The sequence below is a fragment of the Haloferax sp. Atlit-6N genome (genome assembly GCF_003383195.1).
Taxonomy (GTDB): domain Archaea; phylum Halobacteriota; class Halobacteria; order Halobacteriales; family Haloferacaceae; genus Haloferax; species Haloferax gibbonsii.
The window spans coordinates 1046538-1154875 of the sequence record NZ_QEQJ01000001.1 but is presented as its reverse complement, the minus strand read 5'-3'; the positions used below and the strand labels follow the sequence as shown (position 1 = coordinate 1154875).

Genomic DNA, 108338 nt, shown 5'->3' with positions numbered 1-108338 from the left:
ACGTCGCCCGCGAGTCGGGCATCTTCGTCCCGCCGCTGTTGGTCGAGCGGACCCGCGAGCAGACCGTCGCCTACTACGCCGGCCGCCGGACCGAACTCGACCCCGACGTGCGGACCTTCCAACGACTACTGTTTTCGGACGACGAGTGGGTCCGTCGCATCGCCGACGTGTACGACCTCGACAGCGTCCTGTTCGACTACTGGGAGCGAATCCTCGCACAGGAACGCCGCCGGCTCTCGACGTTCGGTGACTGACTCGCCGCCCGCCGACATATGGTGGCTGTCCACACATCGCATATGACACTTGAAAAATGTTTTAACCCAGGACGTGTAAGCGTCTACTGCAGGTAGATACCTGCACTTGGGTTGCGTATACAGGGGAGGTTTTCCCCAGTGTCCGTGGAGCGCGGGCGGGTGCCCGGTCGCCCGTGCTTCCTTCTCAGTTGCCGAGCGGCGCGTCCGTCGCACAAAAAGTATCGGTCTCTGTTCAGGTCACGCCTCAGGTAGTTCGACAGCGCCGAGTTGCGTGAGCATGCCGAGCATGTCCGGTTGGACCCACCGCTCGACTATCATGTCGTCTTCGATACGGCTGAACACCATGTTGCCGACCTCGACCGTCTTCCCGGTGGGTTCGATGCCCATGAACGCGCCGTCGTGCGTCCCGCGGAGCGTGACGCGCATGGCGACCATGTCGCCCTCCGTAATCGCGTCTTCGACCGTGGCCGAGAAATCCGAAAAGGACTCTCGGAGTCCCGAAATCTGCGCTTTGAGTTCGTCGCGCCCGTGAACCTCCCCGAGCGGGCTGTGGTCGAGGATGTCCTCGGCGCAAATCTCGTCGATGAGGCCGATGTTCCCCTCGCTCGCGACTTCCTCCGGGAAGCGTCGGGCGATTCGCTCGTTCCCCGTCGGCGTCGGTGTCGGTGTGCTTGCTGATGCCATTCTGAATTTCCCCTCTCTCGTACCCGTCCGCGAGCGGCCGCGTTCTCGCTCGCCGCCGCGGTGGATACAGTTGTCTCTACGCTGTGTGGGATGTTAACAATTGTTTGTTTAGAATCGTGTAGTTCGGGTGGATAGTTATGTGGAATTCATGCACGACTGATGGGCGTGGCGAATCTGAGAACTAATCCAGACGAATATACTCGGAGACTATATTCTGAAATTTCCCGGAAGATATTGGCAATTCAATAAATGTATGCTACTATGTGTTGTTTGACAAATATCGATTCAGAAGTCGCTCGTAGCCAGTGATATCTCGTCAAAGAGTATTGTGTAAAATTAGTTTTTCTTCTCGCTCCAAATCGCCGCCTCGGCGCGGTAATCTTTGTAGCGAACCTGAGTACATTTCGGGCCGACGCGCGTACGGCGAACCCTCAGTGATGACTCTCTCACAGCAGGCGGGACGACGGCCGCGTCCGCGGTCGGCGTCCGAGCCGTTCGAACGCAATACGTATATGGGTGTGCTCGCTCGACTCCCGACAATGAACGACACGTTGGTACGGTGTTGTATGGATGAGTGAGGTGCACAACGACGTCCAAGCGTACACGCTCCGGCTCGAACTCGTCGACGAACCCGGTGAACTCCTGCGCTCGCTGCAGCCCATCGCCGAGCACGGGGGGAACCTCCTCTCGATTTTCCACGAGCGCGGCAACGTCACCCCGCGCGGCTACATCCCGGTGGAAGTCGATATTGAGGCGACTCCCGACCGCTTCGACAACATCGTCGAGGGCCTGAGCGACGCCGGCATCAACGTCATTCAGGCCGGAACCGAGCGCTACAGCGAGCGCCTGACCATCATCCTCTCGGGACACCTCATCGAGACGGACCTCTCCGACACGCTGACGCAGATCGAGGCGACGCGGAACGCGACGGTCACCGACATCTCGCTGTCCGCGCCCGCCGGCTCCATCGACGTCTCCAGCGCCCGCTTCCAGTTGGCCGCGGCGTCGGGGGCGACTGAAGAAGTCCTCGCCGCGATGCGAGAAATCGCCGACGAGAAGGACCTGCAACTCGTCGAGCCGCTGACCGTGGGAGGTCGCGCGTGAGGCTCTGTGTCCTCGGCGCCGGTGCGGTCGGGAGTGCCGTCGTCGAACTGGCCGCGGAGCACGGCCACGCCGTGACCGCGTTCGGGGACTCCGAGAGCGCCGCCGTCGACGCCGACGGCCTCGACGCCGACGCGGTGCTCTCGAAGAAACGAGACGACGGCGTGGTCGGCGAGGCGCCCCCCGAGGCGGTGTTCGACGCCGACTACGACGTGTTGGTGGAGGCGACGCCGACGACGCTCGGCGACGCCGAGCCCGGCTTTTCGCACGTCGAGCGCGCGCTGGCCGACGACCGCGATGTCGTCTTGGCGAACAAGGGTCCGGTCGCGGAACGCTACGCCGACCTGCGCGCGCTCGAAGCCGAAAGCGAGGGGACCGTCCGATTCGGCGCGACCGTCGGCGGCGCGCTTCCCATCCTCTCGACTATCGAGGACGTGGGTCCGTCGCGGGTGTCGGCGGTTTACGGCGTCCTGAACGGGACGGCGAACTTCGTCCTCTCGCGGATGGCCGCCGAGGGCCTCGACTACGAGCACGTGCTCGCGGAGGCCCAGGACCTCGGCGTCGCCGAGGCGGACCCGACGTTCGACGTCGACGGCACGGACACGGCCCTCAAGGGTGTCATCGTCGCCAACGTCCTCTCCGACGGCGAGACGGAGTTCACGCTCGACGACGCCGAAGTCGAGGGGATTCAGGAGCTCTCGGGGAGCATGCTCGACCTGGCACAGGAAGACGGCCAGACGATTCGACTCATCGTCGAGGTCGCGGACGGCGGGGTCCGCGTCGGCCCGCGACTGGTACCTGAAAACGGGGCTGTCGCCCCGTCAGGGACCGAAAACGCCGTTCAAATCGAAGCCGACTACTGCGGTCGACTGGGTATCACCGGCCGAGGGGCCGGCGGTCCCGAGACGGCGAGCGCGGTGCTGACGGACGTCGAGCGACTCGCCGACTGACGTCGAGCGACGAGTTCGCGGCGAAAAGAGATGAAACGAGTCTGTTGACGGCGGACGGCCGTCGGGTTTTCCGGCGTCAGTCCGAGAGCGTCAGTTCCTTCGGCACCGACACTTCGCTCCGGAGCGTGTCGATGACCTGTCCGTCGACGCGCTCGTTTTTCGTGAGTTCGATGAGCGAAGCGAGCTTTTCGAGCGGAATCTGCCCCGGCGCGTAGTCGTTGTCGTCCGCGAGCAGGGGCGCGTATCCGAGCTTCGACCCGTAGAGGTGGCCGATGACCCGCGTGTGGCTCCCGATTTCGCCCATGGAGATGCCGGCCACGTCGATGCCGCGGTTGGTCGCGTCGTTGACGGCCTCGAGGAGGGTGAGAGTGTCACCTTGGTTCCGCGGGAAGACCGCCACCTTCGCGATGTCGCCGAACTCCGCGCACTGTTCGATGATGGCGTCGAGGACCTCGCGGTCGGGCGTCTCGTCGAAGTCGTGGTGCGAGATGATGAGCTGGACGTCGTTCTCGCGGAACTCGTGGGCCAACCACTCCTTGGCGCGAACGGTCTCGAGTTCGATGTCGACGAACTCCACGGCGTCGAATCGAGATGCGGAAAAGAGGTCGTCCAGCCGCCCGGCGTCGCTGGCCTTTCCTCCGAACCAGCGAGCGCGGTTGGTCGCGATTATCGGGAGTTCGCCGTCGTACGCGGCGAGTTGTTCGAGCGGGTCGTCCGCCTTGTCCATTCGGAATTCGATGAGGTCTGCCACCCCTCGTGCGTCGACCTCTCGTGTGAGGTCGTTTGTTGTTGCCGCCAGCGCAGACTCGTCGAGTTTCATGTGAACGCCTATCACTCCGCTGCGTATAAATGTTAGCTGTCGGTGCAAGAGTTCTCACCTCCTCGTAGGCGGTGAGAGACGCCGTCTTCGGCGGATTCTCCGGAATGTTCATCCAGAATAATCGGCGTGAGCCGACGCTCTGTCGGCGCGGTTTTGAATGCTTCCGAGACATCGTCGGTGTACGTCGCTCATCGTCGGCCATTCGCTGTTAACCCGAGTTGGGACCGGTGGAGGTGGTCGTCGGTGCTGGGTACATCGAGAGCGTGCGTGCGCTCGGGACTGCCCGCTCAGTTGCGCGGAGCCAGACGATAGCTGAACGACGCGCGGTCGAGAGAGCGAGTTATACCAAATCTATCGGAAAATATTGAATACTGTAATTATGATACAAATCTCTCTTCTTCCGGCCCGTCGTCTTCGAAGCGCTCGTCCTGCGGTCCCGGATGTCGCGGACTGTCTCCCGGGCAGGCCGGTCGCTTCGGTGGGTATCCGTGTCCACGTGTTCGACACCGGCAGTACGGCCTCAGCGCGCGGAAGCGACCCAATCGAGCAGGTTCGACAGTTTTCTGAGGTCGATGTCGTTCGGGCCGCGCTCGTCGCTGACGACGGGCGCGTAGGCGATGGACGCACCGTAAAAGACGCCGATAACGCGAGTGTGCCGGCCGATATCCCCCAACGCGTATCCGGTGACTCGCACTCCCCTCTCGGAGGCGGCGTTGAGCGACTGCAACAGCGAGAGCGAGTCCGTCTTCTCCTCGGCGAACACGACGAGCTTCGCCACGTCCCCGTACGTATTACACTCTGATATGATTCTATTTAGCTCTGATTTCTGAGGTGTCTCGCGGCGGTCGTAGTGAGAGACGATCAGTTCGACGTCGTGTCCGCGCAGTTCGTCCCGAAGCCACTCGCACTCGCGAATCGTCCGCAGTTCCACGTCGACCATCTCGACGGCGTCGAACGCGGCGGCGGCCGCGAGCGTCTCCAGTCGCTCGGACTCACCGGCGGTGCCGCCGGCCCACTCCGGCCGGTTGGAGACGACGAGCGGGAGCGCTCCCTCGTACTCGCCGAGCGCGTCGAGCGGGCGGTCCGCCCCGTCCATCCGGAACTCGACGAAGTCCGCGATGCCCTCCGCGGCCGTCGCTTCGGTCAGCGTGTCGGTCACTCCGGCTAACGCGTATGCGTCCGCACCCATGAGATTTGATACCAAGCACTCGTATAAAAGTAGTTCCCTCGAGAGCGCTCCGCGGCGATTCCTGTCGTCCCCGTGAAACTCCAGTCGCAGTCGCTGACACCGTCGTTTCTACAATGTTGTAACGACGCGAGAGCCGCGAAATCTCGGGAGACGACGCCGTTTCCCCGCGATGGATTACAATCCTAAATCTGTAATTATCATGGTCTTACAGACCGAATTTGTTTCAACGATGTCGAAATCCGGACGGTCAGCGCGTCGCTCGTTCGACCGGGCTGAACTTACCGACGCCACCAAGATTTAAATCGGGGAGTTCCGTATCCCTCAGTAACGATGGTTACGCAGCAAGTCCTAGTCACGGGTCCGTTCGGTGAGGCGGGCGAAGCGATTCTCAACCACCTCGCGGAACGAGACGAGTACGAGTTCACGTATCTCGACCGGACCGAACATCCGGAGTACGAGACGTTTGTCGCCGACATCGCGGACTACGAGGCGATTCGCCCGGCGTTCGACGGGCAGGACGCCGTCATCCACCTCGCCGCGCAGTCCGACGCGGGCGCGTCCTTCGAGGACATCATCGAGCCGAACATCACGGGCACGTACAACGTCCTCAAGGCGATGGAGGACGCCGGCGTCGAGAAGCTCATCTACGCCTCCTCCCAGCGCGTGATGGGCCTGTACGAAGAGGACCTCGCGCCCGACCTCTACGAGGAAGACTACCCCAGCAAGTACGACCCCTTCCGGCTCACCCACGAGACGCTCCCGAAGCCGGACGGCTACTACGGGGCCTCGAAGGTGTTCGGCGAGCACATCTGCCGGACGCACGCCCGCCGCGACGGCGCGCCGAGCCAGGTCTACTCGATTCGCATCTCGAGCGTCCGGACCGAGCGGTACGACCATCCCTACGGCGACGCGGAGCGCGGCGTCGACCGCGGCGACGAGCACAAAGTCGAGGAGGGCGAGGTGTGGGACCAGTCCCAGACCGGTTCGTGGGAGCGCGGCAGCCCCGAGTACGAGGAGATGGTCAAGCGGCTCAAAGCGACGTGGACCTCCCAGCGGGACTTCGCGCACCTGCTCGAATGCTGCCTCGAAGACGAGTCGGTCACCTACGACACGTTCTACGCGGTGAGCGGCAACAAGGCCCGCTGGTTCGATATCGACCACGCGAAGGCGGTCCTCGACTACGAACCGGCCGACGACGGCTCCGAGTGGGACAGCCCGCCCGAGTGAGCCGACGAGAGACCGACGCCGAGAGCGACGGCCACGACCGACGGCGGTGAGGCCGCCGGCTCAGTACTGCTTTATTTTCAGCTCGATGATGTTCTTCTTGTTCAGAAGCGACGGGGCGAGTTCCTCCTCGATGCGCTCGGGCTCCATGCGGCTCATCGGACCGCTGATGCTTATCGCGCCGACGGCGTCGTCCGGCTCGGAGACGATAGCGGTCCCGACGGCGCAGACCCCGGGGTAGTGCTCGCCGCGGTTGATGGAGTACCCGCGGTCGCGAATCACTTCGAGCTCCTCGTGGAGCGTCTCGCGCTCGGTGATAGTGTCGTCGGTCAAGGCGGGGAGACCGCGGCGGTCGACGATTCGGTCGACCTCGTCCCGCGAGCGCTCCGCGAGCATCGCCTTCCCCGTCGCCGTCGAGTGGAGGTAGAGGTGGTCGCCGAGCGGCGCGTCGTCGTCGATGGACTCCGGGCTCTGAGCCTTGTAGAGCTGAACGGCGAACCCGTTTTGCTCGACCGTCACGTTGGTGTGCTCGCCGGTCTGTTCTTTCAGCTCGTCGAGTTCCGGCTTGGCGACCCGGTACAGCGCCATCCCGTCGCGCATCGCCCCGCCCATCTCGAGAAAGCGGAGGCTACAGCGGTACTCGCTTCCGACCTTGACGACGTAGTCGGTGTCCACGAGTGTCGCCAGGTGGATGTGCGCCGTGCTGACCGGCATCTCCATGTCCTCGGCGGTCTCCGACAGCGTCGCGCCGTCGACCTCGCGGAGGTACCGGATGATGTCGAACGCCTGTTCGACGCTCTGTATCCGCCGCGAGCCCGACCCGGTGGAGTTCGTCATGATTCGACAATTGACCACCGCGTCCCTAATAGCACCGATTCGTTTCAACGATGTTGGATTTCGAGGGGCGAACGCTTCGGCCACCGGCGTCACGGGTCGAGGCGTCGCTCGCTACGGGTCGGGTGCTCGCAAAAAAACGCGGGTCGCCGGGTGGCATGCCAGTCGAGATGCGGACTTCGCGGGTCAGTCGCGGTCGCTGTCCGCCGCGGCTTCGGTGACGTTACTGAATCGAGTCTTCGGGACCGACGATGGTCAGGTTCTCGAACAGTTCGTCGTAGCCGTTGAGTTCGTAGAGGTACTCGCCGTCCAGTACTTCCTCGCGGACGGAGTCCTCGGCGCTGAGCTTCTCGTGGGCGCGTTCGAGGACTTCTTCGGCCCCCTCGCGGGGGATGACCGCCAGTCCGTCGTCGTCGCCGATGACGATGTCGCCGGGGTCGACGCTCACGCCGCCGACGGAGACGGTGACGTTGATGGACCCGGGGTCCTGCTTGAGCGGTCCCTGCGGGTTGACGCCGCGGCCGTACACCGGGAACTCCATCTCGGCGATTTCCCGGCTGTCGCGGTACGCGCCGTCGATGACCAGCCCGGCGAGGCCGTTCGCCTGACAGGAGGTGCACATCAGTTCGCCGACGTGGCCGGTGTCGGTGTAGCCGTCGCAGTCGATGATGAGCACGTCGCCGGGCTCGGTCATCGTGATTGCCTTGTGGATGATCAGGTTGTCACCGGGCGCGGCCTTCACCGTGACCGCGGTCCCGGCCATCTCGACGCCGTCGTAGGCGGGCCGGAGGCCGGCGTCCATGGTCAGTCCGATGTTACCGGTCACGTCGGAGACGATGGTGCTCGGAATCTCTTCGAACGCCTCGACGAGTTCGCGGTCCGGTCGCTCTACGTCGGGCTCTATCGTGTGCATACCCGACCTGATGCGGACGATTCACGTTAAACTATCGGTCGGTCGAACGCGTGCGGTTCGCGGCGCGCGTCGCGGGTCCGGTCCGGTCGGTACGGCCGTCGCTCGCGGTGACGCGAGTCCGAAAGGGAGAAGGGCGCAGGTACGTGTCGCGTGGGGAGTCAGTCGGTCGCGGGGCTCGGAATTCGACTGCGGCGTTACTGCTTTTCGATGCCGAGTTCGTCGACGAGGTTGCCGTAGAACTCGTACTGCTGGTCGAGGAAGTCAGCGAGCTCGTCGGGGCCGCGTTCGACGCGAATGAAGTCGTTGTTCTCCATGAACTCCACGAACGAGTCGTCCTCGTAGACGGCGCTGTACACGTCGGCGAGCTCCTGCTTCAGCTCGTCGTCGATGCCGGCGGGCGCGAAGTGCGCGAGCCACGAGCCGATGGAGATGTCGAGGCCCTGGTTGGCGAGCGTCGGCGTATTCGGGAGCGCGTCGACCTGCTGGTCGAACGCCACGCCGAGGGCGGTCAGTCCGCCGTCTTGGACCTGCGGGGCGACTTCCGCCGCGCCGACCGCGGTACAGTCCACCTCGCCGTTCACGACGGCCGTCATGGCCGGCGCGGCACCCTCGTAGGAGATGTGTTCGACGTTGACGCCGGCCTCGCTGGCGATACCCGCCGCGGCCATGTGCCACGACGAGCCGAAGCCGGAGTTCGCCATCTGCAGGGTGTTGTCCTTCCCGTAGTTGATCCACTCGTCGAGCGTGGAGAACTCGGCGTCCTCGCTGACGACGAGCGCCGCGGGGAACTCGGTGTACTGCATGATGGGCGTGATGTCTTCGGGGCTGAGGTCGGCGATACCGAGGTGCTCGAACAGCGCGATTTCGGGGGCCGTACAGCCGATAGTGTGCCCGTCGGGCTCGGCGTTGGCCGCCGCGTTCATCCCGACCGAGCCGGAGCCGCCGGTCTGGTTGCTGACGTTCCACGAGACCTCGGTGTGGTTCTCGGCCGCGTCGGCGACCGCGCGGCTGGTCCGGTCGGCCCCGCCTCCGGCCGACCACGGGGAGATGACTTCGACCGGCCGAGAGGGCCACTCCTGCTGTCCGGAGAGACTGCCGAGACAACCGGCAGACAGCGCCACGCCGCCGACGCCGGCTGCCTTGATGAAGTTCCGTCTGTTCAGCGCGCTGCGTCCACTCCGATTGCTAATGGTATCGTCTCCCATTGTACCCGAATGTTTGAACAATCCATACAATAAGCATTGCGGTCCCTCTGAATATGACGCGAGGCCAGCGGAGTCGGCGCAGTGCTTCGCTTCTGTGCGCCCGCGAGGTCCGCGAGTGCCGAGGCGAGCGGGCGCGTGGCGGGACGCTCGCGCACGTCTGGCCGGCTTCCGCCCGCAAGCTTCTCCCCCAAGAGCGTAGATTTATACCCCGGCGGTATTCAAGGAGATGTATGCGCGGGTTAGCCAAAACGAGCCGAGAGCCCGGAGCTATGGAACTCGTCGACGTCGAGACACCCGAACCGGCGTCGGACGAGGTCCTCATCGAAATCGACTACGCCGGGCTCTGCGGGAGCGACGCGGGAATCTACAAGTTCAAGTCCGCCTTCGAGCGGATGACCATGCCGACCATCATCGGTCACGAGTACACCGGTCGCGTGGTCGAGCGCGGCGACGACGCAACCCGGTTTTCCGTCGGTGAGCGCGTGGTCGAACGGCCGATTCGGGGCTGCGGCGAGTGTTTCCAGTGCCAAATCGGCGAGGAGAGCATCTGTCAGGACGCGGAACTGACCGGTATCGACCACGACGGCGCGTACGCCGGCTACATCGCCGTTCCCGAGTCGGCGCTCCAGTCCGTACCCTCGAACGTCGACCCGAAGCACGCGGCGCTCGTCGAGCCGACGGCGATTTGCACGCGCGCGGTCCTCCGGAACTCCCGCGTCGAGGCGGGCGACCGAGTGCTCGTCGCCGGCCCCGGTCCCATCGGGTTGCTCTGCGCGCAGGTGGCCGCCTCGCAGGGCGCGGAGGTCGTCGTCGCGGGCGTCGGTCGAGACACGAACTACCGACTGCCGCTCGCGGAGGAGCTCGGCTACCCCGCGGTCAACATCGAGGAAGACGACCTGACCGCCACCCAGCGCGACCTGACCGGCGGCGTCGGCTTCGACGTGGTGTTCGACACGACGGGCCACCCGTCGGGACTGCCGATGGCGGTCGAACAGGTCCGCAAGGGCGGCCAAATCGTCCTCGTCGGCCAGACCGGCGAGACCACGATGGAGTTCACGCCGCTCGTCCGCGCCGAGGTCGACCTCCAGTGTACCTACGGCGCGACCTACGAGGACTTCGAGCGGGCGTTCCGGCTCATCGGCTCGGGCGACGTGGACCACGCCACGTTCCTCGACGACCGGTTCCGACTCACCGAATCCGAAGACGCCTTCGAGGCGTTCCTCGCCGGCGAGACCTGCAAGCCGGTGTTCGACGTTTCGGTCCTTCGAGACTGACGCGACCAGTTCCGTCTCGTTCGCAGCCGACTCTCCTCAGCGATTCATCTCTCGACCGCGGTTTTTCTCAGACGCAGGTCGCTCACCACCCCGCTCGTCTGTCACGTCACTCGTTCGTGTCTCGGTCGGACGCCGTTTACGGCGCGGCCGCTCGGGGTCGACGGTCGGAAAAGCATGCCGCGGAGTCGGCTATCGAGGATGTGACGCCGTCAACGCCGCTCGGTTCGGCGGGTCGGGGTCACTCCGGACGGGGGTCCCACTCGCGCTCGACGAGGAAGTCGTCGAGTTTGTCCTTCGGGTCCTCGAAGACGTGCGACCCGTGGAAGACGAGCAGCGTCTCGAAGTCGTACTGGAGCAGGTCGTAGAGGTTGATTTCGGCGGCCTCGTGGTCGTCGTTGAACAGCGCCGGCGGCGGGAGGAGGTAGCCCGCCGGGAGGCCCGCGCGGTCGGCCCCGTCGAGGGCGTCCCCGGAGATGAGGATGCCGCGGTCTTCGAGCAGGAGCGCCGAGGTCGCCTTCGTGTGCCCCGGCACCTCGATGACGCGGATGTTTCCGTCGAGCACGTCGCCGTCGGTGAACGTCACGTCCGGCTCGTAGTCGATGGCCTCGTGGAGCTTCGACTCGTTGGCCGACGCGAGGAGTTCGGGGTCGAACGCCTCCATCACCGACGGGAGGCCGCCGTGGTGGCCGTGGTCGCCGTGGGTGATGATGACGCGGTCGACGCCGCCGTACTCCCGTTCCAGAAGCTCGACGAGTTCGTCGCCGTCCTCGTCGAAGCCGGTGTCCACGAGCGTCGTCTTCCCCGTCGGCGTGTCCTTCAACACGAGCACCCGGACGTGTTCGAACTGAATCTGGTCGATACCCTCGGTGACGTTGCTAACACTCATTCCGGTGGAACGGTAGTTCGCAGCGCTGGTTAATTCTATCGATGGCCGCGAAACGCGGCGTTGTCGCCCGTAGACATGTCGAACGCGTGAATGTACCGGCCGGCCGTTGCAACCGCTCTCGTTGTGCAGTCGTCCACTCTCGACGGCCAACCCGAGGCGCGACTGGACAATCGACTCGGCCGCCTGCGGCTTTCGTGTCGAAATCGTGACTTTCAGCCCCGAACGGGCTCGTAAAGACCAATATGTTTATTACGAACGATTGCTTGGTATCATACCACGAGGCAGAAAAAATAATGGTGATTCAGAAAGTCGGGGCCGTCCTTGATAGAATCGGCTTGGAGAGTGTTCGTTCAAGTCCGCTGTCAGTCCTCTTTATCCTGTTTTCGGTCGTCGTCATCTTCTTTGCGAGCCAGTTCCCGTCGGGTGACGGTGTCGGGCCGTCGTTCTTCCCGATTGCGGTGTCGGTCGGCATCATCTTCTTCGCCGCTATCGACGTGCTGACGGGCTCCGACACGGAACTCGAAATGTCGGAGTTCGACTTCGGACCCGCCGCCGTCGTCGCGGCCTTCCTCGTCGGGTACGTCCTGTTGATGCCGCTTTTAGGGTTCCTCGTGTCGACCATGCTGTTCATGCCGGTCGTCCTCTACTACTCGGACATCCGCTCGAAGCTCCTCGTCGTGGCGCTGTCGATCGGGTTCCCGGTCGCGCTATTCTACATCTTCGGCCGGATTTTCCTCGTGCGCCTGCCTGAGGGCATCATCCCGGTGTCGCGGCTGCTGCCGCAGCTCCCGCTGGTGGTGACCTTCTGATGGTGGTTGAGTACATCTCGCAGGCGCTCGTCAACCTCGCCGACCCGTTCGTCCTCCTGCTGATGATCGGGGGTATCTTCCTCGGCATCCTCATGGGGTCGATTCCGGGGATGACCGCGACGATGACCATCGCGGTCCTGCTGTCGTTCACCTTCACGATGGAGCCGAGTCAGGGGATGATTCTCCTGTTGGGCATCTACGGCGGCGCGGTCTACGCGGGGTCGATTCCGGCGATTCTCATCCGCACGCCGGGCACCCCGTCGGCGGCGGCGACCATCTTCGACGGTTACCCGCTCTCCCAGAAGGGCGAGGCGGGCCGCGCGATTCGCGTGAGCACCATCGCGTCGTTCGTCGGCGGCGTCATCAGCGTCTTCGCGCTGATGTTCTTCTCGCCGGTCATCGCCGACGCCGCCCTCCGGTTCCGGTCGCCGGAGTTCTTCGCGCTCGCCTTCTTCGGGTTGACAATCATCGCCAGCGTGAGCGGCGACTCGCTCACGAAGGGGATGGTCTCGGGCCTGCTCGGGATGCTCGTCGCGACGGTCGGTATCGACCCCGTGACCGGCTTCCACCGCTTCACGTTCGACATCCCCGAACTGCTCACGGGCGTCGAGTTCATCGCCGTCATGATCGGCCTCTTCGGCATCGCCGAGGGACTCCGCAAGTACTCGCAGGGCATCAACAGCGGGAACGACCGCGTCGACCAGGAGATATCCGGCGTGTTCCCCTCGCTTTCTGACCTGCGGTCCATCGCACCGGTCAGCGTCGGTTCGGGCGTTCTCGGGTCGTTCATCGGCGCGATTCCCGGCGCTGGCGGCGACATCGCCGCGTTCATCACGTACAACGAGGCCACCCGCTGGCTCAAAGACAGCATCCCGTCGTTCGGCGAGGGGAACGTCCGCGGCGTCGCGGCCGCCGAGTCCGGGAACAACGCGAGCACCGGCGGCGCGCTGATTCCGACGCTGACGCTCGGGATTCCGGGCGACTCCGTCTCCGCCATCCTCATCGGCGCGCTGTTGGTCCACGACGTGAACCCCGGGCCGGGCCTGTACCAAGAAGAGCCGGTGTTGCTGTACACCATCTTCGTCGGGTTCCTCCTCATCTACGTGTTCATCCTCATCTTCGGCCTGCTCGGCGCGAACTACTGGGCGCGCCTCATCAACATCCCGAAGTCCCACATCTGGCCCGTCATCCTCGTGCTGTGTGTCATCGGAGCCATCGCCCTCCGTGGCAACGTCTTCGACGCGTGGATTATGCTCGGCGCGGGCGTGTTGGGGTACGCGATGCGGCTCCGGGGGTACCCGCTGGCACCCATGGTGCTCGGGCTCATCCTCGCCCCCATCGCGGAGGAGAACCTCCGCCGGTCGCTCGTCCTCTCGGGCGGCTCGCCGAGCATCTTCCTCACGAGCCCCATCGCCCTCGTCATCATCCTGCTCGGCCTGGGCGCGATTGCGCTGCCCGCCGTCCGCTCGATTCGCGCGTAGCACCGCGTTCAGACCTCGTCCGCTTTTCTTTTCTCGCGGCACGCGCGTTCCGTCGAGCGCCGTCTCGCGTCGCCGACTGTCCACGAACCGCGCTGCGCTCCCGTCGCCTCGCTGAGCCCCTGCCGCGGCTGGCAGGGTTTCGGCCCGCTCGCTTCCGCATCTCTCTGTCGTACCTTCGTCGAGAGCGGAGCGTACCGCTCGACTCGCCCTCAGTTTTGAGGATGTTGAAATACAGGGGTATTTTTCTCCCGTCTGGCATCGGAATTACAGCAGTACAACTGTAACGAAACTCGCCGATTCCGACCCGTATTACGACATCGTTGAACTCAGATACTGCTCGCCGGGCGAACCCGTGGGCGGAGGACGACCGTCGGGACCGCGAGCCGCGTCGACGCGGTTGCTCCGAACGAGATTCGGCGAAACGATATTATATCTCTCCGTGGTACACGCTGGTATGGTCGTTGTTGCAGCAGTCGATCGGTCAGGTCGCTCATCACACGTTGTCGCGGAAGCCGCATCGCTGGCGGCGGCGTTCGACGAACCGGTCCACGTCGTCCACGCGTTGACTCGCTCGGAGTTCGTCGACCTCGGGCTGACGAGCGCGCAGGCCGAGAAGCCGAAGGACATGGCGGAGATTCGGTCCGCCGCCGCCGAGATGGCCGAAGACGCCGTGTCGGGACTGTCCGTCCCGTACGAGACGGTGGGACTCGTCGGCGACCCGGCCGACGAGGTCACCGAGTACGCCGACGAACAGGACGCGAGCTACATCGTGGTGAGCCCGCGACGCCGCTCGCGCACGGGGAAGATGCTGTTCGGAAGCGTCGCTCAGTCGATTCTCCTGAACGCGTCGTGTCCGGTCGTCTCGACGCTCGTCGCGCAGGAATAGCCGTTTTCCGGGACGTTCGCTCCGCGGGCCGTCGACGCTCGGGGCCGTTTCCCGTCCACCCGTTACACGCCCCTGAGAACGCGCGTCCCCCTTTTTACCGCAACTCTCCGTAGCCTCGACCGTACATGACGGTAACAGCAGTCGCAGATGGAGTGTACACGGTACAGTTCGACCACGTCCGCGTGTTCGTCCTCGAAGACCGACCGTCCGGAACGACCACGCTGGTCGACGCGGCGTTTCCGGACGACGGCGACGAGTTGGTGTCCGTGCTGGACTCGGCGTTCGGCGGCGTCGACCGACTCGTCATCACCCACGGCGACGAGGGACACTTCGGCGGGACGCCCGCCGTGGTAGACGCGTTCGACCCCGAACTCCTCGTCCCCGGCGGCGCGAAGGGCTTTTACGACGCGCTCGACGTCGAGGCCGACCGGCACTTCCGCCACGACGACGTGCTCGACGGCGGGATTCGAATCGTACAGGTCCCGGGGCACACGGTCGCGAACAGCGGGCTGCTCTTGGAAGACGAGGGCGTCTTCATCGCCGGTGACGTCTTGGAGGGGTCGGACCGTCGCGGGCTCCCGCCGGGGTTCCTCGTCCCGCCCGCGGCGCAGTTCAACGACCTGAGCCACGAGGAAGCCGAGCGAAACCTCGTCAAACTGTTCGACTACGACATCGAACGGGTCCTCGTGAGTCACGGCACGCACGTCGACGAGGACCCGCTCGGAAAGCTCGACGCCTGGCTCATCGACCGCGAGTGGACGCTGTCGTACTGAGTCGGTTGAATCGACCAGTGGCGTCGTTCGGCGCACGTTCGAACACACAGTGCCGACCGCGTTTACACCCCGAAACTTACAGAATGATATGATGTACTGACATCTGTCATTTTGCGTATCTACGATAGCGGTTCTGTTTGGTCACACTGCCAAAAAACCCACCAAAATCCATTTAAAGGCTCAATTCGTCAATTTAGCTAATTCGACTCTTTTCTGAATCGGAGCGACGAGTACGGAGTAGATATACATCTCATTTGGACGTTTTCTTTGTTTATAGGTGCTCTAATTAGTCATCTCACGTTCCTACACAGGAATTTGATGGCGACGCTGGAGAGTTACTTAACATATTACCTTTTCTCAAAAATACTAGAATAATGTATTATTGGGTTGCCTCCGACCGTGGCTGCGGACCTGCTTTCCCCCGACGGCGTGCTCTGTATGGCGAACATCGTCGGCCAAGACGAGGGGCCGGAAGCGCCGCTCACCGAAGCGCCGATTCTGGACGCCTATAAGACGCTCCTCGCCGCCCGACTGGACCGAGTCCACGAGGCGCGCTACACCGTGCCCAAATCCGAAGATGACGCCGAACGCACCTACGAAGTCCTCGGCTACGTGCCGAGCGCCTAACCGCTTTTTCGACCGCTTTCAGTTCGGGCGCACGGCAACCTCTGTTTCAACTGGAGTACACCCTTGGATATGCCCGCAACAACACCCACCCAAACAGCCATCGCGCCGTCCAAACAAACACAGCCATCGCTCGGGCCAACCAATGGCGGCAATCGACGCCAGTTGTTCAACTCGAGCGACGCGAGAGAGGCGTGCTGGCGAGCGTTCACGGGGGAACAGGCGTCGTCACGAACTGAGAACACGGGATGCGAAATGCCGACGGACGCGGGGGATGCGACGCCAGTCAGCCCCAGAACGACGAATCGAAATCGGTCGATACACCCCGTGTACGATGGGGTGTACCGGGGAATCGAGGGTGTGAGAAGTCGCGTCTCGCGGCGTGACGACGGGCGTGTGCGCCAGCGAACGGGTGACGCTCCAACTCGAAATACGTCGCGAGCGGCGTCGAGCGGTGGGAATCCGACGGAACCGAGGGGTCGAGTGTGGGCGAATCGAGGGGTCTCACGGCTGGTTCGCTACACCCCCAGACCGGTCACAGCGGAGTACACCCTTGCGGAAACAAGTCACCCATGTACACCCCTGAAAACCGATGGTGTAGCGCGTGTATCCCGATTCAGCCACGCCGCTAGGGGTGTAGACATCCGACCTTAATCATCAGCCACGCGCACGGGAAACAGCTATGACGGACCGATTGAGACCACTAGCAATGATACCATCACTCCCGACACGGGAACAGCTCCCAGATGCACTTCTCGAACAGGCGACCTGGGTGGGGTGGCGCAGACAGACGCGCAGAGGAGCTGAAACAAAGGTTCCACGGGACGTGACAGGGGGGTATGCCTCGGCGACCGACTCGGCGACGTGGACGACGTTCGACAACGCGCTCGCGTACGCAGCTGATGGCCCGGCCGACGGCGTGGGCTATGTGTTCACCAACAACGGGCCGTTCGTCGGCATCGACCTCGACAACTGTCGCGACCCCGAGACAGGCGTGACCGACGAGTGGGCACAGGAACTCATCGACCGCCTGGATTCGTATACGGAAGTCAGTCCCTCGGGGACGGGCTACCACGTCATCATCCGTGGGGCGCTTCCCCCGGGTGGCAACCGAACCGGGGACCTCGAGTTGTACGATGATGCGCGGTTTTTCACCGTCACCGGCGACCACGTCGATGGGACGCCGACGACGGTGGCCGAACGGGGCAACGAACTTGCGGCGATTCACGCTGCGTGCTTCGACACGCCGGCAGCTGTGGAGCCAGCGACGACGGCACCAGCATCAGCAACGGGGACAGTCTCCACTGGGTCGGCTGGCCCGGGCAACGACCTGTCGGACGACGCGCTCATCGACCGCGCCACGAACGCGGCGAACGGCACGAAGTTCAGCCGCCTGTGGCGCGGGGACACCACTGGCTACGACAGCCACTCCGAAGCGGACATGGCGCTGTGTTCACTCCTCGCGTTTTGGACGGCCGGTGACGCCCAGCAGATCGACCGACTGATTCGGGAGTCAGGGTTGGCCCGGCCGAAATGGGACGCCGTTCATTTCTCGGATGGGTCGACCTACGGCGAGACAACCATCGACCGGTCGATTGCCGGGACGAGCGAGTACTATCAGCCGTCGCGTCGGCCCGATGTGAGTCAGTCGGCGGCGGATACAGACAGCGGCCGGGCGGCGACCGACGCAGGTGACACCGCGTCACCATCGACTAACCGGGGAACCTCGGCGGCCGACCAGCCACCGACAGTACCATCCCCACTCGGCGGGCGTGAGGTGAGCGGTCGGATGCAGGAACTCACGACGCACCTCGAATCGGCCCTCAACGAGATCGAACAGTTGCAGGCCGAACTCGAAGCCGAGCGGGCGGCGCGCGAGGCGGCCGAAGCACGGGTGCGCAAGTTAGAAGCAGACGCGGCCGAGGATGGCGGGGGGTGGTCGTTGTTCGGGTGGTTGCGGTCGTGATGGGCGTTACTCGTCCTGTGTGCTAAGGACCGAGACAACAGCCTCCAGACATCCGCGCCCGACACATCCAGTCTCGCCAACAGAAGCAGGTTCGGTCATGCTTCTTGCCGACCCACTTCCATTGATATCGCCGATAAGCGCCACATAGTCGGACACAGCATCGGTGACCATCTCCAGTACTTGGCCGCCGAAATACTGGACACCAACCAAGATCTGTGGGACAGCTGCCTCCGTGGTGGAATCGAGATACCGTTGTTGGCGTCGAAGTTGGCTGTTAATGCCGTCGAGGTTGCTGCTGTTCACGCCACGTTTTACTTCAACCACGCCGTAGAGTAGAGATTCGGGAACGATTGCGAGTGGCTTTCCATCGCTGTAGGTCCATGCAACATCTCCCCGATAGCAGACAAGGATGATGTCGGGTGACCGAACCGCCTGTTCGAATCGGTCGCGACCCATGATACCGATCAGGATCTCGATGTAGTGGTCGACGACGTCTTCGACAGCAGTTGTGCGGTCGATGCCCGCATCGAGTTGGTCGCGAATATCGAAAAACGACAGCGCCGGCAGCGTCTCCGTGCAATCGAAGTACGAGACGTTCTCGAGCGAGCCGTGGCGGGCGTAGTGCGCGCGGAGATAGTCCGCGGCCATGCCGTCGCCTTTGGGGTCGATGAGGATATCCGCGCCCGCGGTCGCGTCGTGATTGTCGAGCATGGCGGTGACGAGACTGGTCGACTTCCCGGAGCCGGTTCGGCCGAACTAGCCGACGTGCAGCGGCTGGAGCGACGACGGAAGTGAGATGGGTGCGGCGTCGGCTTCGCCGTCGGCGCTCTGGGCGTAGCCAAGCGTCAGCCCGGGGTCGCGATAGCGTTCGAGGCGGTCACGCGCCGGTCGGGTGAGGCCGTGTTCGTCTGTCGGCGTCGGCGCGAGTGCGCGTTGGGCATCGGCTGGGAGTGCCGACGCATCGAGGAGACAAAGTGCGGGGCGTTCGCGGCTATCCATGACGAGCGCGGGACTCGCGTGGTCGGTCCACGGAAGTTTCGTCCGCAGACTCGTGTGTTCGGGGTCGACTGCGACGCAATTGCGGAGGGCTTCGAACAGCGCCTGTGCGTCGTCGCCCGTTTGCTCGCGGCCTTCGATGCGGTAGTGATCGCCGCTGAGCGGCGCGAACGCCGTCTGCAACGTAGTGAGCTCGGGGAGTGATTCATCGGGGTCGGTCGTCGTCGCCACCGCGCGGGCGGTGACGGTGAACGACCGTCGGGCGTCCTTGTCGTCGAGGGCGTCGAGTCGTGAGTTGACCGTCGGGTCGGCGGTGTTGGCGTCGGTGTTCGTCGAGGTAATCCAGTCGTCGACGAGTCGCTGTGACAGCGTATCGCGGCCGTTCGTCAGGCGGCGGCGACGGTCGCGGGCGTGGTGTCGCCAGTCAGCATGCGGGGTGACGAGCACTTGGACGGCCATCGGAACGGTCGCGTTCGCGAGCGTCGAGACGACCGTCGCAAGCGGTGGTCGTGTGTCCGTCTCGTGGAACGCGTCGTACGGCGTGAGGGTCGTCTGCCAGTCGTCGCGGCGGTCGGGACAGCCGACGAACTCGACCGCCCGATAGCGAGGTGGGCGGTAGCGTTCGAGCGCTTCGGCTTCAGGGGCGGCGTCTGGCTCGGCAGGCGAGAGTCGATCTAACGGGTCGGTCGTCGTCGTAATCTCGAACGAGTCGGGGACGAGTTCGCGACACCACGAGTCGATGGCTCCGCCGAGATCACCATCGATGCTGAGCGTGTAGTCGATGGTACTCGCCGGCGAGCCGTCGGTGACGAGGAGCCATTCGAGCGTTGGTTGGTCGGTGGGCGCAGAAAGCAGGTCGAACAGCCGCGTGAACTGCGCGGCGACGGTCGTGGGGTCGAACGAATCCGTTGTTGGTCGCAACCGAACGAACGACCGCGTAGCTGTGGATTGAATAGTGCCCAACGGTCACGGTGATTCGAAATAATTCCTTCTCTATGTGTGGTTGTGATAACAGGAGTGTGGGGTGGTTCTGATCTGTGCAACACCATGCGATGGCACAGCACTCCGACGGAGGGGTTCGGAGCGATGGACGGTGACGGTAGCGGCGTCACGAAATCCGATATCGTCGATTCGTGGGCCGGCGACTAGTCTCTCCACAGCGTTTCCAGACGCTGTTCAACCGCTGTCAGGACGGTCGAGTAGACTGCAAGCGGGTGGAGCGACGACAACTCGAGATCCGTGACGTCGGTTGCAGTTGGTGGAGTGTGGAAGTGCACGCGGCTGTTGTGTGTGTTCGGGTGACGGTCCCATCGGCATTCCCAGTCCGACTCGTTGGCATGGGTTTCGACGTAGTGGATGGAGAAATCTCCAGTCGTGAACCAGCGCACGTCAAGGCGGGCGCTCGTCACCGACTCGGGATACCGAGTGGTGTCGAGGTGTGCTGAGAGGACTCGTGGCTCGTACGAATCCGGGTCAAACATCGTCTCGGCGACAAGTTCATCGGTGGCGAGCTGGCGCTCGATGAGACGGAGCGTTTGTCGATCTGGTGGCCCCGTCGATGGGGACGGTGTCTCGTCTTGGTCCCCCATCTACGCTGGAATCAGATGCCCATCGTTCTGCGACAGTTGTCGGGCGAGTTCATACAGCCGAATATCTCGAATCACGCCCTGCCAGTCACTAATTGCGGCCATCCGTTCGTGGACGGCTGCATGTTCGTCGTGGTCGAACACAGACACAGACGCTGGGTCTGTCGTCTCAAACTCCCGCTCGTACTCGGCACGCCGCGCTTCGAGCGCTGCCACGCGGTCGATAATCTCGTCGACCGTGAGCTCGGTTGCGATTCGGCTGGCGTCTTGCCATTCGAGATAGCCCTCGTTTCGTTTGTACCGCATCGGGCGGCTCTCGTCGTCTCGTCGGACGATTCCCATATCGACCAGCCGGTCGAGGTGTTTTTTCGCAGCGTTCGGCGAGCAGTCTGCAAGGGATGCAAGCTCCGTGTAGTTAGTCAGCGACGTCGTTCCGAGAACGACATCGTAGATCCGACTAAAGGTATCTGCACCCGTTTGCCACCGATTACGGGCGGTGTCGGTTGTTGGGGCTGGATCGAACTCGTCCATAGGTATCTTTCTGTCGTGACACTCAATATATGTTCGTATCTCGCAGATATTTGTGCGCATCTCGAGCGAGTGCCAACAGCGGGCAGCATGCTGGTGGTGTGTTTGTTGCTCGAACGCCCCCGCGGTGACGACTCGAGGGCCTCCGTGCGCGCCTCACCGCTCGCGTTGCTCGCGGCTGCGGTGCTTCGGTCGGCCGTCTTCGTCCTCGCCGCGGCCCCGTTCAGTCCCACCCGGTGACTGGTCGGTCATCGTCGCGTCCGTGTTCGACTCGTGGTGCGAGCCAGTATTTTATTGCGCGCCTGCAGGGGTGCAGGCGCGTGTGTTGGCCTGCGTTGATTCACAATGTGTGTACACTGCGAGACGGAGTCGATTGTCGATAGCGCGACCGAACAACAGCTGGAATTCGAACTGTACGCGTGGCTTCGCCTGTATGCTGACGAGGGTGTTGACCCTGCGGCTCTCGTCCAGTTGTTGTTGCAGACGGCAGTCGTCGTCGACGAACTCGATGGCGTGCCACGGACCCCACCGGGCCGTGATACGACGGCGTACAAACAGCTGTTAGCGCGGACGGACGAGGTGAGCGAGCGGTTAGGTGTCAAAGAGACGAACGACTGCGACCATCTCTGACGACCTTCTCTAATTATATTTATTATGTTGTCATAACTACAACTATGCCTCTAACCGTTGACCGGATTCACAGTAATCTCTGTGGACTGTACTGGAAAGATTTTGAGCGACTTATCGCTGATATCTGGGAGTCTCAAGGGTATGATACTGAAGTCACGGACGAATCTGAGGAATGGGGAGAAGATGTTAGAGCAACCCGAACGCTTCCATACGAGGTTGAGATACTCTTCCAAGCGAAACGTCTCAAAAAAGGGAGTAAGGTTGGTAAAGGAAAAATAGAGCAGTATGGGTTACCAGCATATGCTCCAGCTGATGTGATGGTCGTTGTCACAACGGGAACGTTCACCGCAGGTGCTGTCGAAACTGCTCAACGAAGACGAACGCCGAAATTAGTCGATGGAATATCGCTTGCGAGGTATATTCTCGAAATTGGTGCTGAAGAACTTGTAGAGCAGTACGTCGACAGCCAGCAACCATCTCGTCACACGAACGAAGAAGATACCTCTGACGTATCTATTGAGGCCCTTGGTGACATTCGAGGCATCGGTCAAGTGACTCTTGAGAAACTGTACTCGGCCGATATCCTGACTATTGAAGATTTTGTAGACGCAGATATTGAGTGGCTTTCTGATGAAACAACTCTATCTGCCCGAAGTCTCACAAAGTGGCTAACAGAAGCGGCCTACCATCAAGGAAAGCATGCTCTTGTTGTGGAGTTGCTTCAAAACCCTGACGAGGACGTAATAGCGATTCGTGGGATTGGAGATACGTACGCCACCCAGCTAGCTGAGGTAGGGATTAAGACTCTTGGTGAGCTGGCTGTTTGTGACCCGGAAGCAGTCGCGGCTAAGGGCAGTTTCACAGAATCTCAAGTAGAACGGTGGGGACAACGAGCACGATACTACTCAGGATAGCTTCGAATTACTATAGAAACGTTTTCAAACAGCTCTCCTCACGAAACTCCGGAATCGAGAGGAAGAACTTGTTTTCCGACCAGAGTTCGTCGAAGGCGATTCGGTCGGTTCCCTGCGTTTCGGCGACCCGTTTGAACGCCGCTTGGAGTGAGCTTGCGGAGAGTCGTGTCCGTGGAGTACTCTCGGGATTCAGGTTCAACAGCGCGCTCGGTTTCGTCTTTTCCGGTCGCACCCCGTCGTCATGAATACAACCGGTTTCGACGAGGGCGGCGACCACGTGCTGGTCGAGCGGGACGTACAGGTCGCCGCACCACGCCTGCTTGAAGCCGAACGCGTGGACGACCTTGCGAAGGTACTCATTGGCGATTTTCGGGCCGACGCCCTCGATATCGGTGAGATAGTCGTACGCGTCTGCATGCGAGTCCAGCGACTGAAACGTCTCGGCATCGAACGCAGACCGGGACGTCTCCACCTGTTCGATGCTTTGGGGCCCGGCTCGTTGGCGAATGGTGATGCTGAAGATGGTCCCGAGGTGGTCGGCAATTGTCTCGGGTGTAATTCCGTAGATGGTCTCGTACTTCTGGCGCGTGTAGTGGGCGTGTCGGCCGACGCCACCGTTGTCGTCGGTCGGAAGCGCTTCGAGGACGGCCCCCAAGCGTTCCTCATCAATCTCGAGTCCCATGTGAACACTTCGCACCGGGGCTATGTGACGATATCGCTGGCTGTCACGTCGGGTCTCTCCAAGCAGTTCATCGACGGCGTGACCGAATAGTGGGCGTCTCCCAAGCGTCGCTCTCGTCGCTCTCGTCGCTCTCGTCGCTCTCGAAGTGAACAGCGACGCGCGTCCGTACGCTTGGGGGCGACTGCTCGGGTTGTGCGCGCTCCGGCGGGCAGACCGTTCCTGCCGGGCCCGGGCGTTTCGCGCTTCCGTTGCGTCTGCGACGGACGGGGCACGGTCACGGGGCCGGGTCGGGCCGGGTGCAGCCACCCGATACCGGTCAGCCCCGAGGGCGGGTCTGCGAGCACTCGACCCGCATCCGGGCCGTGACCGAGACCGGGCTGGCTGCATCTTCACCAGCCGTTGCGTCGGCGCTCCCTCGATGCGGTCGCGCCGACGGCCGGCTGGCTCAGACGTGGCCGCTTGCGCGGTCCGGGCGGGCTGCTCGCCGTTCGGGCACTTGCCCTCACCCCTCGTTCGCCCGGGCTGCGGTGGCTACTGGGGGTTCGCCGTGCTCACCCCCAGTATGCCACGGTCCGGGGCTCACTCAGGGCTGGCTGTGCGGCCTGCCGGGCGTGCGCTCAAACTCGGCCGCGACGAGCTGTGGGTCCGCGGGCGTCCAGCCCGCACCGGGCTGCCGCACGAGGCGTTTCCGTTGCGTCTGCGACGGACGGGACAGGCTCGTGCGGGTCCGGGCGCGGTGCTGTTCCGGCGGGTCCTCGCTCTCTGCGGCCTCGCTGTGGCCGTATGCGACGCCGTTCAGGACTGTCAACCCCCCGCTTGCCGTCTCGTCGTCCCGGTTCAGCCGTTGCGTCTGCGACGGACGGCCTGCACGGGGCCGACGACCCGCGGGTCGGTGGATTGACTGCCCTGACCGCGCGCTCACCTCGAGGTTCACCCCCGCGCTCGTCTGTGGGGGACACCTGTTGGCGACGCGCCGCGCCGGACAAGCCGGCGAAGGCGCGGCGGCGTCGCCGTGAGACGATTGGTGTCGGTCAGTCTGTGAGAAGACTGCGGCTGGAGAGTCGTAGTGCCGGAAGAAGACGCCGAGTGAGCGCCTTCAGGATTCAGCAATGAGTAGTAAGAAGCAGTTCCGTAATGAAGTTTCGCACACCAACCACCCTCGAGCGGTCGACGACGACGTGGTCGATGAGACGCCAGCGCTCCATCCTACGGTTGAACTCGAAATCCAGGCCAAAGTTGACCTGAACAATCCGGACGCGGTTGGTCGGGGGCTGACCCTCGCCGAAGAAGAGCGAATGGCTGCACGTGAGTGGGAGATCGAACAGACGCGTGACCGGTGGGACCGGAGACAGACGTCGAGTCGGGAGATGCGGACGGCGACGGCGGTCGCACAGTCGAGTATCGAGGCAACGAGAGAGTTCAAGAAACGCGCGGGGTGTGTCAATCGGTGGGCTGACCCGGAAGAACCGGATCCACGTGAGCAACTGACGGCTGAGCAGTTGGGCGTCGTGAACAGAGAGGCAGGACGAATACAGTCGAAACTCGAAAGGTGGTCGCGGTCGGTGATCAGCCGGCGGTTAGCCGAGGCGGTCGCAGACGGACAGTCGATGATGAGCGCGGTCGTGGGTGTCTTCGAAGAGTTCCAACAGGCTCCGGGGACGGTGATTCCGATTGCGGCGGTCAGCGAGGTCAGTCGTCGTGAGGTGTCGATAGAAGGTCGTGTGAAGACACTTTGGGAGCCTATGAGTAGCGCGATTCAACAAGTGGGACTCATAGAGGATGAGACTGGAACGACAAAATTCACTATTTGGGCTAAGTCGAGAAAATCGGTTGTGAGAGAAGGCGAGCGGGTGACGCTGCGGAACGTCGCAAAGAGCTGGTACGGTGGGCGCGTGTCGGTGGCTGTGACGGGGTGGTCGGAGCTATCGTTCCCAGAGCGCGAGGCGTGGTGGGCTGAGTAGCCGTCGATTGCGTATTTTTTTGCTACCTTAAATTGGGATTTTATCGGACCCAGATGGGTGCGGGCATGTCATCCCGTCATCCAGAAATGAGAGTTGAAGGAGACTATACGTGCGAAATCTGTGGTGAATCGTTTGAAACCAACGTTGAGATTGCAGGTCATACTCGAGGCCATCAAATATCAATATCTAAAGAGGAATCTCTTGATGCGATACGAAAGCTGGCTGAAAAGAAAGGTAGAACACCCACATCTACTGAAATGGATGAGGAAGGCGAATGCTCTACAACCCCTATTCGAAAACACTTCAGGTGTTGGACTTCAGCAGTAGAAGCAGCAGGGCTCAAGCCAAACGTTAGGAAATCCGTCACGAAGAACTCTATTAGAGGAGAAATTCTCAGATTAGCTGGAGAGACGAACGGAACACCCACTACAAGAGAGATGAGACGTGATGGAAACGTCTCTGTTCGAACTGTTCGAAACCATTTCGGATCGTGGAACGAAGCATTGCGTTCCACAGGGTTGGATCCTAATCTCCAGCTTGATGCTTCTCGGGGTGATGTGGTTAAGGCAATTCGGCAGTTAGCAGAGAACCTTGGGCGGACTCCATCGTCAATGGAGATGGATGCTAGTGGTGAGTTTTCTACGGCAGTCGCTCAGCGTCTATTTGGGAGTTGGAATCGTGCCCTACGTGCTGCAGGGTTCGAGCCACGAATGCGTCGCAATATCTCTGAACCAATACTTCTTGGTGAGATTGACCGGGTGGTTGAGAAACTGGGTTATGTACCTTCATCGAATGAATTCGAAAAGCATAGCCGGTTCTCGCTTGGTCCTTACTGGCGCAATTTCGGGAACTGGGAGGATTCTGTTGAAGCAGCTGGTCACGAGCCCCGTCGAAGTATAGAGACTACTAAGCCTAGTAATTTATACTACGGTCCAAACTGGCCAAGACAACGAAGTCGTGCACTAGAACGGGACAATCACTGCTGTCAAACACCGGGCTGTGATTTCACGACCCAGTCACACCTGGAACGCTTCGGTTGTGACTTGTCTGTACATCATATCGTTCCAATCCGAGCATACGTTGATGAAGAAGGAGTCCTTGATTACAAGCAAGCAAATACACTTGATAATCTAGTTACTGTATGCCAGAGTCATCATCGTCTGTGGGAGCAAATTTCTCCACTTCGACTGGACCTCAGACCAAAATAGTAATCTCGCATTCTCAATAGCTCGACCGGATGTTCTGGCACGAATCAAAAACTCAGCACTACTATCTTATGATAGAGTGTCCGGGAAGTCATTCGTAATCTCCACTCCCGTGAATAGCAAAAATGGAACGAGCGCAAATTACGGTGCGTTAGACGATTCGTTCCGAGCTGTCAGTCTCACGCGCGAGGCGTGGTGGGCTGAGTAGGCGTCGCGGGCGGGGTTTTCTTTTTGACGTATCCACCAGCCCGGCCCCACCTCCCCACCCACCGCTCCGTGCTCGCACCTGCGGTGCTGCGCGCGCAGCCACGACCTCACGGCGGATTTTCGGCTGTGTTTAGTGCGCCGAATGAGGCCGTTTCGTACGCTCGACGCCAGAGTTGATGTACCGCTCGTGCAACGAGCATTGGCTCTGTCGTCACGATACAGGACTGCTCTACATCGTCCGAATTTGCGTCGGGTGGCGTATGAAAGTGCTTCGCTGGTGCGTCCGGTTTGGGATGGTAATCGTAGCGAAACTGTACACCACACTCATCGAGATAGTGGAAACTGTAGTACTGACGCTGGAACCAGCGAATATCGAACCGACACCACGTCGCCTCGGCGATCCCGTCTCGGAAGTGAATCTGTAGCTTCGTTGGGTCGAGGCGACTATCGAATCCCGCATCTTCGACGAGGCCGTCGGCACGTGTGAAGACCGTACGAATCTCTTCAAGCGCGACATCATCGATTGGGCCAACCGCGCCCTCAATGTCGGTCTCACCTGCCATTTACGCTGTGGTGTGAGAGCCGTCGTCCTGTAGTGCACCTCGGCTGCGAATCGTGTTTCCACGATCAGAGAGCCGAGCCGCTGCAGACCGGCTATCATCTGGGTCGAAGTCGTAGAGCGTCAGCGCAGCCTGGGCGATCTCAAGGTTCTGCTCAATTTGCTGCCATCGAGTGAGGTCTGCCCATCCGTCAGCACCGGACTCCAGTTCCAAGGTCAGTTCGTCGATAGTCGTCGCGTCGTACTGTTCTTGGATCGCTTGCCGTTCATCTTTTAGGTCTCGAATCGCCTGTCGAATCTCATCTTTCGTGTGCTCGCGGTGAATGTCGGCGATCCGCCGCATCGCCAGCATCTGCGGTGCGCGCATGTAGCGAGTGGCATCGTCAGCTGCAATCACTTTGACACGGCCAGTCTCAGCGAGCGCTGAGAGGTGCTTCCGTGCAGTTGGTTCACTCACGTGGGCGCGTTCAGCAACTTCGCTGGCAGTTTGCGGGTTGGTTGTAACGTCGATTACCTGTCGAATCCGCTCGAACGTCGTGGTGTCTGCTTTCCAGTCAGCAATGACTGCCTCGTTGACGTCACCTTGCCACGGTGTTGTGGAGGAGTCTGCCCCGGTCATTGGTCGTCGTACGAGCGTGGTGAGTAAAATAGCTTTGCTGGAGATTTCTAATTTTGGCTATCCTGCCAAACTGCGCTGGGCAGGTCATCCAGCAATAGTAAAATCACGATTAGTAAAATCACGATTAAGATAATCAGAACGACTATGATCTACCAAGCCAAACACAGTCTATGTCTCGGCCTGCCTTCGTCAACCGCGACGACGAACTCTCGTTTCTTCGATCCCGGTTCGACCGTGATACGGCGGAGTTGCTCGTCATCTATGGCCGGCGGCGGCTCGGAAAGAGTGCGCTCGTCCGTGAAGCAATTCGTGACCGAGACGATGCGGTGTACTGGCAGGCGACCGAGGAGACTCCGGACGTACAGCTCGCAAGCTTCGTCGAGACCGCTCGCGAGACGTACCCGGTCGTTGACGATATCAAGCGTGACTGGGAGTCGATTCTCAAGACGCTTGGGCGGCAGGACGCAGTCGTTGTCATCGACGAGTTTCCGTACTTGATCGAATCCGACGATGCAGTCCCCTCAAAGATACAGCGGGTCTGGGACCTCCATCTCGAACAGACGGCGGCGTCGTTGGTACTCGTCGGGTCGTCGATCAGCGTGATGGAAGAGAAAGTGCTCGGAGGCGGGAGCCCGCTGTACGGACGCCGGACCGGAACCATTGACTTGCCACCACTTGCGTTGGCCGACGCACGACAGCTGTACCCCACAGACGACCCAGAGACAACGATTGAGACGTGGAGCGTCTTCGGTGGGACGCCGTACTATCTTCAGGCGCTCACCTCAACGGCATCGCTCGCGGACAACATCCAGACACACGTCCTCTCCGAACACGGTGTGCTCCACAACGAGCCAGAGTTCCTCCTCCGGACGGAGTTTGGGATTCGAGAGCCACAGACCTACTACACAGTCCTCCGCGCGATTGCGACAGGAAAGCGCGAGGCGAGTGAGATTGCTAACTTCGCCGGTATCGATTCGAACGCACTCGGATCGTATCTCGCGAAGCTCCGTCGACTGCGACTGGTCACACGGGATATCCCGGTCACGGCGAATCCCAATGCGACGCGAAAGAGCCGGTATCGACTGAACGAACCGCTGTTTCGGTTCTGGTTCCGTTATGTGTACGGCCAAGAAGGGAAACTCGCCCAGCTCGGTGACAATGCTTTCGAGGAGTTGGTCGCACCTTCGTTCTCGGAGTACATGGGCTCGATGTTCGAACTCGTCTGTCAGAATGCGCTCCCGTCGTTAGTTCCCAAGACCTACCACGGGATTGGCTATTGGTGGCACAAGCATCACGAACTGGACGTTGTCGGCCTTGCGAGTGACGGCACACTCGTCGCTGGGGAATGCAAGTACACGCAGCGAGAAATGAACGAAGGCGACCTTGCCGACCTAGAGCGGAGCACTACGCAGGTCGACTGGACGCCACCGGAGGGTGGTGATCCGACGTACCACTACTGTTGCTTCGCTCGTTCAGGATTCTCCGACGGCCTGCGAGCGGTTGCTGACGAGCGCTCGGATGTCTCTCTGTTCACGCCCAACGATATCGTAGAGCGCGTGTGACCTGCGACTGACGTAGTGGAGCCCCTCCGTCTCCTCTGTGAGATCTGTGTCGGTGGTGAGATTTTGGCTGTTTTGTCGCCCCCTGACGGGTGCGGGGCGTACTCAGTGTCCCGTGGGATTCAGATGGCAACGACAGAACCAACCCACAGAGACGCATCGTTTACTGACCGAACAACGCGTGCCGACGAGATGCACAGCGCCATCGACGACTGGATTGCCGACCTCCTCGACGAGACGACCACCGCACGCACAAGCGAGGCGTTCCAACGATGGCTCGACGTGCAAAGCCGGTTCCACGACTACTCGGCGCGGAACGTCCTCCTGATCTCGTTGCAATGTCCAGATGCGATGCACGTCGCGGGCTACCGGACGTGGCAGACCGAGTTCGACAGGCAGGTCTCGGAAGGTGAGTCGGCGATTTGGATTTGGGCACCGATCATGGCCAAAGTGTGTCCAGCCTGTGGCGACCCGAAGTCCAGCCACGACGACGACTGTGACGATGGTGTGCCGTCCACGGAGTGGCCGACGCAACTGCGTTCGTTCAAGCCGGTCCCCGTGTTCGACGTATCACAGACGACGGGCGAGCCGCTTCCGTCGCTACCTACGGAGACGTACGGTGATGCGAGCGATTTCGTGTCCGTGCTCTGTGCCGCGGCGGACTCGCTCGGCGTGGACGTGTCGCTCGTCTCCCCGAGTGAGTGGTCCCACGGCGGTGCGCGCGGCGTGTGTACGTTCACTCGTGGACAGCGCCCGAACATCGAGGTCAGACAGCGGCCGAACGAGGCGGACATGGCGACGACGCTCGTCCACGAGTTCGCCCATGGACAGCTGCACGCAGACCGGACGAGCCTGCCAGAGCGGTCGCTGCGCGAAGTCGAAGCCGAAGCGGTCGCGTATCTCGTCGGTCGGCAGTTCGGGCTGGACGTCGGTAATTCGGCGTTCTATCTCGCTGCGTGGGCGGGCGAGGAGGTAGAGTCGGTGCTTGAACGGCTCAACCGGATTCGGTCGGTGACGGCGTCGATACTCGGGGCGGTTGACGATACAGTCGGGGGCAGCCAACGAGTACGATAGTGTGGAGACGCGGGTACGCTCCCGAAGAACCACACAGGTTCCAGTTTCACTCTGTACCAGACGCCTATACGCACGCCCACCAACCACAGCGACATGATTCGGGACGCGGAGGTGTTGGACGAGGGCTTTGTGCCTAACGACCTCCAGCATCGAGATGCGGAACTCACGCACCTCGAGTCCGTCCTGCGACCGTTTGCGGACGGCGCACCTGGCCAGTCGGTCATCATCACCGGGCCGACCGGTGCTGGAAAGACAGTCACGGCCAAATACGTCATCGAACAGCTCACAGACGCCGCGCCAGCGGTGCAGTCGATTCACCTGAACTGCTGGCGGAGTCACACGCAGTTCCGTGCATTCTATCGGATTCTCGACGAACTCGGATTGGCGACGGATATCCACCGCGGGTCGACGCCGCACGACGAACTCATCTCGCGACTCGAAGCGTACGATGGCAATCCAGTCGTCGTCGTCCTCGACGAGGCAGATCAACTCGATTCGACGGACATCTTCTATGACCTCCACTCGCTGCCGAAATTCGCCCAACTCATCGTCGCGAACGACCGCGACCAACTCTTCGGCCGGCTGAATTCGCGACTCCAGAGTCGCCTACAGAGTGGCGAACACGTCACGATGTCCCGGTATCCGCCCGACGAACTCGTGTCGATTCTATCGGTCCGCGTTCGATGGGGTCTCGAAACCGGTGCGGTTTCACAGGACATCCTCGAGCGGATTGCGGATGCCGCCGCCGGTGACGCCCGCGTCGCGCTTGGGATGTTGCGTCGGGCGGCCAACTACGCCGTCCGTGAACAGCGAGACGAAATCACGTTCGACGTGCTCGAAGCGGCGATTCCGGACGCACGCGAGCAGATTCGCCAGCGGAACGTGGACGCCCTCAACGACCACCAACGGGCCGTCTTGGATACCGTTCGTGCCTATGGCCCGTTGAGCCCGCAGGAGATTTACGACCATTACGAACAGCAGATGGACGACCCAAACCAGCTTCGCACGGTGAAATCGTATCTCTCAAAACTGACCGAATACCGACTCATCGACGCTGAGGGGTCGACCAGAGATCGGGTGTATCGGCCGGTGAAATCCGAGTGAGCCTGCTGACCGGCTTTGACGGCTTGGGAGTGGTGTGGAAACTACTCGGTGTGAAGTTATGGACTACATCTGACGTAATCTCCTAAAACGAAGCTATGAATAGAAAACACCAATCTCTTCGGACAGCTCAACGGCTCACTTCTCAAGCATCATCGCCCATAGAAGCAGCGCTGTATAGGAAAGAATTGTTCCGTACTCTGCTTTCGCTTCATCTTCCCCGTGAAGCCACGAATTTCGGAACCCATTGATTACTCCATACTCTTCATTCTCGTCGGTGTCATAGAACTCTCGAACACCGACCCTCATTTTGTACAACTCCTCTCGGAGCGCATCTGAGCCGGCAACGTTCTCGATGTGGTGCAACAGATATCCGACCTGATTTATTTCGTCGCCAAATTCTTTGTCACCACAATACGTCACAACTGTTTTTCCCTCTTTCACCGCCCCATCTTCAGACACGTACTCGTGGCAATACCGTTTCGCGACGCCCTCGAGCACCGGATAAACAAGGTAGCTTGCGACGGCGTCGCTCTTCTGTACGATCTTACGCACATGCTCATCAGTAGTGGCGTTTGATCTGACTAAGACCAGCGAAACTGCCGTCTCAAAGTGCTCAACAACATCCCCCGAAATCGGGGTTTCTGTAAAATCGAAGTCTCTCACTCGCTCTGCAGTATATTTCCAGAACGTGGTGTGATCTGCTGTAATCTGGACTTTTTGGATGTTTATCAACTGAGCAGGGAGCTGAAACAGAACCTCATCATCAAGGTCAGTAAGTGCTTCCTTGTTATGCATCCGATGTAGCTCCCAACTACCTGCTCTTTGTTCAGGTTCACGTGAGTCTCGCTCAGGGACAATCAAGCACTCAAACTCAAGTTCAGATAGATTAAGCTTGACGCTAATACCACTCTCGTTTACTACTGCATCCTTTAGTGGAAGACCGGTTGACCCCTCGACAGAGATCAGGCCATTCTTTGGGTACTGATCAACGTATCGCTGGTATCGCTGAGATATCTCGTCTATCGTTAGCGCTTCAGAACTCATACCTTAGCTCTCTGACAGACTGGCACAATTACTTTTCCCCACGATGACCTCTGCTGCGTCTCTTTGAGGCGTACGAGTGGAGTACTGCTTACCGAATCCAGCGGAGATAGTGCTGAACCGAATACTTGCATACGAATCGAGGCTTCGTGTGTTCTTCTGAGAGATATGCTATTCGCCGACAATACCACCAATTTTCATTGTCCAGCGATTTATCCTATCCCAAAATTTGATCGTTACAAACGGGAGTGCCAAGGAACAAACCAAGCCGATAATGAGATAAACCAGTTCAAACCGTTGCAAGACAGATCCGATAATTGCACCGAGAAACGCACTCACAACTGCATATTGAGTATTGAGCGTCGCTTCTCGTCGTTGTTCTTTTTGTGACTTTTCTGGGGCGCTAAACGGTTCTCGTCCTGGGCTTCGACCCATACTCTGTTACTGTCAACACTCCAATTGAGTGTTCTCCCATCATAACCTCCGCTGTGCCGTGACGAGTCGCAGAGCAAGTACTATCTTCTACAACACGTTCTTCCGCTCATCAAGCAGGAGGACGAACGAGTTGAAGTACTCCATCAGAACCTCGGCCGGGTTGGTGTTTGGGTGGATGAAGACGTGGCTAAACAAGTTGGGCTCCAGTTGGAACCTAGGATGATAACCTGCGTCGTTCCGTCTCGATGACGCATAATTTTGAGATGAGGGATGTCGTCCAGTACACGAGCGGAGGAACATCGACAACTAGAGAATTCGTATTCAGAAACCCTAATACTGACTCTTGAGCGGACATATTCGCATTCCAGCGAGAGTGATCATTCTCATAAAATCGCGTTTCGACAGGCCAGCCGGCTCGCACCAGTACAGCAATCCGACAGACGTACTAGTAGTCATTTACTTTTTTTGAGAAAAGTAGTGTCTGAGGCGACCAAGCAGGTCTTCAAGTGGACTCGAATATATTGTCGCGTATCCTGCAATTAGTGCACCTACTAGTATTAGGTGTAGAGCATACGTCTCTATCCCATCTGCAGTCTCCGTGGCTAACACCTGAGACGCACCTACGACGACGAGCAACAAGGTGAGTACGTTGTATTGGGTGTTCGTCTTTTTTATGACGCCAGTTTGTCTTCGCTCACTCACGAGTTGCTTCCTCATCATCTCTTGGTCATGTGCTATACGGTATCCTTCGGGTGTGAGCACATACCCTGTCCTGTGCCAGTCGTCACTCTCCTCAATTAGCCCGATCCGTTCAAGCTGCACCCGGGCATTTCGGACAGCAATTGAGCCCAAACCGGTCTTGCGCGCCATCTCATGTTCCCATTTCTCCGAAGAAACCCAACCCACGCTAGCCGGTGGATCAGAATACATAATTTGGAGAAGGCGCGCTCTTGGTTCAGATTCTTCTGTTGAAATATTGTTGTCTGGCTTCAGCGCCCTGATTTTGGCCATTTATTGCTCCTCAGACATCTTCAATTGGTTTGGTTACACGTGCCACAAGTGATGAAACTTGTGTAGGTCCAGGATACGGTCAGTTGGAATCAGTAAATAGCATGCCATGTATTCAGATATTTCTCAATAGATGCTTGCGAGCAGAAGTTAGTGCCTACTACTAAGCACGCAACCACGGGGAATGATTATCATATTCTGACGCAAATCGGTGAGTCTGATACGGAACCTGCGGGTGCTGGACGACGATGTCTCCTGGGTCACAAGTTGGAACTCTATCGGCGTGACGACATTTCGAATCGTCTGGACTACTAGCAGCGCTGGGACTAGTCACGCTTCCGTGAGGGACTACCCAGACGAGTCGTACAGCCTTTCCTGACGGTGTCCATTACTTTTCACGAGCCAGATTATTAGCCGTGTATTCGACTTCTGACGGGCGTGGTTTTTGAACACGCGATGCTGAAGTTCATCGTCACTCCGACTCGTCTCAACCTCGATTATTCGAGTAGAACCGTTCTTTTTAGCAACGATGTCCGGCCGTCGGCCTTGCGTTGTTCCACCGGAACCAACCGTGTCAGGGCGAGAGTAGCCGGAGATACCATCTGCTTCCACAGACCAGTCATTTGACTGCAACTCTTGTGCCATACGCCGGACAGCATTATCATGTGCACCTTGGTTGTTGGACCTTCTCTTTGCCATACCCCCACATCAATTGTGACAAAAATAAATCTTGTCTACAATGTGAATGGTCCCGTCTGAATCACAGTCATACCGCACTAGTAACCGCAGAATGCAGCCAAGTTCCTATGAGTACCGCACCAACACACAGACCAAATCCAAGCCCGGCGAGCGCGTAGTTTGCGATTGGGTTCGCTGCTTTGACCAGCGACCATGTGTACCGTTTCGAGCTCACCGGCGCGAACGGACGGACGCCCATCGGAGTAAGCGCGTCGGCGGCGATGTGGGAGAGAATCGTGAAGACGCCCAACAAGCCGAAGAAGAACAGGAAGCCGATTCCTGCGAGTACCCCACCGTACGCAAACCCGACTGCTAACCCTACAATACTCGTGACGACGCCGGTCGCTAGTGCTGCCCACACAGTATGTGTAATCCCACGATGTTTGATGAACCGCGTCCGGAGGTCAAGATCGGGTGCTGACGCTAATCCAGACACGACGAACGCTCCAAAGAGAATTACCGCTGGCTCTCCGAACAGCCCGGCAAAGAGTGCAAATGGCGTCGCGAACAGGAACGCTGCCCCCTGATGACCTGTCTTGTACATATTATGTATATCTGAACAATCGGTGATTAGTGTTCCTCTGAAATCACTTCTCCACAATGAGGGCACATCGTTTCGGATTCGCTGGAGCGTGCCTGGTCGACAAACCCAGACGAAAGGATACTCGCGGGGAGTGCAAAGAGGCCAACTCCTAAGAAGGCGACAACTGCAGCAAAGACGCGTCCCCCGAATGTGACCGGATAGACGTCGCCGTATCCAACCGTCGTGAGCGTCACGACGCCCCACCAGAACGTTTCAGGAATACTCGAAAACGCTTCAGGCTGGGCCTCGTGCTCAAAGAAGTACATCATACTCGACGAGAGGACGAGAAGGATGAGTGTCGCGGAGACCGCGACGATGAGATCCTCGCGCTTTTCTTTGAGTACGTACTTGAACGCCTGAATCGTCTGCGAGTACCGCGCAAGCTTGAGTAGGCGGAAGAACCGGAAGAGACGGAGTGCCCGGAGGAACCGGAGGTCGACGAAGAAGAACCCGACGTAGAACGGGAGAATTGCTAGCAGGTCGATGATGAGCATCGGTCGAAGTGCGTATCGAAGCCGACCCATAATCGGGTTCGCATACTCCTGTCTCACCGTCACCGCCCAGATACGGCCGAGATATTCAACTGAAAATACGGTGACAGAGATAACCTCGAACGCCCGGAAATAGAAACTGTACTGTGCGTATAGCGCGTCGACTGTGCTCAAGATCACCGCCATCACGTTGGCGGCGATGAGTGCCATGATTCCCCAGTCGACAACCTGTTCTTCCCGGGTTGCCCCGCCAACTTCGAGCAGTCGGTGTACCCGTTGTTTTACTCCCATGGACTCAAATATTCAAGATTCGACATGTATCTGTGGGACCGCGTAAAGAGTCTGATGCTACAGTTCCACGTGAATGTGGAACGTGATGGTCGGGATACCGTAGAGCAGTATGGCGATTAGAGTCACTATCTCCTGCATTCTTTCACCTCCGTAGAACAAGCATTGAGATCGGACGGTATATTCACCCGTTACGCTCCCAGTCTCAGAAGGAGCCTTCGCCACGCTTGAGTTGTGTTAGAAGCAGTTTGCACGGCTCCTGATCAGCACGATATCCTAACCAACTACCGCCCACGGACTGCAACCAAGTCATCCCGTGCTGATTCGTGCAGGCCACGAATTGCACGAAACAGAGAGTACCGCAGTCGTGCGATTTTGACCACGACCATCGGGGTTTCGTGAACTCGTGTACCGACCCGAGTTCGCTTATCGGACTGATGAGCGAACAGCTGTGTATGCGACCACACCAGTTTCAACAGCGTCGCCGCGAGTCGGCGACTGAGACGGCGCAGGCAACCCGTGAGTCGTCCCCACCTGAACTGCCGACATTCGACCAAGACGTCCACCGACTCGTCGTCGAAAACGAGTCGCGGCCCGTGCAGATTCTACAGGCGCTCGTCTTGGACCACACCCTCACCACCGGTGGTGACGTGTTGTGGCTTGACGCCGCCAATCACGCGAATGCGGCATCGCTGACGCGACTTGCTCCGAGTCGCCGCCTGCTTGACCGCATCCACGTCGCCCGGGCGTTCACGCCGTACCAGCACGCCGAGTTGGCGACGACGCTCCGGTCGACGGTTGCGGAGGAAGACATCGACCCATCGCTCGTCGTCTGTCCCGGCCTCGACGCACTCTACGATACAGACGAGGTTGCCGACGCGGTCGGGAAGCCACTCTTGTCGCGGGCGGTCGCCGCACTCAAGCGAGTCGCTCGGGAGTCAGACGCCAGTCTGCTTGCGACGCATCTCGGCCGTCCCGAGACGAGTCCGTACGCGGAAATCGTGGCGCGGGCCGTGCCATCGACGCTCTACTGCGAGCAGACGCGGTTCGGCCCGCGGTTCCGCGGTCCAGACTTCGAGACACTCGTCTATCCCGATGCGACCGGCATGCAGACGACGCTCGCGTTCTGGCGTGACGTCTTAGCGCATCGTGCGACTGCCTCGGACATGGCCGTCGAACCAGCGACGCCAAGCGGGGTGATGATCGATGGGACGCAGTAGTCCGACCTATCGCGACCTGTTGCGGCGACTCGAACATGAGTGGGACGACTTCGAGCGCGCGCTTCGACGCCAGGACACGGGCCCATACAGCCGCTTGTGGGGCAATGCAACGCGATACGCGGACGCAGCGGGATATCAGAACCCACAGGAGCCGATGGACGCGGTGTTTCTCTCGATGCTCTTGGCGCACCAGCGGGCGCTCGAAGACCTCTACGACGAACTGGACGTGGCCGACCAGGCGGCGTGGTCTCCCCCGGACGACCGAGAGTGACGATGTGGTACACGTTCGACTTCATCGACGGCGACGTGTATCGCTGGACACCCGCAGGCGACACCGGAACCGCAACGTACGATATCGATTCGACGTATCGGCCGCGGTTCTACGTTCGTGGGGCACGCGAGACGCGAGCCGCGTACGAACGCGCACTCGAACCACATCCATCGGTTGCCACTGTGAAGACGGTCGAGCGGCGGCCGGGGTTCGGCGAGTCGCCCGAGCCGGTGACGATGATCGAGGCCACCGCAGCCGAGGCGGTGCCGACGCTCGCCCGCCAAACCAATCAGGTCGCACTCCCGGACGAGCTTCGGTGTTACAACGTCGATTTCTCCCCGGAGTTCCGGTACTGCCTCGAAACCGAGACCGACCCGATGCCGAACACGCGACTCACAACGGTCGAACTGAGTCTGCCGCGAGCGCGCACGGCTGACGAGGAGCTATCGACGGTGACGATTGATGGCGAGACAGTCAGCGGGTCGCAGGCGGCGGTGGTCGACGCGGTGGCGACGCGCGTCGCCGAGTGTGATCCAGACGTCCTGTTCGTCAATGCGGCTGCGGTCATTCCACGACTGTTCGCGGCGGCACGCGACGAAGGACACACGCTGGAACTCGGTCGTGGCCCGCACGCCGCGACGTATCAGACACTCGCTGGCGAGTCGACGTATCACTCCTACGGACAGGTGGGTCACTCGCCAGCGCGCTACAACGTCCCCGGTCGCGTCGTGATCAATCGATCGGCCTCGTTTTTCCTCCGAGAGACGAATCTAGCTGGCTGTCTTGACCTCGTCGAGCGGTCGCGGAAACCGCTCCAAGAACAGGCGTGGGCCTCTATCGGAAACGTGCTGACCGCAATCCAGATTCGAGCCGCACAGCGTCGGGACGTGCTCGTGCAATGGCGGGCGTGGCGTCCCGAATCGTGGAAGACGATGGGATCGCTGTACACCGCCGACCGCGGGGGCTTTACATTCACCCCAGACGTCGGCGTCCACACCGACGTTCACGAGGTCGACTTTTCGAGTCTGTATCCGAACATCATCATCACCCGCAACATCAGCCCGGAGACGGTGCGGTGTGACTGCTGTTCGACTGCCGACGTGCCCGAGCTTGGGTACTCAATCTGTGACCGTGCTGGCTATCTCCCTGACGTACTCGACCCGCTCGTCTCGGACCGCGATGCGATCAAAGACCGACTTGCAGAGACGACTGACCCGGATGAGCGTGCGCGCCTCGAAGGGGAGTCGGCCGCGCTCAAATGGATTCTCGTCTCGTGTTTTGGGTATCAGGGATTCTCGAACGCGAAGTTCGGGCGCATCGAATGCCACGAGGCGATCAACGCGTTCGCGCGGTCGATTCTCCTCGATGCGAAAGACCAGTTGGAAGCGGCTGGCTGGGATGTCGTTCACGGCCTCGTCGATAGTCTGTGGGTGACCCCCGCATCCGACCGCAATCAGCGACCACTCACCGAGGTCTGCCGAACGGTGACAGCTGATGTCGGTATTCGCTTAGAGTACGAGGGCGCGTTCGACTGGGTTGCGTTCGTTCCGAAGCGTGACTCTACGGAGGGTGCCCTCACCAAATACTTCGGCAAATACGCGGAGCCAACAGCGGCTGGGTCGGCGTACAAATATCGAGGCATCGAGTGTCGCCAACGAAGCACCCCATCCTTCGTTGGGAGCGTCCAGAAAGCACTCATTCGGACGTTCGACCAGTACCGCGAGCCTGGGTCGGTCATCGACAAACTGGCCGGTCATATCGATGCGTTGCACGCGGACCGTGTCGACCCCTCGGACCTCGTGATCACCACGCGAACGTCGAAATCGCTCACCGAGTACACCCAGGCGACCCAGACGGTTGCGGCGCTGCAGCGAGCGGACGGACTGTATGACGACGACCAGCCTGCAGGAAGCACGGTCGAGTACGTCGTCGTCGACGACGACAAGCAGGGACATGAACGTGTTGCGCTCCGCGAAGAAGCGCCGTCAACGTACGACGCTGAGTTCTACGCAACGGCGCTGATTCGGGCGGCAACAAGCGTGCTCGCTCCGTGTGGGTGGACCCAAGCACGCATCGAACGAGCGCTCGCGGAGACCACCGAGACGTCGCTGGCCCGATGGTCGTGAGCGACCGCCGAGCAATTTTATCGCCCCCACACAGGGTGCGGGGGCTCACCACGAGCGCTCGCCGTGCCAATGACTACGACCCGACCACCCACCAGACAGTCTGTATCGACATCGACCCACCGCGGTCACGACCTCGTCCGCGTGACGGAGTGGCTGCCAGGAAGCAAGCCAACTGACTACGACATCGAACTGTCCGACGGCGACGGCTACCGAACGCGCTTTTGGCGCTGTCGGAACTGTGGCCACGAGCGGAATCGGCGCGACGAGTTCCGCGAACCGTGTCGCGCGACACCGGGTCGCCCGCTCGTGAGTGACGGCGGCTACGCGGTCGAAGATTCGCGGACGTGGAAAGCACTCACCGAATCGATGACCGTCCGATTCGGGACCGTCGGCCCGCGCTACGAAGTCGACTCCTCAAGCGGGAACACCTACGAGGTCGATATTGCGGCTGGCACCTGTAGCTGTCCGGACCACCAGAAACGCGGTGTCGAGTGCAAGCACCTGAGACGGGTGTTGTTCGAACTCCGGACGCGCATCCTGCCTCAGCCGGACGGCCGCTTCGCGCGGTGTGAACGAGAGTCGCGACAAGAGACGAAGACGGTCCGGTACTCGCGGTGAATTTTATCGCCCCCTGAGGGGTGCGGGGACACTCACCTCGCACTTCCGATGGCAACGAAACACACCAAACACGACAGCGGCGTCGCCGAACGAACACCGACCGGACACGAGATTCTCGTCGTCACCGAGTGGGACGACGACACACCGTCGCTCGAAACACTGACGCAGTTCGACCAGAGTCGGCGGCGCGTCTGGCGCTGTGTCCAATGCGGCGAAGAACGGACTGAGCCGTCTGGGTTCGAACAGGACTGTCCGTCTCAGTCGGCGTAGGTCGCGGGCAACGCGACGACGACACGCTACACACCGGGGCGTACCGCCAGCCAATTGTATCACCCCCTGAGGGGTGCGGGGTGGCGAACCAGGCCATCTCACGACCGACACCCATGTCTCTGAGAGAAATCTACAACCGAACCTTCGACGAATCGTGCGGGAAATCCATCGACGCTGAGTGTCCCGAGTGTGACGGGCGACTCGCGACAGACGGCGGTGAAACGGCTTGCGAGGCGTGTGGGCTCATTGTCGACCAGTACTATTTCGACCACACCCACGGCCCGCGTGTGTTCGACGAGGACCCCCACTCAGTTTCGCGAACGGGTGGCCAACTCACCCCGGCGCGGCACGACAGAGGCGTCTCCGCAGAGATTGGCTACAACCGCGATGCGAACGGCCGGACGGTGTCGGCCAAGAAACGACGCCAACTCCACCGGCTTCGGCGCGAACATCGCCGGGCACGGTTCGAGACGAAAGCAGAGCGCAACCTCGCGACGGCGCTCGGTGAGATTAGCCGGATGGGAAGCGCACTCGACCTCCCGTGGAACCTCATCGAAGAAGCCAGTCAGCTATACCGGCGCGCCCAGGACGCAGACCTGATTCGAGGGCGGTCAGTCGAGATGATTGCCGCGGGAAGCCTGTATGCGACGTGTCGTCGTCGTGGCCTCCCACGCCCACGTGATGAAATCGCGAGCGTCGCGCGCTGTTCGTGTGACCAAGTCCAGACGGGCTATCGGGCGCTCAACAGCGAGCTGGGTATCGATGCACAGGTCGTCACCGCGCGGACGTACGTCACTCGACTCGGCTCCGAGAGCGACCTCTCCTCGCGGGTGCAGTCACGGGCGTACGAACTCGCGGCGAGTGCGGACGAAGAAGGAATTACAAACGGACGAAACCCGGCTGGCGTCGCGGCGGCGTGTCTCTATCTCGCGGGAACCGAGTTCGATGTGGGACCCACACAGACTGCACTCGCCGCACTCGCTGATGTCTCGGTGCCAACGCTCAGAGCGCGGTACGTCGAGCTGACAGAACTGGCGTGAAGAACATGGCGACAGCCGTCTGCTTAGGCGTCTTCGTCGTCTGCGTTGTCAGCAGCCGGCGGGCGTCGCGAGAGGCGGTCGAAGCGTGACTGGGCGGCTTCAGTTCGCGCCTCGGTTTCGTCGGGTTCGTATCGACCACCGTCGTAGTCGCCGTCGACGACGGAAATCGTCACGACTGCGTTTTGGCTTCTCGCTCGCCACGGCAGCTCGTCGCGGTCGACGACGAGTTGGTCGATATCTTGACCGTCTGCTTCGACGAGCAACACCGCGCGGTCGTCCTCGAATCGGTCGACTGTCGCCGTGTACGTCCCGTCTGGAATCATCAGTATGTCTCCTCAACTACGACCGCACCGGTATTATCCGTCACGGTGATGGTATCGCCACCGTTGTTCCAGATGGCCGACCCAGAGCCCCAGTAGTAGTCTGTCGACGTATCGGTGCCAGTCCCGGTGTGGAGGGTAACCGTCGCACTTGCGTCAAGTGTCGTCCCCGATGGGAAGGTGTACGTCCGACCTGCGGCATCGGAGACAGTCCACCCGGAGATATCGAGCGTCTCGCTTCCGGTGTTCTCGAAGACAATGTACTCGTCGTTCAGATTGTCCGTGTCGGCCCCCGCAGCATCGGCGTGGACGTCCGCGACTGCGAGCGATGCGGCTGGGGTTTCGGTCTCAGTTTCGGTCCCCCCGTCGGTTGCGACCGGCGTGAGCGTCGCGACCGTTCCGTCGGTCGTAATCGTCGTCCGGGCCGACACGTCGCCAGTCGTTCCCGGTTCGACTGCCGTCCCCTCACGGAGTTGTGTCGGGTCAGTCGGTGCATCGCGTTGGGTGCTCACGGTGACTTGCTGGCCGTCGCTTTCGAAGACAATCGTTCCGTGCGTTGCCGTCCAGTACGTCGGGACGGACTGCGCTGCGAGTCGAGACAGCGTCTCTTCGTTCGGGTGGCCGTACTGGGAGTCGTACGCGCTCGAGACGACGGCGACCTGTGGCTGGACGGCCTCGAGGAACGGTGCGGTGGTACTTCCAGCGGAGCCGTGGTGGCCCGTTTTGAGTACCGTCGCGTGCAACTGCGAACCGTACGTGTCGACGAGATACTCTTCGGCTTCGTGTTCGGCGTCGCCGGTCAACAGGAAGCGCGTCGACCCGAACTGCGTCATGAGGACGATACTGTTCTCGTTGCGATCTTCGTTGGCGAGGTAGCCCTCGGGTGGTGACAGGACCTGTGAGGTCACCGCTCCCATTTGGATTTCGTCACCGGCCTGCGTGCGGTAGAGCGGCACGTCGTGTTGTTCGACGGCATCGAGATACGCCTCGTACGTCTGGGAGGTGGAGGTAATCCCGGGGTCGTACACCGCACCGATACCGTCCGCCTGCGTTTCGAAGTAGTCGATAACAGCCGCGTTCCCACCGATGTGGTCCGCATCGGAATGGGAGGTCACGAGATAGTCGATGCGATCGATCTCGTGTGCTTGGAGGTACGAAAGCACGTGTTCACCGTCGTCTCGGAAGTCACCGGTGTCGATCAGCATTGTCTCACCATTGGGTGCGACGAGGAGTGTACTGACTGACTGTCCGACGTTGATGAAATGAACCTCAAGTGTGCCGTTGACCGACGTGACAGTCTGGGATGATTGTGTCGTCGCAGTCGGTGTTGTCGTGGGCGTTGCTGTCGGCGACGCAGTTGTTCCTGTGTCGGGTGCGGGGCCACCGACACCAGTACAGCCGGCGATGAAAACGAGGAGGACGACTGCAATCGTCCGGACCTGGAGCGTCATACGACGACATCGGCGGCAGGTGGTTTATCTGTTAGTGGCCCTCTGAAATTATTGAAAGTTGACACACACGGAGTGCTGAATACAGCGCTGTCTGTGTAGGGTATGTATTTAGGTCCATAGGCTTATTCCTATGGAGGTAATAACATAGGGTAACGGATGGCGTCCTACATCACGATTGCAGATTGGAAGGCTGTCAAAGACGAGTACGTCGTCAATGTAACCATCCGCCAAACGGAGGATGATGAGTATCCTAGTGGGGGGGACTACAGTCACCATCTCGGCAGCCTCGGCGGGGACACCATCCTCCGGTACGACAACGCCCACGAACGGACGAAGGGTCATGAGCGACACACTGGGTCTGAAGTCGAGATCATCGACTTCCCTGGAATGTTGACGCTCTACGACCGATTCAAAGAAGAGGCCGAGGAGATGTCATCCGTCTCTTGGGACTGGGAAACGTGAGAAATCGCGACAGGTGATCACGACATGACGAAGCTCAAAGTAACGGTTGGTGAGGGAAACGACCTCGACGAACGCACGAGACAGCGACTCAAGGCGGCACAGGCAGGTGAGGAACTCGAAGACGCTCAGCCGGTGCTGAACTTCGACTCGTTCGCAGAACTCAGTCGGCTGCTCAGTCCGAAGAACCTCGAACTGTTAGAGGCGATCTCTGAGGATGAGCCGGACAGCATCCGCGAAGCCGCAGAATTGGTTGACCGTGATTACAAGCAGGTTCACCGGAATCTGACTGAACTGGCTGATATCGGTGTGATCGACTTCGAAGGCGGTGGCCCCGGACTCCCGAAGAAACCCGTACTAGCCTACGACGGTCTCGAAATTGACCTACAGTTCAACAACTCGAACAACAACGTTGGTGCCGCCGCGCCGTAGCCTGCGAGGACCACGGCTCGACGAGCCGATACCGGATCCCTCGCGTCGCGCCTTCTTGTTCGATGCGTCGTGAACCGCCTCGGGGTCAAGCCCCGAGGCTTCCCGTAGTTTAGTCGGACACTCCCATCCGACCATCGGCCTGATAGCCTCGAACGGTCGAGTGGGTCACGGTCGGGGCGTCCACAGCCCCCGATGCCCGCCGTCTCAAAGTCACCTTGTGACTTTGCGGGCTGCACAAGAGCGTAGCTCTTGTGAACGTCGCACCTTCCGAACAACGGGAAGGCTGTTGAGAGCAGGCACATTCCAGTCCTGATGCTTCCTAATGCCTTTCACGGCGATGTTGACGCTTGCACCACGGTCGCTGTGGTCTTGGTGGGAACACGACCGACACTTGAATCGCTTCTTGTTGCGGTTCGCACGTTCCGTATGCCCGCACATCGGACACCGCTGACTTGTGTACTCGGGGTTAATCCAGCCAGTTGGAATCCCCTCGAACGACGCCTTGTACGACGTGTAGTATTGGAGGACGCGGAACGGGAGGTGGTGCAAGCGTCGGTTCATCCGCGTGCCGTAGTCGATACTGTCGCGCATCTCTTTGAGGTCTTCAAAGACGATGCACGGCGTCTCGAACTGACGGCTCCACTCCACGATGTGACGAGACACTTTGTGGAGCCGGTCGCGGACAAACCGTTCCTCGCGCCCTTCCAGCGTGTCGTGCAGACTCGACTTCCCTGCGTTCTGGACGCGCTTCCGCATCGTGAAGTAGCGATGACGCTCGAACTTGATTTCGGGGAAGTCGATAACCAACGTATCCTCGACGCCATCCTCGGAGAGTGAAGTCAACGCGACGTTATCCTCGTTCACGTCCACACCCACGACCGTTCGTGAGTCGTGCTTGTCTCGAACGGTCTGCTCGGTGTTGGTGACGTTGACGTGCAACTCAGGATTGTCGTTGTGGAACAGGGCTTCCGCCGTCCCGATCTTCCACTCGTCGCTTTCGAGTGCGGTCTTGAGAATATCGAGGTGAGCGTCACTCCCTTCGAGGACGCCCTTAACGTGGTTGTACGGTTTCGCGCTGATTCGGAACGCCACGTCGCCATCGTCGGTGAGCGACAGGTTGTACCCCTCCTCGTAGTTCGCACGAAGCGGGTACGCACTGTCCTTGGTGTGACTCGGGAGTCCGGAGTCGTCGTACTCGTAGTAGTTCTCCATCGCTCCGAGAGCCTTGGCGACAACGCGCTGAGTCGTGTTCTTCACGAGGTTGGCGTCGTCGGCCACGCGGTCAGGAATGGCGTTCCAGTCCACGCCTTCTTTGGCGAGACGGATGGTTTCGTTGTACACGAGCGGGCTTCGAGCGTGGCGTCGTACAACAGGCTCTCGTTGTGACTCTGGATGTTGAGTTGGAAGTCCAGCGTCTTGACGAGAGCCTGTGTGTCGGTCATTCTTCGTCTTGTTCGGCGGGTTCTGAGGTTCGGACGACTTTCACGTCGGCCCCACGCCAGCGTTTAGGGACGGTGACGTGGGCGCTGTTCCCGAACGGTTTGACCTCACCGTCGAGAACTTCTTCGCCGTCGATTTCAAAGCGATTCGCCATACTTGTGTATATCCTTCGGATATACTTTACTGTGTTGGTGGAGTGGGTTCAATATGGGTGAGAAGCGGTCGAATCACACGGTGTACAACGTCAACTACCACTTCGTGTGGTGTCCGAAGTCTCGCAAGACCTCCGTCTTGCGGACATCGCTGAGCTTCGCTCAGCTTAGTACCGCCACACGATTCTCGAACCAATTGGGGACTCGCTGGAAGCAAGTTTCCGCGAGGTGTGTGACGAGTACGGCTACGAGATACTGTCGTTGCACATCTCACCCGACCACGTACACCTGTTCTTGTCAGCCCACCCGAAGCACTCTCCAAGCGAGATCGTACGAACGGTCAAGAGCATCACGGCGCGGGAGATGTGGGAACAGCACGAGTTGTACTTGGAAAGGTATCTGTGGGGCGGTGGGTCCTGGGAGCGGTCGTACTACATCGGAACGGCGGGACAGGTATCAAGCGAGACAATTGAACGGTATATCGAACGTACAGAACACGTCTGAGTGTCGGCTTCACCCTCGGGGTCAAGCCCCGAGGCACTCGCCTTGTTTATCTGTAGATTAGTACCAAAACCCCCCTTTAGTCGTCAGCGAGTGGGCTCTCTACTCGGTCGTGTGCGCCGGGGTCGTAATCGATGACCTCGGTCTCGTCGGGCATCGCCCGCACCTCAATCCCGCGCCACTCGCCGTCGAGTCCAACGAGCGCTTGTGAGTAGCCGAGTCGGTCAGAGCCGGGGACAGCGTCTTGGACGAACCGCATCTGTGCGTAGTTGAGGCCGAACTCGTTTGCCCAGGTCTCGTCCATCCCGTCGAGATGGTGGAACTGTTTGATGACACATTGGTCGAGAATCGCTTCCGACTCCGGATGTTGGAAGAGCTCGTCGACGGTCTGGGTGACGAGCCGAATCGAGAGGTCGTGGTGACGGTGGTGTCGGAACACCGTCTCGAGGAACGACAGGCTCTCTGTGTCCTGCATGATGTAGCGGGCTTCGTCGATGACGAAGACGACCTCATTGTCGGTCTCTTTGGCCCGCTCGTAGACGGCGGCGATGAGCAACTGCATGAGCAGGCTCGTACTGCCACCGACGGTTCCCTCCTGTTGGCCGAGGTCGAGATAGATGAGCTTCTCGTCGCGTATCTCGAACTCAGTCGGCCGGCCGAGATTTTCGTAGCGGCCACCGGCGGCGAACGGACGAAGCTGGTCGATGAGCCATGCTGCGTCCGCTTCGAGCTTCGCCGTCTCGACAGGACTGCGAACGACAAAGTCTTCGGGCGTCTCGGACATCGTCGTCAGCACGTCGAGAACGTCACGCATCGTCCGACCAGCGTGTCGCATTTGTGTGCGGGGCCGGTTCGAGTTGTTCTCGGGTGCTGCTGCTCCAACGCCAGCCAGCACGACGAGCGCAATGGCGGCGAGTATGCATGTCACACTACGGACCGAAGCGTGAGGCCTCACGCGACCGCTAGATGGGGACGAGGTCGATACACGTCGCGAGCGGGAGACCCATGGTTCCACCAGCGACGGTGTAGAGCGGGCCGAGTAAGACGAGTGTGAGCGTCGACTTGAGTGCGGTTCGCTTGTGTCGCTTAATCTTCTCTCGTTGGTCTGGGCTGAGCGTGAAAATCTCCGATAGTGAGTTCCCCTGCCAGACGACGACGAGTCCGATGAGTCCAATCGTCGTCGTGAGCTGGAAGAATCCAGAGATCATCGTCGGGAGTCGGTCTGTTTGACAGATGACGCTCTCTTGGGCGAGTGCCGGGTCGACAGCAATGAGACTGAGGAAGACGAATCCAACCAGCCCGTGTCGAGCGAGATGTCTAACCGTCGGTACTGTGTGCGCGTGGGTGGAAGAACGAGCGTGTGCTGCTGCTCTTCGGACCCGAGTGAATGGTCGAGTCATACTTCTTGGGTAGGCGGGCTTGCACCGCGCTCGAATGGCGACTGCCACCGAACTGTCACCGAATGGGTAGAATTCGGAGACTATCGCTCGTCTTTCTCGATAGCTAGCTATAAATTTGACGCAGTATTATCGATTATGATATTAACAAACCCTCTATTTCAACGGTTTGAATGCAATTTGACAACGATTTCTCAGTAAAAGCTTAGAATTGATATTTACAATTAGCGAGCAACCGTACTGTGATTTTATGACAGCCGATAGGGGTGTCGGCTGTATTCGGCCGACGATTCCGTCTGAGACGAGTGTGGCAAACTTGCGATAACAGATCTCTCCGGTCGCTGAACACCTCATTCGTCCCGCAACGCGGGAATCCGAAGCACCACTTCGGTCCCGCCCTCCTCGCGGGGGTGGAACGCGACGGTGCCGCCGAGTTGGTCGACGCCCCACTTCACCAGCCAGAGCCCGAGGCCGCTGGCGTGTCTGAGTTGCGTCTCGCCGTGGGCGTCGATGGCGGCGAGTTCGCTCGCGTTGATGCCGGGGCCGTCGTCTTCGACGCGAATCACGAGTTCGCGTTCGTCCACGGTCGCCGTCACGGAGACGACCGGCGTCGACGACGGGTTGTGCTGGACGCCGTTCTCGACGAGTTCGCGAACGATGGGTTCGAGCGTGGGCGCGCAGACGATTTCGGGGTCGGGAAGCGACGAGAGCCGGATGTTCGCACCGGGGGAGTCGGCTCGGACGGCGTCGGCGGCGGCCCGTATCTGGACGGCTGCGGGGAGCAGGCGGATGTCGCCGCTCCCGTCGTTATCGCGGGCCACGCCGAGTTTCCGCGCTTTCTGGCTGATGTTGACGAGCGTCGACGCGTGGTCGTGGAGGGTTTGGGCGTGGTCCCGCGCGTCGTCGAGTTCGCCGCCGTCGATGTCGTCCAAGACGAGGTTCGCGTAGCCTTCGAGGAGGTTCGCCTCGGTCCGGAGGTTGTGTCGGAGGACGCGGTTCATCACCTCGAGCTGCTGGAGGTTCAGCCGGCGGTCGGTCACGTCGCGGAAGACGAGCGCGTGGCCGATGTCGCGGCCGTGGTGGTCGGTGAAGGCGCTCGTCCGGAGTTCGAAGTACCGCTGGCCCGACCCGAGCCTGACGGTGACTTGGTCTGTGTCCCGCTGGTCGGGCGAGAACTCCTCGATAACGTCGCCGATGGGTCGCCCCTTGAGTTCGGCGTCGTCGTCGCCGAGAATCCGCGCGGCCGACTGGTTCACGTCGGTGACGCGCCACTTCGTGTCGGTGATGAGCACCGCGTCGGCCATCGTCTCGACCACGCGTTCGCGGGCGACCCACCGCGGGACCGGTCGGGCTTCGAGGAGTTCGTAGCGGCTGATGGCGACGGTACAGGCGAGTCCCGCGAACGCGAAGGCCGCGGGAGTCATGTCGATGGCCGGGCCGTAGAGTTCGAGGAGCGTCGTGGCGGCGTTGCCGAGGACGGGCATCAGCGCCCCGACGATGAGGGTGGCGGCCTGCAGTCGGTAGATCGTCGGCATGTCGAGCGCCGTCCGCAAGATGACGGCCGAGCCGGCGACCCACAGCAGGTAGCTGTATCCCAACACGACCCAGTACAGCGGCCCCCAGTCGGTCTGGAGGACGGTAATCGTCCGCCCGACGGCGGGGACGACCGTCACGCTGCCCCACATCAGGTGATGCAGGGGATTGGTCCACACGGCGACGAGGCTGGCGAGCGGGAGCGCAGAGAGCGCGAGGAGCGACGCCGGTGCGGTGTAGCGGTCTCGCCCGGCGTAGGAAAACGAAAACAGAAACCACGCGAGCGGGGCCGCGAGGACGCCGACCCACTGGAGGTTCGCGAGCGTGAGTTTGAGCGCCATGTCGTCGACGATGAGTTCGAAGAGGTAGCCCGCCGACCACCACCCGCTGGCGAGGCCGAACGCGACCAGCCCGGTCGAACCGGGCGTCGGCCGTCGCCGCCACGCGAACAAGACGACGTAGCCACTTATCAGTGCGGTGAGTATCATCAGCCCCACGATGACGACGACGAGCGGCACCGGTTGCGTGAGGAAATGCGCACCGGCGGTTCCCCCGAACACCACCTGTTCGAAAGTAGGCCACCCGATGTTCGGAATCACTATCCAGATAGTTATTCATCGAGTGACAAAAGGGTATTCGAGAATTCGGGGTGGCCGCCTCGGGTCGACAGCTACGTCGGCGTCACTCCGAACGGGCTCTCGGCTCGGTGTGTATCACACGAACGCACCGGCGGGACCGGCAACCGAAGCGACGACCGCGACGCCGACGGCCATCAGTACGCCCTCGCCGTCACGGAGCGTACAGAGCCGCTCGACCGACCGGGACGACCCGGTGAGCGCGTGGGTAATCCACGTCGAATAGGCGACCGACGGAAGGAGCGCGACCGGAGCCCACGCGGGGACGACGCCGACCCACGACGCCGCCCAGACGAGTCCGAGCGAGACGAGTTCCAGTCCGTAGAGGCCCAGTTGCGTGCGGCGGACACCGACGACCGTCGGCAGGGTCTCGACGCCGTTCCGGGCGTCGCCCGTCACGTCACGGACGTTGTGGACTTCGACCGAGATGGCCGAGCGGAAGAAGAACCACAGCGCCGCGACGGCCGCGCCGGCCGCGCCGGCGGCGTACTCGGGTGCCGTCGCGGCGACCGCGAGCGGGATGAACGCGACGGGGACCGCCCACGCGAGCGACACCGTCGCGGTGTTGACGAGAAAGACGTCCTTGAGTCGGTCGACAGACGACAGCGGGACGAGCGGGACGCTGTAGAACGCCGCGACGACGCCCGGAAACAGCGTCAGCCCGAGGGCGTAGACGCCGCCGTGCCGGACGGCGAGCCAGATCGCGACGGCGACGGCGACCACCGAGCACGCGGCGTACACCCGCGGGTGGGACGCCACGAAGGCGGTCCGCTCCGCGTAGTTCTCGGCGTCGGCGTCGAGGTCGGCGAGTTTGTCGAAGTTGTACACGCCGACGGTGATGAGAAAGCCGACGACGAGGGCGGCGTTCGGCGCGATTCCGGCGAGCGCGGACGCGACGAACACCTCGGCGATGGTCGACGCGCCGAGGAATACTGAGCTATGGACGACTGCACTGTACAGGCGGGGTGGGACGATTCGCATTGCGCCTTCGTGTCGTGGCGCGAGCGGATTAGTTGTGAGCCAGACAACAGTTCGGCGCAGTAGTCTAGTCTGGTCTGATCTGGTCTGGTCTGCGGCGCGTCCGAACGTGTTCGGGGCCTCGCTCATCCGGATTCGGTGCGTATCGGAGCGCATGGAGACACGGACTGCCGAGCGGGCGGAACGGAGAGAGATGGGAGCGACAGATGCGGCGTCGGAGACGGCCGAGACGGTGACGACGACGGTCGAGGTCAACCTGACCGGACACGTCAGGTCGGCCGCGGGCACGCATCAGGTCGAGTTCACCTTCGCGGGCGAGACGCTCCGGGCGTTCCTCGACGCGTTCTTCGAAGCCTACGACGTGCGTGACCTCGTCATCGCGGAGCGCGAGGCGGACGCGACGACGCGGGGATGGGCGCGGGTGGAACAACCCCCGGGCACGTGGCGGAAGAACCCCGAAGGGGAGCAGACGCGCCCCTACGCTCGTGTCCTCGTCAACGGCGTGTTCAACGAGAACCTCGACGGCTTCGACACGCTGCTCGAAGACGGCGACCGCGTCGCGCTCATGAAGCCGTTTTTGTACTGTGTGTGAGGGTGGCGTCTGCGTCGGTGAGTACCTCGGAGATGGCGGTGGGTCGCTCCCACGCCCGACCGCCACAGGACTAACGTCCCCCGCCGACAGATGGCAGGTATGTCATCGACCTCCGCGGACGACTCGACTCGCGACCGCGGCCCCGACGAGGCGTTCTGCCGCGACTGCGGCGCGGTCATCGACGCGCGCGCCGAAATCTGCCCCGAATGCGGGGTTCGCCAGCGCGACCCGCCGAAGTCGTCGATCGACTCGGCGCTCGACGACCTCCTCGAAGGCGGCAACCCCTTCGTCGCGGCGGTGTTGTCGGCGATTTTCCCCGGCCTCGGACAGCTGTACAACCGCGAACTCGAACGCGGCCTCGTCTTCGCGGTCGGCTTTATCGTCGCCTCTGTCTCGGTGATGGTCTTCATCGGCTTCCTCCTCGCGCCTGCCGTGTGGCTCTACGCGGTGTACGACGCCTACACCCGCGCCGAACTCCGTGCCGAGGAGTTACAGCGGGCGGCCGACCGGGAACACGAGACGGAGATTTCGGTTAGCGAGGCGGACGACGAGGAGCGCGAGGAATAGACGCGGAGCTTGGGGATAGGTTCGGTTTTCAGGCGTTTTTCATCCGGAGTGTTGCGTGCACGCTCTCCCACACCAACTGCGAAGTTCCTGAAATAATTCTGTTCGCAGTAGATATATCACCGCGAAGGGCGTTACTACGTGTATGGACACGACTGATACGCCCGATGAGATGTCGGACACGGGCGAAGAACCGCCTGCGTTCGATTCGTGGGAATCCCCAGGGGAACTGCTGAAGGGTGGGCCGACGAGAGAGCGTCTGCTGGATGTCGTCCTGCAGGTGCGCGAACCGACGAAAGTGTCGGTGATCGCTGAGCGTGCAGACTGTGATACGGAGACCGCACGGGACTACTTAGCGTGGTTTACCGAGATGGGAATCGTTCGTGAACTGTCTGGGCGACCGGTTCGGTACGAGCGGAACGATTCGTATCTGCGGTGGCGCAGAGTCGAGCGAATCCGCCAGCAGTACTCGGAGATCGAGATTGTCGAGCGGCTCAAAGAGACGGTCGATGCGGCCGAGGCGTACCGGGAACGGTTTGGCGTCGCATCGCCTGATGAGGTCTCCTTGGCAGACGAGCGCCACGAGGAGTCTGTCGAAGAGCGTTGGGAGGCCGTGTCTACGTGGAAGACGCTGGAGGAGCGTGCAGCCTTGTTAGATGCGGCGCGGCGCGATGAGTTGTCGGGCGGGCGTGCTGGGAGCATCAATGCGTGAGGACGAGCCGAACGGTACCGGCGGTATCGACAGCGATGTGTTGGAGCGGATTGGTCGGCGGTTGCGTGGAAGCGCTCGGTTCTCAACCGTCGAATATCGACCATCATACGCACCGAACGCCCTCGTGGCTGATTTTGACACCAGATATTTTCCGGCGGCCGTCGCGCGTGCATCTCTTCGTGTTCGGTGGTTTGTGACGGACGATTTCAGCGCACACTATCTCGAGCAGTATCGTGACGGAGGGTCGTGGGAATGTCGGTGGGACAGACACCCGAACAGCCACAACGACCGCGAGCATTTCCACCCGCCGCCGGACGCGGCGACGCCTGGTGAGGACACGGCGTTTGCGGGAGACTGGCGCGATGTCATTTCACGTGTGCTGTCGGAGCTGAGCGAGCGGATTCAGTCCTTCTGGGAGTAGCGTGTACGGCCTATACGACCTGTGTTGCGCAGCGCTGGGTGGTTGCTCACGCGGTTTCTGGTAGCCCTTCGGTCTCGCGGAGTGGGAACAACAGGTGGGCGTTCGTGACCGCTGGCTCGCCCTTCACGGCGTACGCCGCTCCGACGCCGGCGCTGAGGTCCGACGCGAAGTACGCGTCGCGGGACTCCTCCGAATCGAAGATGAAACACGCGCCGTACCGGTCGCGCTCTCGGTCGTGAACGAAGTACTTCTGTACGAGTCCGTCCACCGCTCGGAACTGCTTCGCCCGCTGGCGCATGGTCTCTTCGATGGCATCGTGCTCTAGCTCGGATTCGAACGTGGCGAAGACGATCTCCATAGTTCTTCATCCGAACGTTCGGTGCGAAGTGTTGTCATGATTCTTGCTGCGTAGTGCTCACTAGGTGAAATCCTCGCTGAGGCTCGCGTTTCTCCGCAGGACAGTCGAGACTGCTGTTCGAAGCGTTCGTTCGCGTCTCTCAGCCACAGACCTCGGCGAGCACGTCTTCGAGCGGTGCCGCGAGGTCTTCAGCGGTCAACAGGGTCGCATCGGCCCGATAGGTCTCGAACACGTCCGTCACCCACTCGAGGAACACGTCGTCGTCCGATTCGATCATGCCGATCGAGACGTCTACGTCGTTCCGCACGACGAGACAGCCGACCCCATCGTGGACCATCACGGGATGCGAAATCTCGCCATCGTACACGTAAATGTCAGTACGGTCCGAGGCGACGATGGCTTCGAACTCGTCGAGAAACGCCGAGTCCATGGCGGACTCGAAGACGACCGGGGCGAACACCGCTTCGAACGTCTGTGTGCCGTGGACGATCGACCTGTATCGACCCTCGATGCACGGGTCGGGGAAGAAGTCGGTGAGACTACGCGCGGTCTCGGAGATTCGTTCGAGTTCCCGCACGCGAGAGACCACGGCGAACGGATTGTACTGCGTTGCGTGCGTGACGGTCGCGTCGGTCAGCTGCTCGACGCTGACGCCAATCTCCTCGAGCGGTACGTACGGGAGGAGTTCGTTCAACTCGCGTGCGACCGCCATGTCACCGTGAAATCGCGCGAACGACGCTGCGACGAACCTGCCGAGCGGCGTCAACGAGTAGTGAGAGCCGTCGCGGACGAGCCAGCCACGCTCTTCGAACGCCTGTACGATGCGGCCGATGGTGGCCGACGAGGCACCGGTCACCTCCCGAAGCGCCGCCCTGGAGCACCGGCCCTCGGCGAGCATCCGAATCACCACCGGACGGTGCTGCGAGTCCGCGAGGTACCTGATATCGTCGAGCGCCTCGTCCATGGTATAATCTAGCACGCTGTGCGCATAGCTGTTCGCGTTGTGACGGGAGAACAGGCGCGACACCCGGAGATTTCGGGGCGTCGTGACCTTCAGGACCCCTGTGCGTGTGGGTGGGTGCTCACTAGGTGAAACCCACACACCCCCTGTGATTTTAGCAGGAAGCATCATGACATGGTCCGAGCGCCTCTGTGAGGGTGCATATGGGAGACAGAAACCACCTGCACGTGTGCCAGCACTGCGGCGTCGTCCACGCGACCGCGTCGCCGACGGCCCCCGAGGCGTGTGTCGTCTGCGAGGCGCTCACGTTCAGCCCGTCCGAACTGAACGCACTCCTCCGGACGAGAGGACGCATCGACCCCGAATCGACCGAGACTGACGGCGAGCGGGCGAGGTGGACCTCGCCACTCGTCAGTACGTCTTGAACTACTTCCTGTTTCGCTGAGGAATGCCTATTCCGACGGACAACGTCTGAAGATACGTTATGGACCGGTCTTACCCAGCGGTGGACGACGCCACTATCCGCGACCTCGACGCTCGTCTCCGCGGCGATGCACTCGGTCCGGAAGCGGACGGCTACGAGGAGGCCCGCACGGTATGGAACGCGATGATCGACCGGTATCCCGCCGTCGTCGTCCGGCCAGCGGACACGAACGACGTCGTCGCTGCCGTCACATTCGCTCGCCAGTACGGGCTGGCAGTCGCGGTCCAAGGCGGGGGCCACAACGTCGCCGGACACGGCGTCTGTGACGGTGGGCTGCTGATCGACTGCTCGTCGATGACGGAGATACGACTCGATGTCGAGACCAACACCGCCCGCGTCGAACCGGGTGTCACCGTCGGGGAGTTCGACCGGGCGACGCAGGTCCACGGCCTCGGCGCGCCGGCCGGAATTATCTCGGAGACGGGCCTCGCCGGGTTGACTCTCGGCGGCGGGTGGGGATGGCTCAGTCGTTCCTATGGGCTCACGGAAAATTCGAGGCGAAAGCCTCGCCCTTCAGGGCGGGGATGAAGTCGACCAATAGTATTCAACCGCCGACGACAGCACAGACGGGGTTCCAACGCAATCTTTAACCCGCCCGGTTGTGATAGTATGCATAGATGGTAAAGAGTACCCGTCACGCGAAATACGAACTCTACTACCACATAGTGTTCGTGCCGAAATATCGGCGTTCGAACCTGACGGGGAAGACAAAGGAACGTCTCGAAGCCATCTTCGCGGAAATCTGTGAGGACAAAGACCTCGAACTGGCCGAGTCCGAGGTCATGCCCGACCACGTACACCTGTTCATCGGGAGTCCACCCAAGAACGCACCGTCACTCATCGTCAACTGGGTCAAGGGCATCTCGGCGCGGAAGTATAACCAGCGGTACGACGACCGCGTGAAGTGGACTCGTTCCTACTACGTCGGAACAGCGGGAAGCGCCTCGAAGGGCGCTGTCGAACAGTATATCGCTGAACAGGAAGGTAGCGACGAATGAAGCGCGTCAACACCTTCGAGGTGCTTCCACAGACCGAGAACGACAAAGAGTGCCTTCTACGGCTCCTCGACGCCTCCGCTTCCCTGTGGAACGAACTGACCTACGAACGTCGCCAGAACTACTTCGGTGACGGCGACGTGTGGGACACCTCCGAGTACCGTGGACAGTACAACGGCGTCGTCGGAAGCGCGACCGTCCAACAGGTCACGCGCAAGAACAGCGAAGCGTGGCGGTCGTTCTTTGCCAAGGAGAAAGGCGAGTACGCCAACCCACCATCGTACTGGGGCAACGAAGAGGACGGACGCGAACTCCGCACCTACATCCGATGCAACCAGTACACGATTGAGTGGGGGAAGCGTAGTCGTCTCGAAATCCCTGTCGGGCAAGAACTGAAAGACGAATACGGACTCGGCTACCACGAACGACTCCGCCTCGAAGTCCGAGGCAACCCGAAATGGGACGGCAAACAGGGTCGTCTGGAACTTGAGTACGACGAGGTTAGCGACACGTTCAGGGCTTTCCAACCAGTCACCGTACCTGATTCTCGACTGGGTTCACCACTGGCTTCTCACGAAGCCGCCCTCGACGTTGGCGCGAACAATCTCGTCGCCTGTTCCACGACCACTGGGAACCAGTACCTCTACGACGGCCGGGAGTTGTTCAGACGGTTCCGCGAGACGACAGACGAAATCGCCCGCCTACAGTCGAAATTGCCCGAGAGACGGAGTCTCTCGGAATCACGGAAGACGGAGTCTTCCGGACGACTCCGAGAGGGGCGCTACTCCTCGAATCGGATTCGACGGCTGTACCGGCAGCGAACGAAACGCCGTGACCACGCACAGAACGCGCTGGTGCGCGACCTCGTTGAACGGCTGTACGACGAGGGCGTGGCGACGGTGTACGTGGGCGATTTGACCGACGTGCTGGAAACGCATTGGTCGGTCAGGGTGAACGAGAAGACGCACAACTTCTGGGCGTTCAAGAAGTTCATCCACCGTCTCGCGTGTGTCTGTGAGGAGTACGGCATCTCTCTCGAAGCCGAGTCGGAAGCGTGGACGAGTCAGACGTGTCCCGAGTGTGGCGACCACGAGGAGACGGTTCGCCACGGGGATACGCTGACGTGTCCGTGTGGTTTCGAGGGACACGCCGACCTCACGGCGTCAGAGACGTTCCTTCGGGAAAACAGCGATTGCGAAATCAGGCCGATGGCACGGCCCGTGCGATTTGAGTGGGACGACCACGACTGGTCGGGGAAACCACACCCTCACGAAAGTCCCAAAGAAGTGCGCACAAACCCGTAAGTTGCCTCCGTGGGTCGGTAGCCGAACCCCCAACGGAGGAATCCTCGCGCTTTAGCGCGGGGTGGGTGTCAAGCCTCGGTTAGGACCGCACCGTCCGCGTCGTTCGTCCCGGCGGACGTCCGTGGGGAACGAGTCGTCACCGCCTACCTGTGCTACGCAGGCGCTCTCGAAGACGGGGAGCGTGCGATTCGGCCACTACGAGAGTTCCAAGAGCCGACGGTCGACCTCGTTCGACCGCGCCAGTACACGGAATTCCAGGGACTCTTTGACGACGTGTACCCGCCGGGGTACCGGAACTACTGGAAATCACAGTTCGTTAGCGAGGCCGGGCTGTCCGACGGGGCCATCGAGACGCTCGTCGACTACGCGAACTCGGTGACGTCGCCGTACACGTCGATCGTCATCGAGCATCTGGGTGGCGCGATTTCGCGTCTCGATTCGGACGCGTCCGCGTATGCCCACCGCGACGCTGGCTACTCGTTCAACATCTTCACCCGATGGACCGACGCCGACGAGGACGACGAACACGTCGCGTGGACGCGGGCGTTCTTCGCGGCGATGGCTCCGCACCTCTCCGACGGCGTCTCCGTGAACTTCCTCAGCCGCGAGGGGAGCGAGCGCGTTCGCGCCGCCTTCGGGGACAACTACGACCGGTTGGTCGAACTGAAACGCCAGTACGACCCGGAGAACCTGTTCCGGGTGAATCAGAATATCGCGCCGCGGGCCTGACGGAGAACAAGTTCCGCAGCGGAAAAAAGCGTCTTCGACGGTCGGCGACGCGACGACTAGGCGAACTCGTCCGACAAATCGGCGTCCCAGTCCGGCGGGAGGAGCGGGTCGGGGTCCTCGTGGACGAACTCGACGCCCTTGTCGGGGTCCAGCGGGTGGACCTTCGTCCGCATCGTCTCGCCGGCGTCGAGGAGCGAGAACATGCGTTCGGACTCCGCGAGGCGGTAGTACAAGGGGAGGCAGACGGCGACTTCGTCGTCGGTGGCGCGGACGACGAGCGCGAGGTAGACGAGGCCGCCGGTGACCGCGCGGAACGCCTCGTACTCGTCGAACGTCGCGCCCGTGACGGCGGCTTCGAGGTCGGGATAGACGTCGTCGCCGACGACCACGTCGAGGCCGACGTGGTCGACGACTTCGTCGCCCGTTCCGGGAACGGGGACCACGTCCCCCGGCAGGGCGACGACGACCGTCCAGTCTCGCTCCCGATAGTCGTCGGCGAGCGCCTCGCACTCTTCGACCACCGTCTCCCACGTGCCCGACTCGTCCGAGAGCGGATGTTCTTCCATGCGGCATGGTGTCGGAGTCCGCTACCTAAACTTTGGCTTCTCCCGCCGCCGTCGCGCGCTTTCGCGCGTCACGCGGGCGACCGCAGGCGATTCAGCATTATGTTTCCCACGTATCAATTGGCAAAAATTGAAAAGGTATTTCACGCCATGCAGGTCATTCCCAGTCAATGAGGAATCTACTCTCTCTTTCGGACCTTCGAACCCAGTTCTCGACCGGCCGGGGTCGGGTCAAGGCCGTCGACGGCCTCGACCTCACGGTCGGCGAGGGCGAGACGGTCGGACTGGTCGGCGAATCCGGGTCCGGAAAGAGTGTGACGGCGTTGTCGGCGATGGGACTCGTCGACGACCCCGGCGAAATCGTCTCCGGGTCGGTCGAACTCGAGAGCGCCCGACTCGCCGAGGAGTTCCGCGAGGAGTACACCAACCCCGCCTTCGTCGACGGCGACGTCGTCAACCTCGTCGACGCCCCCGAGGAGGCGCTGCGGGCCGTCCGCGGGCGCGAACTCGGGATGATATTCCAGGACCCGATGACCTCGCTGAACCCCTCGCTGACGGTCGGCGAGCAGGTCGCAGAGAGCCTCCGACTCCACCAGTACGGCGGTCGCCGCAAGGACTCGTGGTTCAACGCGGTCCGCGAACTGCTCCCCCGCATCAGCCGCGACATCGACGACGAAGTCGTCGAGCGGACCATCGACGTGCTCGAATCGGTCGGCATCCCCGAACCCGGCGCGCGGGTCGACGAGTACCCCCACGAGTTCTCCGGCGGGATGCGCCAGCGCGTTCTCATCGCCATCGCGCTCGCCTGTCAGCCGCGCGTGCTCGTCGCCGACGAGCCGACGACCGCGCTCGACGTGACCATTCAAGCGCAGATTCTCGACCTCATCGACGACCTGCAGGAGGACCTCGGCATGTCGGTGCTCATGATCACCCACGACCTCGGCGTCGTCGCCGAGACGTGTGACCGGGTCGCGGTCATGTACGCCGGTGAAATCGTCGAGGAGGGGCCGGTCGAGGAAATCTTCCACAACCCCTCGCACCCCTACACGTACACGCTCCTCGAATCGCTCCCGAGCGAGGAAAAAGAGCGCCTGACGCCCATCGAGGGCAACGTGCCGGACCTCATCGACATGCCCGAAGGGTGCCACTTCGCGCCCCGGTGTCCGTGGGCCCAGCCGGAGTGTACCTCGGGCGAGATACCGTACAAGCAACACGGCGACGACGCCGTGGACCACCGCTCGAAGTGCATCCTCGACGACTTCGACACCGACGAGTACGGCGGTGACGCCATCGAGTCGTCGACGGGCACCGAGCCCTCCGACACGCCGCTGCTCGAAGTCGACGGCATGCAGAAGTACTACGAGCAGGCCGACGGCATCCTCGACCGCTTCCTCGGGGCCGACGACCGGAGCGTGAAGGCGGTCGACGGCATCGACTTCACGGTCTACGAGGGCGAGACGCTCGGCTTGGTCGGCGAGTCCGGCTGCGGGAAGTCCACCGCCGGGCGGAGCCTCCTGCACCTGACGCCGCCGACCGGCGGGCGCGTCGTCTTCTCGGGGACGGACCTCTCCGGGCTCGACAGCGACGAACTCCGCGCGATGCGCCGCGACATGCAGATGATCTTCCAGGACCCGCTGTCGTCGCTGGACCCGCGGATGACCGTCGGCCAGACCATCCGCGAGCCGCTCGACGTCCACGACCTCCCCGTGTCCGACCCGGACGTGCGCGGCGAGGCCGACGTCACCGTGACCGGCATCGACGCCGAGCGCGTCTCGGTCACCGCGAGCGACGAGATCGACGCCATCGTCGGCTCCTCGAACGGCGTCGCAACGGCTACCGTGACCGTCACGGTCGCCGACGGCGAGGTCGACGTGGCCGTCGAAGAGCGGCTCCGCGCCGAGGTCGAAGTCGAGCGCGAGGGTGACGTCGTCTCGGGCGTCACCGTCCGCGTCACGCCGGGCGACTCGACCAGCGAGCGCCGGCGTCGCCGGGTCCACCAACTGCTCGACGCGGTCGGCCTCGAAGTCGGCCAGTACGACCGCTACCCGCACGAACTCTCGGGCGGCCAGCGCCAGCGCGTCGGCATCGCCCGCGCGCTCGCGGTCGACCCCGACTTCATCGTCGCCGACGAGCCGGTGTCGGCGCTCGACGTGTCCGTGCAGGCGCAGATTCTCAACCTGCTCGAAGACCTCCAGGAGCGCTTCGGGCTGACGTACCTCTTTATCGCCCACGACCTCTCTGTGGTTCGCCACATCTCCGACCGCGTCGCCGTGATGTACCTCGGCGAAATCGTGGAGGTCGCGGCGACCGACGAGCTGTTCGACGACCCGCGACACCCCTACACGCAGGCGTTGCTGTCGGCGATTCCGGAGCCCGACCCGGCCGCCGAGACCGACGACCGCATCATCCTCGAAGGCGACGTGCCGAGCCCCATCAACCCGCCGTCGGGCTGCCACTTCCGGACGCGGTGTCCGCAGGTCATCCCGCCCGCGGACCTCGACATCGAGCAGGCGGCCTACCGCGAGGTGATGGACCTCCGCCAGCGCGTCGAGCGCGAGTCGCTGGACGTCGAGACCGCCCGCGACGCGGCGCTGGACGCGGGCGACCCGAGCGCCGAAGCGACGGTGAGCGCCGACGGCGGCACCGCCGACGCGGACGCCGTCGTGGACGAACTCCGCGAGTCGCATCTGTCGCACACGCTGTCGCCCGAACTCCGGGGCGTCGTCGACCGCGCGCTCGAACGCGTCGTCGCCGACGACTGGGACGAGGCGAGCGAGATTCTCCGCGAGCGATTCGAGAGCGTCTGCGAGCGCGACGCGCCCGAACTGGGCGAGCAAGCGCACCCCGCGGCGTGTCACCTCGTAGACGAATAGGCGGCGCGTCGGGGCCTATACGGCCTCTCATCACCTATTCGACGTTTTTTGATTGTCTCGTATTTTTACCGGAACAGGTCGACGGTGTCTCTCGTTCCTCGCTTCAGCGCTTCGTTATTTTTATAGGTAGCCATTGATAGATACACGTATGTCACAAGATGGCAATGATGTTTCGCGGCGTCGGTTCCTGACGGCCGCAGGAGCTGCTGCAGCGACGGCCGGACTCGCGGGCTGTTCCGGCGGCGGCGGTGAGGACACCACCACCGAATCCGGTGAGACGACCGGTGAGGGCGAGACGGACCAGACCGAGACGGAGACCGAAGACGGCGGGTCGACGTCGGTCCTCCGCTACGGTCGCGGCAGCCACTCGCCGACGCTCGACTTCCAGAACAGCACGAGCGGCGAGGTCGCGAAGGTGACCGAACAGCTCTACGACACGCTCATCAACTTCGAGCCGGGCCAGTCCACGCTGACGCAGGGACTCGCCACCGAGTACTCCCTTGAGGGCCAGTCGGCCTCCATCACGCTCCGCGAGGGCGTGATGTTCCACAACGGCGAGGAGTTCACGGCGGAGGACTTCGTGGCGACGTATCGCCGCTTCGTCGACAGCGACTACGAGTACTACGCCGGCGACGACTACGTCTCGGCGTACGGGCCGTTCACCCTCGGCTCGTGGATCGACGAGATTCAGGTCGACGGCGACTACTCGATGACGATTCAGCTGACCCAGTCGTACGCGCCGTTCCTGCGTAACCTGGCGATGTTCGCGGCGGCGGTGCACTCCCTCGCCGCGATCGAGGAGTACGGCACGGACCTCAGTTCGAACCCCGTCGGCACGGGCCCGTTCCAGCTGAGCAACCTCGACGACGCGAACGAGCGCATCCGCCTCGAAGCCAACGCCGAGTACTGGGGCGAGGGGCCGAACGTGGACGAGGTCGTCTTCGTCACCATCGGACAGAACTCGACGCGCGCTCAGTCGCTCGCGTCGGGCGAACTCGACATCATCGACGGACTCGGCGCGCAGTCGTCCGTCCAGGTCGAAAACGCCAGCAACGCGAACCTCGTCCGCACCGAGGGTATCAACATCGGCTACATGGCGTTCAACATGGCGAGCCGCGAGGAGTTCCGCGACCGCCGCGTCCGGCAGGCCGTCAGCCACGCCATCAACACCGAAGCCATCGTCAACGAGATTTACTCGGGCTTCGCGACGCAGGCGAGCCAGCCGCTCCCGCCGAACGTCCTCGGACACAACGACGACATCGACCCGTACCCGTACGACCCCGAGGAGGCCCAGCGCCTCCTCGAAGAGGCCGGCTACGGTGACGGCTTCTCGTTCGAACTGGCGACGTTCCAGAACCCCCGCGGCTACAACCCGTCGCCGATTCAGACCGCAGAGACCGTCGCGTCCAACCTCGGCGAAATCGGCATCGAGGTCGACATCAACCAGCAGTCGTTCGGGCCGTTCCTCGAATACACCGCCCAGGGCCGCCACGACGCGTGTTTCCTCGGCTGGTACACCGACAACGCCGACCCGGACAACTTCATGTACGTCCTCCTGCACCCGCAGGTAGAGGAAGGCGAACTCACGGAGGGACAGGACTGGGTCAGCTTCGACGCCGAAGGCTACAACACCAGTAACCGCTCGGCGTGGGCGAACCGCGACTACATGGACCTCGTCGAACAGGGCCAGAGCACCTACGACGAGGCCGAGCGCGAGTCGCTGTACAACGAGGCGAACCAGATCGCACACGACGAAGCCCCGTGGGTCTACCTCGACTACGCGGACGAGCTTCGCGGCGTCTCCAACCGCGTCAGCGGGTTCCAGATCGCCGCCATCAGCGGTCCGTACCTCAACCTGGTCAGCCTGAACTGAGGCACTGACCGCGCCCTCGACTTTCATGATTTCCACACGATTCGTACTCAAGCGGCTGCTGTTGCTCGTCCCCGTGCTGGTGGGAGTGGCGTCGCTCGTCTTTTCCATCCTGCACCTCTCGCCGGGTGACCCGGCGCTCACCATCGCGGGCGAGCGCGCCAGCGAGGAGTTCGTCCGGCAGATCGAAGAGAGCCTCGGCCTGAACGACCCCATCTGGGTGCAGTACGGGCGGTTCCTCGTCGATGCCGCGCAGTTCCAGTTCGGCGAGTCGTTCATCATCCAGCGGAACACCGCGGTCCGCGAGGTGCTCGCCAACAAGCTGCCGGTCACGCTCGAACTCGCCATCTACGGCCAGCTCATCGGTATCTCGCTGGGCATCCCGCTCGGCATCCTGAGCGCCGTCAAGCAGGACAGCATCACGGACCACCTGACCCGTATCGGCGCGCTCGCCGGCATCAGCGTGCCCATCTTCTGGAGCGGCCCGCTTCTCATCTTGCTGTTCGCGCAGGTGCTCGGGTGGCTCCCGACGAGCGGCCGCATCTCGGTCCTCTACAACGTCGAGGCCATCCGGGTGACGGGGCTCGTCACGGTCGACACGCTCCTCGCGGGCAACTGGGAGATGTTCGTCTCCGCGGTCCGCCACATGATTCTCCCGGCGTCGGTCATCGGCGTCTACTCGATGGCGCTCATCTCCCGGATGATGCGCTCGTCGATGCTGGAGGTCATCCGGCAGGACTACATGCGGACCGCCCGCGCGAAGGGCCAAGGCGCGAAGATAACGGTCCTGAAACACGGCTTCCGCAACGCGATGATTCCCGTCATCACGGTCATCGGCATCCAGTTCGGTGGCCTGCTCGGCGGCGCAGTACTCACGGAGACGGTGTTCGCCATCGGCGGCATCGGGACGCTTCTGGTCGAGGCCATCAAGGTCGGCGACTACCCCATCGTTCAGGGGACGGTCCTGACCTTCGCGTTCCTGTTCACGCTGGTCAACCTCGGCGTCGACATCACCTACTCCATCCTTGACCCGAGGATCGAACAATGAGCACGGAAACCACGACCACGACCACGAACGAGACGGCGGCGGACGTCGACCAGCGCGGGCTCATCGACCGCCTGACCGCGTCGCCGTTCGTCTCCCGACTGCTGTCGAACCGCCTCGCGCTCGCCGGCATCGCCATCATCGTCGCGATGGTGGTCATCGCGCTGTACGCGCGGCTGTTCTTGGACCTCGAAGTCATCACGCAGTCGCAACTCGGGACGAACCCGAACCGCGCCCCGCCGAGCCTCGACTACCCCTTCGGAACTGACGGGCAGGCCCGCAGCCTCCTGCCGCGGGTGGCCTACGGCGCGTGGTACGCGATGCTGTTCGGCACCGTCACGGTCGCCGCCTCGACCGTCCTCGGCGTCGGTCTCGGCATCGTCGCGGCCTACTACAGCGACGTGACCGACAACGTCATCATGCGGACGATGGACGTGCTGCTCGCGTTCCCGTCGCTCCTCTTGGCGCTGGCGCTCGTCGCCATCTTCCCCGACGAACTCGGGCTGTGGCGGGCGGTCGCCGCCCTGACGCTCGTCTACACGCCGCGGTTCGCCCGCGTCGTCCGCGGGGCCGCGCTGACCGTGCTCGAAAACGAGTACATCGACGCGACGGTCGCGCTCGGCGCGGCCGACCCGCGGGTGCTGATTCGGCACGTCCTGCCGAACTGTCTCGCGCCCATCACGGTCCAGAGCACGCTCAACTTCGGGCTGGCAATCATCGACCTCGCGGCGCTGTCGTTCCTCGGCTTCGGTGCCGAGGCCGGGACGCCCTCGTGGGGGCTCATGCTCTCGAACGGCGTGAGTCAGGGCCTCCTCACGGGCGTCTGGTGGTGGTCGTTCTTCCCCGGGTTCTTCCTCGCGCTCACCGTGCTGGGGTTCAACCTCCTCGGCGACGGCATGCGCGACGCGCTCGACCCGCGGATGCGCGAAGCGGTCGACTGACCGACCGTGTCAGCGTCACCGGAGCCGGCGGACGCGGACGCGCCCCCAGCGCTTGAACGGGCGGCCGTTCGCCTTCGCCTCGTCGGCACCGCGGCCCTCGCGGGCGCGCTCGTCGCCGCCGTCTGGCTGGTCGCCACGCTGGTCGTCGGTGATTTCGCGGGGAGCGTCGAGACGACGTTCGCGCTCGGCTCGCTCGCGTTCGGGTTCGGCCTCCTCGGCTGGTCCGGGGCGGTCGCGCTCGGCCGCGGTATCGAGTCGATGCAGACGCACCTCGACACCGGAACGGGGTGGACGGAAGCGGACGCTCGGCGGGCGATGGCCCGGATTCTCGGGTTCGGACTCGGCGTGATGCTCGGGGCGACGACGGTCGGTACGGCCGTCTCCGCCGTCGCCTGAGTCCGCCGAGCGAAGCCTCGGCGTTAGGCTCTCGGCAGTCGAAGCTCGATGAGCGCTCCGTGCGGGTCGTTGTCCGCGATGTGAATCGAGCCGTTGCTGTTCGTCACCGCCCAGCGGACGAACCAGAGACCGAGCCCGTTCGTATGTCGGAGGGGCGATTCTCGTCCCGTCATAATCGATTCGCGTTCGAGCCGGGGAACGCCCGGTCCGTTGTCCGTGACGCGGAGGACGACCTGGTCTGCGGCGTCGTCCTCGAAGACCGAGAGTTCGATTTCGACGCCGTCTCCGCCGTAGACGACGGCGTTGTCGACGAGTTCGTTCACCGCGAGTTCGAACGTCGTGTGGGCTCGCGCGTTCGCGACGCCCGGTGCATCGACGGTGATGGTCGCCTCGGGGTAGCTGAGCCGCGCGCCCTCGACGACGTTGCGAACGCAGTCGGCGACGTTCTGTGGTTGCACTCGCTCCGCCACGTTGGGGTCGAGCGCGGAGCTGAACTTCCGGGCCGTCTCGGCGAGCGAGAGGAGTTCGCTGGTCGCCCGCTCGATGGCCGCCGCCGACTCGAGCACGTCGTCGTCGTCGGTGTGTTCGAGCACCATCGCCGCGTGCGCCTGCGCGATGTTCATCTTGTTTCGGAGGTTGTGTCTGATGACGCGGTCGAGGACGGATAGCCGCCGTTCGCGCTCTTGGAGTTCGGTCACGTCGCGGCCGACGCAGACGATGCCCTCGAACTCGTCCTCCGAAGACTTCGCCGCGATAGTCGTCTGAAACCGTCGCTCCGCGCCGTCTCGGTCGACGACGACCGTCTCCATGGTCTCTTTGTCGCTGTCGCCCGCGAGAAGCGACGCGATGGACTCCAACAGCGCTTGCGAGTGGTGCTCGCCGAACACCGTCGAGACGTGTTCGCCGACGAGGTCGTCGGGGTCGCGGCCCAGCAGGTCGGCGGTCGCGCTGTTCGCGAGGACGAACCGGAGGTTGTCGTCCAGCGTGTAAATCGGGTCCGCGGTCGTCTCGACGATGCGCTCGTAGCGTTCCAGCTCTCTCGACCGGGCCTTTCGCTCGGTGATGTCTTGGACGGTTCCTCGGAAGACGGGGGCGTCGGTCTCCCGCGTCGCGACGCCGCGGACGTTCACCCAGCGCATCTCGCCGCTCGCCGTCTCGAGGCGACATTCGAGTGACTGTTCTTCGCCGGTTTCGACGAGCCGTTCGAACCCCGCTCGGACCTTGGGCTCGTCTTCGGGGTGGTAGAACGAAAACGCCTCCGAGAGGTCGAACACCGTCCCCGGCTCGACGCCGAGGAGCTCCGCGAGCCCGCTCGTGAACAGCACCGCTCCGCTCTCCGTGTTGACCTCCCACGCGCCGACCGAGGCGATCTTCTGGCTCTGGTCGAACAGGTCGAGCAATCGCTCGCGCTCGCGCTCCTGTCGCTTCTGTGCTGTCACGTCCTCGATGGCGGCAATCACGCCGACGTGCTCCCCGTCGCTTCCGGTCAGCGGAGCGGCGTTGACGACGAGCCACCGCCGCTCGTCGTCGACGCCGATACCGTGTTCGAAGTTCGTGACCGTGTCGCCGGTCTCTCTCACCCGGTCGAAGGGGAGGTCGTCGCGGTCGAGCGGCTCCCCGCGTGCGTCGACGAGGTCCCACTCGGGGGCGTCGTACGACTGTCCGAGCACGACCGACCGCCGCAGACCGAGGACCTCCTGGGCCGCCTCGTTGGCGCGCACGATAATCCCGTCGTCGTTGAGGACCGCGATGCCGACCGGACTCGTCTCGAAGAGCTGTTTGAGCGTCTGGGTCTCGTGGATGAGCTGGTTCTTGAGCGCGTGGCGGACGGTCGCGTCGGTCTGGAACCCGACGAAGTGGGTGAGCTCGCCGTCCTCGTACACCGGCGATATCTTCAGTTCGTTCCAGAAGGGCGTCCCGTCCTTTCGGTAGTTCGTGAGACTGACGGCGACGCTCTCGCCGGCTTCGATCGCCTCGTGGAGTAGCTCGACCGGCTCGGTGTCGGTCTCTTCGCCCTGTAGAAACCGACAGTTCCGACCGAGCACCTCCGAGCGGTCGTAGCCGGTCATCTCCTCGAAGGCGTCGTTGATGTACGTGAGCGGCTGGTCGTCGTCGGCCTCGGTGATGGTGATGCCGACGGTCGCGCTGTCCATCGCGCGGCGGTACAACGCGAGTTGGAGCGACTGCCGCCGGGTCTGGAGGAGCGATTCGACCCGCGACCGGATGACCGCCTTCGGCGCGGGCACCGCGAGCACGTCGTCCGGAACGTCGTCGAGCCGTCGCGCGGCGACGGCCTGTTCGTCTTGGGCGACCGTCAACAACACCGGTACGAACCGGTCGTCGGCGTCGGCTTTGCGCTCGGCGAGCGCGTCGGCGACGGCCGAGTACGTCGCCATGTCGACGATACAGAGGTCGAACTCCGGGAGCGGGTCTTCGCCTGCACCTTCGTCTCCGTCTTCGCCTTCGCCTCCGCCTCCGCTTTCGCGGCCGCGTTCCCAGACGATGACCTCGTACGCGTCGAGGAGTTCAGCCAGTAGCTCGCGGTCGCGAGCGCCGCGGACCGCGAGGAGTATCCGTTCGTCCCCGGACGCGTCTCCGGCGGAACGTGTGTCGTTCCGCGACGCGTCTTCGCTCACGGTCACTCATCCTCGTTCCACGTCGGCGTCCCCGTGAGGATGCCTCGGAGTTCGTCCAGCGGTTCGCCGACGACGATGCCGTCGCTCCCGATTTTGAACGACCGGAGCGTCGGCTCGAAGGAGCCGAACCGCTTTTTCAGGACGCCGATGGCCTTGCGAATCTCGCCGCGCACCTCGATGTACCGGATGAACAGGATGTTGTCCGCGAGGTAGCTCACGTGGTTGTCGGAGGCGTGGAACGCGCCGGTGACCTGCTGTACCTCCTCGGTCAGCACGACGGTGACGCCCATGTTCTTGAGGTACCGCGCCAGCGCGTGGAGTTCGCGGCGGATGTCGCTTCGCTCGTCGGTGAGGCTGAGTTGGTAGCCGGCCGTGCCGTCTATCATCACGAACTCCGTGCCGTTCGCCTCGACCTCGGCGCGGACTCGGTGGGCGAACTCGTCGGTCGAAATCGAGAGCGGTTCGACGGCGTCGACCCGGAGGTTCCCCGACTCGACGAGGTCGTCTATCGGGATGCCGATGGACTTGGAGCGGTGCCGGAAGCTCGATTTGCTCTCTTCGAAGAGGTAGACCGCGGCGCGCTCGCCGCGGTCGGCGGTCGCCCGCGCGAACGCGGCTCCGGTGGTCGATTTCCCGACGCCGCTCGGGCCGCTGATGAGCGTGATGCTCCCGCGCTCGATGCCGCCGCCGAGCAGGGTGTCGAGGTCGTCGATGCCGGACGAGAGCGGTTCGATGGCGAACTCGCGGTGGTGCGACCCGGGGACGAGCCGCGGGAAGACGCGTATGCCGTGGTCGCCGTCGATTCGCATGGCGTGCGGCCCCGTCTGGGAGTCCGACCCGCGGAACTTCTCGACGCGAACCGACCGTCCCTCCTCGGACCGCAGGAGCGACAGCGACCCGTCACAGAGGTACGCGAGCGTCTCGTCGGTGTCGTCGCTCGACGGCTGGCTCGTGAACATCGTCGTCGTCCCCGACTGCTTGAGGTAGCTCAGGAGCGACGAGACGAGTCGACGGAACTGGTACTTGTCCGACGAGAGCCGGCCGAGTTGGCTCAGCGGGTCGATGACCACCCTGTCGGGTTCGCGTTCCTCGATTGCCGCTTTCAGTTCGGCCGTCGTCGATTTCCCTTCGACCTCGCTCGGCGACAGCATCGTGTACGCCTCGTCGTCGAGGAACGCCTCGGGCGACGGGCTCAGGTCGAGAATCGGCACCGCGGAGAGGTCGAACCCGAGCGTCTCGGCGTTCGCTCGGAGGTCGGCCGCGGACTCCTCGAAGGAGATGAAAAGCACGTCTTCGCCGCGTTCGACCCCGGTGGACAGGAAGTGGTAGCCGACGATGGTCTTTCCCGCCCCGGACGCTCCACGGACCATGTACGTCCGGTTCGGCAGTAGCCCACCGTCCAGCACTGTATCGAGTCCGGAGATACCCGTAGAGAGTCGTGGCGAGAGATTCGTCATGCTACTCACGTCTCACTGGCACACTAAGAAACTACCACCGTCTGAGAATGGCGTGTCGCGTCTCAGAACAGCACGCCTCAGAAAAAGGTCTCGGGAGGCCGCGGCGTCCGGTGGGGTTCAGACTGCCTCGGCCTGTTTCGCAGTCTTCCGAATCTCGTCGAGGACGGAGTCGAGAGCGAGCACGTCCGAGAGCGCTTCCATCGCGCTGGCGAAGGGGACGTCGAGCGCGTAGCTGTAGTAGTTCCCGCGCGAGCCGGTGCGGTTCTCCTCGGCCGAGAGGATGCCGAGCATCCGGAGGTCAGAGAGGTGGTTGTGGACCGACCGCTGGGCGAGCGGGTCGATGCCGGCGGAGTTGCACAGCCGGAGGTACTCCTGATAGAGGTCGCGCATCCGACACGGCGTCTCGTCGTGGGCGGCCTTCGAGACGACCGCGAGGAGCGCGAAGTGACCGTTTTCGGTGAGTTCGCGCATCCCCTCGACGACGCGCTCCTGTTCGAGTTTCTGCCGGGCGATGTCGACGTGGTCGAGCGTGATTCGCTCGTCGTCTTTGTTCTCGGCGTGTTCGCCGGCCAGTCGGAGCAGGTCGAGCGCCTGTCTCGCGCTCCCGCTGTCGCGGGCGGCGAGCGCCGCACAGAGGTTGAGCACGCCCTCCTCGCAGGCGTCCTCGGCGATGGCGACCTCAGCCCGCGATTCGAGGATGTTCTGCAGTTCGGGCGCTTGGTACGGCGGGAAGTGCAGTTCGCGCTCGCAGAGGGTGTCCTGCACGCGCGGGTCGAGTTGGTCGTGGAACTTGAAGTCGTTCGAGATGCCGATGAGGCCGACCTTGGCGTCTTCGAGCTTGCCGTTCGAGCGCGCCCGCGGGAGTTCGTAGAGGAGTTCGTCGCGGTCGCCGATGGAGTCCACCTCGTCGAGGACGATGAGAACCGTTCCGCCCACGTCGTCCAACTCCTGAAACAGCTTCTTGAAGACGGTCTGTTGGGGGTAGCCGGTCGAGCTAATCTCCGCGCCCGGTGGCCGAAGCTCGTTGACGAGTTCGACCGCCACCTGGTACGAGGAGTTGAGGGTCTTGCAGTTGATGGAGATGACGCTGAGGTCGACGTCGTCGTACTGCGAGACGTCTTCGAGGAGCATCTCGAGGAGGAACTCGGTGACCGCGGTCTTCCCCACGCCGGTGTTTCCGTACAGGAAGACGTTGTTCGGCTCCCAGCCGTCGACGACCGGTTGGAGCGCGTCCATGTACTCCGAAATCTCGTCGTCGCGCTCCTCGATGCGCTCGGGCTTGTAGGACTCCCCGAGGGCGTCCTTGTTGGTGAAGACGTTTTGTTTTCGCTCGAACCGGCGCATTAGCGTCGGTCCGTTGTGGCGTCCCCTTATTTAAAACCCCGATTTCATCTGATTCATGTGAATTGCGGCGGCGGTGTCGTCGGGTGATGGGCGGCGTGTTCGGGTCGGAATCGTCGCCTTCTAACTGACCCTCGGTACCGCATACCGTGGTTCGTGTGAACTCGTTTGAACAGACACACACCACTTTTGCAAGTGAATAGGAGGATACGAGAGTAGCTAGTAGAACAACAGAGCGCGAGTTCAACTAAAGCGTTGACATGTCTCGGTGCCCGCGGTGCAGTTTGTAGTCAAACGGTTCTGTCGTGAACGGCCCGTAAACGGTCCAGTTCGGGAGAAATCACCTGCAACGGTGGTGGGTGACGACGTTCGAGTCGCGACCGAGTTTCACTTGCACCCGTGCTCTCTCCGAGTGCCCGCCGATGGCACCCCTTCTCGGCGTTACCACGCTTCACGTGCAACGGTGGTGTCTGTGTGTCTCCCCAGCCCCTCCTTCCCACCGCCAATTCACTTGCAAACGTGGTGTGTGGGTGTCGTGCCTCGGCTTTCGTCCGCCGTACCCGCGGGTGGTTCACTTGCACGGGTGGTCTGTCTCGTCTCTTTCGAATGGTTACTATCCCACAATCTGAGTAATCTCAAGAACCTGAAGTGAGAGAAGTGCCACAACACCCAAAACGACAGCCCAGAACCCTATGTCGCCAATCTCGAAGTCGGATGGAGAGCCAGTAGTCATCTCGTATACGGATGCACTCGCCAGTCCTATTCCAGCGATGCTACCCAAAATGATTGGTAGGCTTGTGCTCCCGTCGGCGAGAGCGGAGATTGATTCGATTGCGAAGGCTGCACCATATATCGCCAGGAGTGCGTTAAATACGTAAAATCGTTCCATGCCGTAGTAGTGCTAAAGTATTAACATAAATCACGAGGCCGAGTGTGTGACCGACTCGCGCGATGTATTCAGCACGGCCTCGACAAGCTAGCAGCGGTTGAGGAGTTTAGCAGCAACATCCGGTCCGGTCGGGTACCGAGGTGACGTCGCTCACGTCCCGACGACCGCTTCGTCCCTCGAAATGTCTTTACCCCGCATACTGTTACCTACCATCGTGGACCGTTCCGCCCTCCGCGCACTCGCGCTCGCCCTCCTCGCGGTCGTCGCCCTCTCGGTCGTCGCCGCCACCATCGATTCGACCGTCGTCAGCGACGGCGGTCCAGTCGGCTTCGGTGGCGGCGAGACCGGGGGCGCAGTCGCTGGTGACACAGACGAGACCGGCGTGCAACCGACCGGCGGGTCGTTCGACGGCCTTAGCATTCCGACGCCGTGTCTCCCGTGGTTGCTCTCGCCCGGAATCCTCGCCGGGGTCGCCCTCGTCTTCGTCCTCCTCGGCGCGTACGCCTACCGAGAGACCGGCTCGTTGCTCCCGCCGCTCGCCATCTTCGTGGCGCTCGGCCCGCCGGTCGTTCTCCTGTTCGCCCTCCTCACGGCGTGTCGCCGCGAGTTTTCGTTTTCGTCTCGCGCCGCGGCCGCCGCGCGCAACGTGTCGTTTCTCCCCGCCGGCGGCGGCGGCAGTCTCGGCGACGGCGGCGCGGCACAGGCCGTCTCGCCGCCGACACTCCTGTTCGGCCTCCTGTTGGGGGTCGCGCTCGTCGTCGCGGTCTTCCTGCTCGTCACCGGGACCAGCGACTCGCCCGCGGCCGACGACGAAATCGACCCGGCTGCCGAGGAGGAGGGACCGAACGTCGCCGCCGTCGGCCGGGCCGCCGGGGCCGCGGCCCAGCGCATCGAAGACGGTGACGCCGACGTGGAAAACGAAGTGTTCCGCGCGTGGGGAGAGATGACGGCGCTCCTCGACGTACCGAACCGCCGCGCCGCGACGCCGGCCGAGTTCGCGGATTCCGCCGTCGACGCGGGCATGGACCGCGACGACGTGGGCGACCTGACGACGCTGTTCGAGGAAGTCCGCTACGGCGGCTTCGAGGCGACGCCGGAGCGCGAGCGCCGCGCGGTCGACGCGCTCAGGAACATCGAAGACACCTACGCCGACGCGACGGGGGACGACCGATGACGCTCGCGCGTCGGCTGTTCTTGCTCGTCGGCGTCGTCGCCACGGCCGCGGGCTTCGCGGTCGTCGCCGGCGTCTCGCTCGGCCTCGAACTGACGGACATCTTTCTCGGTCTCGTCGCGGCGCTCGCGGCGCTTCAGGGGCTTCGGTACGTCCAGCACCGCCGCGAAACCCCGATGAACACCACGGTCACCGGCGACCCGGAGGCGAGAGTCGCGGTCCCGATACCCGGCTCCGACTTCGACGACGACCTCGTGTCGGCGATGGGTCGACACACCCACTGGGCCGCCCGCAAGCGAGTCGTCGACCGACTCGAAGCGCGGGCGAAACAGGCGCTCGTCGCCCGCGACGGCCGCGCCCCCGAGGAAGCGACCGCGCTCCTCGACACCGGCGGCTGGACCGACGACCCGGTCGCCGCGCGCTTTCTCGGCGCGTCCGTCTCGATTCCGCTCCGACAGCGCGTCCGGCTCTTCCTGTCTGGACAGTCGTCGCTCACCGACCGCGCCGGGCGAACCGTCGCCGCGATAGAGCGAATCGGCACTGACGACGGTCCCGCGGGTGAGCGCCGATGAGCCGCGGGTTCGACACCGAACGCTGGACCGGTCTCGACGGCCTCGTTCTCGTCGCGGCCGGCGCGGGCGTGTTCACCCGCGAGGCGTCGCTGCTCCTCGCGGCCGGCCTCGGCGTCGTCGTGCTCGGCTACGTCCGGGTCGCGGCGATTCCCGAGGTGTCGCTTCGCGTCGAGCGCGACCTCTCGGACGCGACGCCCGACCCCGACGACGAGGTCGAGGTCACGCTCCGGGTCACCAACGAGGGGTCGCGGACGCTGTTCGACCTCCGGGTCGTCGACGGCGTCCCGCCGGCGCTCGGCGTCGCCGACGGCCCCGCCCGACTGGGGACGGCGCTCAGGCCGGGGGCGACCGCGACGGCGACCTATACGGTCACGGCCGTCCGCGGCGAGCACGCGTGGGAGGAGACGGTCGTCGTCGTCCGCGACCCGAGCGGGGCCGTCGAGTCCCGCGAGACGGTCAGCGCCGAGACGACGCTCCGGTGTGAGCCGGAACTCGCCGCGACCGCCGACCTGCCGCTTCGCGGCCTCACCTCGAAGTACGCCGGCCGCGTCGAGACCGACGTGCCGGGGTCGGGACTGGAGTTCGCCTCCATCCGCGAGTACCGCCACGGCGACCCGATTCGGCGCATCGACTGGAACCGCCGCGCCCGCACGGGCGAACTCGCCACGGTGGAGTTCAGAGAAGAGCGCGCCGCGGCCGTCGTCCTCGTCGTCGACACCCGCCCGGAGGCGCACGTCGCCCCCGACGACGAGGCGGAGACCGCGGTCGAGCGCTCCGTCGACGCCGCGAGCGTCGCCTTCTCGGCGCTCCTCGACAGCGGCGACAGCGTCGGCGTCGCGGCGTTCGGGCCCGACGAGTGCTGGCTCGCCCCCTCGTCGGGCGCCGACCACCGCGCCCGCGCCCGTCGGCTGTTCGCGACCCACCCGGCGTTCGCGCCGACGCCGCCGGACGGGGCCTTTTTCCCCTCCGTCGCCGTCCGCCGGCTCCGGCGTCGGCTCGCCAGCGACGCGCAGGTCATCTTCTGCTCGCCGCTCGTGGACGACTACGGCGTGTCGGTCGCCCGCCGCTTGGAGGCCTACGGCCACGCCGTGACGGTCGTCTCGCCCGACCCGACGACGACCGCGACCATCGGCGCGCGACTCGCGCGCATCGAGCGCGACCTGCGGCTCCGCGAACTCCGGCGGAGCGGCGTCCGCGTCCTCGACTGGGGTGACGAACCGCTCGGCGTCGCGCTCGCGCGGGCCGAAGCGGGGTGGTCGCGGTGAGCGAAATCACCCGCAAGCCGACCCGGACGGGGACCGCGATGGCGCTGTCAGTCGCCGGGCTCACGACGTTCACGCTCGGCTTCACCACGTCGACCGCGGCGGTCGGCGGCCTCGTCGCGACGGTCGCGCTCGCCGCCGGGCTGTTCCGGGGCTCGCGGCGCATCGTCGACGCCGCGGGCGGGCTGTTCTTCCTCTCGCTTCTCTTCGCGGGCGCGAGCGGGGCCGGAACGGAGGCGCTCCTCCTCGCCGCGCTCGGCTCGATACTCGCGTGGGACATCGCGGAGAACGCGCGGTCCGTCGGCGAACACCTCGGCCGCGAGACCGACACGCTCCGGCTCGAACTCGTCCACGCGGCGGCGACGCTCGTCGTGCTCGCGGTCGGGGCAGCGGTCGTCTACGGCGCGGACCGGGCGGCCGCCGGGGGCCAGCCCATCACGGCCGTCGTCTTACTGCTGGTCGGGGTGGTCGCGCTCGTGACGGTCGTCACGCGCTGAGCGGCGTGTCCGCCGCACGGCTCCCACTCACTCCAGCGTCGGCACGGTCACCCGGCCGAGCACGTCGTCGACGACGTCCGATTTCTGCACGTCCTCGACCCGCGCGTCCGGGGTCAAAACGAGCCGGTGGGCGAGCACGGACTGCGAGACGCGTTTCACGTCGTCGGGCGTGACGAACGCGCGGCCCTCGATGACGGCACGGGCGCGGGTCGCCTCGAACAGCCGTTGGGTCCCGCGGGGCGAGACGCCGATGCGGACTCGGCGGTCGGTGCGCGTCTCCCGCGCGAGTCTCGCCATGTATTCGAGCAGGTCGTCCTCGACGCGGACCGACTCGGGCGCGCGGCGGATGGCGGCGACGGTGTCGCGGTCGAGGACGCGCTCGACGCTCGGGCTCTGTTCGCTCCGGCCGGCGCGCCGATGGAGGAGTTCGACCTCGCCGTCGAGGTCGGGGTAGCCGATGGCCGACTTCACGACGAACCGGTCGACCTGCGCTTCGGGGAGGGTGAACGTCCCCTCCTGTTCGACGGGGTTCTGCGTGGCGATGACGAAGAAGGGCCTCGGGAGCTGGTGGGTCTCGCCGTCGACGGTCACCTGTCCCTCTTCCATCGCTTCGAGGAGCGCGGCCTGCGTCTTCGGCGGCGCGCGGTTTATCTCGTCGGCGAGGACGACGTTCGCGAAGATGGGACCCGGCGAGAACTCGAAGGTCCGCTCGCGTTCGTCGTAGATGTTCGTCCCGGTCACGTCGGCGGGAAGCAGGTCCGGGGTGAACTGCACGCGGGAAAACGACAGTCCGAGCGCGGTGGCGACGCTCCGCGCGGTGAGTGTCTTTCCGGTTCCCGGGACGTCTTCGAGGAGGACGTGGCCGCGGGCGAGGACGCCCGTCAGGACGGTTTCGAGGAAGGCTCGGTCGGCGATGACGGCCTCCGAGATGGCGTCGAGCACCTCGGTGCACGTCTCGCTGGCCGTGTCGATGTCCATACACCTCCCGGGTCTGCGTGCGACTTATTCCCATTGGTCGGCGGCGCTCTGGTCGGTCACTCGCCGGTCGTCGGTCCTGCCCGCCCCGCCCCGCCCGGACGCAGTTGGGCCACAGACTCGCCGACTGCGTCCGTGTGAGTCCTCGTCGCGGCCCTCGGAAATCGAAACGGATTAAACTATCCGCGAGAGAGACAACGATGGAAGCCGAGGTAGCCTAGCCCGGCCAAGGCGGTAGATTCGAAATCTACTGTCCATTCGGACACGTGAGTTCAAATCTCACCCTCGGCGCTTCTCGCGGCCACAACATTTCGAGCGGCGCGTCTCGTCGCGCCGCCGTCTCACTCGTCGATGTCCTCCGCCGACCCGGACTCCCACCGTTCTCGATGGACGAGTTCGCTCGTGTCGAGACGCTCGCGCCACCCCTCTCGCTGAAGCACCGGCTCCTCCGGGAAGCCGGCTTCGGGATAACCGACGCAGAGATACGCAATCGGCTCGACGTGGTGCGGAATCCCGAGCACTTCGCGGACCTCGTGCGGGTAGAGAAACGACACCCAGCCGACGCCGACGCCTTCGGCCCGCGCGGCCAGCCAGAGGTTCTGCACGGCGAGGCACGTCGAGTAGGCGTCCATCGCCTGCATCGTGTTGCGCCCGAGGACGTGCGGCGCGTCCCGCGTCGGGTCGCAGGTGACGCAGATGTTCACCGGGGCGTCGGTGATGCCCTCCAACTTCAGCCGGCCAAACTCCGATTTCCGGGGCTCTCGATAGCCCTCGCGGGCCGCCGCAATCGCCCGCTCCGCGATGGACGCGACGGCCGCCTTCGTCTCGGCGTCCTCGACGACCACGAAGTCCCACGGTTGCGAGAAGCCGACGCTCGGGGCGTGATGCGCGGCGTCGAGCAGTCGCGCCAGCGTCTCCTCCGGAACCTGATCGTCGCCGAACCGCCTGATATCCCGCCGCGCGTATATCGACTTGTACACTCCCGACCGCTCGCGCTCCGTGAACCCAACCATCGTTTCGGTAGTCCAGACTGGATTGCAAATCGGTTCTGATACGCCAGACGGCTCACGCTTCGCCTGCCAAAATAGTTACTAATCAGACACGAATGGTGGACCGTATGGACGCCACACTCGAACACAGACTCGAAGTCATCATCGCCCTCCTGTTCCTGTTGCTCACCATCGAGGTCTACCGACTTGCCGGCTACTTCGGCGTCGCGTTCGTCATCGTGGCCACTCTCATCACCTTCGGACTGGGCTCGAAGCCGAGTTCGACCTGAGTCACGCTCTCCCCCGCGTGAGCGCCTCCCCCGCGCAGTCCCTCGATTTCACTTTCACTCTACTAGGATGCGATACATATCCCCTGCCCGCGTCGGCCAACGTATGAGTGCGAACGTAGCAAGCGCGGACACGAGCGAACGGGACGGGACGCGACGCATCGACGTGACGACGGTCCGGACCGGCCGCGTCGCCGACTTCGCGGAGACGGAACTCGGCGACGCCGCTATCGGGTTCGAGCGCCGGGGCGGCTGGACCTACCTCGTCGCAAAAGACACGCAGTAAGTCGGTGTAGACTGCGGTCTCAGAGCGAACTCGGTCACCCGCGAGCAAGGCCCGGAGAGCGGGAGCGGGCGCGAAGAAGCGGGGTCGTTTTCTCAGTCGTCGGCCGACGCGGGCGTCGGCGACGTGTGATTCGGCGCGAGCAGTCGGTCCAGCGCGTTCACCATCGCCTGGACGCTCGCCCGCGTGATGTCGGCGTGCGACGCCGCGACGGTGACGCTTCGGTCGCCGAGCGACATCGTCACCTCGACGGTCACGACGGCGTCGGTGCCGCCGGTGATGGCGTCGACGTGGTACTCGTCGAGTTGGGCGTCGGCGTTGGGGCCGAGCGCCTCGCGGACCGCCTTCACCGCGGCGTCGACCGGGCCGGACCCGGTGCCGGAGGCGACGCGTTCTTCGCCCTCGACGCGGAGGCGGACGCTCGCGGTCGGCGTGCCGCCGCCGGAGGCGGCCGTGAGGTCGAGCAGTTCGACCTGTCGGGCGCGCTCGCGGCCCTGGACGTCTTCTGCGAACGCGAGGAGGTCGGCGTCGGTGACGCGCTTGCCGCGGTCGCCGAGTTCCTTCACGCGCTCGACGACGGCCGCGACTTCCTCGTCGGTGGCGTCGACGCCGTGTTCGTCGAGGGCGGCCTTGACGCCGGCGCGGCCGGCGTGCTTCCCGAGGACGAGGCGGCGCTCGCGGCCGACCGTCTCCGGCGGGTACGGCTCGTACATCGCGTCGTCCTTGAGCGTCCCGTCGGTGTGGATGCCGCTCTCGTGGGTGAAGGCGTTCTGGCCGACGACCGCCTTGTTCGGCGGGAGCGCGACGCCCGTGGCCTGTGCGACCTTCTGGGCGAGCGCGTAGAGTTCGTCGAGCTTCACCGACTCCACGTCGTAGCAGTGGTCGAGCGCGATGGCGACCTCTTCGAGCGCCACGTTGCCGGCGCGCTCGCCGATGCCGTTGACCGTGGTGTGGACGAGGTCGGCCCCCGCGGCGAGGCTGGCGTGGACGTTCGCCATCGCGAGGCCGAGGTCGTCGTGGGTGTGCGTCGAGGTCGGCCCCAGTTCGGCGAGCCGAGAGACGACCTCGTAGGTGTGTTCGGGGCTCGTGTGGCCGACCGTGTCGGCGAAACAGAAGCGGTCGGCACCGGCGTCGTGGCTGGCGCGCGCGAGCGATTCGAGGAACTCCGGGGCGGCCCGCGAGCCGTCTTCACCGATGACCTCGACCCAGAGGCCGTGGTCCTTGGCGTAGGCGACGAGTTCGTCGGTGGTCTCGACGACGTCCTCGCGGGTCGTCCCGACTTTCGACTCGACGTGTCGGTCGCTCGCCGGCACGACGAGCGTGACGCCGTCCACGTCGCAGTCGAGCGCGAGGTCCACGTCGTTCTGGACGCCGCGGGCGAAACTCGTCACGGTCGCGTCGAGGCCGAGCGACGTGACGCGCTTTATCGTCTCGCGCTCGCCGGGGCCGGTGCAGGCGCTGCCGGCCTCGATGTAATCGACCTCCGCACGGTCGAGCGCGCGGGCGATATCGGCCTTCTCGGCCGGCGTCAGCGAGACGCCGGGGGCCTGCTCGCCGTCGCGGAGCGTGGTGTCTAGAAGCTGTACTGAATCAGAAGTGCGTAGCTCGGGGGTCTTCCCGAATCGTTCGTTCACGGTAGAATCGTGTCCTTGTAGGTTAGAACCGTCGAATTTCACAGCCAGCCGTCTCGCGACGACTTACTCTATCCTCCGTCGGTGTGGTAGGTCCCGACATAGTAGTTGAACACATATGTCGTCGAGTGTATAAAAGAGATGGTTCCGACAGAAATTGGTGTCTCGACGGGGGCGTCGTTGGAAGCGTGTTCAGTCGGTGGCTCCCGCGGCTGTCGGTTCGAACGCCTACTCGGAGAGTTCGACCAAATCGCCGGGTTCCACGTCGTCGGCCGCGCCCGCGGGGAGTTCGATGATGGTGTCGGCCATGCCGAAGCCGATACCCGTCCACGCCGACAGTCGTTTTTTCTTCGTCACCTCGTCGCCGACGAGCCAGAGCGCGTCGATGTCGAACGGGACGAACACCATGTGGAGGCTGTGGCGGTCGGCGTCGTCGAACCGGAACACGAGGGCGTAGTCGTCCGGCACGGAGCCGCGGAACATCAGCCCGCGCGCCTGCGAGAGAAACGAGTCGGCCGTCTCGACGTCCGACGCGAGTGTCGATTGGGTTCCGTTCTGTCGGTGGACGAGTCTCACGACGCCGGCTTCGACGGCGCGCGTGATGAATCCACCGCCGAGACGGCGGGTCGTCCGCCGTCGAGAGCAACGTTTAGGCCCGCCCCGCCCCGAACGCGCCCCATGGAGCGGACGCCGACAGGGACGCCCGTGGGAGTCGACGACCCCTACGACCACGCCGGTCGCTGCGACTACCTCACGAGCGACGGCGCGTGTCGCCTCGCCCGCGAGTACGCCGACCGCGACCCGGCGTTCGCCCGCGAGCGCGCCCGAGCGAATTACGAGTGCGTCGCGGCCGCGGAGGGCTGTGACTTCCGCGACTGCCCGCACTACGCGTCGACGACGAACGGCCGCGAGTGCGTCCGCTGCGGCCTCGAAGAGGTTCGCATGGCCCACGACTCGGCCGCCCGCCCGTTACTCGAAGAACACCACCTGTCGTACGGCGGCCGCGACGGCGACGAACCCTCGCACGAGATTACGGTCGCGCTGTGTCGGTGGTGCCACACGAAGGTCCACAAGTCGTTCGCCCGCATCGACGACGACGCCTCGCCCGACGTCGAGGCACTCGCCGAGCGGGAGGGCCGCCGGACGAAGGAACTCGACGAACTCGGATTTCAGACGGCCCGGGACCGCGCCGGCGACGAGTGAGTCGCCGTGGCGACTCTCGCCCCCAACCACCTCCGACGTGCCAATCTGATGCACGGATACGCGTATCTCGACCACTCTTCGATTGACTTTTAGGCACGGTGGTCCAATCCGGGACATGACCCGCATCGTCGTCATCGACAACCACGGGCAGTTCACCCACCTCGAACGGCGCGCGCTCCGCGACCTCGGCGTCGACACCGAACTCGTCGACAACGACACCGACCCCGCGGACATCGACGCGGACGGCATCGTCCTCTCCGGCGGCCCCGACATGGACCGCATCGGCCGCAGTCCCGACTACCTCGACCTCGACGTGCCCGTCCTCGGTATCTGTCTCGGCATGCAGATTCTCGCCGAAGAACTCGACGGCCGCGTCGGCTCCGGCGACTACGGCGGCTACGCCGACGTGGACGTGGAAATCCTCGACGAGGACGACCCGCTCATCGGCTCGCTCGCCCCCGAGACCCGCGTCTGGGCCAGCCACGCCGACGAGGTCAAGGAGGTCCCCGAGGGCTTCACCCACACCGCCACGAGCGACGTGTGTACCATCGAGGCCATGAGCGACGCCGACCGCGACCTCTACGGCGTCCAGTGGCACCCCGAGGTCGCCCACACCGACGAGGGCGAGGAAGTCTTCGAGAACTTCATCGACATCTGCGAGCAGTAGGCCGTCTCGCGGTCCGCGGCGACTCGCGTTGGTCTGTCGCCGCGACCAGACTCTCCCCGCCGCCGCGGGAGAAAATCGCATCCCGGCGACACGACGCGGTCTCCCACGGTCGTTCCTCGGAAGCAAGCCGAGACATTTACCGGCCTCCGTTCTGTCTGTTCGGGAAATGACCTCCACCCAGAGCGACCTCGCTGGGCTCTCGCGGTTCATCTTCCGCGCGCCCAGCTGGTACACGAGTCTCGGGTTCGCCCTGCTCGTCGCCGCGATGGCGGGCATCGGGGCGTTCGACTCCGGGGACCTCGCCGGCTCGTGGCGGGGTATCTTCTTCCTCGGCAGAGACGCTTGGGAAGGCATCTTCTTCATCGGGATTCCGACCGTCGTCGCGGCGTTCGGGACCACCGGCGTCGACCGGTTCGTCGGCGGGAAACTGACGCACAACCGCTCGTCGCTCCTCGCGCTCGCCGGCGAGGTAATCATCGTCACGTTCCTCACCGGGGCCGCCATCGTCTCCGTCTTCACGGGCCTCGGCCAGACGTTCATCTTCGACGCGCTCGTGGTCGCCCTTGCGTCGGTGTTCGCCTTCCGCCTGCTCATCGTGATGGCCGTCTCGCGGTCGTCGCTGCTCATCGCGGCGGTCCCGGCGAGCATCCAGACCCTCACGTCCGCCGCGCTCCTGTTCGTCTACAGCGGGACGCTCCGCTTCTTCGAGGTCGGCGGTCCCATCCTCGACGCCTATCTGATGCCGTATCTCGCCCGTCCCGACCGGGCACCGCCGGAGCTGTCGGCTATCGCGCTGAGCCACTTCCAACTCCTCGCTATCACCTGCGTGGTGTACGCTCTCGGCGTCTACGTCTTCCTCCGCATCGTCGACCGCCCGTGGCGTCGGAGCCTCGGGGTGTCGGTCCTCGATTTCATCCGCGGCTTCATCGGCCACATCGCCGAGGGCACCCGCGAGCTTGAGGACTTCTTCGAACAGCTCGGCCAAGAGGCAATCGTCCCCGTCACCGTGCTCTCGTTCGAGCGCGAGGACGGCACCGAGAAGGCCCGCTTCGTCCTGCCGATGATTCACCCCGGGCCGATGGGCGAAATCGGCGGCGGCAACTTCCCCGAACGCGTCGCCCGACGCGCCGAGGGCCTCGCGTTCCCGCCGCACGCGACCGCCGGCCACGACTTCAACCTCGTGACCGAGCGCGAGGTCGACGTGGTCCTCGACGCGGCCGACGACGCCTACGAGAACATCGAGTACAGCTCCGACGTGACAGAAAGCGTCCGCGTGCAGTCCGGCGACGCGAAGATGCTCGGCCAGCGCTTCGGCGACGACGCGCTCCTCGTGTCGACGTACGCCCCGCAGTTCGCCGACGACGTCGAGTACGCGGTCGGCCTCTCGGCGTCCGCCGAGGCCCGCACGAGCGGCCTCCGGGACGTGCTCCTCGTCGACGCCCACAACTGCAACAACGGGCTCCAAGGGGCCGACCTCGGCCACGTCACCCCGGGGAGCAAGCGGTCGTTCGACATGATTACCGCCGCCGGACTCGCGGGCGAGGAACTCTCGGCGTCGTCGCACGACTCGCTCTCGCTGGGGACGGCGTTCGACCCGACCGACTGGACGCCCCGGGAGGGCATCGGGCCGCTGGGCATCCGCGTGGCCGCGACGAGCGTCGGCGACCAGACGACCGCGTACGTCCTCATCGACGGGAACAACATGGAACCGGGGCTGCGCGACCGCATCGTCGAGGGACTCACGACCGGGCCGAACGCGAAAGCCGACATCGCCGAGGTGATGACGACCGACACGCACATCGTCAACACCGTCGAGGCGGAAAATCAGGTCGGCGCGGCCATCGACCCCGACGAACTCCGCGAGACCATCGAGCGCCTCGTCGACGAGGCGCTCGCGGACGCCGAACCCGTCGTCGCCGGCATGGCGACCGAGCGCGTCGAGGTGACGATCTTCGGCAACGACCGCACCGAGACACTCGCCAGCCACGCCAACGTCGTCGTCTCGATGGGCGGGGCGCTCGCGCTCGCGCTCATCCTCGCGGCGATGGCCGTCAGCCTGCTCGTGTTCTTCCTCGCGTAGGCGACTCGCCGCCGCTCGTCGCCCTCGCCTTCGCTCTCAGTTCCGCTCTCGCCGCCGGCCGCGTCGCCACTCGCGGTTCGATTCCAGCGACGAGCGAACCCCCCCGTCGCACTACTTCAGCGAGAGCGTCCGCGTCTCGATAGCGCCGCAACTCGGACAGACCCGCCGGTAGAACACGCTCGACCCGGTCGTCTTGGCGGACCACTCACCGTCGCTGTCGGTGAAGCCACACTTCGAACAGGTGAGGTCGTCCTCGCTGTATCGCTCTCGCAACCGGTCCAGTGCGGTCGTCCCTCTCGGCGTCCTTCTGATTGACATGAGGTAACATACACCACAATCATGTATAATTGTGTCGTGTGTTCCCACACCCACGGCCGGTGATATTTGCGGAATCCAAAACTCAATCTGCAAATCGACGGCGCTCGCTCTGCTCGAGGGTCGAGTCGGCGGCACCGCTCACCGGGAAAACCGAGTGCGGGGGGTGCCCGCGAGAACGTCCCTTACTCTTCGTCGGCGGCCGCGAACAGTTCGTCCACGGCCTCCTGCGCCGTCAGCGCCGCCTCCTCGGCGACGGCTTCCGCGTCGTCGGCGTCGTCGGGCGCGTTGACGTACACGTCCACGTCGAGGACGCCGTCTTCGAACGTCACGGTGACGTCGAAGTCCTTGACGCGAGACTGCTTGAAGCGGGCGAAGATGAGGCCCTCAGCCGCCTCCGCGGCGGTCTGGACCACTTCTTCGTCCGTCGGCTGTGGCATTTACGCGCCGCCGGGGCCCATCGGACCCGCGCCGCCCGCGCCGCCCTGGAGCATCTGCTGGAGCTCTTCCTGCAGGCTCTCGAACTTCTCCTGCACGCGCGTCTCCTGCTTCGTGAGCTGTTCGACGCGCACTTCGAGGCTCTCGACCTTCTCTTCGAGGTCGTCCTTGGCCGCTTCGTAGTCGGTCTCGATGAGGAGTTCGCCGACCTCGCGGTACATCTTGGAGTCAGCGTCGATTTCCTCGAGCGTGGTGAGCGCCGTCTGTGCTTCGTTGAGCGCGGTCTCGGAGGACTGCTTCTGCTCGGAGACGTTCTGGGCGGTCTCCTGAAGGTTCTGCAGTTCTTCGAGCTTCTCTTGGGCTTCCGGCGGCAGACTTCCCTGCATACCCGAACCGACGGGACGCCGGCCCTAAAACACCCGCGGTCTCCTACGCGGACCCGGACAGTGGCTCGCCGACGTCCGCGACGCGCTCTGCGGTCTCGACGAGGCGTATCCACGAGTTCAGGCCCGCGCGGAGCGCGACGAGGTCGTCGGCCTCGACGGTGACGACGACGGTCCGTCCCTCGCGGTCGACGCGGGCACCCGACCGGGCGTCGTCTATCTCGCCTTCCTCGACGGCGACGCTCCGCTCGACGACGCGTGCGCGCCGCTCCTCAGAATAGTCGAATTCGAGCGAAGCGCTGTGCGCTGGACGCACGCTACTCGACGGCGACTTCTTTGACGTTGGGGGACCGCTCCTTCAGGAGGACGCGGTGCCCGCAGTACGGACAGCGGACGCCACCGAACTCGTCCAGTTCGACATCGCGCTTGCACCGGGAACACTTGTAGCTCATTGTGAGATGTGAAGAGTCGAGGCTACTTGGGAGTTATTCGTCCTCGCCGGTGAGCGCGGCGCGGATGGAACGGCGGACCTGCTTGCCTGCGGGGGTCTGCGGGCGGTAGGTACCGCCGGTGAAGACCTCGCCGGTCTCTTCGTTCTTCCAGATGCCGGTTCCGACGCGGGTGACGTCGTCGCCGTCGACTTTGGAGTTGCGCATCTCTGCTTCGATTTCCTTGACGCGGCGTCGAGCGACGCGGCCGTACCGCGCGCCGAAGCGCCCGGAACTACCGACGGATCGAGCCTTCTTGTCGGCCATAGTACCGCGAACTACCTCGCCGGTATGGATAAACCCTACGAGTCGTCTCGGCATGTGACGGGCCTAGACACCGCTTTGTCGCCGGCGCGCGTACGGGAGACCATGACACAACACGTGGTGGTCGGTGCCGGCCCGGTCGGACTCGCGGTGATGGAACAGCTCAGGGAGCGCGGGGCGGACGTGGCCGCGGTGACGCGTCACGAACCCGACTACCTCCCCGAGGGCGTCGAGAGCCGCCTCGCGGACGTGCTCTACCCCGACCGCGCCGTCGCCGCGTTCGCGGACGCGGCTGTCGTCTACCACTGCGCCCAACCGCCGTACGACGAGTGGCCCGAACTGTTCCCCGACCTCACCCGCGGCATCGTCGCGGGAGCCGAAGCCGCCGGCGCGCGCCTCGTCGTCGCCGAGAACCTCTACATGTACGGCCCGGTGCAGGTCCGTCTCACCGAGGACCTCCCGTACGCCGCCACCGGCCCGAAGGGACAGGCCAGAGCCGAGTGCGCCGACATCGTCCTCGACGCCCACGAGGCGGGCCGCATCGAGGCCACCATCGGCCGCGCCAGCGACTTCTTCGGCCCGCGCGTCCGCGAGTCGGCCGTCGGCGAACAGGTGTTCGGGGCCGCCGTCGCGGGCAAGCGCGCGAAGGTGTTCGGCGACCCGCGACTCGCCCACACCTACACCTACGTCCCCGACTTCGCGCGGGCGCTCGTCCTCCTCGGCGAGCGCGACGAGGCCCTCGGCGAGGTCTGGCACGTCCCGAACCCAGAGACGGTCTCGACGCGCCGCTTCGTCGACCTCGTCTACGAGGCCGCCGACGTCGACCCCGGCTTCCCGCGCATCATCGCCGCTCCGGGGCTCGCGCTGACCCTCGGCGGCTACCTGAGCGCGCCGCTGAAGGAACTCTCCGAGATGCGCTACGCCTTCGAGGAGCCGTACGTCGTCCGCGACGCGAAGTTCCGCGAGACGTTCGGCGACGCCGTCGAACCGACGCCGCTGCGAGACGCCATCGCCGAGACGGTCGCGTGGTACGAGACACAGCGCGACGAAGCCGAGACGGAGCCGATTCACATCGAGACGGTTTCGGAGGGGGCCGCAGAGTCGGCCTGAGTCAGCCACTCGATTCCGGCCCGGCGTGTTTTCCTCCGCTACGTGTCTTGTAACTCGTCTTCTCGCAGCGCCTCGTTCAGGTCGTCGCGGACGCGCTCGCCCGTCTCGCGGTTCATCGCCGTCGTGACGATGCGGTTCTCCTGGACGCTCGACCCGTCTCGCAGGAGGAGTCTGACGTTGCCGTTGTCGTCGGCGCGGGTGACCTTCGCCCGGAGCCCCGTCCGCGACCCGGTGCCCCCGGCGTCGATGGGACCGGGAATGACCTTCTTGACGTGCGGGTGGCCGGCGACGACGCCGATCGCCCGGCGGCCCCGTCGCCCGCCGATGAGCGTGCTGTGGCTCCCGCCCAACTTCTCCGCGGGCGGGATGTCGACGACCTCCAGCGTCCGCTCGCCGCGGGTGTCGAGGACGCGCTGGACCGGATTGTCGTCGGAGACGCGGTAGAACTCGTGGTGGAGTTGGGCGCGCGTCTCTCGGAGCGGGTCGCGCTCGCCCGCGGCGTACACGGTCTCGGGGCGCTTGCGCCGAATCTCGTCGGCGACGAGACCGGCGAAGTTGCGGAGCTGGACGACCTTCGTCTCGTCGTCCGACTCGGGAATCGTCGTGACGGTCGTCTCGCCGAGCACGTCCTCCTCGTCGAGAAACGTCAGCGTCGCGCGGTCGGCCTCGAAGACGGCCACGACGGCGTCGCAGTTGGCGGTGTTGCAGGTGAGACAGTAGTCTCCCGGCTTCTCTAACGGGTTTCCACACCGCCGACAGTGCATATCGACGTGTCGGGCGTGCGCGTACAAAAGGCCGTTTATGCGGGTCGGTCCGGACGTGCAGCGGTCCCCGACGCGCGGTTCGCCCGGCGAAACATATTCGTCCCCGTGTCCGAGAGTCCACTTCGTATGCGCCGCCGTGCTCTTCTCGCATCGCTGTCGCCGCTCGCGCTCGCCGGTTTCGTCGGACTGGTCGCGCTCGCACTCGACCCCGAGACGACCGTCCGCCTCGCCACGCAACTGGGCCAGTCGGCGCTCGATACGGGTCTCGCTGTCGCCTCGTACCTCCGCCGGGCCGCGCCCCTCTCGACGGCGCTCTTCGCCGTTCTCGCGTGGGTCGCCGCCGGGAGCTTCCGCGCGTTCGTCGCCCACCGCGACCCCTCGGACACGCGGACGACCGCCGAACTCGCGTTCGCGCTCGTCGCCTCCGCGGCCGTCCCGCTCGTCGTCGTCTTCGCCCGCGACAGACCCGTCGTCGTCGCCGGCGCGGGCGTCGCGCTCCTCGCCGCCGGCGGTGCCGTCTTCGCCGGCCGCTCGAACGCCGAGGGCGTCGTCACCGGGTCGCTGTACGCGATGGCCCCCGTCGCGCTCGGCGGTGTCGCCGCGTCGCTCGTCGCCGGTCCCTCGGTCGCCCGAACCGCGACGCTGGCGCTCCCGCTGGCGGTCGGCTACGCGCTCGGCGTCGCCAGCGCCCGCGGCCGGTTCCGCCTCGGCGCGACGGTCTCGGCGCTCGCGTTCGCAATCCCCGCGTGGTCGTACTTCCCGCCGGCCGCGGAGGCCGCCGGCTTCCGGTTGGAGACCGTCGGTCTCGCGGTCGGGTTCGCGGTCGCCGCGACGCTCTTTTCGCTTCCCTTCGCGGCCATCGGCTACGCGACCACGCGCACCGCGGACGCCGAGCGACGGGCGGGAGCCAGCCCCGCGGCAAGCGCCGCAAAACAGTAAGTTCGCGTCTCGATTCCCGTTTCAGAGGTCGAGCGGGCCGGCCTTCAGGTACTCGCGCATCACGGCCGTCGCGTACGAGCCGTGGGGGAGCGCGAAGTCGAAGACGAGGTCGTCGCCAGCGTCGTCAGCGTCGCCATCGCCGTCGGTGCCGCCCTCGCGGTCAACGTCGAGGTCGGTGCGGACGAGAATCGCCCGGCGCGTCCCGGTCGACCGGAAGTTGCCGGGGAGGTCGAAGTCGCCCGGTTCGAGGTCGAGGTCGTCGAGGACGGCCCGCTCGATGTCGCCCTGCTCGCCCTCGGCGAGTTCGGTGTCGGTGCCGACGAGCGGGGCCGTGACGAACGCGCGACCGCGTTCGATGTGTCGGCCCATGACCTCGACGCGGCGGCCCGTCGCGGTCTGGAGTCGGCTCACGTCGGGGAGCTCCAGCCCCTCGGGCGCGTCGCGGTCGGCGAAGCAGACCACGTCGCCCTCGACGGGTTCGTCGAACGGGAGGCCGCGGTCGAGGCGCTCCGAGAGCATCCGGTTGAACGCGTAGGACTGCGCGGCGTTGACGAACAGTCGCTGGAGGTTCGACGGGACCGATTCGAGCGCGTTGCGCCAGTCCTCGTCGGTCTCCGCGCCGTCCTCGGCGAGTCGGTGGAGCATGCCGCGCTCGTAGCCGAGGTAGCCCGGAATCCGGTCGAGCGCGCGGTGCCAGTCGGGGTCGGCCGACGCGGCTTCCTCGTCGACGACGGCGCGGCCTTCCTGCGTCTCCTCGGGTTCGTCCTCGGTCGGTCCGCCGCAGTACGCCAACACGGCCTCGCGCCACTCGCCGCGGACGACGTGCAGGCCGACTGTGTGGGTGATGGGGCGGATGCTGCCGAACCGCTGGTGGCCGAAGAAGTTCGGGACGCCGACGCGCTCGTCCCGGCCGCCGAACTCGGCGAGGGCGTCGGTGACGGCCGCGGCGTTTTCGGGGTTCTCGGGGTCGCGGACGCGGATGCGGAACCCGTTGCCCGCGAGGTCGCCGAAGTTCAGCGTGCGGCCGAGGCGGCCGACGACCTCGATGTCGGCGTTCGGAATCTCGGGCACGTCGTCGGCGTCGCCGCCGTTGACCGTGAACAGCTGGGTCGTCACGGCGTGTTTGTCCTTCGTGCCGGCCCACGAGACGCGCTCTCTGCTCGCGTCGAGTTCGTCCGAGAGCCGCCCCGCGAAGTCGTTGGTGTCCCAGCCGCGGAGGGTGACGCGGAGCACGAGGTTCGGGAAGTCGCCGGTCGGCGCGTCCGGCGGGCGGACGTTCAGCGAGTCGAGTTCGAGTTCGCGCACGCGGAAGTCCTCGGGGGCGACGCGAAGGCGGCCGCCGACGCCGTCGGCGTCGCTCACGTAGCTGTCGATGCCGACTGCGCGCTCCAGCGGGTGTGCCTCGCGCATCAGTACAGCGAGAGGTCGCCGGTCACGCGGTCGACCGATTCGTCGTCGGCGGGGCCGACCGCCAGCGCCGTCACCGTGCCGGGGTCGAGTTGCGTGTGCCCCGCGTCGCGGATGATGGCGTGGGGGATGCCCGCCCGCTCGGCCTTGTCGGCGAGTTTGAACAGTTCGGACTCGCCGTTGGCCTTGAGGACGACTTTCTTCTGTCCCTCGCCCTTCCAGCGCTTCCGAGTCTGCGAGTCGGTGTCCTCGTAGGCGGACAGCGAGGCGTGGGCGACCTGCGCGGCGAGCTTTCCCCGGCCCATGCCGAGGTCGGCGCGTGCGACGATGGCCTGTTTCATGCCCGCTACTCCCCGCCGACGCGGTAAATGTCCTCCCATCGCGGGCGTCGCGTGCGGGGCAGAAGACATTTCACCGACATCTCCGTGATTCGACTGATGGCAGGTCCCCGAACGCCCCTCCTCAAGCCGCGCGAGTACTTCGCGTCGCGGCCGCGACCGCTCGATACCGGCCGGGCGCTCGCCGTCGTCGCGCTCGTGACGCTCGTCGTCGCGGCCGCCACCGGCGGCATCCTCGTCACGTTCACCCAACAGCTCGACCAGCAGGTCAGCGTCGACAACCCCGCGCACGCGCCGGAATGGATGTGCGAAAACTACGAAGAGGGCGGCCCGTTCGCCGACATGGACGCGCCGGCGGGCTGCGACCCCTCGGTCCCCGAACAGCTCGACGAGCGCCTCGGCGACCTCGTCTGGGACGAAATCTCGTGGGTCCCGTGGGCGATGCTCGTCGGCGTGCCGCTGTTCTGGCTCTTCGAGGGGGTGATGCTCCACCTCGGAACCTCGCTCGTCGGCGGCGAGGGCGGCTTCGCCGAGTCCCTGACGGTCGCCGCGTGGGGGATGGTCCCGAGCGCGGCCCGCGCCCTCGCGCTCGCCGGCTACCTCGCCTACGTCCTCCCGCGAATCGACCTCCCGTCGACCCCCGAGGCCGCGGTCACCGCGATGCAGTCCGCGCTGTCCGGGTTCGGCCTCGTCAGCGGGGTCGTCGTGGTCGTCACGGTCGCGTGGGCGACGTACGTCCGAACGTACGGGATGGCCCGCGCCCGCGACCTCGACGTCGAGTCGGCCGCGGTCGTCACCGTCGGCCTGAGTCTCGTCGGTCTCCTGTTCGAACTCATCTGAGCCGCGCCGAACGGGGTGTCGTCTCCGAACCGAGACGGGGTGTCGTCTCCGAACCGAGACGGGGCGGTGTCGCCCCGCCGAGACTGGGTGGCACCTCCCGCCGAGAAGGTGGATTTACTTGTCCGCGTCGCGCTCCCTTCGAGTATGATACTCTCCGACTCGGACATCCTCGCACGCCTCGCCGAGGGTGACCTCGTGGTCGACCCGATAGACGACGTGGACATGCAGGTCCAGCCAGCGAGCGTCGACCTCCGCCTCGGCACCGAATTCCTGGAGTTCCAGCGCACGAACATCTCCTGTATCCACCCGAACCGAGAGCACGAAGTCTCCGAGTACGTCCGCGAGACGCACGTCCCGGAGGGCGACGACTTCATCCTCCACCCCGGCGACTTCGTCCTCGGCACGACCAAAGAGCGCGTGGCGATTCCGGACGACCTGCTGGCGACCGTCGAGGGGCGCTCTTCCCTCGGTCGCCTCGCGGTCGTCATCCACGCGACCGCCGGCATCGTCGATCCCGGCTACGAGGGCCAAATCACGCTCGAACTGTCGAACCTCGGCACCGCGCCGGTCGCGCTCACCCCCGGCATGCGCATCTCTCAGCTCGTGTTCACGGAGATGAAGTCGCCCGCCGACCGCCCCTACGGGGTCGAACGCGGCTCGAAGTATCAGGGCCAGCGCGGGCCGCAGGCGTCGCGGCTCAGCTCGGACCCCGAGTTCGGTGGCGACGAATGAAGTTCATCGAAGAAATCGTCGTGGACGCGTTCCTCCCGACGTTCCGCGCGCTCCTCGCGGAGGACCTCCGCGACCGCGGGTTCACCCAGTCGGAGGTCGCCGAGGCGCTCGGCATCAGCCAGAGCGCCGTCTCGAAGTACGCCCACGGCGAGGTCGCCACGAACGAGCGGGTCGCCACCGACCCCCGCGTCGTCGACCTCGTCTCCCGCGTCGGCGACGGCCTCGCCACCGGCGACATGACGCCCGTGCAGGCGCTCGTCGAGGCCGAGGTCCTCATCCGCCAACTCGAAGAGGGTGACCTGCTGTCGGACCTCCACGAAGAGGAGATGCCCGAACTCGCCTCCCACGACGGCTTCCGGAGCATCCACGACCCCGAGGGTCGCCTCCGAACCGTCGAGCAGGTCCGCTCGTCGGTCCGCCGCGGCCTCCGCATGCTCACGAACACCTCCGGCTTCGCGGGGCTCATCCCGAACGTCGGCTCCAACCTCGTGGAGTCGCTCCCGGACGCCGACAGCGTCGACGACGTGGCCGCCATCCCCGGCCGCATCTTCGACGTGAAGGGACAGGCGACCGTTCCCGGCGAACCCGAGTTCGGCGTTAGCGGCCACGTCGCGGGCGTCCTGCTTTCGGCCCGCGCCGCCGGTGCCGACGTGAACGCCGCGCTCAACATCGTCTACGACGCGGGCGTCATCGAGGACCTCGAAGCCGCGGGCTACGAGTGCATCGAGTTCGACCCGGACGCGCCGACCGACCCGGTCCGCGAACTCCTCACCGCCCGCGACCTGCCGGAGACGTTCGTCGTCTACCAGAGCGGCGGCTACGGCATCGAACCCATCACGTACATCCTCGGCCCCGACGCGCCCGCCGTCGCCGACGTGGTCCGCGTCCTGCTCTGAGGCCCGTCCCATGACAGCCGAACAGCCCAACTCCCGTTCCCGTTCTCGCTCCCCGTCGTCGGTCGCCCAGTCGTTCTACACCCGCTGGGCGACGCTGTACGACGCGCTCGCCCGCCGCGCGCCCGGCGTCGGGAGCGTCAGAACCGAAGCCGCCGACGCGCTCGCGCTCGCCCCGGGCGAGACGGTCGTCGAGATGGGCTGCGGGACGGGCGCGAACCTCCCGTACCTCGCCGAGCGCGTCGGTCCCGAGGGGACCGTCGTCGGCGTCGACTTCTCCCCCGGCGTCCTCGACGTGGCCCGCGAGCAGACCCGCGACTCCCCGAACGTCCACCTCGTCCGCGCCGACGCGACTCGGCCGCCGGTCGCACGCGGACTCACCGAGTCCCCGGACGCCGTCCTCGCCACCTTCGTCTCGGGGATGTTCGACGACCCCGCGGCCGTGGTCTCGTCGTGGGCGGACCTCGTCGGCTCCGGCGGGCGACTCTGTCTCGTCGACCTCGCGGAGACGACCGACCCGCGCTGGCGACCGCTCAATCCGGCGTTTCGGGCGCTCGTCCGCGTTACCGCGCCGCCGGGGTCGCGCACGATGCGCGCGTCGCCGACGAAGATGCTGAACCGGCGGCTCGTCGCGGCCCACCGGGCGCTCGAATCGCGGTGTCGGGTGACCCACGAGACGACCCACGCGCTCGGCTTCGCGCGGGTCCGTGCGGGCGTCGTGAAGTAGCAATCGCCGGCGTGTGGTCCGACCGGCCGACAGAAGCGATATGTCGCCCCGGTGTCAACCGGTGGCATGGCCTCGTTCCTCGCGGAGCTTCTCGGCGCGCCCTTCAACGCGTTTCACCTCTTGTTCTTGGGGCTCGTCGGCTACTGGGTGTCTCTCGACGCCGCCGAGCGGGGGAGTAACGCGAGTCTCCTGTGGGCGCTCGGCTGTGTCGTCTTCCAACCGCTCGTCGTCGGGTATCTGCTCTACCGGAGTCGAATCGGCGGGCGGCCCGAACCGGCGGGCGTTCAGGAGCGACTGGTCGGAACCTTCGTCATCAGTCACTTCGTCGCGGCACAGCTCTGGTTCGCGCTGCGACTCGTTGACGTAGTCGCGTCGGTGGCGTACCCGCCGGTCGTCGAGTTACAGTACTATCTCGCGTTGTTCGCTGTCGGTGCCGTCCCCGGCTTCCTGCTCGTGTGGAACCGTGGGTGGGCGCGAATCCGGCGAACGCTCGGCTGGGTTCACGAACAGGAACGCGAGGGAGTCCAGCAGTAACGGAAAACGGGTCGGGAGCGACCCGAAACAAGTGTCAGAGGCGTCGGGGGAACCGACAATCGGACCGTCGGGAGACGGTCAGTCGTCGGCCGGAGCGGGCCCGGAGATGCTCACTTCGGGCGCGTCGCGGCCGAGTTCGTCGAGGCAGGACTGCGCCGCCTGTCGGCCGGACAGCAGCATGGCACCGAACGTCGGGCCCATGCGCGGCAGGTGGTGGGCGGTGGCGACGGCCATGCCGGAGGCGACGACGCCGGGGTGGACGACGCCCGTCGCGTCGACGATGCTGTCTTCGCTCTCGGAGACCCACATCGAGTCGTGGCCGGGCGAGTCGTGGCCGGGCGCGCCGTACTCGCCGTCGGCGGTCTTGTCCATGCCCGTGTTGTGTTCCTTGGCGTGTTCGATGCCGTTCACGTCGAGGACGCCGCGCTCGGAGAGCTTCGAGAGGACGACCGCGTCGTGGCCCGTCGCGTCGAGGACGAGGTCGGACTCGACCGCGATGGGGTCGACGCAGGTGAGTTCGCGCGGGAGCGCGTGGACCGGCGTCCAGTTCATGACGATGCCGCCGACGCGGTCGTCCTCGCGGAGGACGACGTCGGTGAACTCGGTCATGTTCTGGATTTTCGCGCCGGCGTCGCAGGCGGCCTTGATGAGCGCGGAACAGGCGTGCGGGCCGTCGGCGACGTACAGCCCCTCGGCCTCGTCGCTCTCCTCGTAGGGGACGCCGAGTTCGTCGAGGACGCGCTGGGCCGGGTCGCGGACGGTCACCTTGTTCATGAGGAAGCCGCCCAGCCAGAAGCCGCCGCCGAGGTAGTTGTTCTTCTCCACGATGGTCACGTCGACGCCGCGCTCGGCGAGTTCCTTGGCCGCGACGAGGCCGGAGGGACCGCCGCCGACGACGATGACTTCGGTGTCGGTGCGCTCGCGGAACTCCTCCATCCACGAGTCCGAAATCGCGCGTGTGACCTGTGCTTCTGTCGCGTCGGTGAATCCGTCGAACGACATATCACCTAGTGATATCACCTAGTAGTAAAGCCTGTTGGTCGGCGGACTCGCCGACCTAGGTATATCACGTTCTATTGTGTATGTTACTGCCATGGCGTACGTAGTCAAGATGCCCAAACTGGGACTGGAGATGAAGTCGGGCGAGCTCTCGGCGTGGCTCGTCTCGGAGGGCGACGAGGTCACCGAGGGCGAGCCAATCGCCGAAATCGAGTCGGAGAAGACGACGGCGGAAATCGACGCCAAGGAAGACGGCGTCCTGCGGCGCGTCGTCCTCGCCGAGGGCGAGTCGACAGCGCCCGGCGGCGCGCTGGCAATCGTCGCCGGTGCGGACGAGGACATCACCCAGTTGGAGGCGGACGCGGGCGTCGGCGAGGGTGGCGAGGAATCCGCCGCGACTGACGACGCGGCGGCGGACGCTGGCACGGCCGAGACGACCGAGACGGCGGCGACTGGCGACGCCTCGTCGGTGGCGAAACGACGGTCGAGCGGGTCGAGCGGGGCGTCAGGGAACGGCGAGGTCCGCGCGTCGCCGCGCGCGAAGCGACTCGCGGACGACCTCGGGCTCGACCTCACGGCCGTCGAGGGAACCGGGCCGCAGGGGGCAATCACCGAGAGCGACGTGGAAGCCGCGGCGGAGTCCGCGACGCCCGCCGAGACCGACGACTCCGGAGCGACCGCCGACACGGCGGACAAGCGCGTGTTTGCCCCGCCGAGCGCCCGCCGCCTCGCCCGCGAACTCGGCGTCGACATCGCGGCGGTCGAGGGCACGGGACAGAACGGCCGCATCACCGAGTCCGACGTGCGGGCGGCGGGCGGCGCGAGCGCGGCGGCAACCGACTCGCCGGCGACCGCCGGGGCCGATGCGACCGCCGCGAGCGAACCGGTCGAGACGGAGCGGCCGCTGTCGGGGATGCGCCGCACCATCGCCGACCGCCTCGGCGAGAGCTACCGTGAGGCGGTCCACGTCACAATCGACCGCCGCGCCGACGCGGAGGAACTGCTCGCCGCGGCGAACGCCGCCGACGACGCCCTCGGCGTGGACGTGTCGATAACGGACGTACTGCTCCTCGCGCTCTCGGCGTCCCTCGACGAACACCCCGAGTTCAACGCGACCTTCGAGGACGGCGTCCACAGGCTCCACGGGGAGCACAACGTCTGCATCGCGGTCGATATCGACGAGGGACTCATCGCGCCGGTCGTCCGCGACGTGGCCTCGCTGTCGCTCGCCGAACTCGCCGAGACCCGCGCCGAGGTCACCCAGCGGGCGCTGTCGGGTGACTTCACGATGGACGACCTCTCGGGGGGCACGTTCACCGTCTCGAACCTCGGCGTCCTCGGCGTCGAGTCGTTCGACCCGGTCATCAACCCGCCGCAGGTCGCCATCCTCGGCGTCAACACGATTCGCCGGGAGGCCGTGCCGACCGACGACGGCGACGTGGCCGTCCGGCGAGTTATCTCCTTTTCGCTGTCGTTCGACCACCGCATCGTCGACGGGGCGGACGCGGCCCGCATGCTCGGCACGCTCGTCGAACACGTCGAGAACCCGTGGTCGCTCGTCATCGCCGCCGGCGGGCGGTGAAAAAATCGGCGGCCGAACTGGTCGGTCAGGCCGGGCCGGGTCGGGGCCGCCGGCTCACCCGAGCCTGAAGCGCCCGTCGCTGGCCGCTCGTTCGAGGACCGACTCGACGTCGACCAGTCGCGGGCCGTCGCTCACCGGGCGGAGGCGGACGGTCCCGTTTCGCACCTCGTGTTCCCGCTCGCCGTCGACGCTGACGACCCCGCGGTCGACCTCGAACGCGTAGTCCTCGCCGTCGTCGAGGACGCGGTGTTCAGCCACGTCGACCGTCGAGAGTCGTCCGGGGACGGTAATCGCCCTGACCGTCGTTGGGGCGGTCGCTCCGCTCTCGCCGTCGCGAGCCAGTCGGAAGCCGACGCCGCCGGGGTCGTCCGGCCGGTGCGTGACGAGACCGCCGGCGATTCCCGAGAGCCCGATTTCGGCGGGCGACGACCGCGAGACGACGCCGCCGACGATGTCGCTCGGGTCGAGAATCGCCCGCGTGCCGACGAAGGGGCGGTCGAGAACGCCGACGGTTGCGAGCCCGCGGATGACCGTCGTCTGTTCGGCCCGGACGACGTTGACCTCGATGGTCCCGTGGCGCGTCGTCGCCTCCGCGGCGGGGACGGCTCCGCTTCCGACGAGCGCGGCGGCCGCGCCCGCGACGGTGCCGTCGACGGGCGTCGGGACGACGTTGTTCGTCCCCGTCGAGATGCTCACGACCGGCACGTCGCCGATGGTCTGGGCCACGTCCCGCGTCGTGCCGTCGCCGCCGAGGACGACGACGGCGTCGGCGTGGTCCGCGAAGTGGGCCGCGGCCGTTCTGCTGTCCCGTCCCGACGCCGTGACCGTCATGTCCACGAACTCGACGCCGAGTTCATCGGGCGCGTCGTCGACGATGCGGTCGGCGAGCCCCGTGCTGTCGGGCATGACGAGCACGTCCACGTCGTCGGCGAGCGTCAGCCCCGCGAGGACACAGCCCGCGGTGCGGCGTTTCGCGTAGTTGTTACTGACGCTCGCGCCGCCGGTGAGCCGACGGATGTCGCGGCCGGCGGCGGGGTTGACGAGGAGACCGATAGTGGTCGTCACTTACACGATGCGGTTGATTGCGGCTTCCACGTCGGAGCCGTGGGGAAGCACCTCCTCTTCGAGCGCGGGGCTGAAGGGGATGTGAACGTCGGCGACGCCGACCCGCTGGATGGGCGCGTCGAGGCTGTAGAACGCGTTCTCCATGACGCGCGTCGCCACCTCAGCGTGGGTCCCGTACGACAGCGGGCTTTCGTCGGCGATGACGAGGCGACCGGTCTTTTTGACGCTCTCGACCAGCGTCTCGGTGTCCATCGGGTAGAGCGACCGGAGGTCGATGACCTCGACGCTCGTCTGTCCCGCGAGTTCCTCGGCGAGTTCGAGCGACTCGCCGACCATGCGCTGGGTGGCGACGACGGTCACGTCCTCGCCCTCGCGCTCGACGCTCGCGGTGCCGATTGGGATGGTGAAGTCGTCGTCGAGCGGCACCTCGCCCTTCTGTTCGTATATCTGCTTGTTCTCGAAGACGATGACCGGGTCGTCGGACCGGATGGCCGACTTCAACAGCCCCTTGGCGGACGCCGGCGTCGCGGGCGCGACGGCCATCACGCCGGGGAAGTGGGCAAACCACGTGTGAATCGTCCCGGAGTGCTGGCTGGCCGCGCCGCTCCCGCCGCCCTCGGTCGTTCTGACGGTGACGGGCATCTCCGTCTTACCGCCGAACATGTAGCGGTTCTTCGCCATCTGGTTGATTATCTGCTCGGAGCAGACGCCGATGAAGTCCGAGAACATGATTTCGACGACCGGCCGCGTTCCGGTCGCCGCAGCGCCGACCGCCGCGCCCATGAAGCCGGCTTCGCTGATGGGCGTGTCGCGGACGCGCTCCTCGCCGAACTGCTCGACGAGGTCGCCTGTGACCTCGTAGACGCCGCCGAACTTCCCGACGTCCTCGCCCATGACGAACACGTCGTCGTCGCGTTCGAGTTCCTCGCGGAGGGCGAGTCGAATCGCCTCCCGGATGGTCATCTCCTTCGTCTGGTCCGGGCCGGTCCCGCTGCTGGTCTCGGTGCTCATCGGTCCTCACCTCCGTCGGCCCGCATCCCGCTGGAGAAGTCGCTAATCTCCGGAACGGCCGCGTTGAACATGTCTTCGTACGCCTCGCTCGGGTCCGGGTACGCCGCGTCTTTCGCCTTCCCGACGGCGTCTTCGATCTGCTGGTCGATTTCGGCTTTCATCTCGTCGAACTCGTCTTCGGTTATCGTCCCCGCGTCCACGAGTCGTCGCTTGAACGACTCGATGGCGTCGCGGTCCTTCCAAATCGCGACGTCCTCCTCGGTCCGGTACGGCTGTTGGTCGCCCTCGAAGTGGCCGTGGTACCGATACGTCTCGGCCTCGATGAACGTCGGTCCCTCGCCGTCGGCGGCCCGCTTGCGCGCCTCCTTGACGGCCTCGTAGACCGCGGTGATGTCCATCCCGTCGACGGTGAAACCGGGGATGTTGTACGCCTCCGCGGTCTCGCTGAGGTTCTGGACGTTGTGCTGTTTCTCGACGGGTGTCGCCTCGCCGTACTGGTTGTTTTCGACGAGGAACACCGCCGGGAGGTTCCACGTCGCCGCGAGGTTGATGGCCTCGTGGACCTGTCCCTGTGCGACCGCGCCGTCGCCGAAGAACGCCAGCGCGACGGTGTCTTCGCCCTTCAGATGCGAGGTGAGCGCGGCACCCGTCGCCAGCGGCGGCCCCGCGCCGACGATGCCGTTCGCCCCGAGCATCCCCGCGTCGACGTCCGCGATGTGCATCGACCCGCCTTTGCCGTTACAGTAGCCGTTGGCCTTGCCGAACAGTTCGGCCATCATCAGGTCCGGGTCGAGGCCCTTCGCGATGCAGTGGCCGTGTCCCCTGTGGGTGCTCGTGATGTAGTCGTCCGATTCGAGGGCCGAACACGCGCCGACCCCGACCGCTTCCTCACCGACGTAGAGGTGGACGAACCCGGGGAGTTCGCCGTCGCTGAATAGGTCGGCCGCTTTCGTGTCGAACGCTCGAATCGTGAGCATCCGGCGAAGCGCCTCGCGCTGTCCATCCTCCGTCTCGATGTCTAGTACCACCATGCGACATCCCCACAATTGTCATAATCTATGATGGCTTTTTCTCAAACTGACAGTCACCGAGTTAGTCGCGCGGGTGTGACTGTGTAATCGAATCACACGGGGCTGTGCCGATTCTGACGACTCTCTTACACGAGGTGACGACATGCGTCGCCGCCCCGGATAGCCGGCCGGTTACACCGATGTCGCCTCCCAACTTTTGGTGTTCAGGTCCCAACGGACGGACATGCGAGCACTCCAGGTCGTGGTAGCATGAACATGCTCTACGAAGGCGAGTGGCGAACCGACAAGTTCGTCGCCAACAACGAAGACGGCGAGTTCGAGCGCCAGACGACCGACTTCCGCAACTGGGTCGGCGAGGACGAGCGGTTCCCGGTCGAGGCCGGGCGATACCACCTCTACATCTGTCGGGCGTGCCCGTGGGCACACCGCACCGCGATGACGCGCGCGCTGAAGGGCCTCGAAGACGCGATTTCGCTGTCGCTCGTCGAACCCGTCCGCATCGACGACGGCTGGGAGTTCTCCGAGGACCTCCCGGACCCGCTGTACGGCGAGGAGTTCCTCCGCGACATCTACCTCCGCGCCGACGACGAGTTCACCGGGCGCGTCACCGTGCCCGTGCTGTGGGACAAAGAGCGCGAGACTATCGTCAACAACGAGTCACGCGAGATAATGCGGATGCTCGACGAGGCGTTCGACCCCATCGCCGACAACGACGTGGACCTCAACCCCGACGGTTACGAGGAGGAGGTCGACCGCCTCATCGACGAGATTTACGAGCCGGTCAACAACGGCGTCTACCGCGCCGGGTTCGCGACGACCCAAGAAGCCTACGAGGAGGCCGTCGAGGAACTGTTCGACGCGCTGGACCACTGGGACGAGGTCCTCGACGACCAGCGGTTCCTCGCCGGCGACGTGCTCACCGAGGCGGACATCGCGATGTTCGCGACGCTGATTCGCTTCGACCACGTCTACCACACGCACTTCAAGTGTAACAAGAAGGCCATCCACGAGTACGACAACCTCTGGAACTACACGAAGGAACTCTACCAGCTTCCGGGGGTCGCAAAGACGGTCAACATGGACCACATCGTCCGGCACTACTTCGTCAGCCACGGCGACATCAACCCCAAGCGCATCTACGGCGTCGGCCCCGACCTCGACTTCGAGGCGGAACACGACCGCGACCGCCTTCCGGCGGACCTCCCCGCGGCGCTGACGGCCGACGACTGAACCGCCGCTCGGTTTTCGCGCTCGTCTCCGTCCCCGTCTCCGTCTCCGTCCCCGTCTTCGTTTCGCGCCCGGCTCCGTTCTCGCCGTCTCTCTCGACACCCTATTCCCGTTCGAAACGCTATCACTTCTCATGGCAAGCCGCGCGACCCGCGCGCTCCGGCGGTTCGAACCGCCGCCGCGGGCGGTCGACTGGTCCATCTTCGCGCTCGTCGTCTTCGAGACGCTCTCGGGCGTGCTGAGCCTCGGGGCCGGCCATCCGGCCAACGGCCTCCTGTTCGTCGTCCACGGCGTCGCCGGCCTCTCGCTGGTCGCGCTCGTCGGCTTCAAACTCTATCGGGTCCGCCACCGCGTGGTCGACTCGCGGCTCCGGGACCGCCACACAGCCGTCTCGATTCTCCTCGCGGTCGTCGCGCTCGCGGCACTCGGCACCGGCATCGCGTGGGTGCTCGGCGTCGAGGTCCGAATCGCCTTCTGGACGCTTCTCAACGTCCACATCGGCTTCGGCCTGCTCGTCATTCCAGTCCTTCTCGTCCACCTCTGGGCGCGCTTCCGCGCACCCCGCGCGGTCGACTTCGCGGAGCGACGCCGGGCGCTCCAGTACGGCGCGATACTCGTCTTCGGCGCGGCGAGCTACCGCGCGACCGAGACGGTGGGGTCGCTCCGCGGCGTCGGTCGACGATTCACCGGGTCGCGGCCGCTCCCGCCCGGCGAGGGCAACGACGCCTTTCCGGTGACGAGTTGGGTCGCCGACGACCCCGACCCCGTCGACCACGACTCGTGGTCCCTTTCGGTCGCGGGACTGGTCGACCGTCCGCTCGAACTCGACCGGGCGGACCTCGCGCCCGACGAGACGCGGTCGGTCCTCTTGGACTGCACGAGCGGGTGGTACACCGAGCAGAACTGGACCGGCGTGAGACTCGGTGACGCGCTCGATAGCGCCGGTGTTCACTCGTCAGCGCGGTGGGTGACGGTCCGGTCGGTGACGGGCTTCCGGTGGTCCTTCCCAATCGCGGAGGCCCGGGAGATGTTGCTTGCGACCCGCGTCGGCGGCGAACCGCTCTCGCACGGCCACGGCGCGCCGCTCCGACTGGTCGCGCCGAACCGACGCGGCTTCCAGTGGGTCAAGTGGGTCGATGCGGTCGAGGTGCGCCGGCGACGCGACCCGGCCCAGTGGCTCGCGGTGCTGGTGAGCGGGTTCGGATAGCGACGCTCACCACGGGAGAATCCACAGCACGTCGACGAAGCGGTCCAGAAGCGACGTGTCGCTCTCGCCGTCTTCGTCGGCCGCGTCGTCGGTCGAAGCGTCCGTCGCCCCGCCTTCGTCGGGCGCGCTCGTATCGGTGGAGGTCATACCCGTGCTATACTCGTCAGCACAAGAATACTTTCTGTGGACGTCGAGAGACGGCGACGAGCGGTATCGGTCGCTTACTCGTCGTCTGTGCCCGCACGAATCGCTCGCTCTGCCGCGTCGAGGGCGGCGTCGGCGTCGAACTCGGCGACGATGGTCTCCAGTTCCTCGCGCGTCGCGCCCGCGTCTCGCAGGTCGCGGGCGTGAGCGGTGATGTTCGGCACGGCGCGCACGATGTTGTCCACGATGGGGACCGTGGCGACCTGCGCCGACCGCGACATCGGGTTGAGGTCGACGACGATTTCGACTTTGTCCATCGCGCCGAGCGCCTCGGCCCGGTCGCCGTCCTCCAGCGGGACGACGACCACGTCGGCGCTCCCGATGCCGTCGGCGTCGACCTTCGCGCGCTCGTGGTCGATGCCCGGAATCCGCCCGTCGGCGGTGAGTCCCTTCACCTCGTCCGCGCCGTGGTCGCGCAGGTGGTCGACGATGGCCCGCATGCGCTCGTCGGTGCGGTTGAACAGATTGACTTCGATGTCGGCGTCGACGGCCGCCGCGAGTTCGACGATTTCGCCGGGGCAGAGCGCCGCGACGTTCCCGTTGACCGAGATGACCGGGTGGTCGGCGAGCAGGAGGTGCGCCGCGGCCGCCCGCGCGGCCTCGTCCGCGCTCGGAATCGTCCGCTCGCCGAGGAGGTAATCGAACGCCTCGCCGCGCCCCTGCGCGATGAGTCCCTGCCGGCTCGTGATACCCTTCTCGACGCCTTCCTCGATGCGGTGGCGGGTGAGAAGCGACTGGTATCTCGGGTGGCTCTCGGGAATCTCGATGTCGCTCATTGGTGGTGGGTCGTCGCCGCGACAGTAACACGTTTTCTCATCGGCGCGGGCGGGATTCCGCACCGCCCCCGACCGCGAGGTCGCCCTCGCGGCCGCTTACTCGCTCCGCAGCGTCGCGCCGGCGGGGTGGACGCGACAGCGCTCTGGGTCGTAGCCGGCGTCCGACAGCCCCGTCCCGACCGCGAACACCGTCTCGCCGAGCATCGCCATCGCCCCGTCGCCGCCGGCCGCGCGCACGTCGTCGATTGCGGCTTCGACCCGGTCGGTCAACAGGCCGGCGTCGCGGGCGAACCGTCGCGACTCGGCGACGAAGCGGTCGAGCGTCGGCTCGGCGCGGAGCTCTTCGAGGGCCGCCTCGCCGGCGGCGGTGAGTGCTGTCGTGTCTCCCGACAGCACGTCGGCCGTCGAGAGCCCGCCGAACGCGACGTACTCGATTTCGGGGCGCGCGGGGACGCCGTCCATCCGGCCGTGGGCCGGCGCGCCGGGTTCGACCCGAATCGGCATCCCGCCGCGGGCCTGCGCGACCACGTCTCCGAGGCCGGTCCCCGCGCGGACCTCGGCCACGTGGGCGAGGGTGACGAGTTCGTTTTCCGAGCGTCCGCGGGAGAAGACGGCGTTCGCCGCCAGCGCGGTCCCGAGCGCCATCGCGCCCGAGACGCCGAAGCCCGCGCCGAGGGGCAGGTCGCTTTCGGCGTCGACCGCGGCCGTCGCGCCGAGCGCCGCAAGTACGTCCGCCACGGGCGGCATCTCGACCGCCTCGCCGTCGAGGGTGACGGTCGTCTCCTGCGCCGGTTCGACCGTCACGGTGACGCCGTGGGAGAGTGTCAGCCCCGCGCCGCGGGAACCGGCGACCGCCGGGTCGGCGGCGGGGTGGGCGCTGAAAAAGCCCGTGACGTGGCCGGGCACGAACGCCGTCGCGTCGTCGCTCATCGGTCGTTCTACGACGGGGGTCGGTTAACGGTGTTGCGTTTCGTCGCGTCCGTGTTCGTATCGAGTCTGACTCAGGAACGCTCGTATTCGGTCGCTTCGTCCTCCCGGGTCGTTCGTCGCGATTCCGCCGTTTTGCGAGCGTCCGCGACCGTCTCCGTCTCCAACAGCCGCTCGACTTTCGCCTCGAACTCCTCCTCGGAGAGCTCGCCGGTCGCGTAGCGCCGGCGGAGCGTTTCGAGCGCGTCTTCGGTCTCGGTCGTCAACGACTCGCCCGCGTCGCCGCCGCGGCGGGACTCGTAGATGCGGACGAGAGCTATCGCGGCGGGGAGCACGCCCGCGAAACCGACCGGAAAGACGATCCAGAACCACGACACTCCGAGCGCGAGCAGGCCGAATCCGACCAGAAAGATGAGCCCCATGACGACGCCGGCGACCAGCTCTTCGAGCGCCGAGTCCTCGTCGTCGCCCGCGCCGTCGATGGCGTCGTCGACGATTCGCTTCGGGTCGGTCATCGGTATCCCTCGCGACGACGACGTTCGTGCATGGTGTTCTAACGTGTCCGGGAGGTAACGACTGTTTCGCAAAAAATGGGGCGCGTCGGTTGGTGCGTCTTCGCCCGTACGGGCTCAGATGGTGGCAGTCGCGCGGGAGCTCACTCGCAACGCGTGGCGTTGCTCCCGCGCTCGTGTTGCGCCGTCGCCTAGGGCGACAGGCGCTGCCGGTCGCGCGGGAACAGAACCGCTTCCCGGATGTTCTCCAGTCCGAGCATCGTCATGATGAGTCGCTCGCCGCCGAGTCCGAAGCCGGCGTGCGGGGGCATGCCGTACTTGAACATCTTCGTGTAGTACTCGAACGCGTCGGGGTCGAGGCCCTGCTGCTCGAAGCCGGCGACGAGGTGGTCGAAGCGGTGTTCACGCTGGCCGCCCGAGACGAGCTCCATGTTCGGGTGCATCATGTCGAAGCCCGTCGAGAGCGTCTCGTCGTCGTCGTGGTCCTTGATGTAGAACGGCTTGATCTCGCTGGGCCAGTCGGTGATGAAGTAGTGCTCGCCGACGTCCTCGCCGAGCGCCTTCTCGCCCTCGGTGGGGAGGTCGTCGCCCCAGACGAGCTGCTCGTCGAGCTTGCCCGTGGCGTTGATGCGCTGGATGGCCTCCTCGTAGCTGAGCCGCGGGAACTCGCCGGACGGCGCTTCGAACTCGTCTTCGAGACCGAGCGCTTCGAGTTCGTCCTGGCAGTGCTCCTCGACGGCCTCGTAGGCGGCCTTGACGACGGCCTCGCACACGTCCATCGCCTCGGTGTGGTCGATGAACGCCGACTCGAAGTCGATGGAGGTCGCCTCGTTGAGGTGGCGGGGCGTGTTGTGCTCTTCGGCGCGGAAGATGGGGCCGACCTCGAAGACGCGTTCGAGTCCGGAACCGACCATCAGCTGCTTGAACAGCTGCGGCGACTGGTTCATGAACGCTTCCTTGCCGAAGTACGTGATGGGGAACAGTTCGGTGCCGCCCTCGGTCCCCGTGGCGACGATTTTCGGCGTGTTGATCTCGGTGGCGCGGAGGTCGCGGAACTGCTCGCGGACGGCGCGCTGGACCTCGGCGCGAATCTCGAAGATGGCCTTGACCTCGTCCTTGCGGAGGTCGAGCGTGCGGTTGTCGAGGCGCGTCGAGAGCTCGGCGTCGACCTTGCCGGAGGGGTCGAGCGGGAGCTGCGCTTCGGCCTCGGCGATGACGTCGAGGCTCTCGGGCGTGACTTCGACGCCCGTCGGCGCGCGGGGCTCTTCCGCGACCTCGCCGGTCACGGAGATGACGCTCTCGCGGTGGACGCCGAGACCCGTCTCGACGAGGTCGTCGTCCATCTCGTCTTTCTCGAACTTGACCTGAATCTTGCCGGAGGTGTCCCGGAGAATCAGAAACGCGATGCCGCCGAGGTCACGAACTTCGTGGACCCAGCCGGCGACGGTGACCGTGTCACCGGGTTCGGCGTCGGCCGTGTACGTTCGGTTTCGCATACGACGTGGTTCCCGACCGTTCGTCTTAAACATCGTGTCTTCGCCTCGCTCGGACGCGTTCGAGTGTCGAATCCACCGAGAAGCGGGACGATGTGGGGTACTCGTTGACGGGGTCTGTGGTACCGTGGTACTTAGTTCGCTGCGCGTGTCCTCCCGGTATGGCTCCCGACTCACCGGACGCGCCGGCGGACGAACCGCGAACCGACGCGGACGCTTCCTCGGAGTCCGGCCCGGCACCCAACGCCGCCCGCGTCGCCGACCTCGACTGGTCCGAAAGCGAGCGAGGCGACCGCTTCGCGTTCCGCCGGAAGCGACTCGCCGAACGCGCCGGCGGCCGCGACCTCGGCTGCTCGCTCTACGAGGTCCCGCCGGGGAAGCGCCCGTGGCCGACCCACTACCACGAAGGTAACGAAGAGGCGCTGTACGTGCTCTCCGGAACGGGCACGCTCCGGACACGAGAGGGCGCGGCCGACCTCGACCTCGAACCGGATACCTACGTCGCGCTCCCCGCCGGTGCCGACTACGCGAGACAAATCGAGAACGACGGCGACGAACCGCTCCGGTATCTCGCGCTCTCGACCATGAACCACCCCGACGTGACGGGCTACCCGGACTCCGACAAAGTCGGGGTGTTCTGCGGCGCACCGCCGGGCGGCGACAAGAACACCCGGACGCTCCACGGCTACTACCCGCGAGACGCCGAAGTCGGCTACTGGGACGGTGAGCCGACCGCCGAGGAGTGAATCGGAATCGCTTCTCCCTTCCACCGCGGCGGCTCCGATGCTGAGGTTTATATCCGAACCCGCGGCCACCTCGCCTCGGACATGGACGTTTCAGACCTCGAAGCCGCGTTCGCCCTCCCGCTCGCCGAAGACACCTCGTTCGATACGACGCTCGTCGGCGTCCTCGCGACGCTCGCGTCGTTCGCCACGCCGCTCGCGGGCGTTCTCCTTGCGGGCTACGTGGTCCGCCTCGTTCGCGCCGGCGACCGCGACGCGACCGCGCTCCCGTCGTTCGACGACTACACCGACATGGTCGCCGACGGCGCTCGTCTCTCGGCCGCGCTCGTCGCGCTCCAACTCCCCGCAGTCGGCCTCGCGACCGCCGCGCTTCCGGGTTCCGGACTCTCGCTTGCGACGCTCACGTATGCGACCAATCCGGCGATGCTCGGGCTCCTCGGCCTCTCCGCGCTCGAAACCGTCGGTCTCGTCGCGGCCGGCCTCGCGGCACTGATGGGCTCGTATCTCTCGGTGGCCGCCACGGTCGCCCTCGCCCGCGAGGGGTCGCTCGCCGCGGCGATTCCGGTCGCGCGCGACATCGCGTTCGACCGCTCGTTTATCGGCGTCGCCTCTGGGGTCGCGCTCGTCGGCTTCGTGGCCGGCCTGCTCGTCTCCCTCTGCGCCGCGGTGCCGGCCGTCGGCACCGCGCTCGCCGCGACCGCGTCGTTCTGCTTTCTCGTCGCGTCGGCGACGCTCCTCGGTCGCGGCGCGCCGAACGCGTCGGCGCTCGGCGTCGATGCGTCTCGGCAGTCACACGCTGGCGGCGTGAACTCGGGGTCGGCCGAGTCGATGGAGTCGGCGTAGAAGACGAAACCGCGCCCGTGGGGATTACTCCGCGACGAGTTCGGCCGTCGCGTCCTTCGCGCCCTCGACCGTCTCGCGGACCGCGTCGACGCCCTCGTCGTGCAGGAGGTTGCCGACGACGACCGCGTCCGCGTGCTGACCCATCTCGTAGGCGGTGTCGTAGTCGTGGATGCCGCCGCCGTAGAACAGCGTCGCGTCGTCGAGCGCGTCGTGCGCCGCGCCGACCTTCTCGGGGTCGCCGTAGGTGCCGGAGTACTCGACGTAGATGATTTTCTGGCCGAACATCTTCTCGGCGACGCGGGCGAAGGAGGCCACGTCCTCGGCGGACTGGTCGGTGTCGGCGTCGGTGTACTCGGCGACCGACGACTCGGGGTTCAACACGATGTACGCCTCGGTGTGGGTGCGGTCCCAGTCGAGGCCGTCTTCGATGCGGACCCACTCCTTGTGCGCGCCGGTGATCCAAAACGAGTCGCTCGCGTTGAACACCGTCGGGATGAGGTAGCCGTCAAGCGCGTCGTCGTCGATGACGACGCCGGGGTTCGACGGCTCCTGGTAGATTGGCACGTCGTACTTCGAGGTCGCCTCGATGACGCGCTCCATCTTCTCCTCTGTGATGTCGAGCGTGCCGCCGATTTCGAGGGCGTCGGTGCCCGTCTCACACACGTCTTCGAACGTCTCGCCGTCGACGAGGTCCTTGTCAGGGTCGATTTTGGTGATATGATCCCAGTCTTCCCACGGATAGCTCATTGGTCGCTCTTTGCTTGAGGGGGCGTAAAAAGCGTGCGGATGAAATGAGGGGTTCGGGTGGTATCGGCCGGTTCGTGTCTGTGACGTTACGGTTTGTCGTTCAGTCCGCCGCGGTCTGCCACTTCCG

Annotated in this window: 117 protein-coding genes, 1 tRNA gene and 3 pseudogenes (2 of these 121 cut by a window edge); 63 read left to right on the top strand and 58 right to left on the bottom strand. The window is 64.4% G+C overall.

The features are described from left to right. On the top strand, positions 1-254 hold the final stretch of the coding sequence (locus tag DEQ92_RS05940) for a hypothetical protein (RefSeq protein WP_050458667.1). 478 nt of this gene lie to the left of the window's left edge; the window shows 254 of its 732 coding nt (coding positions 479-732); its start codon lies off the left edge, out of view; the stop codon is at positions 252-254. 237 nt (positions 255-491) lie between these two features. On the opposite strand, the gene DEQ92_RS05935 is transcribed toward DEQ92_RS05940, so the two are convergent. Next, positions 492-938 carry an ester cyclase gene (locus tag DEQ92_RS05935; protein ID WP_004973132.1) on the bottom strand — a complete coding sequence of 149 codons (447 nt, stop codon included), beginning with the start codon at positions 936-938 and terminating at the stop codon, positions 492-494. Positions 939-1508: 570 nt separating this feature from the next. Here DEQ92_RS05935 and DEQ92_RS05930 point away from each other — a divergent pair. Both DEQ92_RS05930 and DEQ92_RS05925 read left to right on the top strand, forming a co-directional pair. Further along, positions 1509-2042, top strand: coding sequence for an amino acid-binding protein (locus DEQ92_RS05930; RefSeq protein WP_004973130.1), 534 nt, complete (start codon positions 1509-1511; stop codon positions 2040-2042). Further along, a complete protein-coding gene (locus tag DEQ92_RS05925; protein ID WP_115820548.1) occupies positions 2039-2989 on the top strand; it encodes a homoserine dehydrogenase in 951 nt (316 codons plus the stop codon). Before DEQ92_RS05930 ends, DEQ92_RS05925 begins: the two co-directional genes overlap by 4 nt. A gap of 76 nt (positions 2990-3065) precedes the next feature. Here DEQ92_RS05925 and DEQ92_RS05920 read toward each other — a convergent pair whose 3' ends face one another. Beyond that, a complete protein-coding gene (locus DEQ92_RS05920) occupies positions 3066-3740 on the bottom strand; it encodes a type I 3-dehydroquinate dehydratase (RefSeq protein WP_004973126.1) in 675 nt (224 codons plus the stop codon). Between the two features lie 589 nt (positions 3741-4329). After that, positions 4330-4998 carry a type I 3-dehydroquinate dehydratase gene (locus tag DEQ92_RS05915; RefSeq protein ID WP_115804536.1) on the bottom strand — a complete coding sequence of 223 codons (669 nt, stop codon included), beginning with the start codon at positions 4996-4998 and terminating at the stop codon, positions 4330-4332. 330 nt (positions 4999-5328) lie between these two features. Between DEQ92_RS05915 and DEQ92_RS05910 the strand changes: the two genes are divergently transcribed. Then, positions 5329-6225, top strand: coding sequence for an NAD(P)-dependent oxidoreductase (locus DEQ92_RS05910; protein WP_115804537.1), 897 nt, complete (start codon positions 5329-5331; stop codon positions 6223-6225). Positions 6226-6285: 60 nt separating this feature from the next. On the opposite strand, the gene DEQ92_RS05905 is transcribed toward DEQ92_RS05910, so the two are convergent. The 3 genes from DEQ92_RS05905 to DEQ92_RS05895 form a co-directional block, all read right to left on the bottom strand. Beyond that, positions 6286-7059 (bottom strand): IclR family transcriptional regulator, encoded by a 774-nt coding sequence (locus DEQ92_RS05905; RefSeq protein WP_115820547.1) that lies wholly within the window; start codon positions 7057-7059, stop codon positions 6286-6288. Between the two features lie 220 nt (positions 7060-7279). Then, a complete protein-coding gene (locus DEQ92_RS05900; RefSeq protein ID WP_058568548.1) occupies positions 7280-7969 on the bottom strand; it encodes a 4-carboxy-4-hydroxy-2-oxoadipate aldolase/oxaloacetate decarboxylase in 690 nt (229 codons plus the stop codon). Between the two features lie 194 nt (positions 7970-8163). After that, positions 8164-9174, bottom strand: a complete 1011-nt coding sequence (locus DEQ92_RS05895) for a tripartite tricarboxylate transporter substrate binding protein (protein WP_115820546.1) — start codon at positions 9172-9174, stop codon at positions 8164-8166. Positions 9175-9404: 230 nt separating this feature from the next. On the opposite strand from DEQ92_RS05895, the gene DEQ92_RS05890 reads away from it, so the two are divergent. Next, positions 9405-10448, top strand: coding sequence for a zinc-binding dehydrogenase (locus tag DEQ92_RS05890; protein ID WP_115820545.1), 1044 nt, complete (start codon positions 9405-9407; stop codon positions 10446-10448). A gap of 238 nt (positions 10449-10686) precedes the next feature. On the opposite strand, the gene DEQ92_RS05885 is transcribed toward DEQ92_RS05890, so the two are convergent. Further along, on the bottom strand, positions 10687-11334 hold the full coding sequence (locus DEQ92_RS05885) for an MBL fold metallo-hydrolase (protein ID WP_115820544.1): 648 nt from the start codon (positions 11332-11334) through the stop codon (positions 10687-10689). A gap of 293 nt (positions 11335-11627) precedes the next feature. Here DEQ92_RS05885 and DEQ92_RS05880 point away from each other — a divergent pair, with 293 nt between their 5' ends. From DEQ92_RS05880 to DEQ92_RS05855, 6 genes are all read left to right on the top strand, one after another. Continuing rightward, complete coding sequence (locus DEQ92_RS05880; protein WP_115804538.1) at positions 11628-12143, top strand: tripartite tricarboxylate transporter TctB family protein; 516 nt, start codon at positions 11628-11630, stop codon at positions 12141-12143. Beyond that, on the top strand, positions 12143-13624 hold the full coding sequence (locus DEQ92_RS05875) for a tripartite tricarboxylate transporter permease (RefSeq protein WP_004973100.1): 1482 nt from the start codon (positions 12143-12145) through the stop codon (positions 13622-13624). The genes DEQ92_RS05880 and DEQ92_RS05875 overlap by 1 nt, the downstream gene beginning before the upstream one ends. Before the next feature lie 454 nt (positions 13625-14078). After that, positions 14079-14510 (top strand): universal stress protein, encoded by a 432-nt coding sequence (locus DEQ92_RS05870; protein ID WP_050458671.1) that lies wholly within the window; start codon positions 14079-14081, stop codon positions 14508-14510. Positions 14511-14635: 125 nt separating this feature from the next. Next, a complete protein-coding gene (locus DEQ92_RS05865; RefSeq protein ID WP_049904967.1) occupies positions 14636-15283 on the top strand; it encodes an MBL fold metallo-hydrolase in 648 nt (215 codons plus the stop codon). Positions 15284-15682: 399 nt separating this feature from the next. Continuing rightward, on the top strand, positions 15683-15910 hold the full coding sequence (locus DEQ92_RS05860) for a hypothetical protein (RefSeq protein ID WP_233516832.1): 228 nt from the start codon (positions 15683-15685) through the stop codon (positions 15908-15910). A gap of 706 nt (positions 15911-16616) precedes the next feature. Beyond that, on the top strand, positions 16617-17873 hold the full coding sequence (locus DEQ92_RS05855) for a hypothetical protein (RefSeq protein WP_115820543.1): 1257 nt from the start codon (positions 16617-16619) through the stop codon (positions 17871-17873). 6 nt (positions 17874-17879) lie between these two features. On the opposite strand, the gene DEQ92_RS24065 is transcribed toward DEQ92_RS05855, so the two are convergent. From DEQ92_RS24065 to DEQ92_RS05840, 4 genes are all read right to left on the bottom strand, one after another. Next, the gene (locus DEQ92_RS24065; RefSeq protein WP_233516831.1) at positions 17880-18584 is read right to left on the bottom strand and encodes a hypothetical protein; all 705 of its coding nucleotides are present in this window, start codon (positions 18582-18584) and stop codon (positions 17880-17882) included. A 45-nt stretch (positions 18585-18629) separates the two neighbouring features. After that, positions 18630-19790, bottom strand: a complete 1161-nt coding sequence (locus tag DEQ92_RS05850; RefSeq protein ID WP_233516830.1) for a hypothetical protein — start codon at positions 19788-19790, stop codon at positions 18630-18632. A 224-nt stretch (positions 19791-20014) separates the two neighbouring features. Then, complete coding sequence (locus DEQ92_RS05845; protein WP_115820542.1) at positions 20015-20458, bottom strand: hypothetical protein; 444 nt, start codon at positions 20456-20458, stop codon at positions 20015-20017. Beyond that, on the bottom strand, positions 20459-20986 hold the full coding sequence (locus DEQ92_RS05840) for a helix-turn-helix domain-containing protein (RefSeq protein ID WP_115820541.1): 528 nt from the start codon (positions 20984-20986) through the stop codon (positions 20459-20461). A 342-nt stretch (positions 20987-21328) separates the two neighbouring features. Here DEQ92_RS05840 and DEQ92_RS05835 point away from each other — a divergent pair, with 342 nt between their 5' ends. Together DEQ92_RS05835 and DEQ92_RS05830 are read left to right on the top strand one after the other, a co-directional pair. Beyond that, positions 21329-21613, top strand: a complete 285-nt coding sequence (locus DEQ92_RS05835) for a hypothetical protein (RefSeq protein ID WP_115820540.1) — start codon at positions 21329-21331, stop codon at positions 21611-21613. A 44-nt stretch (positions 21614-21657) separates the two neighbouring features. Continuing rightward, positions 21658-22527, top strand: a complete 870-nt coding sequence (locus DEQ92_RS05830) for a restriction endonuclease (RefSeq protein ID WP_115820539.1) — start codon at positions 21658-21660, stop codon at positions 22525-22527. 10 nt (positions 22528-22537) lie between these two features. On the opposite strand, the gene DEQ92_RS05825 is transcribed toward DEQ92_RS05830, so the two are convergent. Continuing rightward, positions 22538-23209: a hypothetical protein gene (locus DEQ92_RS05825; protein ID WP_115820538.1), complete on the bottom strand. Its 672-nt coding sequence runs from the start codon at positions 23207-23209 to the stop codon at positions 22538-22540. Positions 23210-24318: 1109 nt separating this feature from the next. On the opposite strand from DEQ92_RS05825, the gene DEQ92_RS05815 reads away from it, so the two are divergent. Both DEQ92_RS05815 and DEQ92_RS24530 read left to right on the top strand, forming a co-directional pair. Continuing rightward, positions 24319-25170 (top strand): DNA-binding protein, encoded by an 852-nt coding sequence (locus DEQ92_RS05815; RefSeq protein ID WP_115820537.1) that lies wholly within the window; start codon positions 24319-24321, stop codon positions 25168-25170. Between the two features lie 53 nt (positions 25171-25223). Beyond that, positions 25224-26378 carry a homing endonuclease associated repeat-containing protein gene (locus tag DEQ92_RS24530; RefSeq protein ID WP_394324752.1) on the top strand — a complete coding sequence of 385 codons (1155 nt, stop codon included), beginning with the start codon at positions 25224-25226 and terminating at the stop codon, positions 26376-26378. Positions 26379-26689: 311 nt separating this feature from the next. Here the strand turns inward: DEQ92_RS24530 and DEQ92_RS05810 are convergent, their stop codons facing one another. Beyond that, positions 26690-27145, bottom strand: coding sequence for a hypothetical protein (locus DEQ92_RS05810; RefSeq protein WP_004973063.1), 456 nt, complete (start codon positions 27143-27145; stop codon positions 26690-26692). Next, a complete protein-coding gene (locus DEQ92_RS24060; protein WP_004973061.1) occupies positions 27146-27760 on the bottom strand; it encodes a winged helix-turn-helix domain-containing protein in 615 nt (204 codons plus the stop codon). A 170-nt stretch (positions 27761-27930) separates the two neighbouring features. Between DEQ92_RS24060 and DEQ92_RS05800 the strand changes: the two genes are divergently transcribed. From DEQ92_RS05800 to DEQ92_RS05790, 3 genes are all read left to right on the top strand, one after another. Next, positions 27931-29322: an ATP-binding protein gene (locus tag DEQ92_RS05800; RefSeq protein WP_115820536.1), complete on the top strand. Its 1392-nt coding sequence runs from the start codon at positions 27931-27933 to the stop codon at positions 29320-29322. A 189-nt stretch (positions 29323-29511) separates the two neighbouring features. Beyond that, positions 29512-30393 (top strand): ImmA/IrrE family metallo-endopeptidase, encoded by an 882-nt coding sequence (locus DEQ92_RS05795; RefSeq protein WP_233516829.1) that lies wholly within the window; start codon positions 29512-29514, stop codon positions 30391-30393. Between the two features lie 93 nt (positions 30394-30486). Next, positions 30487-31497, top strand: coding sequence for a Cdc6/Cdc18 family protein (locus DEQ92_RS05790; RefSeq protein ID WP_115820535.1), 1011 nt, complete (start codon positions 30487-30489; stop codon positions 31495-31497). A 135-nt stretch (positions 31498-31632) separates the two neighbouring features. On the opposite strand, the gene DEQ92_RS05785 is transcribed toward DEQ92_RS05790, so the two are convergent. The 5 genes from DEQ92_RS05785 to DEQ92_RS05775 all read right to left on the bottom strand — a co-directional run bounded on the left by DEQ92_RS05785 (position 31633) and on the right by DEQ92_RS05775 (position 36084). Continuing rightward, complete coding sequence (locus DEQ92_RS05785) at positions 31633-32541, bottom strand: hypothetical protein (protein ID WP_147299474.1); 909 nt, start codon at positions 32539-32541, stop codon at positions 31633-31635. A gap of 168 nt (positions 32542-32709) precedes the next feature. Then, positions 32710-32973 carry a hypothetical protein gene (locus DEQ92_RS23155; RefSeq protein WP_147299473.1) on the bottom strand — a complete coding sequence of 88 codons (264 nt, stop codon included), beginning with the start codon at positions 32971-32973 and terminating at the stop codon, positions 32710-32712. 456 nt (positions 32974-33429) lie between these two features. After that, entirely contained in the window at positions 33430-33984 is a 555-nt protein-coding gene (locus DEQ92_RS23150; protein WP_147299472.1) for a hypothetical protein, read from the bottom strand. 763 nt (positions 33985-34747) lie between these two features. Then, positions 34748-35263: a metal-dependent hydrolase gene (locus DEQ92_RS05780; protein ID WP_115820533.1), complete on the bottom strand. Its 516-nt coding sequence runs from the start codon at positions 35261-35263 to the stop codon at positions 34748-34750. A gap of 26 nt (positions 35264-35289) precedes the next feature. After that, complete coding sequence (locus DEQ92_RS05775) at positions 35290-36084, bottom strand: ion transporter (protein WP_115820532.1); 795 nt, start codon at positions 36082-36084, stop codon at positions 35290-35292. 452 nt (positions 36085-36536) lie between these two features. On the opposite strand from DEQ92_RS05775, the gene DEQ92_RS05770 reads away from it, so the two are divergent. The 6 genes from DEQ92_RS05770 (at position 36537) to DEQ92_RS05745 (ending at position 41626) form a co-directional block, all read left to right on the top strand. Further along, the gene (locus DEQ92_RS05770) at positions 36537-37301 is read left to right on the top strand and encodes a hypothetical protein (RefSeq protein WP_115820531.1); all 765 of its coding nucleotides are present in this window, start codon (positions 36537-36539) and stop codon (positions 37299-37301) included. After that, positions 37288-37572: a hypothetical protein gene (locus DEQ92_RS05765; protein WP_042664242.1), complete on the top strand. Its 285-nt coding sequence runs from the start codon at positions 37288-37290 to the stop codon at positions 37570-37572. The genes DEQ92_RS05770 and DEQ92_RS05765 overlap by 14 nt, the downstream gene beginning before the upstream one ends. A 2-nt stretch (positions 37573-37574) precedes the next feature. Continuing rightward, positions 37575-39698, top strand: coding sequence for a type B DNA-directed DNA polymerase (locus DEQ92_RS05760; RefSeq protein ID WP_115820530.1), 2124 nt, complete (start codon positions 37575-37577; stop codon positions 39696-39698). 69 nt (positions 39699-39767) lie between these two features. Beyond that, on the top strand, positions 39768-40316 hold the full coding sequence (locus DEQ92_RS05755) for an SWIM zinc finger family protein (protein ID WP_233516828.1): 549 nt from the start codon (positions 39768-39770) through the stop codon (positions 40314-40316). Between the two features lie 48 nt (positions 40317-40364). Beyond that, positions 40365-40586, top strand: a complete 222-nt coding sequence (locus tag DEQ92_RS05750) for a hypothetical protein (protein WP_115820528.1) — start codon at positions 40365-40367, stop codon at positions 40584-40586. A gap of 113 nt (positions 40587-40699) precedes the next feature. Further along, the gene (locus DEQ92_RS05745; RefSeq protein WP_115820527.1) at positions 40700-41626 is read left to right on the top strand and encodes a transcription initiation factor IIB family protein; all 927 of its coding nucleotides are present in this window, start codon (positions 40700-40702) and stop codon (positions 41624-41626) included. A gap of 23 nt (positions 41627-41649) precedes the next feature. Here the strand turns inward: DEQ92_RS05745 and DEQ92_RS05740 are convergent, their stop codons facing one another. Continuing rightward, entirely contained in the window at positions 41650-41949 is a 300-nt protein-coding gene (locus DEQ92_RS05740) for a DUF3006 domain-containing protein (protein WP_115820526.1), read from the bottom strand. Then, on the bottom strand, positions 41949-43397 hold the full coding sequence (locus DEQ92_RS05735) for a lamin tail domain-containing protein (protein ID WP_115820525.1): 1449 nt from the start codon (positions 43395-43397) through the stop codon (positions 41949-41951). Before DEQ92_RS05735 ends, DEQ92_RS05740 begins: the two co-directional genes overlap by 1 nt. A 156-nt stretch (positions 43398-43553) precedes the next feature. Between DEQ92_RS05735 and DEQ92_RS05730 the strand changes: the two genes are divergently transcribed. Beyond that, on the top strand, positions 43554-43859 hold the full coding sequence (locus DEQ92_RS05730) for a DUF6516 family protein (RefSeq protein ID WP_115820524.1): 306 nt from the start codon (positions 43554-43556) through the stop codon (positions 43857-43859). A gap of 24 nt (positions 43860-43883) precedes the next feature. Further along, a complete protein-coding gene (locus tag DEQ92_RS05725; RefSeq protein ID WP_115820523.1) occupies positions 43884-44288 on the top strand; it encodes a transcriptional regulator in 405 nt (134 codons plus the stop codon). A 109-nt stretch (positions 44289-44397) separates the two neighbouring features. On the opposite strand, the pseudogene DEQ92_RS05715 reads toward DEQ92_RS05725, so the two are convergent. Together DEQ92_RS05715 and DEQ92_RS05710 are read right to left on the bottom strand one after the other, a co-directional pair. Beyond that, positions 44398-45730: pseudogene (locus DEQ92_RS05715) on the bottom strand (RNA-guided endonuclease InsQ/TnpB family protein). Continuing rightward, positions 45727-45882, bottom strand: coding sequence for a DUF2080 family transposase-associated protein (locus DEQ92_RS05710; RefSeq protein WP_115820521.1), 156 nt, complete (start codon positions 45880-45882; stop codon positions 45727-45729). Before DEQ92_RS05710 ends, DEQ92_RS05715 begins: the two are co-directional and overlap by 4 nt. Before the next feature lie 53 nt (positions 45883-45935). Between DEQ92_RS05710 and tnpA (DEQ92_RS05705) the strand changes: the two are divergent. Beyond that, positions 45936-46384 (top strand): annotated as a pseudogene (gene tnpA / locus DEQ92_RS05705) (IS200/IS605 family transposase). A gap of 76 nt (positions 46385-46460) precedes the next feature. On the opposite strand, the pseudogene DEQ92_RS05700 reads toward tnpA (DEQ92_RS05705), so the two are convergent. The 4 genes and pseudogenes from DEQ92_RS05700 to DEQ92_RS05685 form a co-directional block, all read right to left on the bottom strand. Further along, positions 46461-47198, bottom strand: a pseudogene (locus DEQ92_RS05700) (transferase); the annotation flags it as partial. Positions 47199-47343: 145 nt separating this feature from the next. After that, positions 47344-47589: a hypothetical protein gene (locus tag DEQ92_RS05695; RefSeq protein ID WP_004973027.1), complete on the bottom strand. Its 246-nt coding sequence runs from the start codon at positions 47587-47589 to the stop codon at positions 47344-47346. A gap of 539 nt (positions 47590-48128) precedes the next feature. Continuing rightward, entirely contained in the window at positions 48129-49910 is a 1782-nt protein-coding gene (locus tag DEQ92_RS05690; RefSeq protein WP_115820520.1) for a histidine kinase N-terminal 7TM domain-containing protein, read from the bottom strand. Positions 49911-50024: 114 nt separating this feature from the next. Then, positions 50025-50927 (bottom strand): UbiA family prenyltransferase, encoded by a 903-nt coding sequence (locus DEQ92_RS05685; protein ID WP_004973023.1) that lies wholly within the window; start codon positions 50925-50927, stop codon positions 50025-50027. A gap of 151 nt (positions 50928-51078) precedes the next feature. Between DEQ92_RS05685 and DEQ92_RS05680 the strand changes: the two genes are divergently transcribed. From DEQ92_RS05680 to DEQ92_RS05665, 4 genes are all read left to right on the top strand, one after another. Then, entirely contained in the window at positions 51079-51516 is a 438-nt protein-coding gene (locus DEQ92_RS05680) for a pterin cluster protein (RefSeq protein WP_233516827.1), read from the top strand. 99 nt (positions 51517-51615) lie between these two features. Next, positions 51616-52083: a zinc ribbon domain-containing protein gene (locus DEQ92_RS05675; protein WP_004973020.1), complete on the top strand. Its 468-nt coding sequence runs from the start codon at positions 51616-51618 to the stop codon at positions 52081-52083. Between the two features lie 142 nt (positions 52084-52225). After that, a complete protein-coding gene (locus DEQ92_RS05670) occupies positions 52226-52792 on the top strand; it encodes a hypothetical protein (protein WP_004973018.1) in 567 nt (188 codons plus the stop codon). After that, the gene (locus DEQ92_RS05665) at positions 52785-53213 is read left to right on the top strand and encodes a hypothetical protein (protein WP_115804563.1); all 429 of its coding nucleotides are present in this window, start codon (positions 52785-52787) and stop codon (positions 53211-53213) included. The genes DEQ92_RS05670 and DEQ92_RS05665 overlap by 8 nt, the downstream gene beginning before the upstream one ends. Before the next feature lie 46 nt (positions 53214-53259). On the opposite strand, the gene DEQ92_RS05660 is transcribed toward DEQ92_RS05665, so the two are convergent. Beyond that, positions 53260-53571, bottom strand: a complete 312-nt coding sequence (locus tag DEQ92_RS05660; RefSeq protein WP_004973017.1) for a YdhR family protein — start codon at positions 53569-53571, stop codon at positions 53260-53262. A gap of 139 nt (positions 53572-53710) precedes the next feature. Next, the gene (locus DEQ92_RS05655; RefSeq protein WP_115804564.1) at positions 53711-54535 is read right to left on the bottom strand and encodes a winged helix-turn-helix domain-containing protein; all 825 of its coding nucleotides are present in this window, start codon (positions 54533-54535) and stop codon (positions 53711-53713) included. A 200-nt stretch (positions 54536-54735) separates the two neighbouring features. Between DEQ92_RS05655 and DEQ92_RS05650 the strand changes: the two genes are divergently transcribed. From DEQ92_RS05650 to DEQ92_RS05630, 5 genes are all read left to right on the top strand, one after another. Then, positions 54736-54957 carry a hypothetical protein gene (locus DEQ92_RS05650; protein ID WP_004973012.1) on the top strand — a complete coding sequence of 74 codons (222 nt, stop codon included), beginning with the start codon at positions 54736-54738 and terminating at the stop codon, positions 54955-54957. A 59-nt stretch (positions 54958-55016) separates the two neighbouring features. Next, positions 55017-55544, top strand: coding sequence for an FAD-binding oxidoreductase (locus tag DEQ92_RS05645; RefSeq protein WP_115820519.1), 528 nt, complete (start codon positions 55017-55019; stop codon positions 55542-55544). Between the two features lie 89 nt (positions 55545-55633). After that, positions 55634-56014 (top strand): IS200/IS605 family transposase, encoded by a 381-nt coding sequence (tnpA, locus tag DEQ92_RS05640; protein ID WP_004973010.1) that lies wholly within the window; start codon positions 55634-55636, stop codon positions 56012-56014. Further along, positions 56011-57315 (top strand): RNA-guided endonuclease TnpB family protein, encoded by a 1305-nt coding sequence (locus tag DEQ92_RS05635; RefSeq protein ID WP_115820518.1) that lies wholly within the window; start codon positions 56011-56013, stop codon positions 57313-57315. Before tnpA (DEQ92_RS05640) ends, DEQ92_RS05635 begins: the two co-directional genes overlap by 4 nt. A 273-nt stretch (positions 57316-57588) precedes the next feature. Beyond that, on the top strand, positions 57589-58044 hold the full coding sequence (locus DEQ92_RS05630) for an FAD-binding oxidoreductase (protein WP_115820517.1): 456 nt from the start codon (positions 57589-57591) through the stop codon (positions 58042-58044). Positions 58045-58100: 56 nt separating this feature from the next. Here DEQ92_RS05630 and DEQ92_RS05625 read toward each other — a convergent pair whose 3' ends face one another. Next, positions 58101-58610, bottom strand: coding sequence for a hypothetical protein (locus tag DEQ92_RS05625; RefSeq protein ID WP_008091942.1), 510 nt, complete (start codon positions 58608-58610; stop codon positions 58101-58103). Positions 58611-58777: 167 nt separating this feature from the next. Between DEQ92_RS05625 and DEQ92_RS05620 the strand changes: the two genes are divergently transcribed. From DEQ92_RS05620 to DEQ92_RS05600, 5 genes are all read left to right on the top strand, one after another. Next, entirely contained in the window at positions 58778-61480 is a 2703-nt protein-coding gene (locus tag DEQ92_RS05620; protein WP_004973002.1) for an ABC transporter ATP-binding protein, read from the top strand. 148 nt (positions 61481-61628) lie between these two features. Continuing rightward, positions 61629-63353 carry an ABC transporter substrate-binding protein gene (locus tag DEQ92_RS05615; protein WP_004973000.1) on the top strand — a complete coding sequence of 575 codons (1725 nt, stop codon included), beginning with the start codon at positions 61629-61631 and terminating at the stop codon, positions 63351-63353. A 25-nt stretch (positions 63354-63378) separates the two neighbouring features. After that, positions 63379-64398, top strand: a complete 1020-nt coding sequence (locus DEQ92_RS05610) for an ABC transporter permease (RefSeq protein WP_004972998.1) — start codon at positions 63379-63381, stop codon at positions 64396-64398. Then, positions 64395-65336 carry an ABC transporter permease gene (locus tag DEQ92_RS05605; RefSeq protein ID WP_004972996.1) on the top strand — a complete coding sequence of 314 codons (942 nt, stop codon included), beginning with the start codon at positions 64395-64397 and terminating at the stop codon, positions 65334-65336. The genes DEQ92_RS05610 and DEQ92_RS05605 overlap by 4 nt, the downstream gene beginning before the upstream one ends. A 6-nt stretch (positions 65337-65342) precedes the next feature. Further along, positions 65343-65732: a hypothetical protein gene (locus DEQ92_RS05600; RefSeq protein ID WP_115820516.1), complete on the top strand. Its 390-nt coding sequence runs from the start codon at positions 65343-65345 to the stop codon at positions 65730-65732. Between the two features lie 23 nt (positions 65733-65755). On the opposite strand, the gene DEQ92_RS05595 is transcribed toward DEQ92_RS05600, so the two are convergent. The 4 genes from DEQ92_RS05595 to DEQ92_RS05580 all read right to left on the bottom strand — a co-directional run bounded on the left by DEQ92_RS05595 (position 65756) and on the right by DEQ92_RS05580 (position 72055). Continuing rightward, positions 65756-68374: a PAS domain S-box protein gene (locus tag DEQ92_RS05595; RefSeq protein WP_115820515.1), complete on the bottom strand. Its 2619-nt coding sequence runs from the start codon at positions 68372-68374 to the stop codon at positions 65756-65758. Then, positions 68371-69825, bottom strand: a complete 1455-nt coding sequence (locus DEQ92_RS05590) for an ATPase domain-containing protein (RefSeq protein ID WP_115820514.1) — start codon at positions 69823-69825, stop codon at positions 68371-68373. Before DEQ92_RS05590 ends, DEQ92_RS05595 begins: the two co-directional genes overlap by 4 nt. Before the next feature lie 117 nt (positions 69826-69942). After that, complete coding sequence (locus DEQ92_RS05585) at positions 69943-71169, bottom strand: orc1/cdc6 family replication initiation protein (RefSeq protein WP_004972987.1); 1227 nt, start codon at positions 71167-71169, stop codon at positions 69943-69945. Between the two features lie 610 nt (positions 71170-71779). Beyond that, positions 71780-72055 carry a hypothetical protein gene (locus DEQ92_RS05580; RefSeq protein ID WP_049913366.1) on the bottom strand — a complete coding sequence of 92 codons (276 nt, stop codon included), beginning with the start codon at positions 72053-72055 and terminating at the stop codon, positions 71780-71782. Positions 72056-72269: 214 nt separating this feature from the next. On the opposite strand from DEQ92_RS05580, the gene DEQ92_RS05575 reads away from it, so the two are divergent. The 4 genes from DEQ92_RS05575 to DEQ92_RS05560 are packed head-to-tail and all read left to right on the top strand — an operon-like array spanning position 72270 to position 75557. Next, a complete protein-coding gene (locus DEQ92_RS05575) occupies positions 72270-73229 on the top strand; it encodes a DUF4129 domain-containing protein (RefSeq protein WP_115804571.1) in 960 nt (319 codons plus the stop codon). After that, positions 73226-73798, top strand: a complete 573-nt coding sequence (locus tag DEQ92_RS05570) for a hypothetical protein (RefSeq protein ID WP_115820513.1) — start codon at positions 73226-73228, stop codon at positions 73796-73798. The genes DEQ92_RS05575 and DEQ92_RS05570 overlap by 4 nt, the downstream gene beginning before the upstream one ends. Continuing rightward, on the top strand, positions 73795-75063 hold the full coding sequence (locus DEQ92_RS05565) for a DUF58 domain-containing protein (RefSeq protein ID WP_050458693.1): 1269 nt from the start codon (positions 73795-73797) through the stop codon (positions 75061-75063). The genes DEQ92_RS05570 and DEQ92_RS05565 overlap by 4 nt, the downstream gene beginning before the upstream one ends. Beyond that, positions 75051-75557, top strand: coding sequence for a hypothetical protein (locus DEQ92_RS05560; RefSeq protein ID WP_004972979.1), 507 nt, complete (start codon positions 75051-75053; stop codon positions 75555-75557). The genes DEQ92_RS05565 and DEQ92_RS05560 overlap by 13 nt, the downstream gene beginning before the upstream one ends. Positions 75558-75584: 27 nt before the next feature. On the opposite strand, the gene DEQ92_RS05555 is transcribed toward DEQ92_RS05560, so the two are convergent. Next, positions 75585-76535 (bottom strand): MoxR family ATPase, encoded by a 951-nt coding sequence (locus tag DEQ92_RS05555; protein ID WP_115820512.1) that lies wholly within the window; start codon positions 76533-76535, stop codon positions 75585-75587. A 203-nt stretch (positions 76536-76738) separates the two neighbouring features. Between DEQ92_RS05555 and DEQ92_RS05550 the strand changes: the two genes are divergently transcribed. Then, positions 76739-76823: transfer RNA gene (locus DEQ92_RS05550), tRNA-Ser, on the top strand. A gap of 50 nt (positions 76824-76873) precedes the next feature. Here the strand turns inward: DEQ92_RS05550 and bluB are convergent. Beyond that, positions 76874-77545: a 5,6-dimethylbenzimidazole synthase gene (gene bluB / locus DEQ92_RS05545; protein ID WP_115820511.1), complete on the bottom strand. Its 672-nt coding sequence runs from the start codon at positions 77543-77545 to the stop codon at positions 76874-76876. 104 nt (positions 77546-77649) lie between these two features. On the opposite strand from bluB, the gene DEQ92_RS23780 reads away from it, so the two are divergent. Then, positions 77650-77811, top strand: a complete 162-nt coding sequence (locus DEQ92_RS23780) for a hypothetical protein (RefSeq protein ID WP_007275755.1) — start codon at positions 77650-77652, stop codon at positions 77809-77811. A gap of 103 nt (positions 77812-77914) precedes the next feature. Further along, entirely contained in the window at positions 77915-78094 is a 180-nt protein-coding gene (locus tag DEQ92_RS05540; protein ID WP_004972970.1) for a hypothetical protein, read from the top strand. Between the two features lie 92 nt (positions 78095-78186). Here DEQ92_RS05540 and DEQ92_RS05535 read toward each other — a convergent pair whose 3' ends face one another. Then, positions 78187-79725, bottom strand: a complete 1539-nt coding sequence (locus DEQ92_RS05535) for a (R)-citramalate synthase (protein ID WP_004972964.1) — start codon at positions 79723-79725, stop codon at positions 78187-78189. Positions 79726-79950: 225 nt separating this feature from the next. Beyond that, positions 79951-80298, bottom strand: coding sequence for a DUF192 domain-containing protein (locus tag DEQ92_RS05530; protein WP_115804576.1), 348 nt, complete (start codon positions 80296-80298; stop codon positions 79951-79953). Between the two features lie 102 nt (positions 80299-80400). Here DEQ92_RS05530 and DEQ92_RS05525 point away from each other — a divergent pair, with 102 nt between their 5' ends. The 3 genes from DEQ92_RS05525 to DEQ92_RS05515 all read left to right on the top strand — a co-directional run bounded on the left by DEQ92_RS05525 (position 80401) and on the right by DEQ92_RS05515 (position 83672). Further along, entirely contained in the window at positions 80401-80925 is a 525-nt protein-coding gene (locus DEQ92_RS05525; protein WP_115820510.1) for a hypothetical protein, read from the top strand. Between the two features lie 115 nt (positions 80926-81040). Further along, positions 81041-81592, top strand: coding sequence for a GMP synthase subunit A (locus DEQ92_RS05520; RefSeq protein ID WP_004972959.1), 552 nt, complete (start codon positions 81041-81043; stop codon positions 81590-81592). 166 nt (positions 81593-81758) lie between these two features. Continuing rightward, positions 81759-83672, top strand: coding sequence for a DUF2070 family protein (locus DEQ92_RS05515; protein WP_115820509.1), 1914 nt, complete (start codon positions 81759-81761; stop codon positions 83670-83672). A gap of 111 nt (positions 83673-83783) precedes the next feature. Here the strand turns inward: DEQ92_RS05515 and DEQ92_RS05510 are convergent, their stop codons facing one another. The 6 genes from DEQ92_RS05510 to DEQ92_RS05485 form a co-directional block, all read right to left on the bottom strand. Next, positions 83784-83990, bottom strand: coding sequence for an HVO_0649 family zinc finger protein (locus DEQ92_RS05510; protein ID WP_050458698.1), 207 nt, complete (start codon positions 83988-83990; stop codon positions 83784-83786). A gap of 182 nt (positions 83991-84172) precedes the next feature. Continuing rightward, positions 84173-84427, bottom strand: a complete 255-nt coding sequence (locus tag DEQ92_RS05505) for a DUF3194 domain-containing protein (protein WP_004972953.1) — start codon at positions 84425-84427, stop codon at positions 84173-84175. Continuing rightward, a complete protein-coding gene (locus DEQ92_RS05500; protein ID WP_004972952.1) occupies positions 84428-84811 on the bottom strand; it encodes a prefoldin subunit beta in 384 nt (127 codons plus the stop codon). A gap of 43 nt (positions 84812-84854) precedes the next feature. Then, positions 84855-85124: a KEOPS complex subunit Pcc1 gene (locus DEQ92_RS05495; protein ID WP_004972949.1), complete on the bottom strand. Its 270-nt coding sequence runs from the start codon at positions 85122-85124 to the stop codon at positions 84855-84857. A 1-nt stretch (position 85125) separates the two neighbouring features. Then, complete coding sequence (locus DEQ92_RS05490) at positions 85126-85260, bottom strand: DNA-directed RNA polymerase subunit P (RefSeq protein WP_004044283.1); 135 nt, start codon at positions 85258-85260, stop codon at positions 85126-85128. 33 nt (positions 85261-85293) lie between these two features. Further along, entirely contained in the window at positions 85294-85563 is a 270-nt protein-coding gene (locus DEQ92_RS05485) for a hypothetical protein (RefSeq protein ID WP_004972948.1), read from the bottom strand. A 102-nt stretch (positions 85564-85665) separates the two neighbouring features. Between DEQ92_RS05485 and DEQ92_RS05480 the strand changes: the two genes are divergently transcribed. Further along, complete coding sequence (locus DEQ92_RS05480) at positions 85666-86670, top strand: NAD-dependent epimerase/dehydratase family protein (RefSeq protein ID WP_115804579.1); 1005 nt, start codon at positions 85666-85668, stop codon at positions 86668-86670. Positions 86671-86708: 38 nt separating this feature from the next. On the opposite strand, the gene DEQ92_RS05475 is transcribed toward DEQ92_RS05480, so the two are convergent. Continuing rightward, positions 86709-87434 (bottom strand): DUF2103 domain-containing protein, encoded by a 726-nt coding sequence (locus tag DEQ92_RS05475; protein ID WP_050458699.1) that lies wholly within the window; start codon positions 87432-87434, stop codon positions 86709-86711. A gap of 126 nt (positions 87435-87560) precedes the next feature. Between DEQ92_RS05475 and DEQ92_RS05470 the strand changes: the two genes are divergently transcribed. Further along, positions 87561-88373 (top strand): hypothetical protein, encoded by an 813-nt coding sequence (locus DEQ92_RS05470; RefSeq protein ID WP_004972942.1) that lies wholly within the window; start codon positions 87561-87563, stop codon positions 88371-88373. A gap of 21 nt (positions 88374-88394) precedes the next feature. On the opposite strand, the gene truD is transcribed toward DEQ92_RS05470, so the two are convergent. Beyond that, complete coding sequence (gene truD, locus DEQ92_RS05465; RefSeq protein WP_004972940.1) at positions 88395-89783, bottom strand: tRNA pseudouridine(13) synthase TruD; 1389 nt, start codon at positions 89781-89783, stop codon at positions 88395-88397. After that, the gene (gene pth2 / locus DEQ92_RS05460; protein WP_004972937.1) at positions 89783-90121 is read right to left on the bottom strand and encodes a peptidyl-tRNA hydrolase Pth2; all 339 of its coding nucleotides are present in this window, start codon (positions 90119-90121) and stop codon (positions 89783-89785) included. The genes truD and pth2 overlap by 1 nt, the downstream gene beginning before the upstream one ends. 96 nt (positions 90122-90217) lie before the next feature. Between pth2 and DEQ92_RS05455 the strand changes: the two genes are divergently transcribed. From DEQ92_RS05455 to DEQ92_RS05435, 5 genes are all read left to right on the top strand, one after another. Continuing rightward, positions 90218-90958 carry a Yip1 family protein gene (locus tag DEQ92_RS05455; protein ID WP_115820508.1) on the top strand — a complete coding sequence of 247 codons (741 nt, stop codon included), beginning with the start codon at positions 90218-90220 and terminating at the stop codon, positions 90956-90958. 144 nt (positions 90959-91102) lie between these two features. Then, complete coding sequence (dcd, locus tag DEQ92_RS05450) at positions 91103-91690, top strand: dCTP deaminase (RefSeq protein ID WP_004972933.1); 588 nt, start codon at positions 91103-91105, stop codon at positions 91688-91690. Beyond that, complete coding sequence (locus DEQ92_RS05445; RefSeq protein ID WP_004065036.1) at positions 91687-92586, top strand: thiamine-phosphate synthase family protein; 900 nt, start codon at positions 91687-91689, stop codon at positions 92584-92586. The genes dcd and DEQ92_RS05445 overlap by 4 nt, the downstream gene beginning before the upstream one ends. A 10-nt stretch (positions 92587-92596) precedes the next feature. Next, a complete protein-coding gene (locus DEQ92_RS05440; RefSeq protein WP_115820507.1) occupies positions 92597-93310 on the top strand; it encodes a class I SAM-dependent methyltransferase in 714 nt (237 codons plus the stop codon). 66 nt (positions 93311-93376) lie between these two features. Beyond that, the gene (locus DEQ92_RS05435) at positions 93377-93844 is read left to right on the top strand and encodes a hypothetical protein (protein ID WP_004972928.1); all 468 of its coding nucleotides are present in this window, start codon (positions 93377-93379) and stop codon (positions 93842-93844) included. A 78-nt stretch (positions 93845-93922) separates the two neighbouring features. On the opposite strand, the gene DEQ92_RS05430 is transcribed toward DEQ92_RS05435, so the two are convergent. Then, positions 93923-94846 (bottom strand): sulfide-dependent adenosine diphosphate thiazole synthase, encoded by a 924-nt coding sequence (locus tag DEQ92_RS05430; RefSeq protein ID WP_004065032.1) that lies wholly within the window; start codon positions 94844-94846, stop codon positions 93923-93925. Between the two features lie 91 nt (positions 94847-94937). On the opposite strand from DEQ92_RS05430, the gene DEQ92_RS05425 reads away from it, so the two are divergent. After that, on the top strand, positions 94938-96425 hold the full coding sequence (locus tag DEQ92_RS05425) for a dihydrolipoamide acetyltransferase family protein (RefSeq protein ID WP_049904952.1): 1488 nt from the start codon (positions 94938-94940) through the stop codon (positions 96423-96425). Between the two features lie 54 nt (positions 96426-96479). On the opposite strand, the gene DEQ92_RS05420 is transcribed toward DEQ92_RS05425, so the two are convergent. The 3 genes from DEQ92_RS05420 to DEQ92_RS05410 are packed head-to-tail and all read right to left on the bottom strand — an operon-like array spanning position 96480 to position 99532. Beyond that, the gene (locus tag DEQ92_RS05420) at positions 96480-97490 is read right to left on the bottom strand and encodes an NAD(+)/NADH kinase (protein ID WP_115820506.1); all 1011 of its coding nucleotides are present in this window, start codon (positions 97488-97490) and stop codon (positions 96480-96482) included. Then, positions 97491-98501, bottom strand: coding sequence for an alpha-ketoacid dehydrogenase subunit beta (locus DEQ92_RS05415; RefSeq protein WP_004972922.1), 1011 nt, complete (start codon positions 98499-98501; stop codon positions 97491-97493). Then, positions 98498-99532 (bottom strand): thiamine pyrophosphate-dependent dehydrogenase E1 component subunit alpha, encoded by a 1035-nt coding sequence (locus DEQ92_RS05410; protein WP_004972921.1) that lies wholly within the window; start codon positions 99530-99532, stop codon positions 98498-98500. Before DEQ92_RS05410 ends, DEQ92_RS05415 begins: the two co-directional genes overlap by 4 nt. A 249-nt stretch (positions 99533-99781) precedes the next feature. Here DEQ92_RS05410 and DEQ92_RS05405 point away from each other — a divergent pair, with 249 nt between their 5' ends. Both DEQ92_RS05405 and DEQ92_RS05400 read left to right on the top strand, forming a co-directional pair. Further along, complete coding sequence (locus DEQ92_RS05405) at positions 99782-100762, top strand: glutathione S-transferase family protein (RefSeq protein WP_004972919.1); 981 nt, start codon at positions 99782-99784, stop codon at positions 100760-100762. Positions 100763-100892: 130 nt separating this feature from the next. Continuing rightward, complete coding sequence (locus tag DEQ92_RS05400) at positions 100893-101966, top strand: molybdopterin-dependent oxidoreductase (protein ID WP_115820505.1); 1074 nt, start codon at positions 100893-100895, stop codon at positions 101964-101966. Positions 101967-101972: 6 nt separating this feature from the next. Here the strand turns inward: DEQ92_RS05400 and DEQ92_RS23775 are convergent, their stop codons facing one another. The 5 genes from DEQ92_RS23775 to aspS form a co-directional block, all read right to left on the bottom strand. After that, on the bottom strand, positions 101973-102113 hold the full coding sequence (locus DEQ92_RS23775) for a hypothetical protein (RefSeq protein ID WP_199522895.1): 141 nt from the start codon (positions 102111-102113) through the stop codon (positions 101973-101975). 74 nt (positions 102114-102187) lie between these two features. Beyond that, complete coding sequence (locus DEQ92_RS05395; RefSeq protein WP_115820504.1) at positions 102188-102946, bottom strand: 4-phosphopantoate--beta-alanine ligase; 759 nt, start codon at positions 102944-102946, stop codon at positions 102188-102190. A 96-nt stretch (positions 102947-103042) separates the two neighbouring features. Continuing rightward, complete coding sequence (locus tag DEQ92_RS05390; protein ID WP_004972911.1) at positions 103043-103876, bottom strand: pantoate kinase; 834 nt, start codon at positions 103874-103876, stop codon at positions 103043-103045. Between the two features lie 71 nt (positions 103877-103947). After that, positions 103948-104388, bottom strand: coding sequence for an SHOCT domain-containing protein (locus DEQ92_RS05385; RefSeq protein WP_004972909.1), 441 nt, complete (start codon positions 104386-104388; stop codon positions 103948-103950). 188 nt (positions 104389-104576) lie between these two features. Continuing rightward, the gene (aspS, locus tag DEQ92_RS05380; RefSeq protein ID WP_004972908.1) at positions 104577-105881 is read right to left on the bottom strand and encodes an aspartate--tRNA(Asn) ligase; all 1305 of its coding nucleotides are present in this window, start codon (positions 105879-105881) and stop codon (positions 104577-104579) included. Positions 105882-106039: 158 nt separating this feature from the next. On the opposite strand from aspS, the gene DEQ92_RS05375 reads away from it, so the two are divergent. Continuing rightward, positions 106040-106624: a cupin domain-containing protein gene (locus DEQ92_RS05375; protein WP_115820503.1), complete on the top strand. Its 585-nt coding sequence runs from the start codon at positions 106040-106042 to the stop codon at positions 106622-106624. A gap of 81 nt (positions 106625-106705) precedes the next feature. After that, entirely contained in the window at positions 106706-107464 is a 759-nt protein-coding gene (locus DEQ92_RS05370) for a DUF4013 domain-containing protein (protein ID WP_004972899.1), read from the top strand. Positions 107465-107488: 24 nt separating this feature from the next. Here DEQ92_RS05370 and DEQ92_RS05365 read toward each other — a convergent pair whose 3' ends face one another. Beyond that, on the bottom strand, positions 107489-108211 hold the full coding sequence (locus DEQ92_RS05365) for a phosphoglycerol geranylgeranyltransferase (protein WP_050458710.1): 723 nt from the start codon (positions 108209-108211) through the stop codon (positions 107489-107491). Between the two features lie 100 nt (positions 108212-108311). Next, positions 108312-108338, bottom strand: the end of a protein-coding gene (locus DEQ92_RS05360; protein ID WP_004972896.1) for a DNA topoisomerase I. The gene runs 2496 nt beyond the window's last position; 27 of the gene's 2523 nt are visible here — the last part of the coding sequence; its start codon lies beyond the right edge, outside the window; its stop codon occupies positions 108312-108314.

Excerpts from the sequence above, each read along its gene's own strand:
- DEQ92_RS05930 (WP_004973130.1), top strand. The coding sequence starts at position 1,509 with ATGAGTGAGGTGCACAACGACGTCCAAGCGTACACGCTCCGGCTCGAA.
- DEQ92_RS05505 (WP_004972953.1), bottom strand. The coding sequence starts at position 84,427 with ATGCCACAGCCGACGGACGAAGAAGTGGTCCAGACCGCCGCGGAGGCG.
- DEQ92_RS05540 (WP_004972970.1), top strand. The coding sequence starts at position 77,915 with ATGAGTGCGAACGTAGCAAGCGCGGACACGAGCGAACGGGACGGGACG.
- DEQ92_RS05830 (WP_115820539.1), top strand. The coding sequence starts at position 21,658 with ATGCCTCTAACCGTTGACCGGATTCACAGTAATCTCTGTGGACTGTAC.
- DEQ92_RS05880 (WP_115804538.1), top strand. The coding sequence starts at position 11,628 with ATGGTGATTCAGAAAGTCGGGGCCGTCCTTGATAGAATCGGCTTGGAG.
- DEQ92_RS05915 (WP_115804536.1), bottom strand. The coding sequence starts at position 4,998 with ATGGGTGCGGACGCATACGCGTTAGCCGGAGTGACCGACACGCTGACC.
- DEQ92_RS05585 (WP_004972987.1), bottom strand. The coding sequence starts at position 71,169 with ATGCGCCGGTTCGAGCGAAAACAAAACGTCTTCACCAACAAGGACGCC.
- DEQ92_RS23155 (WP_147299473.1), bottom strand. The coding sequence starts at position 32,973 with ATGGGTCGAAGCCCAGGACGAGAACCGTTTAGCGCCCCAGAAAAGTCA.
- DEQ92_RS05895 (WP_115820546.1), bottom strand. The coding sequence starts at position 9,174 with ATGGGAGACGATACCATTAGCAATCGGAGTGGACGCAGCGCGCTGAAC.
- DEQ92_RS05935 (WP_004973132.1), bottom strand. The coding sequence starts at position 938 with ATGGCATCAGCAAGCACACCGACACCGACGCCGACGGGGAACGAGCGA.
- DEQ92_RS05385 (WP_004972909.1), bottom strand. The coding sequence starts at position 104,388 with ATGACCGACCCGAAGCGAATCGTCGACGACGCCATCGACGGCGCGGGC.
- DEQ92_RS05725 (WP_115820523.1), top strand. The coding sequence starts at position 43,884 with ATGACGAAGCTCAAAGTAACGGTTGGTGAGGGAAACGACCTCGACGAA.
- DEQ92_RS05745 (WP_115820527.1), top strand. The coding sequence starts at position 40,700 with ATGTCTCTGAGAGAAATCTACAACCGAACCTTCGACGAATCGTGCGGG.
- DEQ92_RS05425 (WP_049904952.1), top strand. The coding sequence starts at position 94,938 with ATGGCGTACGTAGTCAAGATGCCCAAACTGGGACTGGAGATGAAGTCG.
- DEQ92_RS05565 (WP_050458693.1), top strand. The coding sequence starts at position 73,795 with ATGAGCCGCGGGTTCGACACCGAACGCTGGACCGGTCTCGACGGCCTC.
- DEQ92_RS05800 (WP_115820536.1), top strand. The coding sequence starts at position 27,931 with ATGTCTCGGCCTGCCTTCGTCAACCGCGACGACGAACTCTCGTTTCTT.
- DEQ92_RS05875 (WP_004973100.1), top strand. The coding sequence starts at position 12,143 with ATGGTGGTTGAGTACATCTCGCAGGCGCTCGTCAACCTCGCCGACCCG.
- aspS (WP_004972908.1), bottom strand. The coding sequence starts at position 105,881 with ATGCGAAACCGAACGTACACGGCCGACGCCGAACCCGGTGACACGGTC.
- DEQ92_RS05590 (WP_115820514.1), bottom strand. The coding sequence starts at position 69,825 with ATGACGAATCTCTCGCCACGACTCTCTACGGGTATCTCCGGACTCGAT.
- DEQ92_RS05625 (WP_008091942.1), bottom strand. The coding sequence starts at position 58,610 with ATGGAAGAACATCCGCTCTCGGACGAGTCGGGCACGTGGGAGACGGTG.
- DEQ92_RS05605 (WP_004972996.1), top strand. The coding sequence starts at position 64,395 with ATGAGCACGGAAACCACGACCACGACCACGAACGAGACGGCGGCGGAC.
- DEQ92_RS05770 (WP_115820531.1), top strand. The coding sequence starts at position 36,537 with ATGCGACCACACCAGTTTCAACAGCGTCGCCGCGAGTCGGCGACTGAG.
- DEQ92_RS05570 (WP_115820513.1), top strand. The coding sequence starts at position 73,226 with ATGACGCTCGCGCGTCGGCTGTTCTTGCTCGTCGGCGTCGTCGCCACG.
- DEQ92_RS05905 (WP_115820547.1), bottom strand. The coding sequence starts at position 7,059 with ATGACGAACTCCACCGGGTCGGGCTCGCGGCGGATACAGAGCGTCGAA.
- DEQ92_RS05810 (WP_004973063.1), bottom strand. The coding sequence starts at position 27,145 with ATGGCAGGTGAGACCGACATTGAGGGCGCGGTTGGCCCAATCGATGAT.
- DEQ92_RS05730 (WP_115820524.1), top strand. The coding sequence starts at position 43,554 with ATGGCGTCCTACATCACGATTGCAGATTGGAAGGCTGTCAAAGACGAG.
- DEQ92_RS05760 (WP_115820530.1), top strand. The coding sequence starts at position 37,575 with ATGTGGTACACGTTCGACTTCATCGACGGCGACGTGTATCGCTGGACA.
- DEQ92_RS05695 (WP_004973027.1), bottom strand. The coding sequence starts at position 47,589 with ATGATCTCTGGATTCTTCCAGCTCACGACGACGATTGGACTCATCGGA.
- DEQ92_RS05435 (WP_004972928.1), top strand. The coding sequence starts at position 93,377 with ATGGCCTCGTTCCTCGCGGAGCTTCTCGGCGCGCCCTTCAACGCGTTT.
- DEQ92_RS05490 (WP_004044283.1), bottom strand. The coding sequence starts at position 85,260 with ATGAGCTACAAGTGTTCCCGGTGCAAGCGCGATGTCGAACTGGACGAG.
- DEQ92_RS05580 (WP_049913366.1), bottom strand. The coding sequence starts at position 72,055 with ATGGAACGATTTTACGTATTTAACGCACTCCTGGCGATATATGGTGCA.
- DEQ92_RS05660 (WP_004973017.1), bottom strand. The coding sequence starts at position 53,571 with ATGGAGATCGTCTTCGCCACGTTCGAATCCGAGCTAGAGCACGATGCC.
- DEQ92_RS24065 (WP_233516831.1), bottom strand. The coding sequence starts at position 18,584 with ATGCTCGACAATCACGACGCGACCGCGGGCGCGGATATCCTCATCGAC.
- DEQ92_RS05825 (WP_115820538.1), bottom strand. The coding sequence starts at position 23,209 with ATGGGACTCGAGATTGATGAGGAACGCTTGGGGGCCGTCCTCGAAGCG.
- DEQ92_RS05480 (WP_115804579.1), top strand. The coding sequence starts at position 85,666 with ATGACACAACACGTGGTGGTCGGTGCCGGCCCGGTCGGACTCGCGGTG.
- DEQ92_RS05870 (WP_050458671.1), top strand. The coding sequence starts at position 14,079 with ATGGTCGTTGTTGCAGCAGTCGATCGGTCAGGTCGCTCATCACACGTT.
- DEQ92_RS05665 (WP_115804563.1), top strand. The coding sequence starts at position 52,785 with ATGCGTGAGGACGAGCCGAACGGTACCGGCGGTATCGACAGCGATGTG.
- DEQ92_RS05515 (WP_115820509.1), top strand. The coding sequence starts at position 81,759 with ATGACCTCCACCCAGAGCGACCTCGCTGGGCTCTCGCGGTTCATCTTC.
- DEQ92_RS05855 (WP_115820543.1), top strand. The coding sequence starts at position 16,617 with ATGATACCATCACTCCCGACACGGGAACAGCTCCCAGATGCACTTCTC.
- DEQ92_RS05520 (WP_004972959.1), top strand. The coding sequence starts at position 81,041 with ATGACCCGCATCGTCGTCATCGACAACCACGGGCAGTTCACCCACCTC.
- DEQ92_RS05835 (WP_115820540.1), top strand. The coding sequence starts at position 21,329 with ATGTGTGTACACTGCGAGACGGAGTCGATTGTCGATAGCGCGACCGAA.
- DEQ92_RS05405 (WP_004972919.1), top strand. The coding sequence starts at position 99,782 with ATGAACATGCTCTACGAAGGCGAGTGGCGAACCGACAAGTTCGTCGCC.
- DEQ92_RS05685 (WP_004973023.1), bottom strand. The coding sequence starts at position 50,927 with ATGCGAATCGTCCCACCCCGCCTGTACAGTGCAGTCGTCCATAGCTCA.
- DEQ92_RS05655 (WP_115804564.1), bottom strand. The coding sequence starts at position 54,535 with ATGGACGAGGCGCTCGACGATATCAGGTACCTCGCGGACTCGCAGCAC.
- DEQ92_RS05755 (WP_233516828.1), top strand. The coding sequence starts at position 39,768 with ATGACTACGACCCGACCACCCACCAGACAGTCTGTATCGACATCGACC.
- DEQ92_RS05415 (WP_004972922.1), bottom strand. The coding sequence starts at position 98,501 with ATGAGCACCGAGACCAGCAGCGGGACCGGCCCGGACCAGACGAAGGAG.
- DEQ92_RS05845 (WP_115820542.1), bottom strand. The coding sequence starts at position 20,458 with ATGGGGGACCAAGACGAGACACCGTCCCCATCGACGGGGCCACCAGAT.
- DEQ92_RS23780 (WP_007275755.1), top strand. The coding sequence starts at position 77,650 with ATGGACGCCACACTCGAACACAGACTCGAAGTCATCATCGCCCTCCTG.
- DEQ92_RS05410 (WP_004972921.1), bottom strand. The coding sequence starts at position 99,532 with ATGGTGGTACTAGACATCGAGACGGAGGATGGACAGCGCGAGGCGCTT.
- DEQ92_RS05650 (WP_004973012.1), top strand. The coding sequence starts at position 54,736 with ATGGGAGACAGAAACCACCTGCACGTGTGCCAGCACTGCGGCGTCGTC.
- DEQ92_RS05785 (WP_147299474.1), bottom strand. The coding sequence starts at position 32,541 with ATGAGTTCTGAAGCGCTAACGATAGACGAGATATCTCAGCGATACCAG.
- tnpA (WP_004973010.1), top strand. The coding sequence starts at position 55,634 with ATGGTAAAGAGTACCCGTCACGCGAAATACGAACTCTACTACCACATA.
- DEQ92_RS05365 (WP_050458710.1), bottom strand. The coding sequence starts at position 108,211 with ATGAGCTATCCGTGGGAAGACTGGGATCATATCACCAAAATCGACCCT.
- DEQ92_RS05395 (WP_115820504.1), bottom strand. The coding sequence starts at position 102,946 with ATGAGCGACATCGAGATTCCCGAGAGCCACCCGAGATACCAGTCGCTT.
- DEQ92_RS24530 (WP_394324752.1), top strand. The coding sequence starts at position 25,224 with ATGGGTGCGGGCATGTCATCCCGTCATCCAGAAATGAGAGTTGAAGGA.
- DEQ92_RS05710 (WP_115820521.1), bottom strand. The coding sequence starts at position 45,882 with ATGGCGAATCGCTTTGAAATCGACGGCGAAGAAGTTCTCGACGGTGAG.
- bluB (WP_115820511.1), bottom strand. The coding sequence starts at position 77,545 with ATGGTTGGGTTCACGGAGCGCGAGCGGTCGGGAGTGTACAAGTCGATA.
- DEQ92_RS05445 (WP_004065036.1), top strand. The coding sequence starts at position 91,687 with ATGAAGTTCATCGAAGAAATCGTCGTGGACGCGTTCCTCCCGACGTTC.
- DEQ92_RS05780 (WP_115820533.1), bottom strand. The coding sequence starts at position 35,263 with ATGTACAAGACAGGTCATCAGGGGGCAGCGTTCCTGTTCGCGACGCCA.
- truD (WP_004972940.1), bottom strand. The coding sequence starts at position 89,783 with ATGCGCGAGGCACACCCGCTGGAGCGCGCAGTCGGCATCGACAGCTAC.
- DEQ92_RS05765 (WP_042664242.1), top strand. The coding sequence starts at position 37,288 with ATGGGACGCAGTAGTCCGACCTATCGCGACCTGTTGCGGCGACTCGAA.
- DEQ92_RS05790 (WP_115820535.1), top strand. The coding sequence starts at position 30,487 with ATGATTCGGGACGCGGAGGTGTTGGACGAGGGCTTTGTGCCTAACGAC.
- DEQ92_RS05525 (WP_115820510.1), top strand. The coding sequence starts at position 80,401 with ATGGAGCGGACGCCGACAGGGACGCCCGTGGGAGTCGACGACCCCTAC.
- DEQ92_RS05775 (WP_115820532.1), bottom strand. The coding sequence starts at position 36,084 with ATGGGAGTAAAACAACGGGTACACCGACTGCTCGAAGTTGGCGGGGCA.
- DEQ92_RS05740 (WP_115820526.1), bottom strand. The coding sequence starts at position 41,949 with ATGATTCCAGACGGGACGTACACGGCGACAGTCGACCGATTCGAGGAC.
- DEQ92_RS05840 (WP_115820541.1), bottom strand. The coding sequence starts at position 20,986 with ATGGACGAGTTCGATCCAGCCCCAACAACCGACACCGCCCGTAATCGG.
- DEQ92_RS05510 (WP_050458698.1), bottom strand. The coding sequence starts at position 83,990 with ATGTCAATCAGAAGGACGCCGAGAGGGACGACCGCACTGGACCGGTTG.
- DEQ92_RS05470 (WP_004972942.1), top strand. The coding sequence starts at position 87,561 with ATGCGCCGCCGTGCTCTTCTCGCATCGCTGTCGCCGCTCGCGCTCGCC.
- dcd (WP_004972933.1), top strand. The coding sequence starts at position 91,103 with ATGATACTCTCCGACTCGGACATCCTCGCACGCCTCGCCGAGGGTGAC.
- DEQ92_RS05635 (WP_115820518.1), top strand. The coding sequence starts at position 56,011 with ATGAAGCGCGTCAACACCTTCGAGGTGCTTCCACAGACCGAGAACGAC.
- DEQ92_RS23775 (WP_199522895.1), bottom strand. The coding sequence starts at position 102,113 with ATGACCTCCACCGATACGAGCGCGCCCGACGAAGGCGGGGCGACGGAC.
- DEQ92_RS05500 (WP_004972952.1), bottom strand. The coding sequence starts at position 84,811 with ATGCAGGGAAGTCTGCCGCCGGAAGCCCAAGAGAAGCTCGAAGAACTG.
- DEQ92_RS23150 (WP_147299472.1), bottom strand. The coding sequence starts at position 33,984 with ATGGCCAAAATCAGGGCGCTGAAGCCAGACAACAATATTTCAACAGAA.
- DEQ92_RS05890 (WP_115820545.1), top strand. The coding sequence starts at position 9,405 with ATGCGCGGGTTAGCCAAAACGAGCCGAGAGCCCGGAGCTATGGAACTC.
- DEQ92_RS05485 (WP_004972948.1), bottom strand. The coding sequence starts at position 85,563 with ATGGCCGACAAGAAGGCTCGATCCGTCGGTAGTTCCGGGCGCTTCGGC.
- DEQ92_RS05900 (WP_058568548.1), bottom strand. The coding sequence starts at position 7,969 with ATGCACACGATAGAGCCCGACGTAGAGCGACCGGACCGCGAACTCGTC.
- DEQ92_RS05475 (WP_050458699.1), bottom strand. The coding sequence starts at position 87,434 with ATGCACTGTCGGCGGTGTGGAAACCCGTTAGAGAAGCCGGGAGACTAC.
- DEQ92_RS05680 (WP_233516827.1), top strand. The coding sequence starts at position 51,079 with ATGGAGACACGGACTGCCGAGCGGGCGGAACGGAGAGAGATGGGAGCG.
- DEQ92_RS05750 (WP_115820528.1), top strand. The coding sequence starts at position 40,365 with ATGGCAACGAAACACACCAAACACGACAGCGGCGTCGCCGAACGAACA.
- DEQ92_RS05440 (WP_115820507.1), top strand. The coding sequence starts at position 92,597 with ATGACAGCCGAACAGCCCAACTCCCGTTCCCGTTCTCGCTCCCCGTCG.
- DEQ92_RS05885 (WP_115820544.1), bottom strand. The coding sequence starts at position 11,334 with ATGAGTGTTAGCAACGTCACCGAGGGTATCGACCAGATTCAGTTCGAA.
- DEQ92_RS05815 (WP_115820537.1), top strand. The coding sequence starts at position 24,319 with ATGAGTAGTAAGAAGCAGTTCCGTAATGAAGTTTCGCACACCAACCAC.
- DEQ92_RS05795 (WP_233516829.1), top strand. The coding sequence starts at position 29,512 with ATGCACAGCGCCATCGACGACTGGATTGCCGACCTCCTCGACGAGACG.
- DEQ92_RS05555 (WP_115820512.1), bottom strand. The coding sequence starts at position 76,535 with ATGGACATCGACACGGCCAGCGAGACGTGCACCGAGGTGCTCGACGCC.
- pth2 (WP_004972937.1), bottom strand. The coding sequence starts at position 90,121 with ATGAAACAGGCCATCGTCGCACGCGCCGACCTCGGCATGGGCCGGGGA.
- DEQ92_RS05910 (WP_115804537.1), top strand. The coding sequence starts at position 5,329 with ATGGTTACGCAGCAAGTCCTAGTCACGGGTCCGTTCGGTGAGGCGGGC.
- DEQ92_RS05375 (WP_115820503.1), top strand. The coding sequence starts at position 106,040 with ATGGCTCCCGACTCACCGGACGCGCCGGCGGACGAACCGCGAACCGAC.
- DEQ92_RS05620 (WP_004973002.1), top strand. The coding sequence starts at position 58,778 with ATGAGGAATCTACTCTCTCTTTCGGACCTTCGAACCCAGTTCTCGACC.
- DEQ92_RS24060 (WP_004973061.1), bottom strand. The coding sequence starts at position 27,760 with ATGACCGGGGCAGACTCCTCCACAACACCGTGGCAAGGTGACGTCAAC.
- DEQ92_RS05390 (WP_004972911.1), bottom strand. The coding sequence starts at position 103,876 with ATGAGCGACGACGCGACGGCGTTCGTGCCCGGCCACGTCACGGGCTTT.
- DEQ92_RS05455 (WP_115820508.1), top strand. The coding sequence starts at position 90,218 with ATGGCAGGTCCCCGAACGCCCCTCCTCAAGCCGCGCGAGTACTTCGCG.
- DEQ92_RS05400 (WP_115820505.1), top strand. The coding sequence starts at position 100,893 with ATGGCAAGCCGCGCGACCCGCGCGCTCCGGCGGTTCGAACCGCCGCCG.
- DEQ92_RS05430 (WP_004065032.1), bottom strand. The coding sequence starts at position 94,846 with ATGTCGTTCGACGGATTCACCGACGCGACAGAAGCACAGGTCACACGC.
- DEQ92_RS05370 (WP_004972899.1), top strand. The coding sequence starts at position 106,706 with ATGGACGTTTCAGACCTCGAAGCCGCGTTCGCCCTCCCGCTCGCCGAA.
- DEQ92_RS05675 (WP_004973020.1), top strand. The coding sequence starts at position 51,616 with ATGTCATCGACCTCCGCGGACGACTCGACTCGCGACCGCGGCCCCGAC.
- DEQ92_RS05645 (WP_115820519.1), top strand. The coding sequence starts at position 55,017 with ATGGACCGGTCTTACCCAGCGGTGGACGACGCCACTATCCGCGACCTC.
- DEQ92_RS05670 (WP_004973018.1), top strand. The coding sequence starts at position 52,226 with ATGGACACGACTGATACGCCCGATGAGATGTCGGACACGGGCGAAGAA.
- DEQ92_RS05615 (WP_004973000.1), top strand. The coding sequence starts at position 61,629 with ATGTCACAAGATGGCAATGATGTTTCGCGGCGTCGGTTCCTGACGGCC.
- DEQ92_RS05610 (WP_004972998.1), top strand. The coding sequence starts at position 63,379 with ATGATTTCCACACGATTCGTACTCAAGCGGCTGCTGTTGCTCGTCCCC.
- DEQ92_RS05865 (WP_049904967.1), top strand. The coding sequence starts at position 14,636 with ATGACGGTAACAGCAGTCGCAGATGGAGTGTACACGGTACAGTTCGAC.
- DEQ92_RS05735 (WP_115820525.1), bottom strand. The coding sequence starts at position 43,397 with ATGACGCTCCAGGTCCGGACGATTGCAGTCGTCCTCCTCGTTTTCATC.